General features: G+C 58.7%; 76 protein-coding genes (1 of these 76 cut by a window edge). 46 read left to right on the top strand and 30 right to left on the bottom strand.

What is annotated here, in order from left to right:
- The first annotated feature begins 23 nt into the window (after positions 1 to 23).
- A complete protein-coding gene (locus EH55_RS05275; RefSeq protein ID WP_051682672.1) occupies positions 24 to 773 on the top strand; it encodes a hypothetical protein in 750 nt (249 codons plus the stop codon).
- Between the two features lie 145 nt (positions 774 to 918).
- Here the strand turns inward: EH55_RS05275 and EH55_RS05270 are convergent, their stop codons facing one another.
- The 3 genes from EH55_RS05270 to EH55_RS05260 all read right to left on the bottom strand — a co-directional run bounded on the left by EH55_RS05270 (position 919) and on the right by EH55_RS05260 (position 3,343).
- A complete protein-coding gene (locus EH55_RS05270) occupies positions 919 to 2,091 on the bottom strand; it encodes a SufB/SufD family protein (RefSeq protein ID WP_037975412.1) in 1,173 nt (390 codons plus the stop codon).
- A 1-nt stretch (position 2,092) separates the two neighbouring features.
- Positions 2,093 to 2,887, bottom strand: a complete 795-nt coding sequence (locus EH55_RS05265; RefSeq protein WP_037975411.1) for an ABC transporter ATP-binding protein — start codon at positions 2,885 to 2,887, stop codon at positions 2,093 to 2,095.
- Positions 2,888 to 2,977: 90 nt separating this feature from the next.
- Complete coding sequence (locus EH55_RS05260; RefSeq protein WP_037975410.1) at positions 2,978 to 3,343, bottom strand: hypothetical protein; 366 nt, start codon at positions 3,341 to 3,343, stop codon at positions 2,978 to 2,980.
- A 91-nt stretch (positions 3,344 to 3,434) separates the two neighbouring features.
- Between EH55_RS05260 and yfcE the strand changes: the two genes are divergently transcribed.
- The 13 genes from yfcE to rpsI all read left to right on the top strand — a co-directional run bounded on the left by yfcE (position 3,435) and on the right by rpsI (position 14,097).
- Positions 3,435 to 4,007, top strand: a complete 573-nt coding sequence (yfcE, locus tag EH55_RS05255) for a phosphodiesterase (protein ID WP_037975409.1) — start codon at positions 3,435 to 3,437, stop codon at positions 4,005 to 4,007.
- Positions 3,994 to 4,812, top strand: coding sequence for a nucleoside phosphorylase-I family protein (locus tag EH55_RS05250; protein WP_037975406.1), 819 nt, complete (start codon positions 3,994 to 3,996; stop codon positions 4,810 to 4,812). The genes yfcE and EH55_RS05250 overlap by 14 nt, the downstream gene beginning before the upstream one ends.
- Positions 4,809 to 5,633, top strand: coding sequence for a PHP domain-containing protein (locus tag EH55_RS05245; RefSeq protein WP_037975404.1), 825 nt, complete (start codon positions 4,809 to 4,811; stop codon positions 5,631 to 5,633). The genes EH55_RS05250 and EH55_RS05245 overlap by 4 nt, the downstream gene beginning before the upstream one ends.
- A 50-nt stretch (positions 5,634 to 5,683) precedes the next feature.
- The gene (locus tag EH55_RS05240; protein ID WP_037975403.1) at positions 5,684 to 6,724 is read left to right on the top strand and encodes a threonine aldolase family protein; all 1,041 of its coding nucleotides are present in this window, start codon (positions 5,684 to 5,686) and stop codon (positions 6,722 to 6,724) included.
- A complete protein-coding gene (locus EH55_RS05235) occupies positions 6,721 to 8,082 on the top strand; it encodes a TldD/PmbA family protein (protein ID WP_037975402.1) in 1,362 nt (453 codons plus the stop codon). The genes EH55_RS05240 and EH55_RS05235 overlap by 4 nt, the downstream gene beginning before the upstream one ends.
- Before the next feature lie 7 nt (positions 8,083 to 8,089).
- Positions 8,090 to 9,517 (top strand): N-acetylmuramoyl-L-alanine amidase family protein, encoded by a 1,428-nt coding sequence (locus EH55_RS13420; RefSeq protein WP_051682671.1) that lies wholly within the window; start codon positions 8,090 to 8,092, stop codon positions 9,515 to 9,517.
- A 16-nt stretch (positions 9,518 to 9,533) separates the two neighbouring features.
- On the top strand, positions 9,534 to 10,388 hold the full coding sequence (locus tag EH55_RS05225; RefSeq protein WP_037975400.1) for a hypothetical protein: 855 nt from the start codon (positions 9,534 to 9,536) through the stop codon (positions 10,386 to 10,388).
- On the top strand, positions 10,388 to 11,152 hold the full coding sequence (gene rph, locus EH55_RS05220; protein ID WP_037975399.1) for a ribonuclease PH: 765 nt from the start codon (positions 10,388 to 10,390) through the stop codon (positions 11,150 to 11,152). The genes EH55_RS05225 and rph overlap by 1 nt, the downstream gene beginning before the upstream one ends.
- Positions 11,143 to 11,748 carry an RdgB/HAM1 family non-canonical purine NTP pyrophosphatase gene (rdgB, locus tag EH55_RS05215; protein WP_037975397.1) on the top strand — a complete coding sequence of 202 codons (606 nt, stop codon included), beginning with the start codon at positions 11,143 to 11,145 and terminating at the stop codon, positions 11,746 to 11,748. Before rph ends, rdgB begins: the two co-directional genes overlap by 10 nt.
- 62 nt (positions 11,749 to 11,810) lie before the next feature.
- Positions 11,811 to 12,038 carry a preprotein translocase subunit SecG gene (secG, locus tag EH55_RS05210; protein WP_037975395.1) on the top strand — a complete coding sequence of 76 codons (228 nt, stop codon included), beginning with the start codon at positions 11,811 to 11,813 and terminating at the stop codon, positions 12,036 to 12,038.
- 10 nt (positions 12,039 to 12,048) lie between these two features.
- On the top strand, positions 12,049 to 13,092 hold the full coding sequence (locus tag EH55_RS05205) for a nicotinate phosphoribosyltransferase (RefSeq protein ID WP_037975393.1): 1,044 nt from the start codon (positions 12,049 to 12,051) through the stop codon (positions 13,090 to 13,092).
- Positions 13,093 to 13,251: 159 nt separating this feature from the next.
- On the top strand, positions 13,252 to 13,686 hold the full coding sequence (rplM, locus tag EH55_RS05200; RefSeq protein WP_037975392.1) for a 50S ribosomal protein L13: 435 nt from the start codon (positions 13,252 to 13,254) through the stop codon (positions 13,684 to 13,686).
- A 15-nt stretch (positions 13,687 to 13,701) separates the two neighbouring features.
- Positions 13,702 to 14,097 carry a 30S ribosomal protein S9 gene (rpsI, locus tag EH55_RS05195; RefSeq protein ID WP_037975390.1) on the top strand — a complete coding sequence of 132 codons (396 nt, stop codon included), beginning with the start codon at positions 13,702 to 13,704 and terminating at the stop codon, positions 14,095 to 14,097.
- A gap of 428 nt (positions 14,098 to 14,525) precedes the next feature.
- On the opposite strand, the gene EH55_RS05190 is transcribed toward rpsI, so the two are convergent.
- From EH55_RS05190 to EH55_RS05170, 5 genes are all read right to left on the bottom strand, one after another.
- On the bottom strand, positions 14,526 to 14,969 hold the full coding sequence (locus EH55_RS05190; protein ID WP_037975389.1) for a sodium:solute symporter family transporter: 444 nt from the start codon (positions 14,967 to 14,969) through the stop codon (positions 14,526 to 14,528).
- A gap of 63 nt (positions 14,970 to 15,032) precedes the next feature.
- Positions 15,033 to 16,328, bottom strand: a complete 1,296-nt coding sequence (locus EH55_RS05185; protein WP_037975387.1) for an RNA-binding domain-containing protein — start codon at positions 16,326 to 16,328, stop codon at positions 15,033 to 15,035.
- Between the two features lie 219 nt (positions 16,329 to 16,547).
- Positions 16,548 to 17,096 carry a biotin transporter BioY gene (locus tag EH55_RS05180; protein WP_037975385.1) on the bottom strand — a complete coding sequence of 183 codons (549 nt, stop codon included), beginning with the start codon at positions 17,094 to 17,096 and terminating at the stop codon, positions 16,548 to 16,550.
- 145 nt (positions 17,097 to 17,241) lie between these two features.
- A complete protein-coding gene (locus tag EH55_RS05175; RefSeq protein ID WP_051682670.1) occupies positions 17,242 to 19,431 on the bottom strand; it encodes a patatin-like phospholipase family protein in 2,190 nt (729 codons plus the stop codon).
- Between the two features lie 200 nt (positions 19,432 to 19,631).
- On the bottom strand, positions 19,632 to 20,819 hold the full coding sequence (locus EH55_RS05170) for a glycosyltransferase family protein (RefSeq protein ID WP_037975384.1): 1,188 nt from the start codon (positions 20,817 to 20,819) through the stop codon (positions 19,632 to 19,634).
- Between the two features lie 63 nt (positions 20,820 to 20,882).
- Here EH55_RS05170 and EH55_RS05165 point away from each other — a divergent pair, with 63 nt between their 5' ends.
- The 8 genes from EH55_RS05165 to EH55_RS13405 all read left to right on the top strand — a co-directional run bounded on the left by EH55_RS05165 (position 20,883) and on the right by EH55_RS13405 (position 29,794).
- On the top strand, positions 20,883 to 21,077 hold the full coding sequence (locus tag EH55_RS05165) for a hypothetical protein (RefSeq protein WP_037975382.1): 195 nt from the start codon (positions 20,883 to 20,885) through the stop codon (positions 21,075 to 21,077).
- A 24-nt stretch (positions 21,078 to 21,101) separates the two neighbouring features.
- Entirely contained in the window at positions 21,102 to 23,045 is a 1,944-nt protein-coding gene (gene gyrB, locus EH55_RS05160) for a DNA topoisomerase (ATP-hydrolyzing) subunit B (protein WP_051682669.1), read from the top strand.
- 92 nt (positions 23,046 to 23,137) lie between these two features.
- Complete coding sequence (locus EH55_RS13415) at positions 23,138 to 23,932, top strand: YdcF family protein (protein WP_051682668.1); 795 nt, start codon at positions 23,138 to 23,140, stop codon at positions 23,930 to 23,932.
- Between the two features lie 64 nt (positions 23,933 to 23,996).
- Entirely contained in the window at positions 23,997 to 24,746 is a 750-nt protein-coding gene (gene gpmA, locus EH55_RS05150; RefSeq protein WP_037975381.1) for a 2,3-diphosphoglycerate-dependent phosphoglycerate mutase, read from the top strand.
- 184 nt (positions 24,747 to 24,930) lie between these two features.
- Positions 24,931 to 26,667: a PEP/pyruvate-binding domain-containing protein gene (locus EH55_RS05145; protein WP_051682667.1), complete on the top strand. Its 1,737-nt coding sequence runs from the start codon at positions 24,931 to 24,933 to the stop codon at positions 26,665 to 26,667.
- Positions 26,667 to 28,418 carry a PEP/pyruvate-binding domain-containing protein gene (locus EH55_RS05140; RefSeq protein WP_051682675.1) on the top strand — a complete coding sequence of 584 codons (1,752 nt, stop codon included), beginning with the start codon at positions 26,667 to 26,669 and terminating at the stop codon, positions 28,416 to 28,418. The genes EH55_RS05145 and EH55_RS05140 overlap by 1 nt, the downstream gene beginning before the upstream one ends.
- Before the next feature lie 12 nt (positions 28,419 to 28,430).
- Positions 28,431 to 29,201, top strand: a complete 771-nt coding sequence (yqeC, locus tag EH55_RS13410) for a selenium cofactor biosynthesis protein YqeC (RefSeq protein WP_160170728.1) — start codon at positions 28,431 to 28,433, stop codon at positions 29,199 to 29,201.
- A 2-nt stretch (positions 29,202 to 29,203) separates the two neighbouring features.
- A complete protein-coding gene (locus EH55_RS13405) occupies positions 29,204 to 29,794 on the top strand; it encodes a nucleotidyltransferase family protein (protein ID WP_051682665.1) in 591 nt (196 codons plus the stop codon).
- Between the two features lie 50 nt (positions 29,795 to 29,844).
- Here EH55_RS13405 and galE read toward each other — a convergent pair whose 3' ends face one another.
- Positions 29,845 to 30,843, bottom strand: a complete 999-nt coding sequence (galE, locus tag EH55_RS05125; protein ID WP_037975377.1) for a UDP-glucose 4-epimerase GalE — start codon at positions 30,841 to 30,843, stop codon at positions 29,845 to 29,847.
- 15 nt (positions 30,844 to 30,858) lie between these two features.
- Positions 30,859 to 31,422 carry a flavodoxin family protein gene (locus EH55_RS05120; protein ID WP_037975375.1) on the bottom strand — a complete coding sequence of 188 codons (564 nt, stop codon included), beginning with the start codon at positions 31,420 to 31,422 and terminating at the stop codon, positions 30,859 to 30,861.
- Between the two features lie 167 nt (positions 31,423 to 31,589).
- Between EH55_RS05120 and queD the strand changes: the two genes are divergently transcribed.
- The 9 genes from queD (at position 31,590) to alr (ending at position 40,131) form a co-directional block, all read left to right on the top strand.
- Positions 31,590 to 31,961 (top strand): 6-carboxytetrahydropterin synthase QueD, encoded by a 372-nt coding sequence (gene queD / locus EH55_RS05115; protein WP_037975374.1) that lies wholly within the window; start codon positions 31,590 to 31,592, stop codon positions 31,959 to 31,961.
- Positions 31,954 to 32,733, top strand: coding sequence for a GTP cyclohydrolase FolE2 (gene folE2 / locus EH55_RS05110; protein ID WP_037975372.1), 780 nt, complete (start codon positions 31,954 to 31,956; stop codon positions 32,731 to 32,733). Before queD ends, folE2 begins: the two co-directional genes overlap by 8 nt.
- The gene (locus tag EH55_RS05105) at positions 32,726 to 33,922 is read left to right on the top strand and encodes a class I SAM-dependent rRNA methyltransferase (RefSeq protein ID WP_051682664.1); all 1,197 of its coding nucleotides are present in this window, start codon (positions 32,726 to 32,728) and stop codon (positions 33,920 to 33,922) included. Before folE2 ends, EH55_RS05105 begins: the two co-directional genes overlap by 8 nt.
- 1 nt (position 33,923) lies before the next feature.
- Positions 33,924 to 34,562 carry an HAD family hydrolase gene (locus tag EH55_RS05100; RefSeq protein WP_037975371.1) on the top strand — a complete coding sequence of 213 codons (639 nt, stop codon included), beginning with the start codon at positions 33,924 to 33,926 and terminating at the stop codon, positions 34,560 to 34,562.
- An 11-nt stretch (positions 34,563 to 34,573) separates the two neighbouring features.
- Entirely contained in the window at positions 34,574 to 35,509 is a 936-nt protein-coding gene (locus EH55_RS05095; protein ID WP_051682663.1) for an RND family efflux transporter, read from the top strand.
- Positions 35,503 to 36,237, top strand: coding sequence for a YggS family pyridoxal phosphate-dependent enzyme (locus EH55_RS05090; protein ID WP_051682662.1), 735 nt, complete (start codon positions 35,503 to 35,505; stop codon positions 36,235 to 36,237). Before EH55_RS05095 ends, EH55_RS05090 begins: the two co-directional genes overlap by 7 nt.
- Complete coding sequence (locus EH55_RS05085; RefSeq protein WP_051682661.1) at positions 36,238 to 36,873, top strand: DivIVA domain-containing protein; 636 nt, start codon at positions 36,238 to 36,240, stop codon at positions 36,871 to 36,873.
- A complete protein-coding gene (gene recG / locus EH55_RS05080; protein ID WP_070110087.1) occupies positions 36,857 to 38,878 on the top strand; it encodes an ATP-dependent DNA helicase RecG in 2,022 nt (673 codons plus the stop codon). Before EH55_RS05085 ends, recG begins: the two co-directional genes overlap by 17 nt.
- A 71-nt stretch (positions 38,879 to 38,949) precedes the next feature.
- The gene (gene alr, locus EH55_RS05075) at positions 38,950 to 40,131 is read left to right on the top strand and encodes an alanine racemase (RefSeq protein WP_037975446.1); all 1,182 of its coding nucleotides are present in this window, start codon (positions 38,950 to 38,952) and stop codon (positions 40,129 to 40,131) included.
- A 61-nt stretch (positions 40,132 to 40,192) separates the two neighbouring features.
- Here the strand turns inward: alr and EH55_RS05070 are convergent, their stop codons facing one another.
- Together EH55_RS05070 and EH55_RS05065 are read right to left on the bottom strand one after the other, a co-directional pair.
- Positions 40,193 to 41,557, bottom strand: a complete 1,365-nt coding sequence (locus EH55_RS05070) for a Sapep family Mn(2+)-dependent dipeptidase (protein ID WP_037975364.1) — start codon at positions 41,555 to 41,557, stop codon at positions 40,193 to 40,195.
- Entirely contained in the window at positions 41,545 to 43,155 is a 1,611-nt protein-coding gene (locus EH55_RS05065) for a PucR family transcriptional regulator (protein WP_081839445.1), read from the bottom strand. The genes EH55_RS05070 and EH55_RS05065 overlap by 13 nt, the downstream gene beginning before the upstream one ends.
- 312 nt (positions 43,156 to 43,467) lie before the next feature.
- On the opposite strand from EH55_RS05065, the gene EH55_RS05060 reads away from it, so the two are divergent.
- Positions 43,468 to 44,532: a M29 family metallopeptidase gene (locus EH55_RS05060; RefSeq protein ID WP_201769341.1), complete on the top strand. Its 1,065-nt coding sequence runs from the start codon at positions 43,468 to 43,470 to the stop codon at positions 44,530 to 44,532.
- 65 nt (positions 44,533 to 44,597) lie between these two features.
- Positions 44,598 to 46,229, top strand: a complete 1,632-nt coding sequence (locus tag EH55_RS05055) for an OPT/YSL family transporter (protein ID WP_037975361.1) — start codon at positions 44,598 to 44,600, stop codon at positions 46,227 to 46,229.
- 95 nt (positions 46,230 to 46,324) lie between these two features.
- Here the strand turns inward: EH55_RS05055 and EH55_RS05050 are convergent, their stop codons facing one another.
- The 3 genes from EH55_RS05050 to EH55_RS05040 form a co-directional block, all read right to left on the bottom strand.
- Complete coding sequence (locus EH55_RS05050; RefSeq protein WP_037975445.1) at positions 46,325 to 48,064, bottom strand: ABC transporter ATP-binding protein; 1,740 nt, start codon at positions 48,062 to 48,064, stop codon at positions 46,325 to 46,327.
- 8 nt (positions 48,065 to 48,072) lie between these two features.
- Positions 48,073 to 49,842 carry an ABC transporter ATP-binding protein gene (locus tag EH55_RS05045; RefSeq protein ID WP_037975360.1) on the bottom strand — a complete coding sequence of 590 codons (1,770 nt, stop codon included), beginning with the start codon at positions 49,840 to 49,842 and terminating at the stop codon, positions 48,073 to 48,075.
- A 90-nt stretch (positions 49,843 to 49,932) separates the two neighbouring features.
- Positions 49,933 to 50,550, bottom strand: a complete 618-nt coding sequence (locus EH55_RS05040) for a TetR/AcrR family transcriptional regulator (protein ID WP_051682660.1) — start codon at positions 50,548 to 50,550, stop codon at positions 49,933 to 49,935.
- A 225-nt stretch (positions 50,551 to 50,775) separates the two neighbouring features.
- Between EH55_RS05040 and EH55_RS05035 the strand changes: the two genes are divergently transcribed.
- From EH55_RS05035 to EH55_RS04990, 10 genes are all read left to right on the top strand, one after another.
- The gene (locus tag EH55_RS05035; protein WP_037975359.1) at positions 50,776 to 52,953 is read left to right on the top strand and encodes a lectin like domain-containing protein; all 2,178 of its coding nucleotides are present in this window, start codon (positions 50,776 to 50,778) and stop codon (positions 52,951 to 52,953) included.
- Between the two features lie 271 nt (positions 52,954 to 53,224).
- Positions 53,225 to 54,649, top strand: a complete 1,425-nt coding sequence (locus tag EH55_RS05030; RefSeq protein WP_037975358.1) for an alanine/glycine:cation symporter family protein — start codon at positions 53,225 to 53,227, stop codon at positions 54,647 to 54,649.
- Between the two features lie 72 nt (positions 54,650 to 54,721).
- Positions 54,722 to 55,864: a saccharopine dehydrogenase family protein gene (locus tag EH55_RS05025; RefSeq protein ID WP_037975356.1), complete on the top strand. Its 1,143-nt coding sequence runs from the start codon at positions 54,722 to 54,724 to the stop codon at positions 55,862 to 55,864.
- 112 nt (positions 55,865 to 55,976) lie between these two features.
- Positions 55,977 to 57,059, top strand: coding sequence for an ethanolamine utilization protein EutH (locus tag EH55_RS05020; RefSeq protein ID WP_051682659.1), 1,083 nt, complete (start codon positions 55,977 to 55,979; stop codon positions 57,057 to 57,059).
- A gap of 169 nt (positions 57,060 to 57,228) precedes the next feature.
- Complete coding sequence (locus EH55_RS05015; protein ID WP_037975354.1) at positions 57,229 to 57,681, top strand: Lrp/AsnC family transcriptional regulator; 453 nt, start codon at positions 57,229 to 57,231, stop codon at positions 57,679 to 57,681.
- Between the two features lie 205 nt (positions 57,682 to 57,886).
- On the top strand, positions 57,887 to 59,023 hold the full coding sequence (locus EH55_RS05010) for an ABC transporter substrate-binding protein (protein ID WP_037975352.1): 1,137 nt from the start codon (positions 57,887 to 57,889) through the stop codon (positions 59,021 to 59,023).
- A 196-nt stretch (positions 59,024 to 59,219) separates the two neighbouring features.
- Positions 59,220 to 60,113, top strand: coding sequence for a branched-chain amino acid ABC transporter permease (locus EH55_RS05005; protein ID WP_037975350.1), 894 nt, complete (start codon positions 59,220 to 59,222; stop codon positions 60,111 to 60,113).
- Positions 60,113 to 61,171 carry a branched-chain amino acid ABC transporter permease gene (locus tag EH55_RS05000; protein ID WP_037975349.1) on the top strand — a complete coding sequence of 353 codons (1,059 nt, stop codon included), beginning with the start codon at positions 60,113 to 60,115 and terminating at the stop codon, positions 61,169 to 61,171. The genes EH55_RS05005 and EH55_RS05000 overlap by 1 nt, the downstream gene beginning before the upstream one ends.
- Complete coding sequence (locus EH55_RS04995) at positions 61,164 to 61,955, top strand: ABC transporter ATP-binding protein (RefSeq protein ID WP_037975348.1); 792 nt, start codon at positions 61,164 to 61,166, stop codon at positions 61,953 to 61,955. Before EH55_RS05000 ends, EH55_RS04995 begins: the two co-directional genes overlap by 8 nt.
- The gene (locus EH55_RS04990; RefSeq protein WP_037975347.1) at positions 61,956 to 62,660 is read left to right on the top strand and encodes an ABC transporter ATP-binding protein; all 705 of its coding nucleotides are present in this window, start codon (positions 61,956 to 61,958) and stop codon (positions 62,658 to 62,660) included.
- A gap of 86 nt (positions 62,661 to 62,746) precedes the next feature.
- Here the strand turns inward: EH55_RS04990 and EH55_RS04985 are convergent, their stop codons facing one another.
- The 5 genes from EH55_RS04985 to EH55_RS04965 form a co-directional block, all read right to left on the bottom strand.
- Positions 62,747 to 63,685 (bottom strand): SWIM zinc finger family protein, encoded by a 939-nt coding sequence (locus EH55_RS04985; protein ID WP_037975345.1) that lies wholly within the window; start codon positions 63,683 to 63,685, stop codon positions 62,747 to 62,749.
- Positions 63,682 to 66,741 (bottom strand): DEAD/DEAH box helicase, encoded by a 3,060-nt coding sequence (locus EH55_RS04980; protein ID WP_037975344.1) that lies wholly within the window; start codon positions 66,739 to 66,741, stop codon positions 63,682 to 63,684. The genes EH55_RS04985 and EH55_RS04980 overlap by 4 nt, the downstream gene beginning before the upstream one ends.
- Before the next feature lie 63 nt (positions 66,742 to 66,804).
- A complete protein-coding gene (locus EH55_RS04975) occupies positions 66,805 to 68,442 on the bottom strand; it encodes a nucleoside kinase (protein WP_070110085.1) in 1,638 nt (545 codons plus the stop codon).
- Between the two features lie 240 nt (positions 68,443 to 68,682).
- Complete coding sequence (locus tag EH55_RS04970) at positions 68,683 to 69,234, bottom strand: peptidylprolyl isomerase (RefSeq protein ID WP_037975435.1); 552 nt, start codon at positions 69,232 to 69,234, stop codon at positions 68,683 to 68,685.
- 53 nt (positions 69,235 to 69,287) lie between these two features.
- Entirely contained in the window at positions 69,288 to 70,193 is a 906-nt protein-coding gene (locus EH55_RS04965) for a DUF2156 domain-containing protein (RefSeq protein ID WP_037975343.1), read from the bottom strand.
- Between the two features lie 159 nt (positions 70,194 to 70,352).
- Here EH55_RS04965 and EH55_RS04960 point away from each other — a divergent pair, with 159 nt between their 5' ends.
- Both EH55_RS04960 and recQ read left to right on the top strand, forming a co-directional pair.
- Positions 70,353 to 71,624, top strand: a complete 1,272-nt coding sequence (locus EH55_RS04960; protein WP_037975341.1) for a tetratricopeptide repeat protein — start codon at positions 70,353 to 70,355, stop codon at positions 71,622 to 71,624.
- 33 nt (positions 71,625 to 71,657) lie between these two features.
- Positions 71,658 to 73,496, top strand: a complete 1,839-nt coding sequence (recQ, locus tag EH55_RS04955) for a DNA helicase RecQ (protein ID WP_037975340.1) — start codon at positions 71,658 to 71,660, stop codon at positions 73,494 to 73,496.
- Positions 73,497 to 73,550: 54 nt separating this feature from the next.
- Here recQ and EH55_RS04950 read toward each other — a convergent pair whose 3' ends face one another.
- On the bottom strand, positions 73,551 to 75,128 hold the full coding sequence (locus tag EH55_RS04950) for an L-serine ammonia-lyase, iron-sulfur-dependent, subunit alpha (RefSeq protein ID WP_037975433.1): 1,578 nt from the start codon (positions 75,126 to 75,128) through the stop codon (positions 73,551 to 73,553).
- Positions 75,129 to 75,335: 207 nt separating this feature from the next.
- Positions 75,336 to 76,451: a peptide-methionine (R)-S-oxide reductase MsrB gene (gene msrB, locus EH55_RS04945; protein WP_037975339.1), complete on the bottom strand. Its 1,116-nt coding sequence runs from the start codon at positions 76,449 to 76,451 to the stop codon at positions 75,336 to 75,338.
- 283 nt (positions 76,452 to 76,734) lie between these two features.
- Between msrB and EH55_RS04940 the strand changes: the two genes are divergently transcribed.
- Positions 76,735 to 78,093: an MATE family efflux transporter gene (locus tag EH55_RS04940; RefSeq protein ID WP_037975338.1), complete on the top strand. Its 1,359-nt coding sequence runs from the start codon at positions 76,735 to 76,737 to the stop codon at positions 78,091 to 78,093.
- 115 nt (positions 78,094 to 78,208) lie between these two features.
- Here the strand turns inward: EH55_RS04940 and EH55_RS13400 are convergent, their stop codons facing one another.
- The 8 genes from EH55_RS13400 to EH55_RS04900 all read right to left on the bottom strand — a co-directional run.
- Complete coding sequence (locus EH55_RS13400; protein ID WP_051682657.1) at positions 78,209 to 78,547, bottom strand: DUF3795 domain-containing protein; 339 nt, start codon at positions 78,545 to 78,547, stop codon at positions 78,209 to 78,211.
- On the bottom strand, positions 78,548 to 79,252 hold the full coding sequence (locus EH55_RS04930) for a B3/B4 domain-containing protein (protein ID WP_037975337.1): 705 nt from the start codon (positions 79,250 to 79,252) through the stop codon (positions 78,548 to 78,550). It abuts the gene before it with no gap.
- Positions 79,236 to 79,745: a Gx transporter family protein gene (locus EH55_RS04925; RefSeq protein WP_141730501.1), complete on the bottom strand. Its 510-nt coding sequence runs from the start codon at positions 79,743 to 79,745 to the stop codon at positions 79,236 to 79,238. Before EH55_RS04925 ends, EH55_RS04930 begins: the two co-directional genes overlap by 17 nt.
- 29 nt (positions 79,746 to 79,774) lie before the next feature.
- The gene (locus EH55_RS04920) at positions 79,775 to 80,155 is read right to left on the bottom strand and encodes a NusG domain II-containing protein (protein ID WP_037975332.1); all 381 of its coding nucleotides are present in this window, start codon (positions 80,153 to 80,155) and stop codon (positions 79,775 to 79,777) included.
- Positions 80,152 to 81,216, bottom strand: coding sequence for an FAD:protein FMN transferase (locus EH55_RS04915; protein WP_037975330.1), 1,065 nt, complete (start codon positions 81,214 to 81,216; stop codon positions 80,152 to 80,154). The genes EH55_RS04920 and EH55_RS04915 overlap by 4 nt, the downstream gene beginning before the upstream one ends.
- Positions 81,217 to 81,249: 33 nt before the next feature.
- The gene (locus tag EH55_RS04910; RefSeq protein ID WP_037975329.1) at positions 81,250 to 82,551 is read right to left on the bottom strand and encodes a hemolysin family protein; all 1,302 of its coding nucleotides are present in this window, start codon (positions 82,549 to 82,551) and stop codon (positions 81,250 to 81,252) included.
- Between the two features lie 810 nt (positions 82,552 to 83,361).
- Complete coding sequence (locus EH55_RS04905; RefSeq protein ID WP_037975328.1) at positions 83,362 to 84,552, bottom strand: thiolase family protein; 1,191 nt, start codon at positions 84,550 to 84,552, stop codon at positions 83,362 to 83,364.
- A protein-coding gene (locus tag EH55_RS04900) for a 3-oxoacid CoA-transferase subunit B (RefSeq protein WP_037975326.1) crosses the window boundary here: on the bottom strand, positions 84,553 to 84,900 show its 3' portion. Its footprint extends 333 nt past the window's final position; only the last 348 of its 681 coding nucleotides appear in the window; its start codon lies off the right edge, out of view; it ends in the stop codon at positions 84,553 to 84,555.

Below are 84,900 nucleotides of genomic sequence, written 5' to 3'. Positions count from 1 at the left end.
GCGTTCTTTACTGAACTGAATGTATGCGCGGCTATGCCGCGGCGCTGGAACAAGGGATGCTTGCATATGGATTGCCTCTGTCCATATACAGCGACCGCCATACTATATTCCGTTCGCCCAAGGAGTTGACCGACGATGAGATTTTGAGCGGAACGGAGCTGCCGCTGTCAAACTTTGGCAAGGCGCTGTATGAGCTTGGTATAAAGCAGATAACGGCGCACAGCCCTCAGGCCAAGGGACGTATAGAAAGGCTCTGGAATACATTTCAGGACAGGCTCATCGCCGAATTGAGGTTTTCATCCATCACAAACATCGCTGACGCTAATAAGATGATAGCGGAAGGTTTTATCAGCGACTATAACCGCAGGTTTGCAGTGCTGCCGCATGAGGACGGTAGCGCCTGCATGCCTTTTGACAGAAGCATCGATCTCGGACTTGTTTTCTCCATAAGGGACACGAGAAGGGCCGGCGGGGGGAATACCATATCATACAAAGGGGAGATATATACTCCAGAGGATGAAAAGAGCCCCGTATTTGTTCGTGGAAGAATACTGGAAGTCAGGGAAACCTTTGACGGGGCCGTTTACGTCATACAAAACGGCATGCCAGTCCTAATGAAGAAGGTGTTTAGGGCGCAAAAAGCGATCGATGTAGGCGTGAAAAAGAAAGCAGGCGTTGTGTCACCACACAAGCCTGCTTCGGACCACCCCTGGCGGGGTGGATTTAAAATCAAACCTGCTATATATAATAACACACAAACAGGGAGGGGGTGACATTTTCTCAGAACAATTAGAGTGACATTTTCTCTGGTTATTGACAGCAAAAAAGCAGCCGCAGCGGAAAATTCGATGCGGCTGAGATATCTTCCGAAGGTGTCGCGGCGCATAGGGTTTCAGCGGGCCTTCGGCAAAAAAAATTTTACATCGCGCCGGCCGCCGTCGACTCCTCTATTATCTTCTCTATGTCGCCGCGCAGCGCGTCGGGCAGCCCGAGGATGTCGAGCGAAAGGAAGCCCTTGACGATGAGCGACTGAGCCTTCGCTTCGGAGAGACCGCGCGCCATCAGGTACTCGGTCTCTTCCTGGTTGATCTTGCCGACCGCGGCCTCGTGCGACATCTCAAGGTCCTTGTGCCGCGCTTCGAGCTCCGGCACAGCGTGAATCATCCCGCTGTCGGAGAGCAGCAGCCCGTTGCATTCGAGATGCGCCCTGACTCCGGCGGCTTCGCCGATGAGATGCCCGCGCGCATAGACCGTGCCGCCGGTCGATACGGAGCGCGATACGATTTCTGCGCGGCTGCCTCTGCCGCGCAGATAGACGCGCGAGCCCGTGTCCATCTTCGAGCCAGGGCCGGCCATCAGTACGGTGTTGAAGGTCGCCACCGAGTTTTCCCCGTTGAGGTAGACGGTCGGATACATCTGCAGGTCTTTGGCCGGCTTGAGGCAGATGTAATTCGATATGTAGCAGCCGCCCTCTTCGACCACGACCGTCGTGCGGGGGCGCACCGACATCTCTTCGGCCCAGTCGTGCACCATCGTGAAGGAGAGCGTCGCGCCCCTTTTGACGTACATCTCGGAGACTCCGACGTGGAGCCCCGAGCGGACGTTGGGCCCCGACGCGCAGCCGGATATGATGTTGAGCTCGGAGCCCTCTTCGGCGATGACGACGTTGTGGACGTCCTGCGCGAGGGCGTTAGTTTCGAGGTACATGCAGGCCTGCACCGGGTAGTTCACCTTCGCGCCCTTTTCGCTGCGTATGAAGTAGCCGCCCTCTTTGCGCTTCGCCGCGAGCTCTGTGAAGGCGTCCCTCTCTCTGTCCATTATCTTCCAGTAGTAATCCCTGAGCCCGTCGTGCTTGAAGAGCGCGTAGGAGATGGGCGCGATTTCCACGCCCTTAAGGTTCGAGTTGCAGTAGACGGTGCTGTGATCCGCGTGGACGAAGGTGCCCGCCGCCTTCTGCTCTTCGTCTATGCCGGCGCGCAGCAGCCTCTCGCGGTCGGCCGCGGCGAGCGCCGCGAGGTTTTTTACTTCTTCGTGGCTCGGGGCTTCGCTGGAAAAATCTTTGATGTGTTCTTCGACTTTATATTCCTTCATTTCAGCCTCTCCTGTCGCAGCCGACGCAGCGGAAGCATTCTGTGTAGCCGTGGCTGCGTATCTCGCCGAGCAGCTCCTGCGCGTTGCCCGAGCATACGATTTCGCCGTTCATCAACACGTGCCCCTTGTCCACGTAGATATGATCCATTATCTGCCCCGTATGCGTGATGACGAGCCCTGCGCGGTAGCTGCCGCGGCGGCTCTTTCTCGTGCGGAGGCAGGAATCGCCGCCGACCTCTTCGCGTCCGAGCGCGATTCTCGCGGCGCGTCCGATCAGCGCCATGTTTTCAAGGTCGACACCCGATTCTGGTTCGTCGAGGCAGACGAGCTCCGGCTGTTGCAGGATTATCTGCAGCATCTCGGTGCGCTTCATCTCCCCGCCCGAGAGCCCGGCGTTTACGTCGCGGTCGAGGAATTCCCCGGCGTCGAGCTTTGCCGCGGCGTTTTTTATCTCCTCGGGCGTCAGCCCCTCTCTGCCGAAGGAGATCAGCGAGCGGAGCGCTACGCCCCTCACGGTCGGTGGCCTCTGGAACGATATGCCTATGCCCGCGCGCGCGCGCTCATCGATCGTCGCCCCTGTGATGTCGCGCCCCTTGAAATAAATGGCGCCCTCGGTGACCTTGTAGCGCGAAAAACCTATAACGGTGTTCAGCAGCGTCGTCTTGCCGGAACCGTTGGGGCCGAAGAGCGCGTGTATTTCGCCCTGACCGACCTCCAGCGAGACGCCGCTTAGCACCTCGCGCCCGTCGACGGAGACGTGCAGATTCTTTACTTCGAGCAGATTTTCATCCGCCATGATCTCAGCCTTCCCTTCGCAGCAAATTAAAAAGTTCTCAATCTCTCACTGCGAAAAGTATATAACGTTCTGGAAAATAATAAAAGCGCGCTATTTGAGGCAGCCGCAGATCTCGGTATTCTCGCCGTTCGCCGGGGCCGCCTTAACTTCCGTTATTTTTATTTTTCCCATGCGGTGCAGCGCGAGCGCGAGCGAGATTATCGTCGTTGGCGTTACGCCGATGTCCTGCGCGAGCTTTTCGGGGATGATCGCGCCGTCTTTGTCAACAGCGTCGGTCAGAGCACCGCCGAGGCATTCGATCCACTGGTCGAATAGCAGCTGCATCTCCTGTGTCGCGCCGCCGGCGAGCTGGCTTGTCTTGACGACGGAGTCGAGAATGCGCGCCGAGACGAGCTCGAGCGATTTGACGAGTTGCTTCATGTCCTGCTCTTCGAGATTTTTTATATCGATATTCATATAATTTGCCTCCCGTAGTGTTTATCTTTCATACCGCTCTGAATTATAATATTAAAATGGCTTTTTGTGAGAAATAAGGGGATGTGGCTTTATGTTCGCTGAAACTATAGACGATAGGAAGATCGGGGTGCTTTCGGACACGCACGGCAGCTGCTTAGCGTGGCGGAAGGCGCTCGTCCTTTTCGGCCCAGAGGTCAGAACGGTGCTGCACGCCGGAGACGTGCTCTACCACGGGCCGCGCAACGCGATACCGGGAGGTTATACCCCGGCCGACCTGGTGGAGGAGATAAACAGATTCGGCAAAGAGGGAGGACGCGTCTTTATCGCGCAGGGCAACTGCGACGCGGCCGTAGACGCGATGGTGCTCGATCCGCAGATAACGAATCATGTCGCGCTCGTCTGGCGCGGCAGGAAGGTGCTTATGATGCACGGCGACAATTTCCCCCTGCTGAGGGCGGTGGCGCTGAAGAACGACGTCGACGTGGCGATTTCCGGGCACACTCACGTCGGCTCTTTAGTGCGAGAAAAGAAAACGATATTTTTGAACCCGGGCTCGACGACGATTCCCAAGGGGCGCGACCCTGAGAGCGCGGCTATTATGACGGACGAGGGAATCAGGATAATGACGCTTGACGGAGAGGAACTCCACTTTGAAAAGTGGTAAAGGCTCTTTAAGTCCGCTTTTCAGGCCTCGCAAATTCTGGGCTTCGGCGATTCTTATCGCCTTTCTTGCGGCGGGGGCGGCGTTCAGCTGTGTGTTCGGCGTCTTCGCCTTCTTCGCCGCGACGTTAGTCGCGGCGTTTATAGGGCTGAACGAATTCGGGCGCTGGCCTTACAAAACGAACCTCGTGATATGCGCCGGCTCCGCAGTCGCGGCGGCGGTCGCGGGCGTCTTCACGTGGATGGAGGTCGCGTCGCTCTTCGCGCTCTTTTTTGCGATAAGCTCTTATCTGCTATATTTCAGAGACAGGTCGGAGCGGCTCGCGCCCGCTCTTGCGCTCTTCGCGGAAAAGCTGGCGAAGGCTGAAAGTTTCGACGCTATGGTAGAATGCGCGTGGCGCTCGCTGCAGGAGATGGCGCCGGAAGCGGCGGTCTTTATAATCCTCGCGGACGTAAAGGGCGACCTCTATCTGCCGGAACATTTCGGCCTGCCGGAGCGCGCGCTCAAGAGGAACGGCGGTGTGCCGTGGAAGGTCTACGGCTCTGGTAGGAGCATGAGGATAGCCAAGGTGTCGACGGGGCGGGACCAGCCTCTCGACCGCGACGCGCTCTCTATCCTGTCGGCGCCGCTCGCCGCGCGCGCCGAAAAGCTCGGCGTGCTGCAGCTTGAGGCGGGCACGGCCGGAGCGTTCGGCGAAGAGGATGCGGCGAAGCTTGCGCTGGCGGCGGCGATTCTCGCGCACGAGCTTTTCCTGCGCGGCGCCTCCGAGCCGGGAGACGACGATGACGATAAGGGGGCGCCGAGATGATGACGATTGATATGCACGTCCACAGCAGCTATTCCGACGGCACGTGCACGCCCGCGCAGATAGCGCTTCTTTCGCGCCGGCACGGGCTTTTTCTCGTGGCCCTCACGGACCACGACACGACGTCCGGGCTCCTTCCCTTCTCGAAAGCCTGCGCAGACGAGGGGATCCACGGGCTCTGCGGCATAGAGCTTTCCGCCGAATCGCCGTATACGCTGCACATCTTAGGCTACAGGATAGCGCCGGGCTCGCCGCGCCTTGAAGAACGCCTTGATTATATACGCCGGTGCCGCGGCGCCAGAAACCTGAAGATCTGCGAAAAGCTGCGCAGGCTCGGCGTGGACGTAACTGTAGAAGAGGCGGAAGAGATATCCGGAGGTGAGGTCGTCGCGCGTCCTCATATCGCGCGGCTGCTGGTCGAGAGGGGCTACGTTTCGACCGTCGGCGAGGCCTTTGCTAAATACCTCGCGCGTGGGGCCGCCGCTTACGTCTCGCGGGAGCGCCTCTCGGCCGAAGAGTGCATCTCTCTGATAAACGGCGCCGGGGGGCTCGCAGTGCTCGCGCACCCGTACCAGACCTGCCTCGACGACGAAGGGCTCCGCGCGCTGATAAAGAGACTCAAAGACGCCGGGCTGTGGGGGATAGAGGCGATATACGGCGCTAACTCCCCCGACGTGACATACGGTCATTTGAAGCTCGCAAAGAAGTTCGGGCTCTACGCGACAGCGGGTTCCGATTTCCACGGGGGGAACAAGGCCGGCGTGGAGCTGGGCGTGCCCGTGTCCGACGACCTGCTCCCGTGGGCCAGGCTCGGCATAAGATAAAATATAAGAAAGCGCAGATAGAAATCACAGATAATCGGAGGGTGAGACAAATGCGTCATAAAATCATGGACTTCAGGAGCGATACAGTGACCAGGCCGTCGGAGGAAATGCGCCGCGTGATAGCGTCGGCCGAGGTCGGGGACGACATATACGGCGACGACCCGTCGTCGAACGAGCTCTGCGAATACGCCGCTGAGATGACCGGCAAGGAGGCGGCGATCTATGCCTGCTCCGGCACGATGGGCAACCTGCTCGCCTTTGCTACGGCCGGGCGCCACGGCGAGAGCGTCCTCGCCGGCAGGCGCTCTCACGTATGGTGCTCCGAGGTCGGCGGCCTCTCCGCTATAGCGGGGCTCTGCCCTTATCCTCTTAACGACGACGGCGGCATACCGGCGCCGGAGGAGCTTTCGGCGGCCAGCCGCGCCGACGGGGACATACACCACGCTCAGACTACGATGCTGGCGCTTGAGAACACGCACAACTACGCGGGCGGCATAGCCGTTCCGCCGGATAAGTTCGCCGCGACGGCGCGCGAGGGCAGGCGCCTCGGCTTTCACGTCCACCTCGACGGCGCGAGGATATTCAACGCGGCGGTACGCCACGGCGTCCCCGTCGGCGTTTATGCAGAAGAGGTCGATTCGCTGCAATTCTGCCTCTCGAAGGGGCTCGGGGCCCCGCTCGGCTCTATGCTCTGCGGCACGCGTGAGTTCATAGAAGAAGCCAGAAGGTGGCGCAAGCGCCTGGGCGGAGCTCAGAGGCAGCTCGGCATAGCCGCAGCCGCCGGGCTCTACGCGCTGAAGAACAACGTTGCGCGCCTCGCCGAGGACCACGAAAACGCGGCGCTGCTGGCGAGGCTCCTGAAGGCCGGCGGTGTAGAGGTCGAAGAGGTTGAGAACATGACGAACATGCTCTTCTTCCCGCTGAAGGAGGGGCAGATAAGCGACGCGGAATTCGAAGCGAAATGCCTCGAAAAGGGGCTGCTCGTCCATACTATATCGCCGCGCCGCATCCGCCTTGTAACGCATCTTGACGTGGAGCGCGAGGACGTCGTCAGCGCCGCACAAATAATTTTAGAGGTGCTGTCGGCGTGAGCGGATTTCCCGCGCGCGGCGAAGCCGAGGCCCTCGCGGAATACGCACTCGACCGCGCGCTGAAGGGCGGGGCGGGCGGCGCCGACGTGATTTACTGCGCGAGCCGCGGGAACACCCTTTCGCTGCTCGACGGAGAGATAGAGGAGTGCGCCAGCGGCTCAGCGGCCGGCATAGGGGTGCGCACGATAATCTCGGACGGGCGCCAGGGCATAGCCTACGGCAGCCGGCTCGACAAAGCGTCCGTCGGCTCGCTTGTCGAATGGAGCTTGCACAACGCGCGCGCGTCGGAGTCGGATGAGGGAGTGACGCTCTACGAAGGACCGCTCGTTAGCGATCCGGAGCTCGACGCCGAGGATCTGAGCATACGCGCGATAAGCCGGGAGGAGCGCATGAGCCGCTGCCTTGAGATGACGCGCGTCGCACGCGAAGCTGACCCGCGCGTCAAATCCGTCCGCGAAGCGTACTGGCGCGACGGCTGGGGAGAATCCTTCTTCGCGACGACGAAGGGGCTCTCGGGCTGGGAAAGCTCTTCGAGCGCCGCTTGCGGCGTGTTGGTGCTCGCGGCCGGCGGAGAGTATACGGAAGAGGGCGGCTACGGCATAGAAGCGCTCCGCATGGATGAATTCGACGTTGAAAGAATAGCGAAGCGCGCGGTGAAAGACACGGTCGCGGCGCTCGGCGGCGAGCCGCTTCCGACCGCTTCTTACACCGTGATGATCGAACCTGAGGCCGCCGCGTCGCTTGCGGAGGCCATAGGCAGGCTCTTCTGCGCCTCCGACGTGCAGAAGGGGCGTTCGATGATGCGCGGCAGGCTCGGCGAGGCGGTGGCGTCGCCGTGCGTGAGCCTCACCGACGACGGGCGCATCCCGTGGCGGCAGGGCACGTCGTCGTGGGACTACGAAGGAGTTCCCACGGGAAGGACCGAGCTTATAAAGGGCGGCACGGCGAACGCTTTCCTTTATAACCTTCAGTGTGCCGCGAAGGACGGCGTCCTTTCGACGGGCAACTGCAGCAGGGGGATGTCCTCCCTGCCGGACGTCGGCACGACGAACCTGATCCTGGAGCCCGGCGGCGAAAGCCCCGAAGCCCTGCGCTCGCGGATAGCGAACGGACTGTACATAACGGAGTTCATGGGGCTTCACACGATGGACCCCGTAAGCGGAGACTTTTCGCTCGGTGCGAAGGGGCTGCGCATCGAAAACGGAAATCTTACCGTCCCTGTGAGCGGCGTGACTATCGCGTCGAATCTCTCGGACTTCATGAAAAAAATAACGGCCGTGGCCTCGGACCTGACGTTCTCGGGCTCCGTGGCCGCGCCGACGATGGTGGTCGAAAATGTTGTCATTGCGGGTAAATAGGAAAATAATGGCCGCCTTGCTTATCGCGGCGGCCGCGCTCCTTCTGATTCCACACTGCCGCGCTTGCGCGGAGGATACGATCGAGCTGTGGAACGGAGCAGTGAAAAAAGGGGACATACCGACGCGCACGACCTCGTCGTATCGCGAAGTCGCGATAGACGAAGTGCTCATGTCGCTAGGCCTGCTCCCGAAAAGGGACCTCACGTCGATATCTTCGACGATGAGCGGCAGAAAGATCGAATTCTGGAACGCGTCGAACGTCGTCCGCTCTGCGGGGAAGATAGTGAGCCTTCCGATTCCCGTTTCGAGCGGCGACGGGCACTGGTGGGGCGAAGCGGGCGGCGTGAAGGACGCGGTGGAATATTTCTTCGCCTCGACCGGCAAAGAAGCGAACTTCCGCTGGGGCGCCGCGCCGGCTCGGGAGCCTGCGGCGCAGCCCACGCAGAATCAGAGCGCGCCGGGTGATTCTCGCTCCGGCAGGGCGCCTCTCGTGGAGATACCGAAGGCCGAGCCCTCTTCGCCGGAGACGGAGCGGGCGCAGCGTGAGGCGGCGGAGCGTCGGAGCGCCAAGAGCGACGGCAGCGAGCCGGCGCCCCAGGAGCTGGTCCCCCGGAGCGCCGAAGCGCCGAAGGCGGAAGAGCAGCCGAGCGTCGAGCCGCCGGCGCCCCCCGAAGAAAAGCCCGCGCCGCCCCAGCCGGCCGCTCCGGCTGCGGCTTCTCCCTTCACTGGGAACAGACGTCCGATAGTCGTCGTAGACGCGGGACACGGCGGGCACGACCCGGGGGCCGTGGCCAACAACGTGCGCGAAAAGGACATAAACCTGAAGGCCGCGCTGCAGCTCAAGGGCATCTTGGCGTCGTACGGCGTCGATGCGCGGCTGACGCGCGCCAAGGACGTCTTCCTGAAGCTCGCCGAGCGTACGGCCTTCGCGAACAAAAACGACGCCGACGTCTTTGTGAGCCTTCACTGCAATGCGATGCCGAAGGGGCGCGGCGGCGTCGCAGGGCTCGAATACTACATCATGGCGCTGCCCTCGGACAGGGACGCCATGAACTTGGCCATCGCCGAAAACAGGGAAGTCTCGGCCGGCGTGGACAGCGCGGCGGCGGCGAAGAACGCCGACAAAAAAACTCAGCTTCTGCTGAAGATACTCGGCGACATGCAGCAGAACGACAAAATAAACGAAAGCACCGCGCTCTCCGAGATGCTGCACCGTTCGTCGAAGGCGGCGGGGCTTCCGATGAGAAAAGTCGCCCAGGCGCCCTTCTTCGTCCTGCGCGGCGCCGGGATGCCGGCCGTCCTCGTTGAAATGGGCTATCTGACGAACGCGCCGGAGGCGGCGAGGCTCTCCTCGGCGTCATACCGCGACAAGCTCTGCCGCGCGATCGCGCAGGGCGTCGTACAGTACATCAGAGAACATCCGACACAAAGATAACGGACGGAGGGACGAAATGAGAGATCCTGAAAAAAGAGAACGCCAGTTCGTCGTGCGTGGCAAAAAAGAGTACGACTACGACTCACCGGCGGTGCGGCGCAGAAAGACCCTGCGCGAACGCGAGGAGGAAGAGGAAAGGCTCGACATGGAAGAGCGCCTCCTGCGCGAACGCGGCGGCAAACGCGCGCGCGACGGCGAAGAGGAAGAGGCGAGGCCGACGCGCCGCGGAAGAAGAAGTTCATCCGCGGAAGAGGAATTTTACGAAGAGGATTACGACGAGGGCGGGACGAAGGCCCCGAAAATCGTGCGCATATTCGCCTGGATAGCGCTGATGGTCATCCTATTCGCCTGCGGCTACCTTGCGACGAACTACTTCTTCAGCTGGTCCGACAGAAAGGGCGGCGAAAGGATAGGCAACGTCTACGGCGCCGGCTCTGAGGTCAAGGAGGCCGAAAAGGCTGGGACGGTCTCAGCGTCAAACGAGAAGTACACGCTTTACCTACCGGAGAACGGCTCCCTTTCGCGGCGCGAGGTCGAAATAAACGGAGCCGGAACGCAGGAAGAGATAATATCCAAGGTTTTGTCGATATACATAGACAGCCTCAAGGAAAAGAAAATACTCGACACTTCCGTCTCTACGTTCGACATCTTCCAGGGAGGGGACTGGCTCTATATGGACATGACGCCTTCGTTCCAGAGCTCTCTTAAGGCCCTGGGTAGACAGAAGGCCGAACTGCTGCTCTGCGGTTTTGTGAAGACCGTCCAGGAAAACTTCCCGCCGCTTAAGAAAATAAAATTCTACGTCAACTCGAAGGAGATAAAGGATCAGAATCCGGTAGACCTTTCACAGCCGTGGGAGAGGACGGAATAATGGAAGAAATTCGGCGCGCCGACGGGCGCGGACTCCGCGAGCTGCGCGAAATCTCCTTCGAACGCGGCGTCAACCGCTACGCCGAGGGCTCGGCGCTCGTGCGCTGGGGCGACACCCACGTGCTCTGCACCGCCTCCTTGGAGGAGAAGGTGCCGCCCTTCATGCGCGGCGACGGCGCGGGCTGGATAACGGCGGAATACGCGATGCTCCCGCGCGCCACGGCGCAGCGTTCGCCGCGCGACGCCGCGAAGGGAAGGGTGAACGGACGCGCGAGCGAGATACAGCGCCTTATAGGGCGCTCCCTGCGAGCCGCTGTGGAACTGTCGCAGCTCGGCGAGAGGACGGTCACTATAGACTGCGACGTGCTGCAGGCCGACGGCGGCACGCGCACTGCGTCGATTTCGGCGGGCTTCATCGCGCTCTTCGACGCGCTGCGCTTCATGCGCGAGACGGAAAAGATAACGGAGATACCTCTTAAAAAGCAAATCGCAGCGGTGAGTGTCGGCAAGGTCGGCGGGCGCATCATGCTCGACCTATGCTACGAAGAGGACGCCGCCGCCGAAGTTGACGCGAATCTCGTGATGACGGGCGCCGGAGACTTCATTGAGCTGCAGGGCACCGGCGAAGGCGGCTCCTTCTCGCGCGCCGAGCTCGCCGAGATAATCGCGGCCGGCTGGAACGGCATCGCAGAAATCCAGCGGATGCAGCGCGACGTCCTCGAACTCAGCGAAGGAGAAAGGGAACTCTTCGACAGATGCGTATGATCCTTGCGAGTTCGAACAGGGGGAAATTCCGCGAAATGAAGGAGCAGCTCGCGCCGATCGGCGTGGAGCTCCTTTTCGGCGGAGATTTCCCCTCTCCTCTCAACGTCGAAGAGACGGGCGCGAGCTACGAGGAAAACGCGCTGCTCAAAGCGCGCGCTTGGGCGGAGTCGGCCGGGCTTCCCGCGCTCGCCGACGACAGTGGCCTGGAGGTCGAAGCGCTCGGCGGGGCGCCGGGGGTACGGTCGGCGCGCGTCGTCGCCGGCGAAGACTCCGCGCGCACGGAGTGGCTGCTCGACGCCATGAGGGGAGAAAAGAATCGCGCCGCGCGCTTCGTCTGCTCGATAGCCGTCGTCTTCCCAGACGGAAGGGGGACTCTCGCCGTGACGGAACACTGCGCCGGAAGAATCGCCGAAAGCCCGGCGGGAGAGTCCGGTTTCGGCTACGATCCGGCCTTTATCCCCGACGGATACGATAAAACTTTCGCGCAACTCGGCGAAAAAATAAAAAATACGATTTCCCACCGCGCAAAAGCGGTGAAAACTATAGCCGAAATGCTGCTACCTGTGGTACAATTGTCCGCTGAACGCAATGCGTAATCGCGCTGGGCGGATACGGCCTTTACGTCCGTCGAGTCAGAAAATTTTTGGAGGTGTGGTTTGTGATAATTCTTTTTAGAATCATTCACATCCTTGTATGCGCGGCGCTCATCGCTGTGGTGATGATGCAGCACAGAAAGTCCGGAGGCTTCACCGGCTCCTTCGGGGGCGGCGGCACCCAGGCCGATATGGGCGGCACATGGCAGCGGATGTCGGGGCTTACTAAAGTCACCGCGATCTTGATAGCCCTCTTCATGATTCTTTCGATCGTTCAGGTAATAATCAGATAGAAGGCGCGCCATGAATATAAAGCCTTTGGACAAGCTGAAGGATATAGCCTCTTACAAGCATATCGACGGACGCCTCTTCTCCGCGACCCATGAGGAGATACTCGAGGGCTGGACGACCGACATATATTTTTTGAAGACGCGCGACGTGCTCCGCTCGGCCGGACTTCTCGACACCCAGGTCGTAGCCGAGGTGTTCACGCGCCAGCCCGGCATATTCGCAGGCTCCGAAGAAGTCCTGAACCTCTTCCGCAAACTGCCTGATCCGCCGCAGATCGAATCGCTCGCCGAGGGCGAGAGCTTCGAGGCGAAAGAAGTACTAATGCGCTTTACCGGCAGCTATGAATCGTTCGGGCTTTATGAGACCGTCCTGCTGGGCATGCTCGCTTCATCGACCGGCTGGGCTACGGCGGCGAGAGAATGCGTCTTGGCCGCAGAGGGAAGAAGCGTCCTCTGCTTCGGCGCACGCCACGTCCATCCGGCGATCGCTCCCGTAATGGAGCGCGCCGCGAAGATAGCCGGCTGCAGCGCCATGAGCTGCATACTTGCGGCGAAGCTCTGCGGCGAAGAGCCGAAGGGCACCGTGCCGCACGCGGCCATCCTCATGGTCGGCGACACCGTGAAGCTGGCGAAACTTTACGACGCTCAGGTGCCAGCTGAGGAAGCGAGGATAGTCCTCGTCGACACCTTCAGAGACGAAGCCGAAGAGACGATGCGCGTGGCGGAAGCTCTCGGCGACAGACTCTCCGGCATACGCCTCGACACACCGGGCGAGCGCGGCGGAGTGACGCCGGACCTCGTCAGGGAGATTCGCTGGCGGCTCGACCTTGCGGGCTTCCCCAAGGTCCAGATAATCGCGACGGGCGGACTCACCCCGGAGCGCATAAAGCTGATGAACGAAGCGGGAGCCGACGTCTACGGCGTAGGCAGCTACATCACCGGCGGAGCTCGGCGCGATATGACGATGGATCTGAAAATGGTCGACGGCAAGCCGCTCGCGAAGCGCGGACGCCTGCCCGGCATAATACCGAACCCGAAACTTAAACGCGTGCTTTAGTCCCGCTTTTCGCCTTCCCCCCACGACGGCCGAAAAGCGTCTCCCCTGTCGGCGCGGCCTATCGCCGCGCGCGTGTGACGGCAGAAGGGAGCAGGTAAAGGGCGCTTTGAGATATAAAAACGAAAAGATAAAGCAACATTTTCTTAAGGAGGAAGAAACATGATAGGCACACGTTCCTTCATGGCCAAAAAAGAAGAAGTCGAGCGCAAATGGTATCTGCTCGACGCGGCGGAAAAGCCGCTTGGCCGCCTTGCGGTGCAGGCCGCCCGCATACTTACAGGCAAAAATAAGCCGACATACACGCCGCACGTAGATACAGGCGATTTCGTCGTTATCGTCAACGCCGACAAGGTCGTGCTCACAGGCAAGAAGCTCACCCATTCGACGGTAATAAGGCACAGCGGACATCCCGGTGGACTCAAGGTCCTCAGCTACAAGGAAGTCCTCGATCGCTCGCCCGAGCGCCTCGTAGAGCGCGTAGTCCGGGGTATGCTCCCGAAGACGAAGCTCGGACGCGGCATGTACCGCAAGCTCAAGGTCTACGCCGGCGGCGCTCATCCGCACGCGGCGCAGAAGCCCGAGAAGATAGACTAAAAGGGGTGACAGAAAATGGCTGACAACAAATTTATCTGGGGGACGGGCAGGAGAAAGAACGCGATCGCACGCGTGCGCATCTGCGCGGGCTCAGGCAAGTTCCTCATCAACAACCGCGAAGTGAAGGACTACCTCCCGCGCTACTTCTGGGCCTCGCAGGCCACTGAGCCGCTGGCGACGGCGGGAGTCGAAGGCAAGATAGACGTCTTCGTCAACGCTCACGGCGGCGGCCTTACCGGTCAGGCCGGCGCGATCCGCCTCGGAGTGGCGCGCGCTCTGCTCAAGATGTACCCCGATATGCGCCCCGTCCTCAAAAAGGCCGGTTTCCTCACGCGCGATTCCCGCATGGTCGAGCGCAAGAAGGTAGGGCTCAGAGGCGCGCGCGCGAACAAGCAGTTCTCCAAACGTTAGTTTTTGCGAGAAGTCATTGAACAAAGAAGCCGCACGACGCGGCTTCTTTTTTTACCCGCCGCGCGCGCTGTAAAATACATTCTTAACGGATGTTTCCTTCATCAAGTATTCTAATACCATTGCATTTGTCAAGGCGTAAAAAAAATCCCAATCACCGGATTTAATTACGGCGATTGGGCAAGTTACATCTTGATGTTCATATTATTCAGAGTTGCCTTGTCATCGTTTCCGCGATGCGTCAGTGAATCCTGATTCAAATAATATTTGCTCTCGTCACATGACTTCCGATCATGCAGTGACCTTTTTATTCTTAAACAGAATAGATCCAATCACAAGCAGAATGACCGAAACCGGAAATGCCACCAGAATTGTCGCATGACCGAAAGGCTGTCCTGCCATCTCCCAGACGATTGTGAGCAATGTACCGCCTACCATGGAGAGGATCCCCCCCACTTGCTGACCTTATCGGGGCAAACAATGCAGCCGATCAGAGCCGGTGTAATGCCCGCGCCAACGATCGTGTAAGACCAGTACTGGATCGCCAGAATGCTCGGGAAAAATTTCAGGATCCCAAGTGCCAGAGCGCCGAATATCACAATACTCCACTGTGTTGCTCTGAGGACCTCGCGGTCGGTTGCATCCTTTTTAAAATGATTGTAGACATCCGTAGCCAGATTTGTGGCACCGGACAACAGATAGGAGTCACCGGTAGTGATTATAAACGCGACTGCAGCTGCCATCATAAGTCCGCCTATGTACCAGGGAATTATCGTTGCAGTTGCAAGCATAGACTGCGCAGCCTTAATGTTGGTTCCGAAATACAGGCGTCCCACATATCCAAGAACTGCAATCGTCGGAAGCAGGATGATCATGCCAACGGCCCATCCGATCATACCGATCTGGTTGTTATTTATAAAAAATAGACCACAAACGATTTACTTCGTCGTATAATATTTGCTTTCGCCTCTACCAATAACTTTAATCAATCCGAGATCTCTCATCTGCTTTGTGACAGTAAAGGTGCGGGTCTTTTTCAGCCCGAGCAGCTTGCTGATTTCTTTTTCGGTGATTTGGCTATTCGCTTTGATATAATCGAGCACCTTTTGCATCTGTGGGGTTACCGCCGATACGGAATTTGGCTCGGCAACAGATACAGCGTTCATATTCGGAAGTACCATTTTGAACGTATTGGTAGTCACTTCTATTTGAGGTTGTTCCGGGCAACCGGAATATAGATTGAATATTCTGCGAATGCCGGTACCATAACTTTCAATCAGACGCAAGCAGTGGAACACCTCGGCAAGATTCTTGTTTCTCGGCTGAGAAATACCGGAACGAATATCGTCGGGAGAAAGACTTGGAAGAAGACCGCCGAGTGAAATGAATTCCATCCTATGATCGGTAACATTAATGATAATGCTGCCGCTGAAACTGTAATCACGATGGACAATCGCATTAAGCAGCGCTTCACGGATGGCTTCCTCAGGATAATCCTGCTTATCCGTTCTTACAACGCCCTTTATCACAGATCTGGTTTTATTGCATAACGCCAAATAGTTTACAGCGTCTTCAAATTGCTTGAAAATAGAACCGCCGAATTCTTTGCTGTCCCGAAAAACGGTACAAGCATCATCGCTGAACACTGCAATTTTTGTTGTGTGAGAACATTGGTCAGAAAGAATCAACGCAAGGTTGGTGTAAATTTCATCTTTCTTATGCGTAATACCGAGAGCGCTATACTTTTCCGGGCTGAATTCCACACCGTAAAGCTTAAACGCTTTTTTTGCGGCGTCAAATGTCAATTCCTGCTCAAGAGAACGGTTCTCTTCAAAAGTATCGCCGTCGCTTTCCTTAATCATCCGGCGGATCAGCTCCAGCGAAGCAGGCACGCTGGAAGTGCCTTGACGCACATAAACACCGCTCGGCTTCAAACCTTTCCCTTTGAGGTAGTACGGCTTGTTTGTACCTTCGCTTACGGTGATGCGCACCACCTTGTTTTCCTGAACGGTGAAGCGCACAAACATAGTGACATCCGGCATGATTGCATCACGGATACCATTAGTAATACGGACATATTCGTTATCGACGTCGGTCAATCCGATAACATTCCCGTCGTTATCTATCCCGACATAAACAATGCCTCCATCTGTATTGGCAAAGGCTATCACTTCTTTATAAATTTCTTCGGTGAACTGAGATTTGAATTCAATATTTTCGGTTTCAAAATTCATCGGATCTCCTCCTTACAATAATCCTAATTATATTATACTCACAATATTCACTTTGCCAATCACGACAGAGTAAATATTCAGTGAATGTTCTCTTTGTTCAATAAGAAGACAAACGAATTGAAAGGTATAAAATGAGGAACCTTAAAAACAATGCAAGCAGCGGGGCGGCTTTGCCCCTCGTCCTCTTGATGGAAGCCGTGCGCGCTTGAGCGCTGCCTTCTATTCCGATATCCCGTACTTTGCGAGGCGGCGCGCTATTTCGGCGGCGACTACGGCTTTTATCACGTCGCCTGGCGCGGTAGTTAAAAAGCCTATCGATAGTACCTTGAATAAGGTCGCTCCGCCTCCCCAGACGTTGAGCACGGCGTAAAGGTAGGCGACGCCGACCGCGTAGGTCGCCGCGACTCCTGCGAGGGCCGCGGCGAAGAGCGCCGCGCGCGTCGCTTCGCCGCGCTTTTTCTTGAAATAATCCCTCAGCGTGCCGCCGATCAGCGCGCAGAGCGAAAAGCCGACGATATAGCCGAACGAGGGCGAAAAGAGCGCCGCGGGGCCGCAGACCGACGTGAATACCGGGATGCCTGCGAGCCCCATCGCCATATAAAGCAGCTGGGAGGCCGCGCCTTTTTTCGGACCGAGCACGAGTCCGGCGAGCATCGCAAAGAGTGTCTGCAGCGTGAAGGGAATGACGGGGAGAGGCACCGTCAGCCTTGCGCCGACCGCCGTCAATACCGCGAATGTCGATATCAGCACCATCGATTTTATCTTCATGGCGAAATAGTAACTCCGATGCGCAAACATGTCAACCTGATAATCAATAATGGTTGACGTGTCTCACGGAGGAATTGTTCGATATAAAAGCGAAGGTGCCGAAAGTTTCCGGCGTCTTCGTGGATTCACGCTGCGTCCGAATGTTTTACGGCATCGGGCCGTCCCAGAATCTTGGTATCCCTATCGTGTAACCGACGGTGAAGCCACCTTCGTCGTCGTAAACGAAGACGAGCTTGCTGCGTATCCTGTTCGTAGGGATCGAGAGCGCCGCGCCGAGCTCCCAGCGGCTCGCGCTCTTGTCCCAGTCGCGGAAGGCCTGAGCGTAGTTGCCGAACAGCTCTAGGTTCACGCCGCCCCACCACGAGCGCAGGAAGGCGCGCTCGAAGCCGAGGTGTAGCCAGTAAGCCTGGTCGGCGGCTATCGGATGCTGCCCGAGGCTGTACAGTTCTTCGTTCGCTCCGAGCATGGCCGCGTAAGCGAGCGTATCGGCATCCCCCGTTTTGAAACCTCCGCCGAATATAACCTTGTTCCCCTTAAATAGCGGCAAGTAGGCGCGGAAGCGTGTGTCTGATACGAGGGTCTCGTCCGTCGGGTACCACATCTCGCTCTTTACGACGAAGCCCTTAGTCGGCAGTATCTGGTCGTCAAGCGTGTTGAAGGTGAACGCGAGGTATGGTCCGTGCCCCTGTATCGAGTCGTCGCCGAGGGACGTCACGCGCTGTCCCGCGTAGCCGACGCCGAGCCGCGCGCGGTTCGAGAAGGTCTTGTACCACGCGATCTTCGCAGTATATCTTTCAAATTGCGTATCTCCGCCGTATTCGAAAGGTTCGAACTCTTCGCGCCGTGCCGCGAGAGTGAGCCCCCACTGCGAGTCCCTTTCGTCGTTGGCCGTGAAGTAGCGCAGCATCGCGCCCCACGTCGTGCCGAGGCGCAGTTCGAGCGACGCGACGTCGCCCGGCATTATCGTGTCGCGCGCGGTGCCTGTCAGCGCGATCCAGCGGTTCCAGTAGAGGTTGCTAGCAAAGCCGTCGATGCTGAATTCGAATTTGGCCGGGCTTTCTATCTTGAAAACGACGGCGACGGAGCCGTACGAAAGTATCTCGATATGGTCGTCTACGGATCTTACGTCGTCGCGCTCGGAGAGGCTCTTTACCGCGTTGGCTACAAGCGCCATGTCGAGAGGCTTGCCTATCCAGCTCTCATATTTTTCGTGCAGCTCTTCGGCGACGCCGCTCGGCATCCCCTCGAAGCGGACTTCGCTGACAGTCGGCGGCGTGCGCTGCGGGCGCTCGGCCCTGCTGTGGTCCCAGACGCCGCACTTTTCCTCGACGAGCTTTTTCAGCTCGCCGGCCTTTTCGTCCGCGGCCGCCGTGCCGAGGTCTATTATTCTGTCGTAGCCGCCGGTCTCGAAGGTGTTCACACCTCTGATGTCCGGTGTTATGACGAGGTCCGCGGCAGCGAGGTTTTCACGGATCGACTGCATCATTAATATGTCAAGAGTCTGGGAGGCGACGTCGAGGATCGATTTGAAGCGCTCCGGCCTCATGTCTAACTGCTCCGGCGATAGATTCACCGCGACGACGGGGTGTCCGGGAAATAATTTCTTCGCCTCGAGCACGGGAAGGTTGGCTTTTATGCCGCCGTCTACCAAAAGCATGCCGTTCAGCGGCCACGGGTCGAAGATGACCGGTATGGACATCGAAGCGCGCAGAGCCGAAGCGAGGTTGCCGTTTCGCAGGAGGACCGTGTCTCCGTTGCCGAGGTTGGTCGCTACCGCGGCGAATGGTATCGGAAGATAGTCGAAGTCCGTGACTGTTACGTTCGAGGTGAGCTCGCTCAGGAAGGAGTAAAGATCCTTTGCGTCGAGTATGCCGAGCCTGCCGCGTTCGTTTTTGTTTTTGTCGACCGTTATCGAAAAGAGCGCGTCCCCCTGCACGGGCGGAGCGTTGTATCCGCCGGAGGTATCGGAGCGGCTGCGTCCGGACATTATCTCCATCAGGTTGGACTTTGAAAGTATCTCGCGCATCTCCGCCGGCGTCCTGCCGGAAGCGTAAAGCCCCCCCATTATCGCGCCCATGCTCGTGCCGATGATGGCGGAGATAGGGATGTTTTCGCGTTCGAGCACTTCGAAGACTCCTATGTGGGCGAGCCCCTTCATGCCGCCGCCGCAGAGCGCGAGCACCACGCCGTCGTTGTGCCGGAAGCCCCACTCCCTCATGTGATCCCGCGTTTCGCCGCTGTCGGCGGCGAACTGCGCGGCCGCGCAGTTCGCCGCGGTCGCGATTATCAGCACGGCTGAAAGCAGAATTTTATGTTTTAAAAATTTCACGCTCATTCGACCTTTCCGCTCCCCGCCTCTTCCGAACGCCCGCGTTCCGCGAGGGGGAAGCAGCTCAATTTTTCAGCCGTTCAGCAACGGCAAATCCGCTGTTCCATTATATCAGTTTAAAAACATTTCCGCGCGTTCCGAGCGGGTGGAAAAAGAAACCAGCGCCCGCCGTTTGTCCGGAAGGGGCGCGGGAGGCCCAGCACGCCTCACGCTCGCAGCAGTTCGAGTATTTTAGCGACGATTCTTTCGGCGGCGCCGCGCTTCAGGCTGAGCGCGGAGTAATTTTCCCTGATCTTCTCGCGCTTGGCCGGCTCCTCTATGAGCTCCGAGAGACAGCGAAAAGCGCTCTCCGGCGTCATCAGCTCGCGCCGCTCCGCGACGAGCGCGCGCCCGCAGATGCGGTTCGGCAGCGAGACGAATTTTTCGCGGCCGTTGTAGTAAAAGACGAGCTTTTTTTTGAGAGCGCGCATCGCCTTGTTGTCCGCAGGTATCGCGCCGGCGATGCCGTCGAGCGGTATCTCCTCGGCGCGGTTCAGCGGGGCCGCGACGAAGAGCGGAACGCCGAGCGAAGCGATCTGTAGGTTGTTCGTCCCCGGCAGGGCGACCGCGAGTGACGACGCCGCTATCGCGTCGAAGTGATTTTCGCGCACGAGCAGAGCTGAACGCCCGCCGAAAATTTCTATTTCTTCGGCAAACCCGCCGCCGCGCCATTTGAAGCCGGCGCTTTCGATCCCTTCGCGCAGAATTTTTTCGTCGACCGTCGGGGCCAGAGGGAATATCGCCCGCCACGAAGGATATCTTTCGTAGAGGGCCCTCGCGCATTCGCTGAAAAATCCTATCGTCTGCCCGTATTCGAAGGGGCGGCTACCGGCCATGAAGCAGATCAGCTTTTCGCCTTCGAGGCCGCGGCTTCTGAGAAAATCTTCGGGGCGGCAGGCGCCGCGCTCCGGCACGCTGTCGAGCATCAGGTCGCCTGTGACGGTGCGCCGCGCTTCTTCGACGCCAGCTTTTTCGAAGCGCCTCCGCGCACCCTCGTCCGGGATAAAGTAATGCGCTACGCTGCCGCGCCATCTCGGCCGCGCCGTGTAGATGGTCCACGGCGCGCGCAGCCTGCGCGACAAGGCCCAGCCGTACATCGGGTCGCCGCCGAGCTGCAGGATGATATTTCCGCCGCGCGCCGCGCCGCGCCTCATCGCTTCGCCGAAGGTCGAGGCCGAGGAGACGCCGCGCAGTCGAAGCGCGCTTTCCAGCTCCCTGCCGCTCGCGTAGGGGCACGGCAGGGTGACCGCGCTTACGCACAGACCCGGCGCTTTCGCCGCGGCCGCCGCCGCAGCCGGCGCAAGCCAGCCGGAGAGTTCTCCGGGCGAGTTCGTGAGTATGAATAATGTCTCCATAGATACACTCCGTTTCAGGCGGACGACATGGTATAATTATAAACTGATTGGAGGATTCTACAAATGTTTATTCCTCTTGGCGGCGAAAACATCCTATGTCTCGCAAACGTCGCCGCCATCTACAGAGAAGGCGGCGAAACGGTGATTCTGAGGCGGAGCGGCGCAAAGGAGAAGGCCGCGTTCACGCCGCCCACGCTCGCTGACAGGAGCAGGGCTTTCCTGAAGGGAGCCCTTTATCTGCGGGCGGAAAAATTGTAATTTTTGGCGAAGGAGCTTTTATATATGTCAGATTTTGATATTCCGGCGGCCCCGCAGCAGAACGGGGCGGACGCGTCGGCTTATACTGCGAAGGACATCCACGTGCTCGAAGGGCTCGAGGCGGTGAGAAAGCGCCCGGGCATGTACATCGGCGACCAGGGGCAGCGCGGCCTGCACCATCTCGTCTATGAGGTGGTAGACAACTCGATCGACGAATCCCTCGCCGGCTTCTGCGACACGATCGACGTCTCGGTCAACGAAGACGGCAGCGTCACGGTCGTGGACAACGGGCGCGGCATCCCGACGGAGATGCACGAGTCGGGCAGGCCCGCCGCCGAAGTCGTCCTCACCGTCCTACACGCCGGCGGCAAGTTCGACAAGAGCGCCTATCAGGTCTCCGGCGGCCTGCACGGCGTCGGCGTCTCCGTCGTGAACGCGCTTTCGCGGTGGCTCGAGCTGACTATTTGGCGCGGCGGCAAGGAATATCGCCAGCGCTACGAGCGCGGCGTACCGGTCACGCGGCTTTCTGTCGCCGGCGACACCGAGCTTCGCGGCACGCGCGTGCAGTTCATGCCGGACGAAGAGATTTTCCAGGCGGCGGAGTTCCAGTCGGATATTTTGAAGCAGCGGCTGCGCGAGCTTGCCTTCCTCAACTCGCACATCACGATCAATTACGAGGACCTGCGCCCGGAGAAACCGGAGAAGAGGACGTACAACTATCCGGGCGGCATCTCGGCGTTCGTGGAATATCTCAACAAGGGCAAAGAAGCTCTATTCAAAGAGCCGCTGCTGATTTCCGGCGAGAAGGAGCGGACGCAGGTCGAGGTCGCGATACAGTACAACGATTCGTATCTTGAAAGGCTCTACGGCTTCGTCAACCTCATCAACACGATAGAGGGCGGCACCCACGTCGCCGGCTTCCGCAGCGCACTCACGCGCGCGGTGAACGACGAGGCGCGTAAACTCAAGATACTGAAGGAAAAGGACGCCAACCTCTCTGGTGACGACCTCAAAGAGGGGCTCACCGCGGTGATATCGGTCAAGGTGATGGAGCCGCAGTTCGAGGGGCAGACGAAGACCAAGCTCGGCAACAGCGACGTCAAGGGCATCGTCGATTCGATAGTCTACGACGGTCTAAAAGAGGCGCTCGACGAGCGCCCCGAAATACTCAAGCCGATAGTCGAAAGCGCCATACGCGCGCGCCAGGCCCGCGAGGCCGCTAAAAAGGCCAAAGAGCTCGTGCGCCGCAAATCCGCGATGAGCGGACTGACGCTACCCGGCAAGCTTTCCGACTGTTCGAACAGGAATCCCGCCGACTGCGAGATATACATCGTCGAGGGAGACTCCGCGGGGGGCAGTGCGAAGCAGGGGCGCAACCGCGAATTCCAGGCGATACTTCCGCTTCGCGGAAAGATTCTAAACGTCGAAAAGGCGCGCCTTGAAAAGATACTTAGCAGCGAGACGATACGCAACATAATCCTCGCGCTCGGCTGCGGCGTAGGCGACGACTTCAACGAAGAGAAGCTGCGCTACCACAAGATATTCATCATGGCGGACGCCGACGTCGACGGCGCGCACATCAGGACGCTGCTGCTGACGCTCTTCTTCCGCTACATGCCGCAGATAATCGAAAAGGGCTACCTTTACGTCGCGCAGCCGCCGCTCTTCCGCGTGCAGTGCGGCAAGGATACGACCTACTGCTTCTCCGAAAAAGAGATGAAGGAGGCGCAGAGCAAGGCTAACGGCAAAAAGGTCGAAGTCCAGCGCTATAAAGGGCTCGGCGAGATGAACGCCGAGCAGCTGTGGGATACGACGATGAACCCCGAGCACCGTGTGATCAACCGTGTCGAGGTGCAGGATGCCGTCGAAGCCGACGAGCTCTTCGGAGTGCTGATGGGCGACGTCGTCGAGCCGCGCAGGAAGTTCATCGAACAGTTCGGCAAGGACGTCAAGAATCTGGATATATAGCGCGCGGAGGGACGACGGGCAGGGCGTGCGTCCGCGGCGCGTAGTTCCGGGCCCCGTGCGGGAGCGCGGGGCCCGGGCGTAAGGAGCGGATAATGTTCTTCATTTACAAGCTGGCCGGCTCCCTCGCCGTGCCTCCCGGGCTTTTCATCCTGCTGTTGCTTTTTTCGGCGTTCGCGGCGTCGCGCCGCCCGCGCGGGAAGTCCCTGTCCGCGCTGCTCGCCGCGCTGGCGGCGCTCTTTTACCTGATGAGCGCGCCGGCGGGCTCCGCGCTGATAACGGGGACGCTTGAGGGCATGACTGAAAGCGCGCTGCCGCCTGATAAAGCCGAAGCCGCGCTCCTCGTGCCCGCCGGCGGTTCGTCGTACGACGGCGAGGGCTCTTCAATCGCCCCTTCGCCGCTTACGCTTGAGCGGCTCTACGCAGCCGTCCGCCTCGCGGCTTCGCGTGGAGGAAAAACCGTCATGATAATGTCCGGCGGCAACGCCTTCGGCGACCGCGACCGCTCCGAGGCGATTGCGCTCGCGCGGGCCGCGCGTGAAATGGGCTGGCGCGGCGCGATAATGCTCGAAGAGCGCTCACGTACTACCGCCGAAAATATGAGATACGCGGCGGAGCTCGTCCGGCGGCTTGGCATAAAGCGCCTGATCGTCGTGACGAACGCCTATCATCTGCCCCGTGCAACGATGATCGCGAAAGAGGCGCTGCCCGACGTCGGCTTATATCCTTACGCGCCGTGGCGCATTACGGATCCCCTTATAAGAGGATATCAATCCCTCCTCCCCGACGGCGGCAGCTTCGCGCTCTCCTGCGCCGGCCTCCGCGAATACGCGGGCATTGCGGCCCACAAGCTCGCCTCGCTCTGCCGGCGCATATTCCCGCTCACTTGACAACGCGCCGGCGACGGCCGACAATGTAGCCGAAGTTCCTACAAAATCAGCTGGAGGCGCTCTTATGTATAAGATAGTTCTGATAAGACACGGTGAAAGCGAGTGGAATAAAGAGAACCGTTTCACGGGCTGGCAGGATGTGCCGCTTTCCGAGAAGGGGCTCGCGGAGGCGAAGGCCGCCGGAGCGCTGCTGAAGAAGGAAGGCTACGTATTCGACAAGGCCTTTACGTCGGTGCTGCGCCGCGCGATAAAAACGCTCTGGGCAGTCCTCGAAGAAACGGATTTGATGTGGATCCCCGTGGAGAAGTCGTGGCGCCTCAACGAGCGCCACTACGGCGCGCTGCAGGGGCTGAACAAGGCCGACACCGCGGCGAAGTACGGGGACGCGCAGGTGAAGATATGGCGCCGCAGCTACGCGACGCGCCCGCCTCTCCTAGAAAAATCCGACGAGCGCTGGCCCGGACGCGAGAGCCGCTACGCGTCGCTTTCCGCAGAGGAGCTTCCACTCGGCGAATGTCTCGCCGACACGGTATCGCGCGTCGTGCCGTATTGGGAACAGGCCATAGTCCCCGACGTGAAGGCCGGCCGGCGCGTCATCGTCGCGGCGCACGGCAACAGCATCCGTGCGCTCGTCAAATACCTTGACGACGTTTCGGAAAAAGATATCCTTGAGATAAACATACCGACTGGCGTGCCCCTAGTCTACGAGCTTGGAGACGACATGAAGCCGATAAGGCACTACTACCTCGGCGACGCTGAAGCGATAGCGGCCGCTCAGGCTGCGGTCGCCAAGCAGGGTGCGGCGAAAAAGTAGAGCTCGCCTAATTGCGCTGTGAATGCGGCCGGCGTTTTGCCGGGCCGCATTTTTTATATTTTCCTCCGACGGCTGCGTAATATTCCCCGTTTTTTCATAACTTAAACGCAGAAATAGTTTATAATGATAAGCTATAAAAAATTTACGCGGGACTTTTGCCGTTTGTACAGGGGGGATATGTTTCATGAATTATGGAGATTTTTACAGGAGCTTTGAACCGGAGCCTTTTTATCTGGAGCGCGGCTGGATGATAGGCGGCGGACGCATCGGGGGCAAGGCCAAGGGGCTCTCCTTCGCCCATCACGTGCTCGAAAAAAACGGGCTTCTCGAAGACGTGCATATGCCGGAATATTCGTTCGTCGTCACTACGTCGGCCTTCGACGAATTTATGGAGCTCAACGGCCTTTGGGAGCGCCTCGAGAGTCTGCGCGAGCATTCCGACGCGCCGGAGCTGTACAGGATCTGCGCGGAGGCCTCTCTGCCCCCGTCGTTGGAGGAGCCGCTGGAAAAAATTCTTTCTTTCATCGAGGTCCCTATCTCCGTCCGCTCTTCGTCGACGCTCGAGGATGACGTGAACCTTTCCTTCGCCGGCAAGTACGCGACGGTCTTTTCGTCGAACGCCGGTACGAAGGAGGCGCGCCGCGCGGAGCTCGAAAGCGCGATAAAGATGGTCTACGCGTCGACCTACAACGCGTCGGCGCGCGAATATAAGCGCAAGCACGGTATAAAATGGGGCGGCGAGCGCATGGCGGTGCTGATTCAGCCGATAGAGGGGCGCCGCTACGGCAGCATGTTCTACCCGGAGATGGCCGGCGCGGCGTTTTCGAAGGTCTTCCGCCGTCCGTCGCCGCGCATTAGGAAGGAGGACGGCGTCGCGCGCATCTGCTTCGGCCTCGGCACGCGCACCGTCGACCGCGCCTACGCCAGGACCTTTTACCTTACAAATCCGAACCTGCGCCCTGAGGGGACGAAGCCTCGAGAGATAGTCACCCACTCGCAGGAGCACTTCGACTACGTCGACCTCGACGAGCGGAAATTTTCCTCGCTGCACATCTCGAAACACGTCAAAGAGGTGCTGAAAAAGCATAAGATGGCTTCGGCGTACCTCGAATGGTTCAGCGAAAATTCCTTCCACTGGATACACACGGACCGCGGCAACCTCGTGATGCCGCGCCCGGTGTTCACCTTTTCCGAGCTGCCGTCGCGCTGCCCGAAGCTCTTCTCGCGCCTCAAAGCGCTGCTTTCCCTATTCGAAGAAGAGCTTCAGCTGCCGGTCGACATGGAGTTCGCCTACGAGGCGGATTCCGACCGCTTAACGCTGGTGCAGCTGCGCCCGCTTTCCGTCTACGACGACAGGGGACGCGTCGAGATTCCCGAGACACCGCCCGACGAAGTGATTCTGCGCGGCAGCCGCATGGTCGCGAATGGAAGGCTCGAAGGGGCGCGCCACATCGTCTACGTCGACCCCGACATTTACGGCAAGCGGCCGGACTTCTCAGACGTCGCGCGCGCCGTCGGCGACGTTAACGATACGATGAAGGACGAACGTTACATACTGGTCGGCCCGGGGCGTTGGGGCAGTTCGAACCCGCTGCTCGGCGTGCCGGTGCGCTATAATGAGATATCGAATTCGGGCTGTCTCGCCGAGCTCGGCATCCCGCAGAAGGGAATGGCGCCGGAGCTCTCCTACGGGACCCACTTCTTCCTCGACCTGGACGGCGACAACACCCTTTATCTGCCTGTCTTCGAAGGGGAGAAAGGTGACGTCTTCAACAGGGAGTGGTTCGACGGACATCCTTGGAAGAAGACGGGGCATCCCGCGGTACGCCTGTATGAAGGACTCTTCGACGTTCTGCTCGACGGAGAGAGCGAGGTCGGCGTCGTGATAGACCGAAGCGTAGGAGGAAAGGGGGAAAAATGATGGAAGACCCTCGGGCGAAAAAACTTTATTTTGAGTGGGAGCCTCAAGACGATCCGGAGTTCGCGCCGCTGATACTCGGCAAAGGCACGATAGGCGGCAAGGGGCGCTCTCTGCTCTTCGCGCTGCGGAAGCTGCGCGACAGCGGCGACGAGGAGCTCGCGAAGACGAAGCTTCCGAGCTCGATATATCTGAGCGTAGAGATATTCCACCGCTTTCTTGAAAACGTGCCGGGGCTGCGGGCTCTGCTTTCCTGCAAAGAGCCGCGGCGCGTCGAAGAGGCTTTTCTTGCGGCCCCCCTGCCCGCAGACGCGCGGAAATTCATCGAGGAGTTCTTAGCCGAGATGAACGATCCCGTCGCGATAAGGAGTTCGAGCCGCCTTGAAGACGACGTCAAGCATTCTTTCGCGGGAAAATATCTGACGACCTTCCTCTGCAACGACAAGGGCGGCGCCGCCGAGCGTGCCGCTGCCGTCGAAAGGGAGGTGAAGCGCGTCTATTCGCGCACCTTCTTCCCCGCCGCGGAGGAGTACAGGGAGAGGCACAGGCTCGGAGAGGACGACATGGGGATAATAATAATCCGCATGGCTGGACGCTGGCGAGGCAGATATTACTATCCGACGATCGCCGGCGTCGGCTATTCGCAGAACTTCCGGCGCTGGACGACACGAATAAGGCAGGAGGACGGCCTGATGCGCATGGTCTTCGGGATGGGGACCATGAGCACGAAGCGCGGATACGCGCGCACGGTCTCGCTCTCCAATCCGATACTGCGCCCCGAGGGTTTTTCTCCGGAGAAGATCGCCGCGATAGCGCAGGAATCCTTCCACGTCATAGACAGGGATAACCCCGACGCGCTGACGACGCTCGACATAAAAAAGGAGTGGCGCCAGCTGATAAAATACCATCCGGATTTCAGCGCCTACGCTCAGATATACGGCTACGCCGACGGCGAGGGGGCCTTCTCGCAAGTCATGAAAAACATGTCGGCGCTGCAGCCGGGAACGAAGATATGCTTCACCTTCGACGAATTCCCGCAGAAATATCCCGGCTTTTATAAAAGGATGAAGAAGACTCTGAAACTTCTTGAAGCGGAGATGGGGCTGCCGGCTGACATGGAGTTCGCCTATGAACCGACGGAGGACTCCCTCTGCCTTATACAGTCGCGTCCCTTCTGGTCGAACGCCCAGAACGAAGGCGGCATTCCCGCCGTAGCGGAGAAACAGATACTGCTTCAGGCCGACAGGATGGTCACACACGGCTCTATAGCCGGCATTTCGAAAATAATCTACGTCGATTACGGGCGCTACTACGCGAATCGCGACTTCTACGGCACCGCGAGGCTGATAGGCGACATCAACGGAGCCTCCGACGAACCGTATATATTAGTCGCGCCGGGGCGCATCGGCTCGAGCAACCCCGAACTCGGCGTCCCTGTGCAGTACAGCGAGCTGACGCACTGCCGCGTGATGGTGGAGCTCGGCATACCGCGCCTCGGCTTCATGCCGGAGCTCTCCTACGGCACGCACTTCTTCTCCGACCTCGAGGTCGACGGTGTGCTTTACATGCCGGTCTTCGCCGGAGAAGATAGGAACATTTTCAATTCCGAATGGTTCGAAGGCGTTGAGTGCGAGACCTGCAAAAACGACGCGGTGCGCGTCTATCGCGGCAGCTTCGCGGTCTATATGGACGGCGAAACTAACAGAGGCGTGATCGTCGATAAAAATCTGCCGCAGAGCGGCGCGCGTCGATAAATGGCCGCGCCCGTGACGGAACTTTTTTCATTTTTGGCGCGCAGGGTGGAGCGAGGCGGCGAAGCGGTCGCCGCCATAACGGGCGGCGGAGGCAAGACGACGCTGCTTTACGGCCTCGGGCGCGAGCTTGCGAAGAGGCGCCGCGTGCTGTTTACGGCGACGACGAAAATTTTTTCGCCGACGCCGGACGAATGCGAAAACGTATTTATCGGCGACGCACGGAGCTGCGCCGCGTTCTTAGCCGCGAAGCCGCGCCCTTCGCTCACCGCGGCTGGGGTGCTGCGGGATGAAAAGAACAAACTTCACGGCTACTCTCCGCAGGAGCTGGAAATGCTTCTTGCGGGCGGAGCGGCGGACTTCGTTGTGGCAGAGTGCGACGGATCGCGCGGGCGCTCGCTGAAGTGCTACGGCGACCACGAGCCTCCGGTGCCTCAAGACTGCCGCTTCGTGCTCGCGGTCGCCGGCGTCGACGCCCTTGGGAAAAGGGCGGACGAGGAAAGCGTCTTCCGCGCCGAAGCGTTCCGCGCCCTTCACGGCCTCGAAGAGGGCGCTGCGATAACGGAGCGCGAGTATTTAAAATACCTGCGCTGCGAAGAAAACGGGCCGCTGAAAAACGCGCCGCGCGCGGCGGAAAAAATCCTCATCCTCAACAAGTGGGACGAAGCGGACGAAGGGGCGCGCGGCCGGCTCGCGTGGATCATCCCGGCGCTGCTGGAAAGCTATGACGCGGTGCTCTGCGCCTCTGAGCGGGAAAACATATTATACGGATATACGGAGAGATGAAGATGCAGGCGATACTGCTCGCCGCGGGGCTTTCTACGCGGATGGGGCGCCAAAAGCTGCTTTTGCCCTTCGGCGGCAAAACGGTGGTCGAGAGCGTCATCGACAACCTTCGCGGCGCCGGCTTTTCGAAGATAAACGCGGTACTTTCGCGCGAGGTCGCGGCCGCAATAGCGTCGTCGCCCGGCGTGGAGACGCGCGTTAACGAGGCCCCGGAGCGCGGGCAGTCGAGCTCTCTTGCGATAGGGCTCGCGATGCTGCCGGAGGGCGCGGACTTCTGCATAATGCTGGGGGACCTTCCCCTCGTTAGCTCGGAGGATATGGCGGCGCTCGCAGAAAAATTTTCGGCGCTGTCGCCCGGCAAGAGCGTCCTCGCACCGTGCCGGGAGGGCGTCTTCGGGCACCCGATGTTCTACCGCGCTCTGTGGAAGAAAAGATTCGCCGACGCGAGCGGCGACGCCGGCGGAAGAAACATGCTGAAGCGCTTCGCCGAAGAGGTCGAGCTCGTCCCGGCGCCGGCCGCGCACTTCAAAGACATGGACACGCCGGAAGAGTACGAAGCGCTGCTGTCGAAAGCGCGCCTCGCAGGGAAATAAGAGCGTCCACGCTTTTATTTCGCGGGCGCGCTCTTATACGGGAAAATTTTTTATCCGGCGAAGCCCTTCTCGAATCTCCATGCGTCGCGGCACATATCTTCTATCGTGCGGCGCGTCTTCCAGCCGAGCTCGCGCTCGGCCTTGCCCGCGTCGGCCCAGCATGCCGCTATGTCGCCGTGCCTGCGCGGCGCCATCCGGCGCGCTATCTTTACGCTGTTCACGCGTTCGAAAGCCGCGACGAGCTGCAACACCGAGGTGCCGACGCCGCTCCCGAGATTGTAGACGGAGACGCCCGCCGGAGCCTTTTTCAGCGCTGCCACGTGCCCCTCCGCAAGGTCCATCACGTGTATGTAGTCGCGCACGCCGGTGCCGTCCGCCGTGTCGTAGTCGCCTCCGAAGATTCTCAGCTCTTTCAGCTCGCCCTTCGCGACCTTCGTTATATAGGGCATCAGGTTGTTGGGAACGCCGTTCGGCGCTTCGCCCAGCAGCCCGCTCTCGTGCGCGCCGACGGGGTTGAAGTAGCGCAGCAGCGAGACCGACAGGCCTTTGTTCGCGCGCGCCGCGTCGGTCAGGATTTTTTCGCAGACGGCCTTCGTCTCGCCGTAGGGATTTGTCGCCGGCATAAGAGGCGCGCTCTCGAGAAAGGGCGGCTCGCCGCCGCCGTAGACCGTCGCCGACGATGAAAAGACGAACTTCGGCACGCCGTGCGCGGCGCAGGCGCGCGCGAGCTCTATCGTGCTGAGAAGGTTGTTGCGGTAATATTCGAGCGGCTTTTCCACAGATTCGCCGACCGCTTTGAAGCCTGCGAAATGAATCACGCCGTCGATTTTATTTTCGCCGAAAATTTTCTCGACGGCCGCCGCCTCCGCAACGTCCACCTCGTAAAAGAGGAAGTCGCGCCCCGTTATCGCGCGGATAGCGTCGAGGGACCTCGGCCCGCTGTTAGAGAAATCGTCCGCTATGACGACGGAGTATCCGCCATCGAGCAGCGTCACGCAGGTATGGGAGCCGATGAAGCCGGCCCCCCCCGTTACAAGGATGTTTTCCAATTTTCCAAGTTCGCCTTACAGCTTTTTGCCGAGCTCATAGGCTTCCGCGAGGAACTTTCCGCCCTTTTCGGCCATGTCGCTCTTCGGGTACATGCCGGCGGCGCAGATCATTCCCGCTATCTCCCATTTCGTGAAGCCGCATGCGAGGCGGAAGGAGGCCTTGAGCCCGTCGAAGACGTTATCCTCGGCGTCTCCCGCAGCAGCGAGCAGCGCCGCCTTTTTGCACGCGACCTTTATCTTCGCGTTTTCGGCGTAGAAGGGCAGCAGCCTGTCCCACACCGGCTTGATTTGTGAGCTCCACGAATAGAAGTAGAGCGGCGTCGCGAAGACGAGTACGTCGGCCGCCGCTATGTCTTCGTACACCTGCGCCATGTCGTCGCGCTGGACGCACGGCGCGCCGGTGCTCCAGCATTTTCGGCAGTCGAAGCAGCCGTTTAGTTTTTTGCCCGCGAGGCGCACCTTGCGGACCTCGCATCCTTTTTCTTCGGCGCCCTTTGCGAGAGAGTCGGCAAGCTGCTCGCTGTTGCCGCCTTTGCGAGGGCTTCCGAGAAGCAGCGTTACAACCTTTTTACCTTCCATTCCCATCCCTCCGATTTGCAGATACTTAGTCTGTGAATTATAATATTTCCCCCTAAAATAGGCAATTTCGCCGGTTGCGTGATACAATCATCTATTATCGTGTCTGTGCCGGCGTTTGCGAACGACGTCCCGCCGCAAAAGACGGCGCTAAATCGGGAGGGATGATTATGCTGCTATGCCGCGATTTTAAATTCGACGCCGCGCACAACCTTATACATTATCACGGCAAATGTGAGCGATTGCACGGCCATACGTACCATCTGCGCGTCACGCTCGAGGGCGCGCCCGACGCCGAGGGCATGATCTGCGACTTCGCCGAACTGAAAAAGATTGTCGGCGAACTCGTGCTTTCCAAGCTCGACCACTCTTATATAAACGACATCCTGCCGCAGCCTACAGCGGAATATATTTCGATGTGGATATTCCGCGCGCTCGACGGCGCTCTGGTGCGTGAGAACTGCCGCCTAAGCGAGGTGTGCCTCTGGGAGACGGAGGGCTCCTTCGTGGTGTGCCGCAGGGAGGATGTAAAAGATGCGTGACGTCCAGAACGAAACGGACGACAGAAATCTTGAGATAGACCGCGTCGGCGTACGCGACATTTCGTGGCCGATAGCGGTGCCGGACCGCGACAGCGGGACTCAGGAGACGATCGCGAACGTGAGCCTCTCAGTCTCATTGCCGCGCGACTACAGGGGCACGCATATGAGCAGATTCGTCGAGGTGCTGAGCTCTCAGGAAAAGCGCGTTACCTTCCACAACATGGAGGGGCTTCTCGAAACTTTGCGCGCGAGGCTCGCGGCGAGGGACGCGCACGCGCTATTCGATTTCCCGTACTTTATAACGAAATCCGCGCCGGTCAGCGGCGCTAAGGGGCGCGTGCGCTGCGACGTGCGCTTCGACGCCTCTTTAGTAGACGACGAATTTGACCTTGTTACGACGGTGACGGCGCCGATACAGACTCTCTGTCCCTGCTCGAAGGAAATTTCCGACTTCGGCGCGCACAATCAGCGCGCTCACGCCGTGATGGAGGTGCGGCTTTCCGGCTTCGTATGGCTCGAAGAGTTTGTGAAGATGGCCGACGACTGCGCCTCCGCGCCGATATACAGCCTGCTGAAGCGCGAGGATGAAAAATTCGTCACCGAGCGCGCGTATATGCACCCGAAATTCGTGGAAGACGCGGTGCGCGACCTCGCCCTCGCGATGCGGGCCGAGCCGCGCGTCTTATGGTACCGCGTTTCGGTCGCGAGCCACGAGAGCATACACAACCACGACGCCTTCGCCGTGATAGTCGGCGACAAGCGGAATGGCTAACGACAGGCGGCTGCTCCGCCGCGCTCTGCTGAACGAGGCCGGCGCGGAGCGCATAAAGCGCGGGCATCCGTGGATATTCAAAGGGAATCTGCTGCAACTGCCGCAGTGCGCGCCCGGCGATATAGTGCCGCTCGAAGAAAGAAGCGGGGAGCGCGTCGCCTGGGGGCTGTGGAGCGATAGCGAGCTCTGCCTCCGCGTGCTCTCCTTCGGCAGCCGCGAGCCGGACCAGATGGAGCTGCTGCGCAGGCGCGTCGAGAGAGCGCTAGATTACAGAAAAAAGTGGTGCGCCGGCGAGGAGGCCTTCCGCTGGGTGCACGGCGAGGGGGACGGGCTGCCCGGCATAACGGCCGACCTTTACGGCGACGTGCTCGTGCTGCAGCTCTCGATAATGGGTTGGTACCGCCACGCCGAAGAGGTGGCGAAGATATTCCGCAAGGTAAAAAAATTATCCGCGGTGATACTGCGCAACGACACAAAGTACCTCGAAAAAGAGGGGATACCGCGCGAGATAAAGCCGCTTCTCGGCGATATGCCGGAGGAGCCGCTGAAGGTGCGGATAGGCGGTTTTTTGGAGCGCGTCGACGTAGCGGGCGGACAGAAGACTGGCGCGTATCTCGACGTGCGCGGCGTTCCCGCGCTGTTCGATTCCCTTTACGGCGGCGCGAGCGTACTCGACTGTTTCTCGTATCAGGGGCATTTCACACTTCGCGCCCTCGCCGGCGGCGCGGCATCGGTGACGGCCGTAGACCAGTCTCAAGGAGCGCTCGACCGTGCTAAGGAAAATATCGCGTTGAACGGCCTGGACGACGGCAGGGCGAAATTCGTATGCGGCAACGCCTTCGACGTACTGCGCGAGTTAGACGCCGAGAGGGCGCGCTACGATATAGTCGTCATGGATCCGCCGCCTTTCTCGCCCGGAAAGGGGCAGCTCGATTCGGCGCGGCGCGGCTATAAGGAGCTCGCGTTGCAAGGGCTGCGCCGACTTTCTGAAGGAGGATACATGCTTTTCCTGTCGTGCAGCCACGCTTTCACGCGCGAGATGCTGCTCGACGTGCTGGCCTCGGCCGCTAAGGACGTTAAGGCGAACTGCCGCGTCGCGAGCGAGATATGCCAACCGGCGGACCATCCGGCGCTGCTCTCCGCGCCGGAGACAAATTATCTGAAGGGATTTGTAATAAAAGTTGATTAGTGTGAACGATACGAAGGCGGTAATATTTGACTTTGACATGACGCTCGCCGACAGCAGCCACGCGATACACAAGTGCACGAATCTTGTCGCGGCGAAGTTCGGGCTTCCGACGATTTCAAGAAAGAAAGTGCTAGAAGGCATAGGGCTGCCGGTGGAAGAGAGCTGGCGCCTCTATTGGGGCGATTATAAAGACGAATGGCTGGCGTATTACCGCGAAAACTTTCGCGGCTTGGAGCAGAGCGAGATCCGCCTTTTTGCAAACGTGTTGCCGACGCTTTCAAAGCTGCGCGCCGCGGGCGTAAAGACCGGCGTCGCGTCGAACCGCCGCTTTGCGCGTAAGGTCGTAGAGGGCGTCGGCATCGCGCCGTACATGGATGCCGTCGTCGGGCTCGAAGACATAACGAAGGCCAAGCCTGACCCGGAGGCGCTCTTTACGGCGATGGGACGTCTCGGCGCGGACGCCGAAAATTCCTTTTACGTCGGCGACACGGATATAGACATGAAGACATCGGTCGCCGCGTCGGTGCGCGGCATAGGCTCCGCTACGGGCTACTTCGGAAAAGAAAAGCTAGCCGAAGCCGGCGCGTGGTGCGTCGTGGCGGACATTGCGGAAGTTCCGCCGCTGCTCGGAATCGAATAAAGGACGGCAAAATGGTCAGACGCTATAAGCCGGAAGAAAAAAAAAGAAGTTTCCGCATAACATACTGGCTCGGCGTCGCGGCCATAGCAGCGCTGTGGGCATGGGGCTTCAAGTCCTACTTCAACCGCTACGAATATCTGCACCCCGGGATAACGTGGGCCGTCCCCGGCATAGAGATAAACGTTATAAATGTCAAGGGGCTGCTGCTCTGGAAAGAGGCACTGCTGAAGGCTCCGGCCTCGGGGCAGCTTTCCTTCCCGCTCGGCAAGGGGCCTGTCCGCGTCGCGCGCGGCGCCGTCGTCGCGCGGGTCGGAGGGCGCGAGGTGAAGGCCTTCCAGCAGGGCTACTTCGTCGCCGGCGTCGACGGACAGGAGAGCAGGTGGCGCTACTCGGAGCTCTGGCAGGAGAGCGCCGAATTCTTCCAGAAGCCTGCCAAGCTGCGCTTCATAGCGGACGGCGCGTCGGCATCGCGCGGCGGGACTATAGGCAAGATAATCGAGCAGCCGCAGGACCTCCGCTTTCTCGGCTATATGAAGCTGAAGGGCGACGCCGAGGAGCAGATACGGCGCAAAAAATTCCGCGTCAGAATGGATGTCGACGACACCGTCTCAAGAGCTGACATACGCGTCACGCAGAAGTCGGGCGAGCTTACGAAGATATACGTGACGATGCCGTGGTTCCCTCCCGACCTCGTGCTTTCGCGCAACTACACTCTGACTATCGACGCGGGGCTCACGAAGGGTGCGCTCGTGCCGGAGAGCGCCATACTGGAGAAAAACGGCAGCCGCGGGCTGTATCTCGTGCGCGGCGCGCGCGTCATATTCACGCCCGTCGAAGGCATTATGATAGAGAACAATAAATTTCTCGTGACAAATGGCGTCTCCGTAGGAGACGCGATAGTTGAAAACGCCGCGGAGGCGCGTGAGGGAAGGATACAGCTATGGTAGCCGGGATCGCGGAAAAGGTCGCGAAGGTCAGGGAAGAGATAGCCGAAGCCGCGGCGAAAAGCGGGCGCGCCGCGTCGAGGGTAAAGCTGATGGGCGTGACTAAGTATCATTCGCTTGAAGCGATGGAGGAGGCCGCACCGCTCGTCGACCTTATCGGGGAGAACAGAGTCCAGGAGGCGGCCGCGAAGCGCGCGGCCTGGCCGCCGGGGCTTACGTCCTGCCCGTGGCATATGATCGGCAGGCTTCAGAAAAACAAAATCCGCCGCGCGATGGAGACCTTCGACCTTATAGAGAGCGTCGATTCGGCCGGGATCGCGGCGGCCATAAACAGAATAGCGGGTGAGAAGTGCGTCTCCGCTTATCCGGTCTTCATCGAGGTGAACGTCTCCGGCGAAGAAGCGAAGGGCGGTCTGGCGCCGGAGGCGGCGCCCGCGGCGCTCGGCGCCGTACTCGAAAGCTGCCCGCGCGTAGAGGTGCGCGGCCTCATGACGGTCGCGCGCGACACCGACGACGAAGGCGAGCTGAGAAGGATCTTCTCCGCGCTGCGCGAGCTCCGCGAAAAGCTGCGGCGCTCCTCGGGGCTCCCGCTGCCTGAACTCTCGATGGGCATGAGCGGCGACTTCCGCGTCGCGATAGAAGAGGGAAGCACCATCGTGCGCATCGGGAGTGCGATTTTTGGGAAAAGAAATTATAATAATAAAAATACTATCGACAAAGGAGCGGAATAAATGCCGGAGCTTTTGACATCGCTTGATATCGTCAATCAGTCGTTCAAGAAGAGCCTCAGAGGGTACGATACCGCCGAGGTGGACGAATTTCTTGACAACGTCGCCGAGGCCCTGCAGGCGTACAACAAGAAAAACAAGGAACTCGAGCAGGAGCTGGCCGCGAAGCAGGAGAGCCTTGCCGAATACGATCGCATGAAGGACGTGCTGCACGAGGCGCTGCTGATGGCTCAGAAGAGCGCAGACGACCGCGTGAAGAGCGCTCGCGAGCAGGCGAACAAAATCCTCGAGGACGCGCGTGCCGAGGCCGAGGCGATGCGCCGTGACACCGCCGAAGAGGTGAAGCGTCTCCGCGCCGGAGTGGAGCAGATACGCAACATCCGCGACATGTACGCGCAGGAATTCCGCGGAATGCTCGCGAAATTCGACAACCAGCTGACGCAGTCCATCAACGCGTCGCAGCTGAGGGGCGCCGTCGAAGCGGTGCTCGAAGACGCACCGAAGGACGAAGCGGAGAGCCCGGCCGAATCTCAGAACCAGCCGGAGGGTCAGGAGCAGAAAAACAGCCGCAAAGATCTTGAGGCCGCCTACGGACTGCTCGGCGTGAATCCTGAGGATCTGATTGGCAAACAGGACTGAAAATAAAGCCGGAGCGTCGGGAAAAGCCCGGCAGGACAAAATAGACTCTCCGATATCCGAATTGAAAGGCATCGGGCCGCGCCGCCGCGCGCTCTTTGAAAAACTCGGCGTACGCAGCGTCCGCGACCTTCTCTTTCTTTTGCCGCGCCGCTACGAAGACAGGCGCGGCAAGAAAAATATCTCAGCCCTCGTGCCGGGCTTCCCGGCCGTCGTCCGCGCCTCGGTGCGCTGCGCGGAGACGAAGATGCTCTCGGGAGGGCGGCGCATAACGACCTGCCTCCTATCGGACGGCACCGGAGAGCTGCGCGCCGCCTGGTTCAACCGCCGCCGGCTGGAAAAGACCCTTGCGGACGGCGCGGCGCTGCTGCTCTACGGCACGCCGCTGCTGCACGGCGACGTATTCGAAATGACCGAGCCGGAATTCACAATATGCCGCGGGCGGGACGAACAAGAGGAAAGCTCCTTCTGCGGCATAATACCGATCTATCCGGCCGTCGAAGGAATAACGCAGAAAACGCTGCGCTCCGCCGCGAAGCGAGCGGTCGAAGAATACCTTCCCTTCATGCCCGAAGAGCTGCCGCAGAGCGTCGCCCGTAAAAACGGACTGCTCTCCGCCGCCGACGCGCTGCGCGAGATGCACTTCCCGCAGTCGCCGGAAAGCTGGAAAGAGGCGCGCAGGCGCCTCGCCTACGAAGAACTTTTCAAGCTCCATCTGCTGCTCGCGGAACGGCGCAGAGAGCGCGAGTGCTGCCGCTCGTTCCCGCTCGTCAAAGGCGCTCGCTTCGACGCGTTCGTCTCCTCCCTTCCCTTTTCTCTCACCTCGTCGCAAAAGAAAGCCCTCGACGAGATAATAAACGACGGTGCCTCCGGCGCTCCGATATCGCGCCTGCTGCAGGGCGACGTAGGCTCCGGCAAAACGCTCGTCGCGGCGGCCTTCGCGGCCTGCGTCTGCGACGGCGGCGCGCAGTGCGCGCTGATGGCCCCCACGGAAACGCTCGTCGAGCAGCTGCACGCCCAGGCGCTGAAATACTTGGCTCCTGCCGGCGTCGTCTGCGCGATGCTGAAATCCAAAATGCCGGCTCGCGTGCGGCGCGAAACTTTAGCGGGAGCGCTCGACGGTTCGATCGACGTCGTCACCGGCACCCAGGCGCTGCTCTCCGACGAACTGCACTTCAAAAACCTCGGAGCCGTGATAATAGACGAACAACAGCGCTTCGGCGTCAGGCAGCGCGCGTGCCTGCTGAAAGACGGCGGGAGGCCGCACCTGCTGATGATGAGCGCGACGCCGATACCGCGCACGATGGCGCAGACCCTCTGCGGCGACATGGACATATCCGTGATAGACGAAAAGCCGGCGGGGCGTGTGCCTCCGGCAACGCGTGTGATAGACGTCGCGGCGCTGCCGAAGCTGCTGCGCTTCATCGCCGAAGAAATAGCGCACGGCGGGCGCGTCTACTGGATATGTCCGCGCGTCGAGGAAGATGAAGGCTCTACGCTCCCGGCCGCGGGACAGCGCTTCGAATGGCTGAAGAAAAAACTTCCGCCGATAAAAATCTCGCTGATACACGGCCGCATGGGCGCGGAACAGAAAGACGCGGCGATAGCCTCCTTCCGCGACGGAAAATCGCAGCTGCTCGTCGGAACGACGGTCCTCGAAGTCGGAGTCGACGTGCCCGAGGCCACGGTCATCGTGATAGAATCCCCCGAGCGCTACGGCCTCTCGCAGCTGCATCAGCTGCGCGGACGCGTCGGCCGCGGCGCGCGCCGCGGCGTCTGCGTGCTCATCGCCGGGAGCGGAGGCGAGACGGAACGCCTCAGAGCCTTCGCCGCGACCGACGACGGATTCGCGATAGCGAGGGCCGACCTCGAACAGCGCGGTGAAGGCGAGCTCGCCGGCTTGGCGCAGCACGGGCTCGCGAACTTCAAAATAGCCGACCTCAGAAAAGATTTTTCGCTCGCCGAAGAAGCGAGAAAGGACGCCGAAGAATATCTGAAAAACAAATAGACGCGGGCGCGGTATAATCAAGAGGAGCGCGGGGCGCCCCGCGGAAAAAGAATCATTTGAGCTGGTGCGTAATGAAAGAAATTGAAGCAAAAGAAAAATGCTGCCGCGTATACGCGGAAATAAATTTGGACGAAATCGTGCACAACGCGGAGCTGCTGCGACGCATGATGCCCGCCGGCGAAAAATTCGTCGCCGTCGTGAAGGCCGACGCCTACGGACACGGGGCGCCTCAAGTCTCGGCCGCGCTCGCCGGCGTCGCCGACGCCTACGCGGTGGCGACCGTAGAAGAGGCGCTGCAGCTGCGGAAGAAAGGAACGGGAAAGCCGATCTACACGCTCGGCTTCATGCCATCCTACAGAATCGCCGACGCCGTTAAAAATAAAATACGCTTGACCGTCTACGAAAGAAAATTCGCGGAAAAAGCCTCGCGCGTCGCGTCGGAAATAGGCCTCACCGCCGAAATGCATATAAAAATCGACACCGGCATGAGAAGAATCGGCTTTGAGCCGAACGACGCGTCCGTCGACGAAATAGAAAAAATAAGCCGCCTGCCTAACGTCCGCCTCGAGGGGATATTCACGCACTTGGCGAGAGCCGACGAGCGCGACAAAGCGCCGAGCGACAGGCAGGTCGCGCTCTTCCGCGAAATGATAGAGAAACTGGCGGCCCGCGGCATAAAATTTCCGCTGACGCACTGCGAGAACAGCGCTGCGATAATGGACTGCGGATACCATGGTTTCAGCGCAGCGCGCGCCGGCGTCGCGCTATACGGCATGTTCCCTTCTAATCAGCTCAACGACATGGAGCTCGATCTGCGCCCGGCGCTGCAGCTGAAGAGCCGCGTGGTATACGTCAAAAAGATAGCGCCGTCGACGCCCGTCGGCTACGGCGGTACCTTTGTGACGACGCGTCCGACGACGCTCGCGACGATCCCCGTCGGCTATGCGGACGGCTATCCGCGCGCCCTTTCGAACAAAGGCAGCGTCGTCATAAGAGGCAAAAAAGCGCCGATCGCCGGAAATATCTGCATGGATCAGCTGATGGCCGACGTCACCGACATAGAAGGCGTCGAAGACGGCGACGAAGCGACGCTGATCGGCGAAAGCGGCGGAGAAAAAATCACCGCCGACGAGATAGCGAGGCTCGCCGGGACGATAAACTACGAAATAACCTGCGGCATAAGCAAAAGAGTACCGAGGATATTTTTCAAAGAAGGAAAATTCTGCGGCTGCGAGGACTATTTCGAAGACTGAAGCGGACCGGCGTCTTTTTGCCGTGCCTTTAAGCAGATGTGGGCGCCGTTGTTTCCGCTTCCTACTCCGCTTTGTTAAGTTTCATCAGCGCTTCGGCATATATATGTGTACATTTGCGAAGATTATCTAATGAGATTCTCTCGTTCGGACGATGCGCGACCTCTTCTTCGTCGGGGAACACCGGACCGAACGAAACGGAATTCGGTAAGAATCGACAGTAAGTGCCTCCGCCCATGCTGATCGGCTCGGGACGTTCGCCCGTGACTTCTTCGTATGCATACAGTAAGGTTTGAACGAGGTGGCTTTCCGCAGGCACATAAAGAGGGGGCTTATGAGTCGCTGTTTTCATTGAAGCCCCGAAGCGTGCCGCCGTCGCTTCTATATTTGAGATTATTTTATCGGCAAGGACGGTAACGGGGTATCTGATGTCGAATTTCAGGAGTATCTCTGCAGCGCCGTCCTTTACCCTGCCCTCAGCTGCGGCGCAGTTGCAAGTCAGCTCTCCTGATATGTCATCCGAGCATTTTACGGAGAGAGAGCTTCCCGACCAGTCATCTCCCGCGATGGCCGCCGCCGTCTCTATCAATTTATGGTCCTCTTTGCGTAAAGGCACGGTTAAAAGCTTTCGTAGCATTTTCTGTACGGCGTTGTCGCCCTTATATGGTTCCATCGCGTGCGCAGCCCTGCCCGAGGTTCGCAGCGCTATCAGCTCGCCGTCGTCCAATATCTCGGCCTTTGCGCTGTCCGGTACGACATTGAATTTGTCTCCGCCTTGAAGCGACAGCAGCTCGGCTCCCCCGCTCGCTGCGGCGCGCCGCTCCCCTTTTATTGTCACGACGACCCGTAAAATACCCTTTTCCGCATTGACCGCAGGGAAGGAGGCGTCGGGCGAGAAACTGTATCTTGGTATCTCTTCGTGCTCTTTGTAGTATTTTATGCAGCGGGAGTCGTTCTCTTCGTCAAGCCCCAGAATTAGCCTGAATCTACGGTGCAGCGGCATTGAGCCGCGCAGCGCCGCCATGGCGAAAAGCGCTGCAACTGCAGGTCCCTTGTCGTCTACCGCCCCTCTGCCGTAAAGACAATCGTCCGCTATAACCGCCGCGTAAGGCGGGTATTTCCAATGTTCCGCAGCGCCCTCCGGGACAACGTCGAGATGCGCCAGTATGCCTATGAGCGGAGCGTCTGCGACTCCCATTTCTACGTAGCCGACGTAGCCGCCCATATTTTTTGTTTTAAAACCCATTTCCTGAGCTATCGACAAAAAAGTGTCAAGCGCGGCGGAAAGGTCTGGACCCAACGGATCATCTCCCGTCGCCTTTTCTTCGCAGAGGAGGCTTTTTATACGGATCATCTCTCTGGTTCGGCGCAATTGTTCGTCAAAATTTCTCTCCACTGTTTCATGTATCATTTTGTTCACTCTTCCCATTTTGCGTGCTCCTTCCCGATTTTGTTTAATTTATATAGCTCCATTGCGAACGAAAGATTTATTCTGACGGAAGGGGAGTCCATATCCATACCGATTATTTCGCCTATTTTTCTACACCTGTATTTCATAGTGTTATAATGCAGCCCCATCTGTGCCGCCGCCGCTTTCAGGTGCCAGTTGTTGTTTATGATACAGAAAAGCGTGCCCAAAAGAGAATCTTTGTCGTCTTCATCGTCGTCAAGCTCCACAAGCTTTCCCAGATATTCGTCGACGAATTCCTGCGATTCCCTGGAATTTTGAATCGGTGCGAGGAATTTGTAAGCTCCCATTTCCTCCCAATAAACCGGATCATTAGCCTCTTCCCTCTGCCGCGCCAGCACCAGCGCCTTGGAGGCCTCGCGGAAGCTTTTGTTGCAATAAACGATATTTTCCACAGGGGAACCTACCCCCATTATCAGTTGAAGTCCGCTCTGCGCCTTTATGTTGCGCACGGCGACACGAAAGGCACTTGTCATCTTCCTTTTTATTTGAAGCCAGTCGTCCTTAGGGGCGTGCATAATAAAGGCCATTTCGTTTTCAAGGATGGCATAGGGAATATCTTTTTGAATATCGTTCATAAAGGAATGGATCTTTTTGAATGCGCGCGCATATGGTTCGTGAAGCGGACGCTGCATGGAACGGCCGGCGCTTATGCCTACAAGCGCCACGGCCTTTTCTCCCTCGGTGTTCCAGCCGAGCGTGCGCCCGCGGCTCATGACCTCCGACTTTTGGCGGAAACGTTTATAGAGAATGTCCTGAACGAAATGAATCTCTCTTTCGTTTAACAACTTCCATCTTTCTTGTTTCCATTTTAGCGAAAGCAGCAAAGCCTCCTTCGCATGGTTCAGGACGATCTTGGGAACGGCGCCGCTTATCTGTCTGTCCATGAAGAGATATCCGCGGATTTTCTCGCATAGGACGATCTCTTCGTGGCTGAAATGTCCGATCAGTGAGGGCAAGGGAACGTCGTCGATCAGCTGGCTAAATTCCATCGACGTGGTATGAGCGTATCGTTCTCCCGTCGCCGCGTCTACGAAGAGCAGCTCTCGGGATATATATTTGTTTATGAGCGACAGTATGGAATCGATTGAGCCGTCCGAAAGCAGCAGGTTAAAAAATTCCATGTGAATCTTATCGGATAGGTTCGCCATTTCAATCGTCTGCTCCGACATTGTGATAAGCACCGGGTTTATTATCTCCGTATGTGCGTAATGGCTGGGGATGCTTATCAGCGGGAACGATAACCTGTCGGCCGTCCGCAGTACGTTTTGCGGCATCCGGTCCATGTATCTTTCCACCTTTACTCCGAGCGCTGCCGCATTGTACCTGTCGGCGGTCTCTATCAGCTGAATTAGCATCTCTGGATCGTCTTTGAAGATATAGCCCGACGTTAGCAAAAATTCGCCGCCGAATATCCATCCCTCGATATCCGGCACGTCGACGACGCACACGGTTTTTACCTCTCTTTTTGCCAAGCCCGCTTCGCCGGCTAAAACGCGGAAGTCGGAAAAACCGCCCTGTTCGATCATCTGTTTTACCGTTGGACGTACTCTTATCATCTTTTATCACATCTGAGTTATGCAAAATTATAATCACTTACAGCAATATATTATATAACGTACAAGGAAGATTGCGTTAATTAATAGTAAAAATTATAAATTACAATGATATGTGTCGTTTTATATAAAATAGACGGCTATATTTTTCATTTTCTTATAAAAAACATCAACCCTCGAAGGGCACTTATCTTTTATTGTAAAATTTAGAAATATTATTTGTCTTTATAAACGATGACTTTAAATAATAAAAGATATAAACTTTATGCAATAAAAATCTCTTAATATCATATCCATCGCTGAAGGAGGATGTCCATGTTCACAATCGGAATGGAACCGCGTGACGAATATATGAGTTTTGAACTTGCTAAGGGGGCAATGACGCTGGCGCGCGACGTTATGTTGGTCAAACCCGGGGAAAGCGTCGTGATTACCGGCGACTCGTGTACCGACCGCAGGGTCGTGGAGGTAACAGCCAACGCCGTCTTCACGATAGGCGGTCATCCGGCGGTCATATATTATCCTACCGCGCCGGAGACCTGCCTTGAACCTTATGCGCCGATCGCGGCGGCGGTCGAACACTGCGATGTTTGGATCGAATTCACCTATTCCTCGATCATGCATTCGAATTGTTTCCGGGCGGCGCTTGCCGCAGGTGTGCGATATATAAACCTTACAGGCATGGACGCTATGATGATGGTAAGGACTATCGGCAATATCGATTATCCTCTCGTCGTTGAAATGGGCGGCGCTATCCAGCGGATAATACAGCAGAGCGACGAGGTAATTGTGAAAAGCCAAGCGGGTACCGATCTTAAAGGGTACAATCGCGGACGTAGGGTCCGGCTTTCAGGAAAGCTTGCGACGGAAAAGGGTTATCCCATTATGCTCGCAGGGCAAGTCTCTTGGTGTCCGATAGAAGAAACTATTGAGGGTACTCTCGTTTTTGACGGAGCGCTCTTTCCTCCTATGAGCCTCGGAAAGCTCAGCGAGCCGGTTGCGATGACTCTCCGCGAGGGACGCGTCAGCGAAATTCGCGGTGGCCGCGAAGCGAGAGTGTTCAGTCAGTGGATGGAGGGGCTGAATGACCCTGAAAATATGTATAGGCTGGCGCATTATTCGCTCGGTTTCAATCCGGGTGTCAGAGCGGTGACCGGTCGTATAGTGGAGGACGAGCGCGTCTTCGGCTGTATAGAATTTGGCGTCGGGAGCCAGGGAAAGTCCATTCTCGGCAAGGAGTGGGCTGCGGCCGGACATACCGACGGCATAGTTTTAAATCCCACGATCATTCTTGACGGGAAAATATTTGAAGAGGAGGGCGTCTATCGGCATCCGGAGATAAGGGAATACTGCCGTAAACTCGGAATCGCGGGATATTAGAGCATGTGCGGCCGGTCTGCAAAGGGCCGGCTTTTCCCATTACCGCTGCAAAGGAGGCGTAGTAAATGGAACGGAAGACGGCAAAGAGCATCACTCATGTAAAAACTGCGGAGCCTGCGACTTTTTTATTGAGCGTCCTCGTATCCGCAGTCTCCGCTATAATTTCTATGCAGGTGCTGGTCAAAACAGGCTTCGGCGCCAATACTTCGATTTTGGGCGCGATAATCGCAATGTCCCTTGCGAGGATACCGTTTTCCTGCATGGACAAGTTCCGTTCCGTGGACAGACAAAACCTCGTACAGACGATGTGCTCCGGAGCGGCTTTCGCGGCGTCAAACTGCGGCATACTCGCGCTCGGCATCATCTATTATGTGAAGGGGGCGCGCCCGTATATTCCGGCGATGTTTGTCGGCGCCTTCGCCGCTACCGCTATCAGCATCTATTTTGTTTATAAACTATACGATTCGAAGGTCTACCCGGCCTCGGCGTCGTGGCCCCCGGGCGTCGCCACAGCTGAGACGATAGAGGCGGGAGACAGGGGTGGAGAGAAGATTCGGAGGCTTTTGCAGGGGATCGCGGCTGGCGCGGTCGGCAATATGATAAGGATTCCCTCAGCTTGGATAGGAATCCCGGGCGGGGCATCGTTCGGCCTGCCCATGGCGGGAATCGGCATAGTTTTCCTTGCCAATATATGGTCAATGTCGGCCCTTGCCGTCGGCCTGCTAATACGCGCATATGCGCCGGTGTTTTTTGGTTTTAATATAGGAGCGACCTACATCCCCCAGGGCGTGATGGTCGGCGCAGGGCTTATGTCTCTGCTGCAAGTGGGCAATATGCTTTACAAGAGCGGTAAAGATACTTCCGACACGGTGGAAGAGGACGGCATGGTTTACAGTTACACGGTTTCGAACCGCGGCGTACAGAAAGCGATCTGTACGTCGCTTGTCCTGAACGCGCTTGCGGCGACGGTACTTGCCGCGGTAACCGGTATGATGGCGCAGATGGACCCGGCTAAGATTATTATCTGGGTCCTCTGGGTGACGCTTTCGTCGGTTATCTCTCCCATGCTTGTCGGGATCTGCGCCATGCGCTCGGGATGGTTCCCTGCCTTCGCCATCACCACTATATTCCTCTCTCTTGGTCTGCTTATGGGGTTTCCCACAATGCCCCTAGTCATCCTTACGGGATATGTTGCCTGTACCGGCCCGTGTTTTGCCGATATGGGGTACGACTTGAAGACGGGATGGATACTGAGAGGAAAGAGCGGAAACCTGGCTTACGAGCTTGACGGGCGTAGGCAGCAGCTCATAGCGGAAATGATCGGCGCGCTGATCGGTTTTGCCGTGGTAGCCTGCTTTGTTTCCGTATATTTCAAGCTTGGTACGTTCGCTCCAGTGTCGAAGGTTTTTGCCGCTGCGATCGAAGCCGGCCGAAACCCGGAAATCCTCGGACAGCTCATAAAATGGGGAGCCTTTGGCGCGCTGATACAGCTTGTCTTTGGAATAAAAAAGACGGTCGGCGTGCTGCTGGCGACGGGGTTGTTGATCAACAGCCCCATGTACGGGCTTGGCGTCGTAGCCGCCGTCGTGTACAGGGCGATCTGGGGGAGCAAAAGCATGGAGCTTCGGGAATCCGGACTTATTGCCGGAGACGGCATATACAGCTTCATAATGGCAGTTATTAAAGCTTTTGGGTAAGGGCGCGCGGGCCGACTTTTTTGCCTTCGGCGCCACTCGTGCGCCTTCTCCATGCTCGGAGGGCGCGCTTAGCTGCGGAGCCGGCTCCGCTCCGTTTACGCGCTCCGCAGAGACCATCTCCCCCCTCTACTCTGAAGCGACGTCATCCGCCAATAGAGGCCGCGGGCCTTTATCAGCTCCGCGGGGCTGCCCTGCTCGGCTACGCGCCCCTCCGCCAAGACGACGATCTTGTCGGCCCCCGCCACGGTCCGCATGCGATGGGCGATCACCAACACTGTCTTGTCCTTGATCAGCCGCGAAAGCGCGCCTTGGATCTGCGTTTCGTTCTCTACGTCGAGGGAGGCCGTCGCCTCGTCCAGCAGTATGATAGGCGCGTCCTTCAAAAAGGCCCGCGCGATGGAAATCCGCTGACGTTCGCCGCCGGAGAGCGCGCAGCCGTTTTCGCCGATCCGGCTCTGCCAGCCCTGCGGAAGCCGCTCGACGAACCGCTCGCAGTTGGCGAGCCTGCCGGCCGCGAGCACCTCCTCGTCCGACGCGTCTTTTCTGCCGACGCGGATGTTTTCCATGACGGTGTTGTCGAAGAGGGTCACCTCCTGAAAGACGATCGCGTAGAGCGACAGCAGCTCCTCCGGATCCGCCTGCGAAATATCCATGCCGCCGACGGATATCTTTCCTCTGTCGACGTCCCAGAAGCGCGCCGCGAGGCGCGACACCGTTGTCTTGCCGCCGCCCGAGGGGCCTACGAGGGCCGTTACCTCCCCCTGCCTCGCCGTGAAAGAAATATCTTCGAGCACCGTCCTTCCTCCGTCATAGGCGAAACCGACGCGGTCGAAGACGATGTCGCAGCCTTTGTTTGTAAGCCCGCTTTCGCCGCTCTGCACGGGATGGTAAAGTATCTCGTTCATCCTCGCGATGTTGGTGCGCACGGCGACGATGACGGCGAGATTTTGCAGGGCGCCCTGCAGCGGGTCGTATATCCTTGAGGCGACCAGCAGGAACATGAAGAAGGTCAAGAGGTCGAGCCGTCCGTCCACGAGCAGGAGCGCCCCCACAAGGGCGGTGGTGGCGATGCCCAGTTTGAGTATCAGCGAAGCGGAGACGACAAAGGCCGCCGTGCCGAATTCCGAGATTACGGCGCGGCTCTCGACCTCCTTGATTTTTTTATCGAGCCCTTCGAGGTAGGCAACCTCCGAGTTATTGGCCTTAAGGTCGCGCGCCGCTTCGATGCACTCCTGAATGCCGTCGGCGCAGGCCATCTTCGCAGACATCTGACGTTCGTTCAGCCTCTTCTGCACCTTTGCGGAAAAGCCTACTACGGCGAAGGCCGCCGGCGCCACCCACAGCGCCGCCAGCGCCATACGCCAGTCGACGGTCAAGAGGCCTGCGCCGACCAGCAGAGTGGAGGCTATCGCGCCTAAGAGCTCGGGGATGAAGTGGGAGAAGGCTTCCTCCAGAGAGGTGCAGTCGGCCATGATGACGCTGGTAAGGTCAGCGAGGTCCCTCTTGCCAAAAAAGGCGAGGGGTATCTTACGTAGCCTTTCGGCGACGGCTATGCGGCGTACGCCGCTTTCCACGTAGGTGGCGAGAAAGGTGGCGTTATACTGGAAGCGGTACGTGGCCAGGATGAACGCGACGCAGGCCAGGCATGCGGCGGAATAGAAGGCCGCTCTGCCGGCTTCGCCCCCTCCGCCCATAAGGTCTTTCACCAGAGCATAGAGCAGCCATACGGGGAATATCAGCGCTACGTTATGAAGGGCGCAGGCGGCGCAGCCCTTTATCAGATCATTAGCCCCCTGCTCCGAGAGCGCGAAAGTTTTCTGGATTTTCATCATCATCACGACGCTCAAGCTTCCTTAGCCAATTTCCACTTTACGGAAGTAAGATAATCGTCCCACATCTTGCAGAAGAGCCCGCCTCGTTTTTTCAGCTCCGAAAAACTTCCGCTCTCGCAGATTCCGCCCTCCTTTATGACGAATATCCGGTCGGCGTTAACGACTGTAGAGAGCCGGTGCGCGATTAGAATCACGCTCTTTTCCTTTGAGAGCGCCGAGAAGGCCTCCTGCACCCGCGTTTCGTTGTCCGGGTCGGCGAAGGAGGTGGCTTCGTCAAGGACGACGATGGGGGAATTTTTCAGCATCACTCTGGCAATGGCTATCCTCTGCTGTTCGCCTCCGGAAAGATATACGCCGTCCGCGCCGACGACGCTGTCGATCCCGCAGGGAAGTTTTTCGATGATCTCCGCACATTGTGCAGCCGCCAGCGCGCCCATCACCTCGTCGCGGGAGGCGCCGGGATTTCCCATGCGCACATTTTCCAAAACCGTCGCTTTGATGAGCCGGCTGTCCTGAAAGACGAAAGATACCGTTTCCATCAGCTCATCCTTGTCTATCTCACGCACGTCTGCGTCTCCGGCCAGCACCCGGCCGTGCTGCGGATCAAAAAAGCGGGGGATCAGGCTGGCCAGCGTCGTCTTTCCGCCGCCGGAGGGGCCGACGAGGGCGGCTATCTCCCCGGCCCTTACGCGCAGAGAGATATCCGTCACCGCGTTCCTTTGGCCGTCGTAGCTGTAGCTGGCGTCTTCGACATCTACGGAAGCGCCGTGCGGATGCGCCGGCGCGGCGCTTTCTGGAAGGGGGCGCGCCGCCTTCACATTGCCGATGCGTTTTAAGGCGTCGTCCACGATCATGGCGTCCCTGCTCTGGAACATGATCTTCGTCAGCGTTACCGAGATGACCGGCGTAGCGATGATATAAAAGAGCAAATTTAGGAGAAATTCCTCCGTCACGCCCTCCCGCGTAAAGAAAAGCCCTGCGGCGACGAGAAAGGCAAAGACGCTGTTGACCGCCGCGGTGTAACAAAGCATGGGACGGCGGCACTCTTCTGTGTAGGCGGTCACCCACTTGCAGTATCGGTCTATGGAATCTTTGAACTTCCTAAAGGAGAATACCGTTTGACCGAAAGTCTTCACGACGGGAATGCCGCGTACGTATTCTACCGCCTCGTTCGACATCTCCTCCAGCGCGTTCTGGTATTCTTGCATCTTTGCCCGCATCTGCCCGCCGGTCATCCTCGCCATGATGGAGAAGCCCATCAGCACAGGAACGAGGCTCAGCGCTCCGAGCCGCCAGTCAAAAATTAGAAGCAGGACGAGCAGTCCGACCGGCGTCGCGATTGCGCCCGCCCGGTCGGGAAGCTGATGGGCCAGGTAGCTCTCGGTGGCGACGCTGGACTCGTTGACGATTTTGCGCAGCCTGCCGCTGCCGAAATTCCCAGTGAAGCCCAGCGGCAGCTTCACAATATGGCGCATCAGCTCACGGCGGATATTGGCGGCGACGCGGAACGCCGCCACGTGTGAGCACATCAGCCCGGCGATATATACCAACAGGGAAATAACGGCAAAAAACAGCGCCATCCAGCCGTTATACACGAGCCCGCGCGCTGCGGAGAAATCCGGCGCAGCCGACAGCGCCTCCCTGATGATAATCCAGATATAGCAAAAGGGGGCCAATGCCAAGAGCGCGGAGAGCGCCGAGAGGCCCCACGAGGCATAGGTAAAATACCGGTAACCGCCGGCATACTCCATCAATATCGCAAGATTGGACTTTTCTTTCACCTTGATCGTCCTCCTTAAAGGCCGTTTTAATTGACAGCCGCACATGTATAGTTAGCTTAAGCTAACTCTGAGACGAAAAAATATAGGGCCTCAAAGCCCCAATATTTTCCGCCACCCCGCACTGTAAAATTCCCGCAGCTCCTCCGTGTACAGGAGGGCCTTTTCCCGCGGCATGTCGTGCAGCACAGGCTCGAAGAACGCGGAAAAGAGGCCGCTGACCAGGATGTGCTCCAGCTGTCGGTCGATGTAGGACGCACCGCGCCCCAGCCCTTTCAGCACTTCGATGAAGCGGTGCGTCGCCTCCACCTCCATCTCCACCAGCGTGTGCAGAAAGCGCTCATGCTTTGTCCCCTCGGCGCAGCACAAGAGCAGCTTGAATTCGTCAAAGTGCGCGTAGATGTAGTCGACCATCCACGTCATGCACTCTGCGCTGATCCGCCCCATGCCGTCGGGCTGCTCGGCCGGCGGCAGGGCGGCGAAAGTCCTCTGGGCTTCGGTGAATTTGTCCAGAAAGGCTCTTGCGGCTCCGCCGGCCAAAGCGTCGAAGAGTTCCTCTTTGCTTTTATAATAGCCGTAAAAGGCGCCCGTGGTCACGCCCGCCTCTTTGACGATGCGGCGCAGCGACGCGCCGCGGAATCCCTTCTCCAGAAATTCTCGCCTGCCGGCCTCAATAATATTCCGCTGTGTTCCTATGTCGCAATTATCCACCCGCGCGCTCCTGTATAACAGTGTTATATATAAACGATGCCGCTGATTCTGTCAAGAGGGCGCGACGGCCCTGTGTCGTTGGGGTGTTGCCGCAGATGCCTTGACGACAGCGCGGGCGCGAGATGATAAAATAAAAACGTTTTTGCGGAAGCCGCCCCGCCGTTCGTCCGACGGGCGCGCCGTATCAGTATCCGCCGACGTCCTTGACGGGAAAGGAGAGTATCGATGAAGAAAATAAATATAAAAAAATGGCTGGTGTTTTCGCTCGCATGTGCGGCGCTTTTCTCGGCGGGGCCGGCACGGGCGGCCTTCGTTCCTGTGAGCGCTGCTTTCGACGAATATATGAGGGATGCCGAAGCTCCCCGCCATGGAAACAGGATGGGTGGAGAGGCCGCATATAAAGCCGCGGGCCGGAATTTCGGCTACGTACCTTCGCCGCTGAATTGGTCGCATCTTGACGGCGCCGTCTACGGCACGCTCCGGCGCGCCGGTCGAGAAGGGCCGCTCCCGGCCCGCGCAGCGCTGCCGGCCCGCTGTGATCTGCGTCCCTCCATGCCGGCAGTGAGGGATCAGGCCGACTTCAACAATTGCTGGACCTACAGCGCTATGGCCGCCACGGAATCCCGCCTGATAGGGCTGGGGCTCGCTTCCTCCTCCGATATCAGGCTTTCGGAATGGTATATCACCTATTACGCCTACAATGCCGGCGACGGCTTTGTCCCCTTCTCCAACCCGAGCGCCAAGCCCTATTACCTCGTGGGCGGCGACGACTGGCGCGCCGTGGCGCTGCTGGGACGCGGCACAGGTTCGCTGCCGGAGCTCGACGCTCCGACGCCGGCCTCGCACGGCGAAGTATATACGCCGGCGCCGAAGCCGAGGAAATATAAGCTCAACAACGCGTTCTACCTGGGCAGCGGCGGTTCACGGGAGGTCCCGCTCTCGGCGGCGCGGCGCGAGATGATCAAAAGGGCGATGCTGGAGTACGGGGCCGTCTCCGTAGGCGTCTACCAGTTCAGCGACAACGACCAGTCGCGCGAAGATGCCGGCCGCAGCGTATTTTCTGAAGACGGCCTATCGTATTACACGGGGCTGGGATATGATGGTGCGGACGAAATAGGCGGGGCCGCAGCCGATTTTGTACCCAACCACGCCGTCGCTTTGGTCGGCTGGGACGACGATTACCCGAAGGAGAGATTTGCGAAAGACAACCGTCCGCGAGAAAACGGCGCCTGGATAGTCCGCAACAGCTGGGGAAGCGGCTGGGGAGACGCAGGCTATTACTACGTCTCCTACGAAGAGGGGACGCTCTACGACGGCGTCGCGTACGATAGCTCCGCCGCCCTTTCGGGCGAGCGGGTATACCAGTATGACCCGCTCGGCTGCGTCCGCTGGTTCTCGCCGCACGAAGAGAATGAAGAGGGGAATATCTCTTATTTTGCGAATATCTTTGCGGCGGCGGGAGACGACAGGATATCGTCGGTCGCCTTTTATGTCCCTTCGCCGGGCAACAGATATGAGATAAGCGTTTATAAAGACTGCGGGGGTTCGCCGATCGGCGGCAGCCTTGCCTCGGCGACGGATGCCGACGGCCTCGTCCCGGGCTATAACAGCGTAACGCTCGCAGCTCCGGTTGACGTCGCCGCGGGGACGAAGTTTTCCGTCGTCGTGAAGGCGGCGGTAGAAGCCGACGGCTACAAATATACCGTCCCCGTAGAGTGCCGCGTTTCCGGATATTCCGAAATGGCCGCGGCGGCGCGCGGCGAGGGTTGGTTCTCAAAAGACGGTGTGAGTTTCTATGACATAGCCGACGCCGACGGGAAGGGAACTGTGAGCGTCTGTCTCAAAGCCTTCGGCGAGCGGCAGCATACGGCGAGGGGCGCGGCCATAGAACTTCCCGGCGAGGTGACGGTCGACGCCGAAGCAGGAGCTGCGGCCTCTGCTGCCGCCCTTTCAGCGGCAAGGCGCGAAGAGCGGGAACGAGAAGTGATGAAGGCTCTGCGCGAAGAGCGCGTAATCGGCGTCGCCGCCGACAAGAACGTCGATCTCAAAGGAGTCTTTGCGATGACGGTCGAACATACGGGCGGCCCGGCCTCGTTCGCCGTACCGCTCTCCACGGAGCTGGAATTCTTGGGCGTCCCCTACGTGATCCTCCGCGGAAACAATAGCGGCGGATTCTCCGCCCTGCCCGCGGAATATCTGACGGGGAAGCTCTCTTTCTCCGTCGGCGATCTTAACGAATATTTTTCGGAGGCATATATAACGGTCGCGGACGTTCGGGATTCCGTGCCGCCCGGTCGGTCGTCGGAGGGCGGTGGCTGTGCCGCAGCTACCTGCGCGTCGGCGCTGGCGCTGCTGGCGCCGCTTGCGCTGGCGGGAAGGGGACGGCGGGGCCGGAGGCCGTAGGTTTTTTGACAGCCTGACGCAGCTTTAAGTTTATAACATTATTCGCCAAAAGCGGTTCGGATGTCAAAAACGCATAGGCAGGCAGTATGAGTGTAAGAACGTATATCGCATAGGGTATATCCGCAAAAAATAATTTGGAAACGGCGGATTTTTCAGATAATTATTTGTTTGCAGTCGATTTTGTAGAATAATATTTATTGTGCTTCTACTTTTTATCATATACAATACTATCGTTCAGCGCTGAATAAATCAGGTGAGGAGTGATAGTATCATGGAGCAATTCTTAGATTCTGTCGTAGGGATTTTATGGGGCCCCACTTTACTCGTCGGGCTCCTGGGCACGGGGCTGTACTTCAGCGTAATAACCAGGTTCTGGCAGCTAAGGCATTTCTTTGACTCGTTTCGTTTTTGTTTTCTTCCCGATAAAAAAGGCGAACTGCTGCCCGCCGACAAAAGTCGGGTAACTCCGTATCAGGCGGCCTGCGTCGCTATAGCCGGCAGCATAGGTTCGGGCAATATCGGCGGCGTGGCGAGCGCGATAGCGCTCGGCGGCCCAGGGGTACTTTTCTGGATGTGGATGACCGCGCTGGTGGGCATGATGACGAAGATGGCGGAGGTCACTCTGGCCGTCTACTATAGGAAACAGGATCCGGACGGAAAAAAGACCGGCGGGCCGTTGTTCTATATCGAAAAGGGACTTGGCCGCAGGTTTAAGTTCTGGGGGATATTCTCCGTTTTATTTACCGTGGGAATCTTTATGCAGCTCATCCTCGCCCCCGAAGCCTATACGGTAGGGGAGTCGCTGCATGAGATGACTGGCTTCAGAGTCATTTATCTCTCGGCCTTCTTCTGTCTCATGTGCGCCTTGGTCATCTGGGGCGGCTTGAAGAGGGTCATAGGATTTGCCTCCTTCATGATGCCCTTCATGTCCATTTTATATATCGTCTTCGGCGCATATATTATCGTTATAAACGCTGTGCACATCCCTGCCGCGGTAGCTTTGATCGTAAAGTCCGCCTTTACCCCGGTCGCCGCGGTCGGCGGTTTCGCGGGGGCCTCTTTCATGCTGGCGGCGCGCACCGGCATCGCCCGCGGGCTCTTCAGCAATGAGGCCGGATGGGGAACTAGCCCCATGGTGCATGCCACGGCGGACAACAGGCACCCCGTAGAGCAGGGGATGTGGGGCGTAATGGAGGTCTTCGTCGATACTATAGTTGTGTGCACGGTCACGGGGCTGGTCATCGTGCTGACCGGCGAATGGAGCTCCGGCGTCTCCGGCTCCACGCTGACGATCAACGCCTTCGCGCACGGACTGGGGAAAAAGTTCGCGGCCTATTTCATCGCGATATCGCTCTTCCTTTTCTCTTGGACGACTGTGACGGGATGGTATTCATACTTCCATTCGATACTTGAATATGTCTTCAAGAACAATATGCCCGTAAGAAAGGCCGCGCTGTGGATACTCAGGATAACGACGCCCTTCTTCGGCCTGATAATGGCCTATATGATCGACGTATTGAATACGAATGTCTCCTATGCGTGGCTGATAGTCGATATCTCATCGTCGGTGCCGACATACGTCAACCTGATAGTGCTGCTGCTGCTCTCCGGAACCTTCGTGGCGATATTGAAAGATTACGAGGGGGCGGGTAAGCTCTTCGGCCTCGGAGAATACAGCGAAGTCAAGGTCGATTAGTTCTGTGCGTGTTTGTCCATGTGAGTCAGGCGGTTTGACTCAATCACAATACATAAAAGGAGTGTTCTCGTTATGAAGAAAGCATTAGTTTTGGGCTGCGGGCTGGTCGGCAAGACGGTTGCGCTTGATTTGGCGAAGGATTTTGAAGTGTCCGTGATGGATCCCTATGAGAAGGCGCTGGCCTCTCTGGCGGAGAGGGACGATATAAAAAAGATCCGCAAGCCGGCCGACGACGCGGCCGCCCTCCGCGAGGCGGCTAAGGAAGTGGATGTCGTCTGCGGGCTGCTGCCGAGCCACCTTGAAGGCGCTTCTCAGAAACAGATTCTCGAGATGGGGAAGAAGTACGTCAGCCCCAGCGGATACCTCCACAGCGAGGGGATGGACGCGATCGCGAAGCGTACCGGCGCCGTGGCCGTCTTCGATATGGGGATCGCCCCCGGCATGTCGAACTACCTCGTCGCCCGCGGCGCTGCTATGGTCGACGAACTCGATTTCGGCTGCATATATGTCGGCGGTATCCCGGAAAAGCTCGATCCGCCCTTCAATTACCGCACCGTCTTCTGTCTGGAGGACACGATGAACGAATATTGCATGCCGGCCAAATATGTGAAAGATTATAAGCTGGCGGAGGCCCCCGCGCTCAGCGGCCTTGAGGAGATAGACTTCCCCGGCGTCGGCAGGCTCGAGGCCTTCTTCACCGACGGGCTCCGTTCGGCCGCGCTGAACGTCAAAGGCCGCTTCGTAGCCGAAAAAACCATGCGCTGGCCCGGTTATGTCGACGCCATCAATATAATGAAGGCGGCCGGCTGCTTCGATAAGGAGCCGGTGGTCGTCGACGGCAAAGAGGTTATTCCTTTCAACGTCACCACGGAGCTGTTCCGTCCGCGCTGGACGCTTCGGCCGGAAAAAGGAGACCGCGACCTTACCGTCATGAGGGTGGTGGCCAAGGGGCCTAAGGGCGGCAAATATGTTACGAACTGCTGGGATTTGGTCGACCGCTTCGACGAAAAGCTGATGCTCCATTCGATGGCGCGCACCACCGGCTACGCCTGCTCGACGACCGCCAGGGCGGTCGCGAACGGCATGATATCGGCGCCGGGCTTCCACGCTCCGGAGGAGCTTGCGGGCGACGACGCTTTCTACGACTACCTCATGCCCGAGCTGGCGAAGTATGACATCGTCTTCAAGCACAGCGTGCTGACAGAAGAAAAATAATAGAGAGCTTTTCGCGCAATAGTTTGAAGTAAGAATCAGCCGCTCGGTTATTAGCATGATGATTGGGCGGCTGATTCATCATATCCGGCAAAAAATTGAAGAGGGGAAGCGTGTGGATACAAATACGGCCGTGATGTCGCTGGTGGCGGCGTTTCTCTGCTTAGCCTGCGCAGATAAATTTATGGGAAACAGATTCGGGCTCGGCGCCCTCATCGACGAAGGTTTTTATACGCTGGGGGCGCTGGCGCCGATAATGATAGGGATGATCACTCTTTCTCCGGTGATCGCCCGGACGCTTTATCCCACAGCGTCACGGGTGCTGCCGCTGATAAAGGCCGACCCGTCGCTCTTTGTAGGCGCGGTATTGGCAAATGACTGCGGGGGGGCGGCGCTTGCCATGAACATCTGCCGTTCACGCGAGGCGGGGTTGCTCAACGGAGCGATAGTGGCCTCTATGATGGGGGCCTCGATTGGCGTTATTCCAATAGTGCTTGCCGCAGTGGACGCGGAAAGACGGCGATATGCGGTTTTAGGGCTGCTGATAGGATTTATTGCGATACCGCCGTCTGCCTTGATCTCCGGATTGATCGCCGGGATGGACGGGGGCGTGTTGTTTTATAACCTGCTGCCCATCGCGGTCCTGGCGGCCATGATCGCCGCGGCGCTGCTTTACGCACAGTCGTGCACGGTCAGAATTATGATATTCTTGGGAAAAGCGATACTATTCGTCGCCCTCTTCGGCTTTGCCGCCTCGGCGGTCGCTGCGCTTACCGGCGTCAGCGTTATCCAAGGGATGGCTCCTATAGAGGAGGCGTTCGTGATACTCGGGCAGATCGGCGTCGCGCTGGCGGGGATATTCCCGCTGCTCCATCTGTTGAAAAGGGCGCTCAACAGACATTTGCCGCGCCTCTCCTCCGCTATGAAGGTGAATGATATTTCCGTGATCGGACTTATAACCACGTCGGCAAATTTTTTCCCCGTTATACCGATGCTTAATAAGATGACGCCGAGAGGCGTGATCGTCAACATGGCCTTTGCGGTTCCGGCTGCCTACGCGATAGGGGACCACCTGGGCTTCACGGCCGGCTTCGAACGCTCGCTGCTATTCCCGCTGGCGGCCGGCAAACTGTCGGGAGGCCTCCTGGCGGTCATGGCGGCTCTGTGGTATTGCGACCACGTATCTTTGAACGAGTAACTTCCGCTATAATATAACGAAGTATGACGGCCTAAGCGTCATCTTGGCCGTGTTCCGCGCATGCCGTATCTATATCCTCTTGTGCGGGCGAAGTCGGCGTCGCCGCCGAACGCTGAAATAGCTTGCTGCACAGAAGCCGCAGATTGTCGCATTGATTGGAGGTGACAAAATGATAAAAATGGTTAAACAAAACTTGGACGATATCGACTTCCGCATCGCCTACGAGCTGAAAAACGACTGCCGTATCTCATACAAGCAGTTGGGCGGCGCTATCTCCTTGTCCCCCTCTTTGGTCTACGAGAGGACCAAAAAGATGGAGGAGAAGAATGTGATATTGTCTTATAACGCCAAAGTCGACTGGGGAAAATTCGGCTATTCGATACACGCCTTCATTTTGTTGAAAGACGATAGATTCATCGGCGACGTCCCCTATTTTCTGAAAGACAGGGACGAGGTCTTTAACTTGTATATGGTCTCCGGCGAATACGATTATATGCTTGAGGTGTATATAGCCAATAAAGATGATCTGGGGAATTTCATGGATTATTTGTACAGGACGGTCGGCAGGACCTATACTCTGCTGATTCTTAGGGAAATATACGAAGTCCCGGAAAAGCCATAAGACATCCGGCCTTTGACAGTGGAATATGACGTGGCGCCCGCACCCGCCTGTCATTTTGCCCCTCGAAAGCGCCGCGGGCGACTTGGCGCTGAGATTTTTATTAAAAAATATCGTTAAAATATCGGCATCCGCCGCTGTTATTTGATTAAACTTACGATATAATCAAACGAGCGTTTTACTTTAGAAAGAGGCAGAGGTGCAGAAAATGAGTTTTAGCAAAAAATTGTCGGCAGCTTTATTGTTTGTCGTGTTGACGGCCGGCGCGGCGGCGGCGGAGAGCGTGAAGATCGGCGTCTATCTTCCCATTACGGGCGGAAACGCGGTCGGCGGGCAGCTTGAGCTCGATGGAGTGAAGCTCGCTCATAATCAGTATCCGACGGTGGATGGAAAGAAGATCGAGCTCGTCGTGGTGGACAACAAGAGCGACAAGGTCGAAGCGGCGAACGCGGTGAAGCGCCTTATCGAGAAGGACAAGGTAAGGGCTATCGTCGGAACTTACGGTTCGTCGCTCGCGATGGCCGGAGGGGAGGTCGCCGAGAAGGCCGGCGTCCCGATGGTGGGGACGTCGTGTACGAACCCGCTCGTCACGCAGGGAAAGAAGTACGTCTTCCGCGTCTGCTTCATCGACCCGTTCCAGGGCGCGGGCGCCGCCGATTATGCGCTGAAGGAGCTCAAGGCCAAGACGGCAGCGATGCTGATAGAGGTCACGGAGGACTACAGCGTCGGTCTCGGCAATTTCTTCAAGCAGAATTTCACGAAGAACGGCGGCAAGGTCCTCTCCGTGATGAATTATCAGAAGGGCGATCAGGACTTCACGGCCCAGCTGACGGAGATCATCAGCAAGAACCCCGACGTCCTTTATATCCCCGCTAACTTTGCGGAGGGCGCGATCATCATGCGTCAGGCGCGCGAGCTCGGCGCGAAGTTCAAGATTCTCGGCGGCGACGCGATGGACAACCCCGAGATGGTGAAGATCGGCGGCCAGTCGGTCGAAGGCTTCAGCTACACTACGTTCGCCTACTCGCCGAATATGCCTGAGAAGCTGATGAGCCCGATTCAGAAGCAGTTCACGGCTCAGTGGCGCAAGGCCTACCCGGGCAAGGATCCCGCGGCTCTCACGGGCTGCGGCTACGACGCCTATCTCCTTATCTACAACGCGATCAAGAGCAGCAAGAGCACGGATCCGGAGAAGATCACCGCGGCGATAGCGGCGACGAAGGACATGCCGGGCGTCACCGGAACGACGACGATCAACCAGACGCACGACGCGGAGAAGTCCGTCGGCATCATCCGCATAGAAAACGGTAAGCAGGTGTTCCACGCCATAGTGAACCCTAAATAGCGCGACGCGGCGCGCCGGCACAGAGCAGTGCGGCGCGCCCGCTCTTTTCGGCGCCGTGGCGAGTGGAGAATGGCGTCTGAGAAATTTTTTTGCCCTGCGCGCCCTCCCGCCGTGGAGGGCTCCCGCACTTTTTTAAAACAAAAACAAAAATATTCTTCCCCCGCTCGAATCACGGGGGGGCAAGAGGAGAAATCTTATGACGTTTGATATGATAGTCCAGCATTTTTTCAACGCTCTGATGCTGGGCAGCCTTTATGGGCTCATCGCCATCGGCTATACGATGGTTTACGGCATTTTGAGGCTGATAAACTTCGCCCACGGCGATATTTTCATGATAAGCACGTATTTCGTCTTTATTGCGATAGCGGGGATGCGTCTGCCGTGGATTCCCGCCGTCGCGCTCTCGATCGCGGCGACCGCGCTCTTCGGCGTGATGGTGGACCGCATCGCGTATCAGCCGCTGCGCAACGCGCCTCGGATTTCGGCGCTTATTTCGGCGATCGGCGTCTCGTTCTTCATTGAGAATCTCTGCCTCGTCATCTTCACCGGAGTCCCGAAGCCGATGCCGCGCTTTGAGCCCCTGGTCCGCGTTATGTCGCTGGGGGGCGCACGCATCCTGCCGCTCGCCGTCTTCGTGCCGGCGATATCTTTTATTCTCGTCGGCGCTCTGCTCTGGATGCTTTACAGGACGAAGCCAGGACTCGCGATGCGCGCCATCTCGCGTGATATTGAAACGACGAGGCTGATGGGCGTCAAGGTCGATCGCATCATCGCTCTGACCTTCGCTATAGGCTCGGCGCTCGCGGCCGCGGCCGGCATCATGTGGGCTCTGCGCTATCCGCAGATTCATCCGTTCATGGGAGTCTTCCCCGGGCTGAAGGCTTTCATCGCCGCGGTGCTCGGCGGCATCGGCTCCGTGCAGGGCGCGATGATAGGCGGCCTGCTGCTCGGCTTTATGGAGATAATGCTCGTAGCGCTCTTCCCGTCGCTCTCCGGCTACCGCGACGCCTTCGCGTTCATCCTGCTGATATTGATTCTCTTTTACAGGCCGACGGGACTGATGGGCGAGAAGCTGGAGGATAAAATATAATGAAAAGTTCGACGAAATTACTGCTCGACGCCGCAAGCGTGGCGTTGCTCGCGCTCTTCCTCTGGTGGGCCCAGGGGCATCTGGACGGCTATAAGGTGCAGGTGCTGAACCTCGTAGCGGTGAACGCTATCCTGGCGATAAGCCTCAACCTCATCTACGGCTTCACCGGGATGTTTTCTCTCGCTCACGCGGGCTTCATGGCGATAGGCGCCTACGTGACGGCCATTTTGATTCTTCCAGCCGCGCAGAAGGAGATGATGTACATCCTTGAGCCGATGCTCTGGCCCTTCTCTGTGATGCACGCTCCCTTCTTCGTCGCGGTCGTGGCCGGGGGACTCGCCGCGGCGTTCGTCGGACTTCTGATGGCGCTTCCCTGCCTGCGCCTCGGCGGCGACTACCTCGGCATCGCGACGCTCGGCTTCGGCGAGATCATCCGCGTCGTTTTCACGAATATGACGCCCGTCACGAACGGAGCGCTCGGTCTTAAGGGCATCCCCGCCTACGCCAACCTCGGCTGGAATTATTTCTGGTGCGTGCTTACTATCTATGTGATAGCGAAGCTGCTTTCGAGCAACTTCGGCAATACGCTGCGCGCGGTGCGCGACGACGAGGTCGCGGCGAAGGCGATGGGGATAAACACCTTCAGGGCGAAGACCATCTCCTTCGTAGTCGGCGCGTTTTTCGCCGGCGTCGGCGGCTCGCTGATGGGCAGCCTTATCACGACGATAGACCCGAAGATGTTCAACTTCCAGCTGACCTTCAACATACTGATGTTCGTCGTCGTCGGCGGGCTCGGCTCGATAACGGGCTCGCTCGTCGGCACGCTGGTCATCACGGTGCTGCTCGAATGGCTGCGCTTCGTGGAGGATACGATAAAGATAGGTTCCTGGGAGATCGCGGGAATGCCCGGCATGAGGATGCTGATATTTTCGCTGCTGCTGCTATTCATAATCCTTTACCGCCGCGAAGGGATAATCGGCGGCTACGAGTTCAGCTGGGAGAGCGCAGCACGCTTTGCCAAGCGCATAACGAGAAAGGGCGCGCGCGCCAATGGCTGATATTATACTGAAGACGGAAGACGTTATGATAAAATTCGGCGGGCTCACGGCCGTCAGCGGCTTTGCCATCGAAGTGGAGCGCGGCTCGATAACGAGCATTATAGGGCCGAACGGCGCCGGCAAAACGACCTGCTTCAACATAATCACCGGCTTTTACAAGCCGACGTCGGGGCGCGTGATATTCAACGGCAGAGACATAACGCCCCTTGAGCCGCACGTCGTCTGCAAGATCGGCATAGCGCGCACCTTCCAGAACATACGCCTCTTCACGGGCGGCAGTGTGTTGCAGAACGTCATGGCCGGCTGCTGGGTGCGCCAGAAGTCGCCGTGGTGGAGCGCGCCGCTTCAGCTGCCGCTCTTCCGCCGCGAGGAACGCGAGATGCGCGAGCGCTCGCTGAAGCTGCTTGAGGCCGTCGGGCTCGATAAATTCGCGGAAGAGGTGGCGACAGGGCTTCCTTACGGGGCGCAGCGCCGCCTTGAGATAGCGCGCGCGCTGGCGACTGAGCCGGAGCTGCTGCTGCTTGACGAGCCGGCCGCCGGCATGAACCCGCAGGAAAGCCGGGATCTGATGGACTTCATAAGGCGGATACGCGACAAATTCAGCGTGACGATTTTGATGATAGAGCACGACATGAAGGTCGTGATGGGCGTTTCCGAATGGATTCGCGTCCTTGACTACGGGCAGCTGATAGCCGAAGGGACTCCGGCGGACATCCGTGCGAATCCGAAGGTCATCGAGGCGTACCTCGGCAAAGAGGCGGCCGAGAGGGCGGAGGCGAAGTAGATGCTCAGGGTGGAAAATCTCTGCGTCAATTACGGCGGGATACAGGCTTTGCGCGGAATATCGCTCGAAGTGCCGGAGGGCGGGATAGTCACGCTGATCGGCGCGAACGGTGCCGGGAAGAGCAGCACGCTCCGCGCTATAGCCGGGCTAGTGCGCAACAAAAGCGGAAGCGTGACGTGGAAAGGCAAAAACATCACAGGCATGCAGCCGGAGCGCGTGCTCGAAAGCGGCATAGCGCTCTGCCCCGAGGGGCGGAGGATATTCCCCCACCTCACGGTGCTCGAAAATCTGCGGCTCGGCGGCTATTCGTGCAAAAGCAGGGGCGAGGCCGACGCCGCGGTCGAAAGGGCCTTCGCGCTCTTCCCGCGCCTGCGCGAGCGTTCGTGGCAGAAGGGCGGCACGCTCTCTGGCGGCGAGCAGCAGATGCTCGCGGTGGGGCGCGCGCTGATGAGCTCTCCGGAGCTGGTGATGTTCGACGAACCGTCGATGGGGCTCGCCCCGATACTCGTCGAGGAGGTCTTCGAGATAATCCGCCAGATAAACAAGGAGGGGAGGACGGTCCTGCTCGTGGAGCAGAACGCCTTCGCCGCGCTGAAAATAGCGGACTACGCCTACGTGCTCGAGGTCGGGCAGATAACGCTGCAGGGCAAAGGCGAAGAGCTGCTTAACGACAGCCGCGTGATAAGCGCCTATCTCGGCGGCTGAGGGGCAAAAGACAAGAATAAGGAAGGCGGCCCCGCTCCTTTTAGCGTGCGGGGCCGCTTGTTTTTCTCCTCCGCCTGGGCGGATGCTTATATCATTTTTCTCGGCCGGCCGATCGGCTTTTTCTTCTCGCCGGTCAGTATTTCTCCGGCGTAGGTCGCGGCCTGCTCGTATATCGGCGCGAGCGTCTGGCGGAAGGGGTGCTCGCCGCGCCAGAAGGGAAAGTCGTTCATAACTTCGAGCGCCGCTGCGCGCCGTCTGTTGTCGGTTTCGGCGCGTTCGAAGGAGAATTCGCCGCCGCGGAACCAGTTTTCGTCTGCGGGCAGTTCTTCGCCTTCCATGGGCGGAGCGGCGCTTTCGGAAGCTTCCGCGCCGCCGGAGAGCTCGCAGGCTTCGCCGAAGTCACGGGCTTCGATTTCCTCGTCGCGCGCGCTTTCGAGCGTCAGCATGTTTATCAGCGATTCTTTTTCGAGCCCGCGCAGCTTGAGCAGTAAGAAAGGATCGTCGCTTATCTCTTCGCCGAGCAGAAGGAGGACCGCGACTATGTGCTTGCAGGGGGCCGCGTCGTCGGGGCAGGAGCATTTGAAGCGGCGCAGCGCGCTTTTCGTCGGAAAGAGCGGGGCCTTCGCATCTTTGAATATTTCTTCGGTCTCCTCCGGCAGCTCGCCGGCCAATAGGCGCGCCGCGAACGCCGCGTTTTCGCGGAAACGGAAGAGTATCATCTCGCGCGCTTCGCCGCTTATCGTTTCGATGCCGAAGCGCACCTGGTAGGGAGTTTTGCGCGAGCCCTGCACGCACGCTGTGACTAGCCCCGGCTCAATGCTTATGCCGACGACCTGCCCCTTGCGCGCGTAGCTTTTGCCACGGGCGAGGCGTCCAGCGTCTATGGACTCCTCCATCACCTCTATCCAACGGCGCGACCACCAATTCGACGCGAAGGCGTGCCCGCGCGCGGTGCGCGCCTTTATGCCGCCTCTCGCCTCGCGCGGCTTACGGTATTTATAAAATCCTCCGCGCGTTCCGCTCACAGGTTTTCCACCGCCTCTTTTTCGAGCATGAAGAGCTCCTGAAGGTCGCTGTCGCTTAGTTCGGAGAGGCGCGCCTCCCCGCTGCCGACGACCATCTCGGCGAGCTCTCTCTTCTCGTCTATCAGCTCTTCTATCTTTTCTTCGAGCGTGCCGCGGCAGCAGAAGTAGTGTACCTGTACGCTGCTGCTCTGCCCTATCCTGTATGCTCGGTCGACGGCCTGCTGTTCGACGGCGGGGTTCCACCAGCGGTCGAACATTATCACGTGGTTTGCGCGTGTGAGGTTCAGCCCCGTGCCGCCGGCCTTGAGGGAGAGGATGAAGAAGGGGGGCCCCTTTTCTTCCTGCTGGAAGCGGCGCACCATTTCGTCGCGCTTTTCGCGCGGCACCCCGCCGTGCAGGAAGAGCGCCTCGCGCCCGAAGGTCTCCTGTATGAATTTTTTCAGCAGCCCCCCCATTTCGGCGTACTGCGTGAATATCAGAGCGCGGTCGCCGGCCGCGATCATCTCCTCGGCGAGCTCAGCGACGCGCGCGATTTTGCCGGAGCGGCCGTCGATCTCGGATTTATCCTTCAGGTAGAGCAGCGGATGGTCGCATATCTGTTTCAGCGCCGTTATAGCGCCGAGCACTATGCCTTTGCGCTTTATGCCGCTGGCGCCCGAGAGCTCTTTTTCGAGCGACGAGGTTACTGCGCCGTAGAGCGTCGCCTGCTCGCGCGTCAGCGGGCAGAATTCGCGGCTCTCTATCTTTTCCGGCAGGTCGCTTATTATCTCTTTGTCGCTCTTGAGGCGGCGGAGTATGAAGGGCGCGGTCATGCGGCGTACCTTTTCCATCGCCTTCTTCTCTCCGGCCTGCACCGGGCGCAGTATCTCGCGCGAGAATTTCGCGCGGTTCGGCATCAGGCCGGGCATCAGGAACTCCATTATCGACCACATGTCGCCGACGTGGTTTTCGACCGGCGTACCGGTGAGAGCGACGTGCCAACCCGCGCGCAGCGAACGCGCGGCGCGCGCCTGCCTTGTGTCGGGATTTTTTATGTTCTGCGCCTCGTCGAGCACCGCGCCGGCCCATTCTATTTTTGAAAAGAGCGCGTTGTCGCGGTAGAGCAGCGAGTAGGACGATATAACGAGCGCGCCGGCGAGCTTCTCGGCTGTGAAGGCGCCGCTCTTGTTTCTCTTGAGCCCGTGGTGTACGATCGTCTTCATGCCGGGGACGAATCTCTCCGCTTCGCGCCGCCAGTTTTCCATCACTGAGGTCGGGCATATCAAAAGCACCGGGCGCAGTTCGCCGCCTGAGCGCATTTCTTTTATAAGGGCCAGCGTCTGTACGGTCTTGCCGAGCCCCATGTCGTCGGCGAGGCAGGCGCCCATGCCCAGCTTTGTGAGGCGTTCGAGCCAGAAGAGCCCCTTCGCCTGATAGGGGCGGAGCTTGCCGGCGAAGCCCTCCGGCGCCGGCGATTCCTCAAGGGGGGCGGAGGCCGATAGCAGCGCGCGGACGTCGCTGAGCCACTGCGAGCCGGCGACCTCCGATAGTGGCGCGTCCATGTATTCCTGACGCAGTGAGGAGAGAAGCGCCTCCCTGCGCTCTATTTTTTCCGGCATCTTTTTCAGCGCCGCGGTTATTTTCTCAACTTCGTCGCGGTATATGACGACCCAGCGGCCGCGGAGGTTCGCGAGCGGCGTCTTGAGCTCAGTCAGCATCGTGAATTCTTCTTCGGTGAGGAGGTCGCCGCCGAGTGCGACGTTCCAGTCGACGTCGAGCATATCGGACATGTCGATCTTGCCGCCGGCCTGGAAGGCGCCTTCCTCGCGGACGTTCGCGCGCACAGAGAGCTTCGGGCGGTCGGATATCTGTCCCCACGTTTTTGGGAACTGCACCTGTATGCCCATGTCCATTATCCGCGCGAGGTGGTTGTGAAGGAAGTCGAACAATTCGTCGAGAGTCATAGCGCATTCGCAGGGGCACGGCGTATGCAGCCCCGACGCGACGGCCGGCAGCTCGGCCGCGAGACGGCCGAGTATCTGAAGCATATAGAGGCGCGGATTCGTCTGTGTGCGTTCGAACCACTCGCGCTCGGCCCGCGTCGGGCTCCATACGCGCTCGGCGGGGATTATCAGCGAAAGGTCGCGCGTCGACTGCAAATGCCAGGACAGTGTCCACGCCCCCTCCTCTTCGAGCGGCTCCTCGAGGCGTATGAAGAAGCGCCACGGCTGCGCGGTCATGGCCTTCAGCGAATCCGCCCAGGCGCAGACCTGTGGGTAAAACTCTGACATCTCCTCCTTCCATTTTTCGAGCGGCGCCTTCTGCCATAGCAGCGAGCGGAGCCATATCTCGTGGGGGTTGCCGGAGTCGATGAGGCGCCCCCTGTCTCTGCCCTGCGACTGAGAGGCGCGCACTATCATATCGGTGAAGCAGCTGAGCAGCAGCATCGCTGCGTCCCGCTTCGGTGCGAGCCGCGCCCTCCCCTCCGCCGCGAAGGCGCAGAGAAGCGGCGGCATCGCGGCGGCAAAGGCTGAAAATTCATCCTGGCTCCTCGCGAGTATCAGCGGCCGCCATTGGGAAACGAAGCCGCCGCCGCGCTTTTCCATGTCGGGGAAATAGTTCCCGCGCTGGACGAGGTAGGCCGAGTATTCGAGCGCGCTGCAGATGAATTTGACGTCGTCGGCGAAGAGCACGCCGGGCGCCGCGAGGCGTTCGCCGCTTTCGCGGACGACGCGCGCGAGTTGAAGAAATTCTTGGAAGCTCAGCGGCAACGCGCAGACGGAGAAGGGCGACAGCGAAAGCGCGCCGCCCTTCGACGGCACGTCGCCGAGCATCGGGCTCGACGGCAGAGGGACGCCTTCGCGGCTCGGCAGTAGCAACTGCGCGCCTACGGGCTCCGCGCTCCTGCGCGAGCGCTTGACTCCGACCCCCTTCAGAGCCGCTGCGAGCTCGGTGGTTTCCGCGCCCCACGGTAGAGGCGGCGCGGCCGCCGCCGGCGCCCCGTCAAAATATTCGAAGGAATGTTCGCCCCAGAGATATATGAAGTCCTTCTCGAAGGCGGTGTGAAGAATAAGCATGGAAACCTCTCTTATCCTTTTTATTGCCGCCGCGCCGCACGCACGGCGCTTTTAGCGCGGCGATCATTCAAAGCAGCTTCCTCCTATGAACTCTCTGAGCACCGAAAGATTGGGGACGTCGTCGGAGGGGATGACCGGAACGTACTGCAGCAGCGAGAGGAGGCGCGTCGCCTCGCCGAATACCGGGGAGTCCTCTCCGACCGTCATCAGCAGCGGCATGACGTAGCCCTTCAGCACCGACATTTCGTATGCGAGCGAGGTGTTGAAAAGTGTCTCGGCGTTCTCCTGGTAGGGGAAGATATGGCGGTGGGAGCCGCGCACGACGGAAGGCCACATCTTCAGAGTGGCTTCTGCCGAATGCCCGCGCCTCCGCGCGTCGCGCACCATCCTGCGGAGGAGGCGCGTGTCCGTCGTCCCGATGCGGTTGTGGAAGTCTATGTTCGTGCCGGTCAGAGGGCAGATAAATATCTTGTATTTCTTCTCGGGCGCGACGCGCTCGGTCAGCTTTTCGTTGAGGCCGTGTATGCCCTCTATCACGAGCAGCTCGCCGGGCGCGAGCTTCATCCTACTTCCCTTAGTCCTCCTGCCGGTGAGGAAGTCGAACCTCGGGACCTCTACCTCCCTGCCTTCGAGCAGCTCTGATATCTGTTCGTTTATCAATTCGAGATCGAGAGCTTCGAGAGCCTCGAAGTCGTATTTGCCGTCGCGCCCGACGGGCGTTTTGTCGCGGTTCACGAAATAGTTGTCGAGTTCGAGCGTCGCCGAGTTGATGCCGGAGGTCAGCAGCTGTACACGCAGGCGGCGCGAGGACGTAGTCTTGCCGGAGCTCGACGGCCCGGCGAGGCAGAGGAGCCTGACGTCGGGGCGCGCCTCTATTTGCGCCGCGATGTTCGTCAGCAGCTTTGTGTGCAGGGCCTCGCAGCTCATTATCAGGTCGCGCGAATGTCCGTCGACGACGTGTTTGTGTATCTCGGCGACTGTGCTTATGCGCATCTTCTGCAGCCAGTCGGTGTGGCTGTCGATGAGGCTGAAGAGGCGCGGCGATTCTATGAAGGCCATAGTGTGCGACGGGTCGGCGAGCGTAGGCCCCGATATGAATATCCCGCCCCTATAGCTGCGGAGCTCGAATGTAGGCGTGATGCCGGCGTTGTCGGCGAGAGTACCTCCGAAAAAGTCGTAGACGCCGCAGCATTTGTAGAGTATTACGGGGTCCTCCCCCGTGTAGAATATGAGGCGCTCCTTGTCGGCGTAGCGCTGTTTCAGCATTATCGCGCGCGCCTCGTCGGCGGAGAAGACTTCGCGCGTTATCGGCTCGCAGTCCTTTACCATGCGGCGCATCTCGGCCTCTATTTCGAGGCAGTCCTTCTGAGTGATCTCGCCCTCCGGCGATTCGTAGTAGTAGGAGTAGGAGATCGACTGTGTCAGATGCAGGCGGATTCCCTTTATGCGCGTCGCGGCGGCCGTAAGCATGAAGGCGACGGTGCGCGTGTAGACCTCTATGCCCTCGATGCTGTCGGTCGTTACTGGCTCGACGAAAGAATCCATAACGAGCTTCCACGAGAGAGGGCGCTGCAGGTGGTTGACGCGGCAGGCGACGGCATTTTTCATTTGCGGGTAGCCGGCGTTCGTGAAAAGTTCGCGCACCGCGGTCCCTTTTTCGCAAAGAAGCGGAGCTCTGTCCGCAAACTCTATCTTCACCATCAAATTAATTTCCCCCCATTTATGCAAAGTAGCGGGACGCAAATCTTCATTAAGCCATTTTAACATAAAAAGCGGTGGAATAGCTGTTTTTTAAGATAAATTATCTATGATCTTGATTTTTAGCGGCGTTTTCGTCGAAAGAAAGCTGTAAAAATAAGCTTCGGTGCTCCGCTTCCCGGCGGACGCCCGCGGCAAAAAAGAGGAGCCCGGCGCGCCGGGCTCCTACTCGATCTCTATTTTTTATTCTATCGTGACCTTCTCGATGACTACTTTCTTAAGCGGCCGGTCTCTTGAGTCCGTCGGGAGCTTGCCTATCGTCTCGACGACCTTCATGCCGTCCGCGACGCGGCCGAATATCGCGTGCTTGCCGTCGAGCCACGGAGTCGGGACGAGCGTGATGAAGAACTGCGAGCCGCCCGTGTCGGGGCCGGCGTTCGCCATCGAAAGAATCCCAGGCCTGTCGTGCTTCAGCCCCTTGCCGAATTCGTCGGGAATCGCGTAGCCCGGGCCGCCCGTGCCGTCGCCGATCGGGCAGCCGCCCTGAATCATAAACTGATCGATGATGCGGTGGAAGGTGAGCCCGTTGTAAAAGCCCTTCTTCGCGAGGTCGGCGAAGTTCTTTGCCGTCTTCGGTGCAAGGTCGTTGTAAAGCTCGATCTTGATCGTGCCGTAGTTCGTTTCGAAGGTCGCGATCTGACGTTTCGGCGCGGCTTCGGCCGCTTCGGCCCGCTGCGCCGCAAAGGGGAGCATTGCCGCCGCGGCCACCATCGCGCTGAGCGCTAAAATTTTCATCATGTGAATCCTCCATTTCAACTTGTTATTGCCTTGGCAATTTTACCACACTTTTATAAAAACTTTATTTTGACGCTGCACTCTTTAAGAAAGCCCGTCGGCAGATAGGACAATTTAGCCGAGCGGAGCCCCGCGTCGTTCATGTCCTCCTCGCGGTTGACGACCTTCAGCTCCGGGTGCTCTTCGACGATATGCGCGAGAAACTCTTTGTTTATCACCTGATAGGCCGCGCCGTATTCGAGGCTCGCCTTTTCGTAGTGGACTATCAGCATGTCGCCGGCGAGCTCGCCTATAGTGTAGGCCGCTATCTCCCCCTTTATCCTGATCACGCCGCCGCAGAGGTTCGGTATGCGGTGCCAGTTCTGAAGTATTTTCTGTATGCCGTGGTTTTCCTGCATCAGCCCCGCCGTAGTGCCGCAGCGGTTCACCTGGCACCAGGAGTACTGGAAGTCGGCTATCTCCGCGAGAATCTCGTCGGTGACTGCTTCGAAGGCGTAATCGTAATTTTTCTTGAACTGGTTGACGCGGTTGCGTTTTTTCATATATTTGTTGCCGGAGAGCGAAGCGAGGGCGCGAATGTCGTAAAGGTACTCCCAGGTGCCGCGGTCGTCTATGATTTCGACGTCGGCGACTCCTTCGAGCTCCATGCGCCATATATGGGCGAGCTTTTCGGGCACGAGGTAGAATTCTATTTCGCGGCCGTAGCGCGCGTTCAATATCTCCGGCCAGTCGCCGCGCTGCCACTCTCCGACCGGCGCCAGGTCGGTCAGAGAATTTTTGTCCTGATGGAACCAGTAAAGGTCGGTGCTTTCGTCGTAGGCGAGCTTCGTGCCGAAGTCGGGGCCGAGGCTCCATAAAATCGGAAAAGAGTAGTCCGACGTGCGCTGAGCACACATGTTCCAGTGGGCGACGTATCTTTCGGCATCGTCGAGCGTTATTTCCTGAAAGTTTAAATGCAAGCAGATGACCTCCGTAAAGTCTCATGTTTTTCGCTCAAACAAGAATATACTCTTTCGCTGAAATTTGCCATAGCAAAAAAAAATATTTCTGTTAGAATTGCAATATAAGCGCTTTTGCGCGCTTTTATGTACGTCTGTCAGGAAAGGCAAGAATAATAGATGAACGACAGGAAGGATGAAGAAATTAAATGCCCGGACGTCGTTCCCGAAGATCAGAAGGGGATGACGGAAGAGGAGCGCGAATGGAGCGTAAAGGCTCCGCCGAAGCCGCGCGTGCCGAGGTACGTCTTCACTGCGGCAGCGGTCGTGCTGGCAGTCGCCTTCGCAGGAGGAGGGCTCTGGTATTACAGGACGAACGTGATGCCGGAGAAATATAACCTGCGTGCCGAGGTGCTGATGAAGGACGGCAATTACGCGCAGGCCGAGGAGCTTTACGAAAAGATAATCAAAATACGCCCCGAGCGCAGGGACGTGCTCTTCAACATCGCCGCCTGCAGGGAGGGGATGGGAGACGCGGATGGGGCGACAGCGTTTTACGAAGAGCATCTGAAGACGGCGAAGAACGACGCGCGCGCCATGACGCGCCTCGGCTGGCTCTATATGAAAAAGGGCGACTACGTCAAGGCGCTGCACTGGTTCCAGGAGGCCGTGCGCCGCGACAAAAAAAACGAAGAGCTGTGGCGTATGACGGCCGACGCGGCGCGAGGCGCGGAAGACGCGGAGGCGGCCGGCGACGCTCTGATGCAGCTTTCGAAGCTCTGTAAAAAGGACAACGAAAAGGTGCTGGCCTACGCCAGGGAGCTGCTGGCGCTGAAGGATTACCGCCGCGCGCTGGAGGTATTCGACGCCGCGGCCAAGGGGGCTGGGGCGGGCGACGCCCGCGCGCTGCACGGAGCCGCCGCGGCGAAGGCGATGCTCGGGCTGCCGACCGAGGAAAAATTCGTCATCAGGCCCGGCGAGTCTCTCGGCCTCATAAAGCTCGGAGCCGGCAAGGAGGAGGTCAAGGAAGCTATGGGAGGGGCGCCGCCTGATGAGAAAAGCTTCGGCGTCGTCGGCGGCAAGTCGATGATGGCGGAGCAGCCGGTCGAGATATGGCTCTACAACAAAGGCGACCCGCGGCGCGAGATCAGGCTGATATTAATCGCGAACAGCGTCAACGAGATAGAGACGGCGTCGCCTGCCTATAAGACCGAAGAAGGGCTCGGCATCTCCAACTTCCTGCTGCCGAAGAACAAAGATAAGATAAAATGGCGCAGGAGCGCCGAGAACGGGACGCTGCTCTGCCTCGCTAGGGGCGGGGGACTGACCTTCTACGCCTCCGGGCTGAACGAAGAAGGCACGGAGGCGGAGCGCAAGCTGCTGCGCGTCCATAAGGGCGAGACCGGCATAGACAACCTGAACGACTTACCGCTGCTGCGCCTCGTCAACTGAAAAATTCCCGCCGCTGTGCTATACTCTTGCGTTATGAAGGAGAGCACGGGCGCTGATGGCGCTCTCAAAGTATTAAAAAAAGTATTCGGCTACAGTTCTTTCAGAAAGGGACAAAAAGAGATCATCGAGGCCCTCTGCGGCGGCCGCGACGCGCTTTGCATAATGCCGACCGGCGCGGGAAAGTCCCTCTGTTATCAGATCCCCGCTGTAATGTCCGACGGGCTCACCGTCGTTATCTCACCGCTTATTTCGTTGATGAAAGATCAGGTAGACGCGCTTTTGCAGAACGGCATAGGAGCTGCGTCGATAAACAGCTCCCTGGAGCGGGAGGAGCTCTCCTCCGCCTTTTCGCACGCGCGCAGAAAAATGATCAAGCTGCTCTACATCGCGCCGGAACGCCTCGACGCCGGAAGCTTCGGCGATTTCCTGCGCGACGTCGACGTGCGCCTTGTCGTCGTCGACGAGGCGCACTGCGTCTCGCACTGGGGGCACGACTTCCGCCCATCCTATCTCGGCATAGCGCCGACCGTGGCGTCGCTTCCGAAGCGGCCGACCGTCGCCGCCTTCACCGCTACCGCGACGCCGGAGGTGCGCGACGATATAGTCGCGCAGCTCGCGCTGCGAGAGCCCTTCACGCTTACGACGGGCTTCGACCGCGCGAATCTATTTTTTCACGTCGAACATCCGAGCGACAAAAACGCCGCGCTGCTGAGATACATAAAGCAGTTCAAAGGAGCATCGGGCATAGTCTACGCTTCGACGAGGAAAAACGTCGAGGCTATCTGCGAAGCGCTGCGTGCCCGCGGAATAAGCGCTGTGCGCTATCACGCGGGGCTCTCCGATGACGAGCGTGCGCGGAATCAGGAGGCCTTCATCTACGACCGGGCCGACGTGATGGTCGCAACGAACGCTTTCGGTATGGGGATAGACAAATCCAACGTGCGCTACGTCGCCCATTACAACATGCCGCAGAATATAGACGCCTACTATCAGGAGGCGGGACGCGCCGGGCGCGACGGGCTGCCGGCCGACTGCGCGCTCTTTTACGGCGCACGTGATGTAGCGACCGCGCGATGGTTCATCGAGCGGGCGCCCGGGGAGACGAGGGAGGCGGCGCGGCGCAAACTGCGCGCGATGATGGACTACTGCCACACGGGCGGCTGTCTGCGCGCGTTCATGCTCAAATATTTCGGAGAAGGCGGCGTCCCTGAAAAGTGCGGCTCGTGCGGCAGCTGCACCGGCGACGCCGAGCTGGCCGAGATAACGACCGATGCACAAAAGATAATCTCCTGCGTCTACAGGATGGCGCAGGCCACAGGAGGGAAAAAGTTCGGCGCTTCGATGCTGGTCGACGTGCTGCGCGGCTCGCGGCGCGCGGAAATAATGCGGCTCGGCTTCGAAAGAATCTCGACGTGGGGGATACTCAAAGACGCGAGCGCGCACGACGTGCGCGAAATGATAGATTTTCTCATCGCGTCGAATTACCTTTCCGCGGGCGACGGGGATTTTCCCGTCATCTCTTTCACCGAAGAGACGGCGCCCTTTCTGCGCTCGCCCGGGCGTCTCTTCATGCGCAAGTTCGACGAGCGCGCCGAAAGCGCGGGAAAAATAAAAAAGAGCGCTACACGCCCCCTTTCGGCGCACGACGATCTCTTCGAACTGCTGCGCGAGCTCCGCCGCGCTATAGCGAAAGAGGAAGGCGTGCCGCCCTACGTCGTTTTCACCGACAAGACGCTCGCCGCAATATGCGAAACGCTGCCCGCGGACGAGGAGGAGTTCCTGGAAGTTCCCGGCGTGGGAGCCGCGAAGCTCGCGCGCTACGGCAGAGCCTTCCTCGACGCGGTTGCGGGATGGAAGAGGCCTTTGAGATAGCGCTCCCCGAGGCTCCGTCCTTTCGTTCTTCTTTAAAGCGCGCCAGCGCACGCATTACTTTTTGATATTTTTCAGCTTTTCAAGCAGCTTTGCGGCGGCCGGCGTTTTGCCGAGGCCGCCGAAGGTGCAGCGGAGCTCCGACGGCAGCTTTTGCCCGGCGTCGTAGAGCGCCGCGATCGTTTCGTCGAGCGGTATCACCCTGTCGAAGCCGGCGAGGGCCATGTTCGCGCAAGAAAGCGCGTTCGCGCCTCCCATGACGTTTTTGCCTAGGCAGGGGACCTCGACGCGCCCGGCGATGAAATCGCAGGCCAACCCCGTTACGTTCTGAAGCGCCATTGACGCCGCGTCCATGCACTGTTCGACGCTGCCGCCCATCAGCTGTACGAGCCCGGCGGCCGCCATGCCGGAGCCGGCTCCGCATTCGACCTGGCAGCCGGCGATTTCCGCGGCGAAGGTCGCGCTTTCGGCGATATACAGCCCGACGAGCCCTGCGGCGAGCATCGCCTTGGTCGCCTCGTCCGCCGATTTGCCGAGCGCGTGCGCCGCACCCAGCAGAGTGCCAGGTAGACAGCCGCAAGAGCCGGCGGTAGGCGCCGCGACTATTACGCCCATCGCACTTTTAGTCTCCATTATCGCCGTTATCGACTCGATCACCGCGTTGAGCAGGTCGCACGGCAGCAGCGCGCCGCGCCTCTCCGCCTCCGCTATCATGTGCGCCTGCGGGCCGAGTATCCTGTCGGCGTATTCGGTGCCGGCTATTCCGTTTTTCAGCGCGCGCTCCATCACTTCGACTATGCCGCTCATCGTTTCGAATACTTCTTCCTTCGAAGTGCCGCCGCGCGCCGCTTCGTACTCGGCCGCGAGCTCCCACATGCGCAGGCTTTTCCCTTCGTTGTACTTGAGCGTTTCTTCCGCCGTGGCGAAGGGCACGGAACAGCCGGAGCGCGAGAGCGTCGGCAGCACCGGCGCGATTTTTACGAAATCGGTTCGCCCGAAGCTTTCGGCGGCGCCCCTCAAAGTTTTTTCGTCCGGCTCCTTGGAAAATTTCAGCGAAAGCAGGGCGCCTCCCGCCTTTTCTTCCACCCGCGAAAAATCCGGCGCCGGTAGGGCCCCGCAGCAGAATTTTTTCATTCGCTCCGCGCCCGCCGCATCGGGAAATTTTATCAGCACTTCGTAAAAGTCGCCGACTATCGAGACGGGGAAGGAGTCGAAATCCTGCATTTCTATCATGCCGCCGCCGGAGGATACGCCGTTCCATTTGTGATGCTCGCCTCCGCGCCACCACAGCTCTATCCTGTAATTGTTGGGATGAGAGGCGCCGTAGTCGAAGACGCGGTACTCCACGCCGACTCCGGCCTTTTCGGCGAGCCGTCGGTAGTCGTCCACGCCCTCTTCGGTCAGCTTTTTGCCGAGCAGCCCGCATATGAAGCCCATATCGGTGCCGTGCCCCTCGTGCGTTGCCGCGATAGAGCCGTTGACGTCGAAGTCGCAGAATGCACGCAGCGGCTCGTTCGCGACGGACTGACGGACGATCTCGCCTATCCTCGCCGAGGCCGCCGTGTGCGAGCTCGAAGGGCCGCGCATCACCGGCCCTATAACGTCGTTGAAAATGCTTGCAGGCATCTTCCGCATATTATCCGCCTCCGCCATATTTATTCTCCCGGCCGGGCAGCGCTGCGATTTGGCCGCCTTTTTCAGTAAATTATTTCCCGCGCGCCCTCGGCTATATGATAACACGCCGTTCGTCTGCCTGGTACGGATTTCTTATTTAATGCGGGCATACAGGCGCGCTGCAAATGTCCCAGGCAAAACATGGCGCGGCGGAGGAGCCCGCAGTCCTCATTCCACGTACTTCTTGAACTCTCCGTATCCCTCTTTGTCCATCTCCTCATAGGGGATGAAGCGCAGCGCGGCGCTGTTGATGCAGTAGCGCACGCCGTTCGGCGACTCGCGGTCGCCGGTGAAGACGTGTCCGAGGTGCGAATCCCCCGCGCGGCTGCGTACCTCGGTGCGGCGCATTCCGTAGGAGGCGTCCTCTTTGTAGACCAGCGCGCCGTCGTCGAGTCCCTTCGTAAAGGCCGGCCAGCCGCATGAGCTGCCGTATTTGTCCTTAGAGGAGAAGAGCGGTTCGCCGGTGACGACGTCGACGTAGATGCCGCGCTCTTGGTTGTCGTAATACTCGTTGTCGAAAGGCGGCTCGGTGCCGTTCTTCTGCGTGACCGCGTACTGCCGCTCCGTCAGCCTCTTTTTCAATTCGTCGTCCGCCGGCTTCCGATAGGGGGCTGCGTCGATTTTTATCCCCCGCGCCTCCTCCATCTCCTCGCGGGAGATGTGGCAGTAGCCGTTCGGGTGCTTCGTCAGATAGTTTTGATGATATTCCTCCGCCTCGTGGAATATCCGCAGCGGCTCGACAAGCACATAGAAGCCGCCTGCCGCGCGCCGCCTCTCGATTTCGGCGACGCGCCTGACGACGGCCTCCGCCGCGGCGTCCGTGTAAAAGACGCCCGTCTGATACTGAGCGCCGACGTCGTTTCCCTGACGGTCGCGCACGCTTGGGTCGACTACCTTGAAGAAGGCGAAGAGCAGAGTCTCAAGTGAGACCTTCGAAGGATCGTAGACGACGCGCACCGTCTCCTTATAGCCGGTGCCGCCGGCGCAGAGCTGCTCGTAGCTCACGCGCTCTTTAGTCCTGCCGTTGGCGTAGCCTGAAACGGCGTCGAGCACCCCCGGGATGCCCTCCATGTATTTCTCCATCCCCCAGAAACAGCCGCCGGCGAGGTAAATGATCGCCTCGCCATCTTTTTTGACATATGTCGGGTCGTTAACCATTGTCTCTCTCTCCTTCTTTGCCCTGGCTTCTCCGTTGTCGTCCGCCGCAGTCGCGGCGCGCAGCATAAAGTCCGCCGCGCAGGCCATAAATATCAGCGAGAATGTCAGCAATATCGTTTTTTTCATAGCATCACTTCCAAACCAAAATAATTATAGTTTACTATTTTCATTGTAACACTAATCGTTACAGTAAGAAAGCGTAAAAGCAGAAGAAAAATTATTTTTACGCTGCGGGAAATCCCAAAACGCTCCTCGCCCGGCCCGGCGCGAAGGGAGGCCGGGAAGCTTTCTGCGGCGCGCAGTCGGCGGGCTCGCGCAACCGCGTGTGAATTTTTTATTTTACCCCTTGACTCTGTGATTATTATAGGGTTTACGATAGAATAAATCGAACGAAGGGCGCGGGATCTCTATGGAAAAGAATCTAACGACGGGCGGCGTATTCAAAAATATCGTATACTTCTCACTGCCTTATCTGCTTTCTTACTTTCTTCAGACTCTTTACGGCATGGCGGACCTCTTTATAATAGGCCAGTTCAACGGCGTAGAGAGCACGACCGCCGTTTCTGTCGGAAGTCAGGTCATGCATATGCTGACGGTGATGATCGTAGGGTTGGCTATGGGTTCTACGGTGATGATAGGGCGCTCGATCGGCGCCGGCGATAAAAGACGGGCGTCGGCCGAGGTCGGCAACACCGTCACGATGTTCATGGCGCTCTCGCTCGTTATCACGGCGTTTCTGCTCGTCTGTGTGAAGCCTATCGTCTCCCTGATGTCGACGCCGCTCGACGCCGCGCCGGGCACCGCCTCGTACCTCACGATCTGCTTCATCGGCGTTCCCTTCATAACGGCTTACAACGTCATCAGCTCGGTGTTTCGCGCGACCGGCGATTCAAAGAGCCCGATGTACTTCGTCGCGGTCGCCTGCGCGGCGAATATCGCCTTCGACTATCTCTTCATCGGGGGGCTCGGCCTCGGCGCGGCCGGCGCGGCTCTCGGCACGACGCTGGCGCAGACGCTGAGCGTGATCGTTTCGCTCGCCTTCGTCAGGAGGATGAAGACGGGGCTGCACGTTTCGCCGAAGGAGCTCAGGCCGCAGAAAAAAATCCTTCGGAAGATATTGCGGCTCGGCGTCCCGGTCGCGCTGCAGGACGGCTTTATACAGATAGCGTTCATAGTGATCACGGTGATAGCGAACAGGCGAGGGTTGAACGACGCGGCCGCCGTCGGCATAGTTGAAAAGATGATCTGCCTCCTCTTCCTCGTGCCGTCGTCGATGCTCTCGACAGTCTCGGTCGTTTCGTCGCAGAATTTCGGCGCCGGCAAGCCCGAACGCGCGCGGCTCGCCCTTTGGTACGCCATTTTGATCGACGTCTCGTTTGGCGCGGCGGCCGCAATTATAATGCAATTTCTCGCGGAGCCGGCGGTCGCGCTCTTCTCCGATAGCGCGGCGGTCGTGCGGCTCGGCGGGCAGTACCTGCGCGGCTACGTATGGGACTGCCTCCTTGCCGGGGTCCACTTCTGCTTCAGCGGCTACTTCTGCGCGTGCGGGCTTCCGGGCGTTTCCTTCCTGCACAACATGCTTTCGATCGTCTGCGCGCGCATACCCCTCGCCTACCTCGCGTCGAAATATTTTCCAGACACGCTCTTCCCGATGGGGCTGGCGGCTCCGGCCGGCTCTCTGCTTTCAATAGCTATATGCGCGGCGGCGCTCGTCATAGTAAGCGGACGCCCGGAAAAACCGCAGGCTCCCTCCGAAGGCGGGGAGTGATTGCGCCGACGCCCGCTGAAATAAAAGAGCGTCTCGGATAAGCCCGTCGCCCCTCGACACTGGTCCCCGGTTTTGTCCTTTAGAGCGCCGCGTCGGTATAATAATTTTATTCCAATCAGCGGCTTTTCAGGACTTCTATGTTGTGTTTGTACTCCGGCACGGCTTCCCAGACGGCGTCGCCGAGCCGGCAGGGGAAGTCGGGGCAGAAGCCGCAGTGCGGGATTTTGTTTGCGAGCGCGCATTCGCGTATCGCGCACTCGAGGCAGCTCACGCTCTTCGCGCCGGGCGCGAGGCAGCCGCTGCAGCGCAGCCGCGATGGGAGTATGAATGAGCCGTGCCCTTCGCTCTCCTGCGCGGCTGCTATTTTCGCGAGCGCCTCGGCGTCGCGGCGAACTGTCGCGCGGCGCGCTTCGCAGGCGCCGCAGTCGGCGCCGCAGCAGCCGGTGTTAGCCATTTATTCCGTTTCCATTTCAGGCTCTGCGGCGCTTACGACGCCGCTTTTTTTCACAGTGCAGCCGATCTGCGTAAGCTCGGACGCGAGAGCGGCGAGCCCCTCCTCTACGCTGCGCCATTCGTTTTCGAAAGCGCAGTCGACGATGAATAGGGCTTCCTTAGTCTCCTCGTCGACCGAAGCGTCGCGTGTGTCGCGGTAGTTCCAGAGCCAGCAGCAGATTTTTTCACCGTCCGCGTAGACGATCTGTTTCGCCCCGCATTCGACGATGCTGTCGCCGGCGCCGAGCGGATAAAATTTTTCTCCTTCCTTCGCGTAGCGCAGCGTCATATCGCCGCGCAGCTTCGACATGTCGTGTGCCCCCATTGGAAGCAGGTTCAGCGCCGATACGCAGTCGTAGCAGTCGACGACGTCCGAGACGCTCCACAGGTCGCCTTTGAATATCCTGCGCAGCAGCGCTTCGATCGAGGAACGGTATTTGCTCGGCTTAACGCCCATCTTCGAAAACGTCTCGCGCCAGCGGCGGATGTCGGGGTGCTGCGCGACCGTGTCGGCGGAGAGCCCTATCTCCTCCAGACGCCTTTTAAGATTTTTTTTCATCTCGGCAACGCGCGGCGAGCCCTTTCCGTTCGTTATCACGGCGCGGAGCCAGCCTATCTTAGCTTCGGGAAAGTTTTCAAATATATCTTTGTCAATGGAAATTTTCAATTTTGTCTCCTCCAATTCTTCTGCATACGCTGCGCGAGAGAAGCCCCGACGCCCAGCCGGCGGCGGTGCCGGCCGCGAAGAGCGGCAGGATGTAGAAGGCGATTCTCGCGTCTCCTACTATATATGATACTACGGCGACCTGTCCGGCGTTGAAGGTCCACGCGCCGGCGACGCTTATCCACGGCAGCGAGAATTCCGCGCCGAATTTTTTATAAAGCAGAGCCATCGCCGCGACAGCCGGCACGGCGCCGCAGATGCTGCACGCGAAGGAGAAGAGGTTCCCGCTCGCCAGCCACGCCAGCGTGACGCGCAGCACGGTGACGCAGAAGGCTTCCTTCGTGCCGAGCAGCACGAGAGCGCAGAGAGCCACCGCGTTAGCGAGTCCGAGCTTGGCTCCGGGCAGCGGCATAGGCAGCGCGCTCTCCGCCATGTTGACCGCGAAGGCGCAGGCCGTAAAGAGCCCCGTCAAAACGATTCTTCGTGTTTTGTTCAAGCTTTCATCGCCTTCGAAGCCTCCGCGCTCTACCAGCTCACGCTGTCGACCTTGCCCCTGCCCGCTCCCTTGATCCGCACGACTACGCGGTGCGGCAGGCAGACCGCGCCGCTTCCTTCTTTCGTTATGCGTCCCATCCTCATGCACGCGCCGTCCGGACAGTCCGCGGAGATTATCGCCGCGCCGCCGCGGTCAATCCTTATTATATTGAAGCCCTCGGGCGTCTCTATCAGCAACTCGCGCGGCCTATTCAGCGGGACGACGTACTCCCTTTTGCCGTTGACGAGTATCTCGGCCGTCTTGCTACCCTCCGCGCTTTTGCCGCCGCTCTGCTGAAGCAGCGCCCCCGCGATCATCATAATAGAGCCGGCGGCGGTGACGGCGGCCATGATTTTGTCTCCGCGCCTCATTTCTTCCCTTTCCCGATGCTCTCGAGGGAGAATGATTTGTCGGTCGGCGTGAAGAGCCCGCGCGCCGCGTCCGTTATCAATATCCTATTTTCGCCGTCCAGCAGGAATATAGCGGCGATCTCTTTGTGCTTTTCAAGATATTTTTCCGCGCGCGCGTGCCCCATCACGAAGAAGGCGGTGCAGAGCGCGTCGGCCTTCGTCGAATCTCTGTCCGCCACAGTGACGGACGAAAATTCTGATTTTGCCGGATACCCCGTCTCCGGATCGAAGATGTGGTGGTAACGGACGCCCTCCTTTTCAAAAAATCTTTCGTAGGGGCCAGAGGTTACGACCGAGCCGTCCGACGTCTCTACGACGCCGAAATATTCGCCGCGGGCTTTGCCCGGGTCTTGAATCCCCAGCCGCCACGCTTTTCCGTCCGGCTTTGCGCCGACCAGCGCAAGGTTGCCGCCGAGATCGATAAGCGCGCTCTTTACGCCGTCTTCGCATAGCTTTTTCGCCAAAATGTCCGCTGCTCGTCCCTTAGCTATAGCGCCTAAGTCGATGCGTGCGCCCTTTGAGAGCTTTATGAAGCGCGCGCCGTCTTCTTCTTTTAGGGAAATATTTCTATACCCGCAGCGCGGCAGCGCCGCGCGGATTTCCTCCGCGCCCGGCACGCGCGCCTCTTCCGTGCCTATCTTCCAGAGGCCCGTTATCCTACCTATCGCTGGGTCGAAAGCTCCGTTCGTTTCTTCGGCGATTTCCAGCGCGCGCCGCAGGAGCTCGTATGTCTCGGGGGAGACCCTGACCCATTCGCCGCCGGCGCGGCGCACCTCCGAATCCGCGGCGTTCGCCGAAAAGAGCGCCTCAAGGCGCGCGATCTCGGCGTCGGCCCGCTCGAGCTCGCCTTCGAGAAATTTTTTATCTTTGCCGAAGAGGCGAAGCCGCACTATCGTGCCCAGGCGAAAGTATTCGCCGTCGGCCTCTTCCGTCTTGCCGCCGAAGGATATGCGCCCGCGGGCTGTGACGATCACTAAAGCTATGAACAAGAGCACGGCGAAGGCTATAAGAAGTTTCTTCATAAGCCTGCGAAGGGCGTCGGAAGCAGGAAGGGATCAGCGCCCCTCCGGCTGCCTTTCGCCCTCATCTTCTCCCTCTTCCCCGACGTATTTGATCTTTGCTTCGAGTATGCGGTGGTTCTGCACATTGAGCGCTTTTATCTCCCACGGGCCGTATTTTACGACCTGCCCGCTCGACGGGAAGTTGCCGGTGATCTCAAGAATCATGCCGGCTAGCGTGTCCACGTCCTCGAATATCGTGTCGAACGGATAATTCAGCGCTTCGGCCAGGTCCTCAAGGTTCACCTGTCCCTGCACGACGTAGGCGTCCCTGCCCTCCTTTATTATTTCCGGCGTCTCCTTGTCGTACTCGTCCTGGATATCGCCCACTATCTCTTCGATCAGGTCTTCAAGCGTGACGATTCCCGCCGTCCCGCCGTATTCGTCTACGACTATCGCCAAGTGCTTGCGAGATTTTTTCATGATGTCGAGGGCCTCGTCCGTTTTCATCGTCTCAGGGACGTAAAGGGGCTTCCTCATGATCTTTCCTATCGTGATGTCCCTGTCTCCGTGTGCGAGGGGCGCGAGGAGGTCCTTCGCGTAGAGGATGCCCGTGATGTTGTCGAGGTCCTCTTTGTAGACCGGGATGCGCGAGTGCCCGCTTTCGAGGAATATCTTCACCGCTTCCTCCGTCCCGTCGCCCTCTTCTATCGCGAACATGTCCGTACGCGGCGCCATTACTTCGGAGACGCGCGTGTCTTCGAAGGCGATGACGCCGTGAATCATCTTGCGCTCGCCCTCCTCGAGGCCGCCTGTCGCGCCGCTCTCTCTGACGATGTGGTCTATCTCCTCGCGCGAAATGAGGGAGCTGTAGGATATGAGGTCCATCCCGACTACCTTGCCTATGGCCTTCAAAATCGTCTGAAGCAGGAAGGTAACGGGAGTGAGCAGGAAGTTGAGCGCGCGCAGAAAGGGCAGGCAGATGAGCAGCACGCCCTCCCTCTTGGCGATCGCGATGTTTTTGGGAAGGATTTCGCAGAAGATGACGATCAGCACCGTCATCACCGCGACGGCAAAGAACGGCCCCGCGGCGCCGAACAGGGATATCGCGACGGAGGTCGCCGCGGCGGAAGCGCCGATGTTTACAAGGTTGTTTCCGATGAGGGTAACGTTTATCGCTTTGGCGATGTTGTCCGCGAGCCACAGGAAGCCGTTCCTGCTCTGCGGGTAGTCGTCGGCCATCGCCAGAAGCTTTCCTTTGCCTGCCGCCGTGATGGATGTCTCCGTCATCGAAAAATACATCGAAAACACCATAAGCACCGCGAGCAGGATAATACTGCCGGCTATGTCGGAACTCAAAAAATATCATCCCCCTGACGCACGCGTCCCGTCGTGCTATATAGGTTAGCATATCATATTATACTTGAGTTAGCATCAGCCGCGGCGCCGATTGATGTAAAAACCGTACTCATGACGGAGCAATAGACCAAAAACCGAACGGGATGCCGCAAAACCACAACGGCCCCGTTCGCTAAAAAATTGGCGTACGCCGGGCTTTTCCTCGCTTCACCATTAAATTAGGAAATATTGCCAGCAGGAAAGAAAACAGCATGATTATCACATAAATGGCAGCACCGGCATTGAGTTGAGATGAAGCCTATGCTCCTGTCAACAAGCCTCGTCACCAGGAAAATATTAGAGCCTACCGGCGTGGTTATATTGCCCATCTGCACGAGAAAAGGATAATAAAGATTCTAAACCATTGCGTAGGGCACTCTTCGGCTTGGGGCGATGGAGAGCCGCCTTCTCCACCAAAGGAGCAGTGGATGCCTACGGGGCCGCGAATCGGCGCCGAAGGTTGCCTTATAGACCTTACACCGTGACAGAGGGATTAGCAGCTGCGAAAAGCCGTCCTCGTTCCGGCCGGGCTGTGGCAAAAATTGCTAAAAACAGGGAAGCTAAGAGGCGTCTGCGACAAACCTCCGTCACGTATAACCTTAAGTCACTTTGGTATTCCATGTTACGTACAGTGTCATCTTTCTTGCTTTCGGTAGCGCCGGCTGACTTAGAGGCAGGTTGGCGGCAAGGAAAATAACGTTTATGGCTCCCTCCTGCCTTTATAGAGGAAGGAGCCGCCGGAGAGAGTAGTTAGTTATTTCTTCTATTGGCTCATTTTATTCTCCTGACTACCATCGCCACAGCTTGCCCGCCGCCGATACAGGCGCTGGCCATGCCTACTTCTTTGTCCTGATGAATGAGGCTGTATATCAGCGTCGTCAATATCTTCGCACCGCTGGCCCCGATGGGATGTCCCAGCGAAATGGCTCCTCCGTGTATGTTGAGCCGCTCCATCTCAAATGGTATTTTGCGATGACAGGCTATCACCTGGGCCGCGAAAGCTTCGTTGAGTTCGATCAGCTCCATCTCTTTTATGCTCATTCCGGCCCTGTCAAGCGCCTTTTGCATCGCATCCACGGGAGCGATCGGGAAATGCTGCGGGTCTGTCGCCGTCACGGCGTAGCTCATTATTTCGGCCATCGGTTTGAGGCCGTTCGCCTTTGCCCATCCGGCTCCGGCGACGAACACCGCGCTTCCGGCGTCGCAAAGTGCTGAGCTTGAACCAGCCGTTATCGTACCTCCATCCTTTTTAAATATTGTCGGCAATTTAGCCAAAGCCTCCAGCGAAATGTCCCTGCGCGGTATTTCGTCCGTATCCAGGGTCAATTCGCCTTTTTTCTTATCCTTCAGGATAACAGGTACAATTTCATCTTTAAACAATCTCTGCTCTATGGCCGCCGCCGCCTTTTTATGGCTGTAATATGAAAATTCGTCCTGCTCTTCGCGCGTAATGGAAAACTCTGGTATAACGTAATCCTCTGTTATCTCTCCCATGAGCGCGCCTGCCAGCGGGCACTGAAAACCGTCGGCGTGCAATGCGTCAAGCGCCTCCTGTTTACCCATTCGGAACCCCCAGCGGGCGTTTGGCAGGAGGTAGGGGGTGTTGGTGGCGCTCTCCATGCCGCCGGCAAGAATCGCCTTCGCGTCGCCGAGGCGTATCCTGTCGGCGGCCAGCATTACGGTGCGCAGCCCCGAACCGCAGCGAATATTGACGGTAAAGGCGGGAACATTTACGGGGATCCCGGCCTTATACATTGCGTTACGCGCCGGATTGGCTCCCACTCCGGCCTGCCAACCGTTGCCCAGAATGACCTCTTCCACCGATTCAAGCGGCGCGCTGGAGCGAAGAACGGCTTCCTTGAGCGCGGCCGCTCCCAGATCCGTAGCGGAAAAGTTTTTGAACTGTCCTCCGAATTTCCCTCCAGCCGTACGGCATGCGCTTAAAATCACAGCCTTTTCCATTTATACGACCTCCAATCCCCGATAAACGCCAAGTTCTTCCGCTACCTCATAGTCAGCTTCCGTATTCTCCCTTATCTGTTCCGGCGTAACCTCAGGAGCTATCTCTATCAGTGTTACCTTTCCGTCCTTTATCGTAAAGACGGCGAATTCCGTAACAATCATGTCCACAACGCCTACCGCCGTCAGCGGCAATGTGCATTTTTTTAATATTTTAGGAGCGCCTTTCTTTGTGACGTGGGTCATCGCCACATAGACCCGCCGGGCTCCGACGACAAGATCCATCGCCCCTCCCATTCCCGGCACGCTTTTGCCGGGAATCCACCAGTTCGCGAGGTCGCCCCTCTGGTC

This window comes from Synergistes jonesii (genome assembly GCF_000712295.1).
GTDB lineage: Bacteria > Synergistota > Synergistia > Synergistales > Synergistaceae > Synergistes > Synergistes jonesii.
The sequence above is the reverse complement of the archived record's forward strand: the minus strand, read 5'-3'. Positions and strand labels throughout refer to the sequence as shown.

Excerpts from the sequence above, each read along its gene's own strand:
- EH55_RS13415 (WP_051682668.1), top strand. The coding sequence starts at position 23,138 with ATGTTCTTCATTTACAAGCTGGCCGGCTCCCTCGCCGTGCCTCCCGGG.
- EH55_RS05010 (WP_037975352.1), top strand. The coding sequence starts at position 57,887 with ATGAGTTTTAGCAAAAAATTGTCGGCAGCTTTATTGTTTGTCGTGTTG.
- EH55_RS05070 (WP_037975364.1), bottom strand. The coding sequence starts at position 41,557 with ATGGGAAGAGTGAACAAAATGATACATGAAACAGTGGAGAGAAATTTT.
- EH55_RS05190 (WP_037975389.1), bottom strand. The coding sequence starts at position 14,969 with ATGATCATCCTGCTTCCGACGATTGCAGTTCTTGGATATGTGGGACGC.
- EH55_RS04980 (WP_037975344.1), bottom strand. The coding sequence starts at position 66,741 with ATGCTTATTCTTCACACCGCCTTCGAGAAGGACTTCATATATCTCTGG.
- queD (WP_037975374.1), top strand. The coding sequence starts at position 31,590 with ATGCTGCTATGCCGCGATTTTAAATTCGACGCCGCGCACAACCTTATA.
- EH55_RS05000 (WP_037975349.1), top strand. The coding sequence starts at position 60,113 with ATGAAAAGTTCGACGAAATTACTGCTCGACGCCGCAAGCGTGGCGTTG.
- EH55_RS05165 (WP_037975382.1), top strand. The coding sequence starts at position 20,883 with ATGTTTATTCCTCTTGGCGGCGAAAACATCCTATGTCTCGCAAACGTC.
- EH55_RS13405 (WP_051682665.1), top strand. The coding sequence starts at position 29,204 with ATGCAGGCGATACTGCTCGCCGCGGGGCTTTCTACGCGGATGGGGCGC.
- EH55_RS04970 (WP_037975435.1), bottom strand. The coding sequence starts at position 69,234 with ATGAAAATTTTAGCGCTCAGCGCGATGGTGGCCGCGGCGGCAATGCTC.
- EH55_RS05055 (WP_037975361.1), top strand. The coding sequence starts at position 44,598 with ATGGAACGGAAGACGGCAAAGAGCATCACTCATGTAAAAACTGCGGAG.
- EH55_RS05270 (WP_037975412.1), bottom strand. The coding sequence starts at position 2,091 with ATGAAGGAATATAAAGTCGAAGAACACATCAAAGATTTTTCCAGCGAA.
- EH55_RS04975 (WP_070110085.1), bottom strand. The coding sequence starts at position 68,442 with ATGGTGAAGATAGAGTTTGCGGACAGAGCTCCGCTTCTTTGCGAAAAA.
- EH55_RS05265 (WP_037975411.1), bottom strand. The coding sequence starts at position 2,887 with ATGGCGGATGAAAATCTGCTCGAAGTAAAGAATCTGCACGTCTCCGTC.
- msrB (WP_037975339.1), bottom strand. The coding sequence starts at position 76,451 with ATGAAAAAAACGATATTGCTGACATTCTCGCTGATATTTATGGCCTGC.
- EH55_RS05060 (WP_201769341.1), top strand. The coding sequence starts at position 43,468 with ATGTTCACAATCGGAATGGAACCGCGTGACGAATATATGAGTTTTGAA.
- EH55_RS05025 (WP_037975356.1), top strand. The coding sequence starts at position 54,722 with ATGAAGAAAGCATTAGTTTTGGGCTGCGGGCTGGTCGGCAAGACGGTT.
- EH55_RS13400 (WP_051682657.1), bottom strand. The coding sequence starts at position 78,547 with ATGGCTAACACCGGCTGCTGCGGCGCCGACTGCGGCGCCTGCGAAGCG.
- EH55_RS05005 (WP_037975350.1), top strand. The coding sequence starts at position 59,220 with ATGACGTTTGATATGATAGTCCAGCATTTTTTCAACGCTCTGATGCTG.
- alr (WP_037975446.1), top strand. The coding sequence starts at position 38,950 with ATGAAAGAAATTGAAGCAAAAGAAAAATGCTGCCGCGTATACGCGGAA.
- EH55_RS05185 (WP_037975387.1), bottom strand. The coding sequence starts at position 16,328 with ATGAATTTTGAAACCGAAAATATTGAATTCAAATCTCAGTTCACCGAA.
- EH55_RS04950 (WP_037975433.1), bottom strand. The coding sequence starts at position 75,128 with ATGCGGAAGATGCCTGCAAGCATTTTCAACGACGTTATAGGGCCGGTG.
- EH55_RS05065 (WP_081839445.1), bottom strand. The coding sequence starts at position 43,155 with ATGATAAGAGTACGTCCAACGGTAAAACAGATGATCGAACAGGGCGGT.
- folE2 (WP_037975372.1), top strand. The coding sequence starts at position 31,954 with ATGCGTGACGTCCAGAACGAAACGGACGACAGAAATCTTGAGATAGAC.
- EH55_RS13420 (WP_051682671.1), top strand. The coding sequence starts at position 8,090 with ATGGCCGCCTTGCTTATCGCGGCGGCCGCGCTCCTTCTGATTCCACAC.
- rplM (WP_037975392.1), top strand. The coding sequence starts at position 13,252 with ATGATAGGCACACGTTCCTTCATGGCCAAAAAAGAAGAAGTCGAGCGC.
- EH55_RS04995 (WP_037975348.1), top strand. The coding sequence starts at position 61,164 with ATGGCTGATATTATACTGAAGACGGAAGACGTTATGATAAAATTCGGC.
- gpmA (WP_037975381.1), top strand. The coding sequence starts at position 23,997 with ATGTATAAGATAGTTCTGATAAGACACGGTGAAAGCGAGTGGAATAAA.
- EH55_RS05095 (WP_051682663.1), top strand. The coding sequence starts at position 34,574 with ATGGTCAGACGCTATAAGCCGGAAGAAAAAAAAAGAAGTTTCCGCATA.
- EH55_RS05105 (WP_051682664.1), top strand. The coding sequence starts at position 32,726 with ATGGCTAACGACAGGCGGCTGCTCCGCCGCGCTCTGCTGAACGAGGCC.
- EH55_RS05035 (WP_037975359.1), top strand. The coding sequence starts at position 50,776 with ATGAAGAAAATAAATATAAAAAAATGGCTGGTGTTTTCGCTCGCATGT.
- EH55_RS04920 (WP_037975332.1), bottom strand. The coding sequence starts at position 80,155 with ATGAGGCGCGGAGACAAAATCATGGCCGCCGTCACCGCCGCCGGCTCT.
- EH55_RS05205 (WP_037975393.1), top strand. The coding sequence starts at position 12,049 with ATGAATATAAAGCCTTTGGACAAGCTGAAGGATATAGCCTCTTACAAG.
- EH55_RS05050 (WP_037975445.1), bottom strand. The coding sequence starts at position 48,064 with ATGATGATGAAAATCCAGAAAACTTTCGCGCTCTCGGAGCAGGGGGCT.
- EH55_RS05145 (WP_051682667.1), top strand. The coding sequence starts at position 24,931 with ATGAATTATGGAGATTTTTACAGGAGCTTTGAACCGGAGCCTTTTTAT.
- rph (WP_037975399.1), top strand. The coding sequence starts at position 10,388 with ATGGAAGAAATTCGGCGCGCCGACGGGCGCGGACTCCGCGAGCTGCGC.
- EH55_RS04960 (WP_037975341.1), top strand. The coding sequence starts at position 70,353 with ATGAACGACAGGAAGGATGAAGAAATTAAATGCCCGGACGTCGTTCCC.
- rdgB (WP_037975397.1), top strand. The coding sequence starts at position 11,143 with ATGCGTATGATCCTTGCGAGTTCGAACAGGGGGAAATTCCGCGAAATG.
- EH55_RS05275 (WP_051682672.1), top strand. The coding sequence starts at position 24 with ATGCGCGGCTATGCCGCGGCGCTGGAACAAGGGATGCTTGCATATGGA.
- EH55_RS05225 (WP_037975400.1), top strand. The coding sequence starts at position 9,534 with ATGAGAGATCCTGAAAAAAGAGAACGCCAGTTCGTCGTGCGTGGCAAA.
- EH55_RS05170 (WP_037975384.1), bottom strand. The coding sequence starts at position 20,819 with ATGGAGACATTATTCATACTCACGAACTCGCCCGGAGAACTCTCCGGC.
- EH55_RS05240 (WP_037975403.1), top strand. The coding sequence starts at position 5,684 with ATGCGTCATAAAATCATGGACTTCAGGAGCGATACAGTGACCAGGCCG.
- EH55_RS05245 (WP_037975404.1), top strand. The coding sequence starts at position 4,809 with ATGATGACGATTGATATGCACGTCCACAGCAGCTATTCCGACGGCACG.
- EH55_RS05180 (WP_037975385.1), bottom strand. The coding sequence starts at position 17,096 with ATGAAGATAAAATCGATGGTGCTGATATCGACATTCGCGGTATTGACG.
- EH55_RS05090 (WP_051682662.1), top strand. The coding sequence starts at position 35,503 with ATGGTAGCCGGGATCGCGGAAAAGGTCGCGAAGGTCAGGGAAGAGATA.
- EH55_RS04905 (WP_037975328.1), bottom strand. The coding sequence starts at position 84,552 with ATGGAAAAGGCTGTGATTTTAAGCGCATGCCGTACGGCTGGAGGGAAA.
- rpsI (WP_037975390.1), top strand. The coding sequence starts at position 13,702 with ATGGCTGACAACAAATTTATCTGGGGGACGGGCAGGAGAAAGAACGCG.
- gyrB (WP_051682669.1), top strand. The coding sequence starts at position 21,102 with ATGTCAGATTTTGATATTCCGGCGGCCCCGCAGCAGAACGGGGCGGAC.
- yfcE (WP_037975409.1), top strand. The coding sequence starts at position 3,435 with ATGTTCGCTGAAACTATAGACGATAGGAAGATCGGGGTGCTTTCGGAC.
- EH55_RS05085 (WP_051682661.1), top strand. The coding sequence starts at position 36,238 with ATGCCGGAGCTTTTGACATCGCTTGATATCGTCAATCAGTCGTTCAAG.
- EH55_RS04915 (WP_037975330.1), bottom strand. The coding sequence starts at position 81,216 with ATGAAGAAACTTCTTATAGCCTTCGCCGTGCTCTTGTTCATAGCTTTA.
- EH55_RS05030 (WP_037975358.1), top strand. The coding sequence starts at position 53,225 with ATGGAGCAATTCTTAGATTCTGTCGTAGGGATTTTATGGGGCCCCACT.
- EH55_RS04990 (WP_037975347.1), top strand. The coding sequence starts at position 61,956 with ATGCTCAGGGTGGAAAATCTCTGCGTCAATTACGGCGGGATACAGGCT.
- EH55_RS05175 (WP_051682670.1), bottom strand. The coding sequence starts at position 19,431 with ATGAGCGTGAAATTTTTAAAACATAAAATTCTGCTTTCAGCCGTGCTG.
- EH55_RS05120 (WP_037975375.1), bottom strand. The coding sequence starts at position 31,422 with ATGGAAGGTAAAAAGGTTGTAACGCTGCTTCTCGGAAGCCCTCGCAAA.
- EH55_RS05015 (WP_037975354.1), top strand. The coding sequence starts at position 57,229 with ATGATAAAAATGGTTAAACAAAACTTGGACGATATCGACTTCCGCATC.
- EH55_RS05260 (WP_037975410.1), bottom strand. The coding sequence starts at position 3,343 with ATGAATATCGATATAAAAAATCTCGAAGAGCAGGACATGAAGCAACTC.
- EH55_RS05140 (WP_051682675.1), top strand. The coding sequence starts at position 26,667 with ATGGAAGACCCTCGGGCGAAAAAACTTTATTTTGAGTGGGAGCCTCAA.
- EH55_RS04940 (WP_037975338.1), top strand. The coding sequence starts at position 76,735 with ATGGAAAAGAATCTAACGACGGGCGGCGTATTCAAAAATATCGTATAC.
- recQ (WP_037975340.1), top strand. The coding sequence starts at position 71,658 with ATGAAGGAGAGCACGGGCGCTGATGGCGCTCTCAAAGTATTAAAAAAA.